The sequence below is a fragment of the Proteocatella sp. QWL-06 genome, assembly GCF_058684135.1.
Genome location: NZ_CM178755.1, coordinates 807,398 through 922,740, shown reverse-complemented (window position 1 = coordinate 922,740; position 115,343 = coordinate 807,398). Strand labels below are relative to the sequence as shown.

115 protein-coding genes and 1 tRNA gene (2 of these 116 running past the window's edge) are annotated in these 115,343 nt (G+C 40.5%); 19 read left to right on the top strand and 97 right to left on the bottom strand.

Features of this window, described 5'->3' with window-relative positions; all coding sequences use genetic code 11:
• On the bottom strand, positions 1-31 hold the 5' portion of the coding sequence (locus AC4PGZ_RS04330; protein ID WP_492159821.1) for a helix-turn-helix transcriptional regulator. The gene continues 161 nt to the left of window position 1, outside the view; 31 of the gene's 192 nt are visible here — the first part of the coding sequence; its start codon is at positions 29-31; its stop codon lies off the left edge, out of view.
• A 157-nt stretch (positions 32-188) separates the two neighbouring features.
• Here AC4PGZ_RS04330 and AC4PGZ_RS04325 point away from each other — a divergent pair, with 157 nt between their 5' ends.
• From AC4PGZ_RS04325 to AC4PGZ_RS04305, 5 genes are all read left to right on the top strand, one after another.
• Positions 189-605 carry a helix-turn-helix domain-containing protein gene (locus tag AC4PGZ_RS04325; RefSeq protein WP_492159820.1) on the top strand — a complete coding sequence of 139 codons (417 nt, stop codon included), beginning with the start codon at positions 189-191 and terminating at the stop codon, positions 603-605.
• Between the two features lie 14 nt (positions 606-619).
• Positions 620-1,441 carry a DNA damage-inducible protein D gene (dinD, locus tag AC4PGZ_RS04320; protein WP_492159819.1) on the top strand — a complete coding sequence of 274 codons (822 nt, stop codon included), beginning with the start codon at positions 620-622 and terminating at the stop codon, positions 1,439-1,441.
• 45 nt (positions 1,442-1,486) lie between these two features.
• Positions 1,487-1,903 carry an ImmA/IrrE family metallo-endopeptidase gene (locus AC4PGZ_RS04315; RefSeq protein ID WP_492159818.1) on the top strand — a complete coding sequence of 139 codons (417 nt, stop codon included), beginning with the start codon at positions 1,487-1,489 and terminating at the stop codon, positions 1,901-1,903.
• A 24-nt stretch (positions 1,904-1,927) separates the two neighbouring features.
• Positions 1,928-2,902, top strand: coding sequence for an exonuclease domain-containing protein (locus tag AC4PGZ_RS04310; protein ID WP_492159817.1), 975 nt, complete (start codon positions 1,928-1,930; stop codon positions 2,900-2,902).
• A gap of 474 nt (positions 2,903-3,376) precedes the next feature.
• The gene (locus AC4PGZ_RS04305; RefSeq protein ID WP_492159816.1) at positions 3,377-4,498 is read left to right on the top strand and encodes a tyrosine-type recombinase/integrase; all 1,122 of its coding nucleotides are present in this window, start codon (positions 3,377-3,379) and stop codon (positions 4,496-4,498) included.
• A gap of 208 nt (positions 4,499-4,706) precedes the next feature.
• Here AC4PGZ_RS04305 and AC4PGZ_RS04300 read toward each other — a convergent pair whose 3' ends face one another.
• The 5 genes from AC4PGZ_RS04300 to AC4PGZ_RS04280 all read right to left on the bottom strand — a co-directional run bounded on the left by AC4PGZ_RS04300 (position 4,707) and on the right by AC4PGZ_RS04280 (position 13,425).
• Positions 4,707-4,928 (bottom strand): YdbC family protein, encoded by a 222-nt coding sequence (locus tag AC4PGZ_RS04300; protein ID WP_492159815.1) that lies wholly within the window; start codon positions 4,926-4,928, stop codon positions 4,707-4,709.
• A 14-nt stretch (positions 4,929-4,942) separates the two neighbouring features.
• Positions 4,943-8,386, bottom strand: a complete 3,444-nt coding sequence (locus AC4PGZ_RS04295) for an Eco57I restriction-modification methylase domain-containing protein (protein ID WP_492159814.1) — start codon at positions 8,384-8,386, stop codon at positions 4,943-4,945.
• Positions 8,387-8,392: 6 nt separating this feature from the next.
• On the bottom strand, positions 8,393-10,606 hold the full coding sequence (locus AC4PGZ_RS04290) for a helicase-related protein (RefSeq protein ID WP_492159813.1): 2,214 nt from the start codon (positions 10,604-10,606) through the stop codon (positions 8,393-8,395).
• 272 nt (positions 10,607-10,878) lie between these two features.
• On the bottom strand, positions 10,879-12,333 hold the full coding sequence (locus AC4PGZ_RS04285) for an IS6 family transposase (protein ID WP_492157960.1): 1,455 nt from the start codon (positions 12,331-12,333) through the stop codon (positions 10,879-10,881).
• Between the two features lie 153 nt (positions 12,334-12,486).
• Positions 12,487-13,425 carry a phospholipase D-like domain-containing protein gene (locus tag AC4PGZ_RS04280; RefSeq protein ID WP_492159812.1) on the bottom strand — a complete coding sequence of 313 codons (939 nt, stop codon included), beginning with the start codon at positions 13,423-13,425 and terminating at the stop codon, positions 12,487-12,489.
• Between the two features lie 400 nt (positions 13,426-13,825).
• On the opposite strand from AC4PGZ_RS04280, the gene AC4PGZ_RS04275 reads away from it, so the two are divergent.
• The gene (locus tag AC4PGZ_RS04275) at positions 13,826-14,461 is read left to right on the top strand and encodes a 3'-5' exonuclease (protein ID WP_492159811.1); all 636 of its coding nucleotides are present in this window, start codon (positions 13,826-13,828) and stop codon (positions 14,459-14,461) included.
• Positions 14,462-14,473: 12 nt separating this feature from the next.
• Positions 14,474-15,169, top strand: coding sequence for a BRCT domain-containing protein (locus AC4PGZ_RS04270; protein WP_492159810.1), 696 nt, complete (start codon positions 14,474-14,476; stop codon positions 15,167-15,169).
• Positions 15,170-15,431: 262 nt separating this feature from the next.
• Here AC4PGZ_RS04270 and AC4PGZ_RS04265 read toward each other — a convergent pair whose 3' ends face one another.
• Positions 15,432-16,634 (bottom strand): MalY/PatB family protein, encoded by a 1,203-nt coding sequence (locus tag AC4PGZ_RS04265; protein WP_492159809.1) that lies wholly within the window; start codon positions 16,632-16,634, stop codon positions 15,432-15,434.
• A gap of 221 nt (positions 16,635-16,855) precedes the next feature.
• Here AC4PGZ_RS04265 and AC4PGZ_RS04260 point away from each other — a divergent pair, with 221 nt between their 5' ends.
• Positions 16,856-17,587 carry a helix-turn-helix domain-containing protein gene (locus tag AC4PGZ_RS04260; RefSeq protein ID WP_492159808.1) on the top strand — a complete coding sequence of 244 codons (732 nt, stop codon included), beginning with the start codon at positions 16,856-16,858 and terminating at the stop codon, positions 17,585-17,587.
• Between the two features lie 5 nt (positions 17,588-17,592).
• Here AC4PGZ_RS04260 and AC4PGZ_RS04255 read toward each other — a convergent pair whose 3' ends face one another.
• The 16 genes from AC4PGZ_RS04255 to cdaA all read right to left on the bottom strand — a co-directional run bounded on the left by AC4PGZ_RS04255 (position 17,593) and on the right by cdaA (position 32,102).
• Positions 17,593-18,651, bottom strand: a complete 1,059-nt coding sequence (locus AC4PGZ_RS04255; RefSeq protein ID WP_492159807.1) for a Gfo/Idh/MocA family oxidoreductase — start codon at positions 18,649-18,651, stop codon at positions 17,593-17,595.
• Positions 18,651-19,058: a molybdenum cofactor biosynthesis protein MoaE gene (locus tag AC4PGZ_RS04250; protein ID WP_492159806.1), complete on the bottom strand. Its 408-nt coding sequence runs from the start codon at positions 19,056-19,058 to the stop codon at positions 18,651-18,653. Before AC4PGZ_RS04250 ends, AC4PGZ_RS04255 begins: the two co-directional genes overlap by 1 nt.
• Positions 19,027-21,327 carry a putative bifunctional diguanylate cyclase/phosphodiesterase gene (locus tag AC4PGZ_RS04245; RefSeq protein WP_492159805.1) on the bottom strand — a complete coding sequence of 767 codons (2,301 nt, stop codon included), beginning with the start codon at positions 21,325-21,327 and terminating at the stop codon, positions 19,027-19,029. Before AC4PGZ_RS04245 ends, AC4PGZ_RS04250 begins: the two co-directional genes overlap by 32 nt.
• Positions 21,328-21,423: 96 nt before the next feature.
• The gene (locus tag AC4PGZ_RS04240) at positions 21,424-22,197 is read right to left on the bottom strand and encodes a PhzF family phenazine biosynthesis protein (RefSeq protein WP_492159804.1); all 774 of its coding nucleotides are present in this window, start codon (positions 22,195-22,197) and stop codon (positions 21,424-21,426) included.
• A gap of 1 nt (position 22,198) precedes the next feature.
• Positions 22,199-22,582 carry a YkvA family protein gene (locus AC4PGZ_RS04235; RefSeq protein WP_492159803.1) on the bottom strand — a complete coding sequence of 128 codons (384 nt, stop codon included), beginning with the start codon at positions 22,580-22,582 and terminating at the stop codon, positions 22,199-22,201.
• A 30-nt stretch (positions 22,583-22,612) separates the two neighbouring features.
• On the bottom strand, positions 22,613-23,179 hold the full coding sequence (locus AC4PGZ_RS04230) for a 5-formyltetrahydrofolate cyclo-ligase (RefSeq protein WP_492159802.1): 567 nt from the start codon (positions 23,177-23,179) through the stop codon (positions 22,613-22,615).
• Between the two features lie 61 nt (positions 23,180-23,240).
• Entirely contained in the window at positions 23,241-24,599 is a 1,359-nt protein-coding gene (gene glmM / locus AC4PGZ_RS04225; protein ID WP_492159801.1) for a phosphoglucosamine mutase, read from the bottom strand.
• A 72-nt stretch (positions 24,600-24,671) separates the two neighbouring features.
• Positions 24,672-25,208, bottom strand: coding sequence for a 2-oxoacid:ferredoxin oxidoreductase subunit gamma family protein (locus AC4PGZ_RS04220; protein WP_492159800.1), 537 nt, complete (start codon positions 25,206-25,208; stop codon positions 24,672-24,674).
• A gap of 2 nt (positions 25,209-25,210) precedes the next feature.
• Positions 25,211-25,957 (bottom strand): thiamine pyrophosphate-dependent enzyme, encoded by a 747-nt coding sequence (locus AC4PGZ_RS04215; RefSeq protein ID WP_492159799.1) that lies wholly within the window; start codon positions 25,955-25,957, stop codon positions 25,211-25,213.
• Entirely contained in the window at positions 25,957-27,012 is a 1,056-nt protein-coding gene (locus AC4PGZ_RS04210) for a 3-methyl-2-oxobutanoate dehydrogenase subunit VorB (protein ID WP_492159798.1), read from the bottom strand. The genes AC4PGZ_RS04215 and AC4PGZ_RS04210 overlap by 1 nt, the downstream gene beginning before the upstream one ends.
• A gap of 7 nt (positions 27,013-27,019) precedes the next feature.
• Entirely contained in the window at positions 27,020-27,235 is a 216-nt protein-coding gene (locus tag AC4PGZ_RS04205; protein ID WP_492159797.1) for a 4Fe-4S dicluster domain-containing protein, read from the bottom strand.
• A 54-nt stretch (positions 27,236-27,289) separates the two neighbouring features.
• Positions 27,290-28,045, bottom strand: coding sequence for an ATP-binding protein (locus AC4PGZ_RS04200; RefSeq protein WP_492159796.1), 756 nt, complete (start codon positions 28,043-28,045; stop codon positions 27,290-27,292).
• A 21-nt stretch (positions 28,046-28,066) separates the two neighbouring features.
• Entirely contained in the window at positions 28,067-29,140 is a 1,074-nt protein-coding gene (buk, locus tag AC4PGZ_RS04195; RefSeq protein ID WP_492159795.1) for a butyrate kinase, read from the bottom strand.
• Positions 29,141-29,157: 17 nt separating this feature from the next.
• A complete protein-coding gene (locus tag AC4PGZ_RS04190) occupies positions 29,158-30,060 on the bottom strand; it encodes a phosphate butyryltransferase (protein ID WP_492159794.1) in 903 nt (300 codons plus the stop codon).
• An 8-nt stretch (positions 30,061-30,068) separates the two neighbouring features.
• Positions 30,069-31,259 carry a CdaR family protein gene (locus AC4PGZ_RS04185; RefSeq protein WP_492159793.1) on the bottom strand — a complete coding sequence of 397 codons (1,191 nt, stop codon included), beginning with the start codon at positions 31,257-31,259 and terminating at the stop codon, positions 30,069-30,071.
• Positions 31,260-32,102, bottom strand: a complete 843-nt coding sequence (gene cdaA / locus AC4PGZ_RS04180; RefSeq protein WP_492159792.1) for a diadenylate cyclase CdaA — start codon at positions 32,100-32,102, stop codon at positions 31,260-31,262. It lies immediately after the preceding gene.
• Positions 32,103-32,284: 182 nt separating this feature from the next.
• On the opposite strand from cdaA, the gene AC4PGZ_RS04175 reads away from it, so the two are divergent.
• Positions 32,285-32,361: transfer RNA gene (locus AC4PGZ_RS04175), tRNA-Arg, on the top strand.
• A gap of 118 nt (positions 32,362-32,479) precedes the next feature.
• Positions 32,480-34,951, top strand: coding sequence for a transglycosylase domain-containing protein (locus AC4PGZ_RS04170; RefSeq protein ID WP_492159791.1), 2,472 nt, complete (start codon positions 32,480-32,482; stop codon positions 34,949-34,951).
• A gap of 53 nt (positions 34,952-35,004) precedes the next feature.
• Here the strand turns inward: AC4PGZ_RS04170 and AC4PGZ_RS04165 are convergent, their stop codons facing one another.
• Genes AC4PGZ_RS04165 through AC4PGZ_RS04140 form a run of 6 tightly spaced genes read right to left on the bottom strand, consistent with a single transcriptional unit; the run spans position 35,005 to position 39,532 of the window.
• Positions 35,005-35,427 (bottom strand): thioesterase family protein, encoded by a 423-nt coding sequence (locus AC4PGZ_RS04165; protein WP_492159790.1) that lies wholly within the window; start codon positions 35,425-35,427, stop codon positions 35,005-35,007.
• A gap of 60 nt (positions 35,428-35,487) precedes the next feature.
• Entirely contained in the window at positions 35,488-36,282 is a 795-nt protein-coding gene (locus AC4PGZ_RS04160; protein ID WP_492159789.1) for a TrmH family RNA methyltransferase, read from the bottom strand.
• Positions 36,275-36,928, bottom strand: a complete 654-nt coding sequence (locus AC4PGZ_RS04155; RefSeq protein ID WP_492159788.1) for a potassium channel family protein — start codon at positions 36,926-36,928, stop codon at positions 36,275-36,277. The genes AC4PGZ_RS04160 and AC4PGZ_RS04155 overlap by 8 nt, the downstream gene beginning before the upstream one ends.
• 12 nt (positions 36,929-36,940) lie before the next feature.
• Complete coding sequence (locus AC4PGZ_RS04150; RefSeq protein ID WP_492159787.1) at positions 36,941-38,263, bottom strand: TrkH family potassium uptake protein; 1,323 nt, start codon at positions 38,261-38,263, stop codon at positions 36,941-36,943.
• Between the two features lie 27 nt (positions 38,264-38,290).
• Positions 38,291-38,791, bottom strand: a complete 501-nt coding sequence (locus AC4PGZ_RS04145) for a hypothetical protein (protein WP_492159786.1) — start codon at positions 38,789-38,791, stop codon at positions 38,291-38,293.
• A gap of 18 nt (positions 38,792-38,809) precedes the next feature.
• Positions 38,810-39,532 carry a ComEA family DNA-binding protein gene (locus AC4PGZ_RS04140; protein WP_492159785.1) on the bottom strand — a complete coding sequence of 241 codons (723 nt, stop codon included), beginning with the start codon at positions 39,530-39,532 and terminating at the stop codon, positions 38,810-38,812.
• Positions 39,533-39,780: 248 nt separating this feature from the next.
• Here AC4PGZ_RS04140 and AC4PGZ_RS04135 point away from each other — a divergent pair, with 248 nt between their 5' ends.
• Both AC4PGZ_RS04135 and AC4PGZ_RS04130 read left to right on the top strand, forming a co-directional pair.
• Positions 39,781-40,200, top strand: coding sequence for an AAA family ATPase (locus AC4PGZ_RS04135; RefSeq protein WP_492159784.1), 420 nt, complete (start codon positions 39,781-39,783; stop codon positions 40,198-40,200).
• A gap of 77 nt (positions 40,201-40,277) precedes the next feature.
• A complete protein-coding gene (locus AC4PGZ_RS04130) occupies positions 40,278-41,051 on the top strand; it encodes a purine nucleoside phosphorylase YfiH/LACC1 family protein (RefSeq protein ID WP_492159783.1) in 774 nt (257 codons plus the stop codon).
• A 21-nt stretch (positions 41,052-41,072) separates the two neighbouring features.
• Here the strand turns inward: AC4PGZ_RS04130 and AC4PGZ_RS04125 are convergent, their stop codons facing one another.
• From AC4PGZ_RS04125 to AC4PGZ_RS04090, 8 genes are all read right to left on the bottom strand, one after another.
• Positions 41,073-42,002 carry an alpha/beta fold hydrolase gene (locus AC4PGZ_RS04125; RefSeq protein ID WP_492159782.1) on the bottom strand — a complete coding sequence of 310 codons (930 nt, stop codon included), beginning with the start codon at positions 42,000-42,002 and terminating at the stop codon, positions 41,073-41,075.
• The gene (locus AC4PGZ_RS04120; protein ID WP_492159781.1) at positions 41,983-42,924 is read right to left on the bottom strand and encodes a YegS/Rv2252/BmrU family lipid kinase; all 942 of its coding nucleotides are present in this window, start codon (positions 42,922-42,924) and stop codon (positions 41,983-41,985) included. The genes AC4PGZ_RS04125 and AC4PGZ_RS04120 overlap by 20 nt, the downstream gene beginning before the upstream one ends.
• Before the next feature lie 29 nt (positions 42,925-42,953).
• On the bottom strand, positions 42,954-43,988 hold the full coding sequence (gene ltaE / locus AC4PGZ_RS04115; RefSeq protein ID WP_492159780.1) for a low-specificity L-threonine aldolase: 1,035 nt from the start codon (positions 43,986-43,988) through the stop codon (positions 42,954-42,956).
• The gene (locus tag AC4PGZ_RS04110) at positions 43,981-44,478 is read right to left on the bottom strand and encodes a CinA family protein (protein ID WP_492159779.1); all 498 of its coding nucleotides are present in this window, start codon (positions 44,476-44,478) and stop codon (positions 43,981-43,983) included. Before AC4PGZ_RS04110 ends, ltaE begins: the two co-directional genes overlap by 8 nt.
• Positions 44,479-44,578: 100 nt before the next feature.
• A complete protein-coding gene (locus tag AC4PGZ_RS04105) occupies positions 44,579-46,210 on the bottom strand; it encodes a glutamine--tRNA ligase/YqeY domain fusion protein (protein ID WP_492159778.1) in 1,632 nt (543 codons plus the stop codon).
• Positions 46,211-46,228: 18 nt separating this feature from the next.
• Positions 46,229-46,918 carry a metallophosphoesterase gene (locus AC4PGZ_RS04100; RefSeq protein ID WP_492159777.1) on the bottom strand — a complete coding sequence of 230 codons (690 nt, stop codon included), beginning with the start codon at positions 46,916-46,918 and terminating at the stop codon, positions 46,229-46,231.
• A gap of 22 nt (positions 46,919-46,940) precedes the next feature.
• Positions 46,941-47,750: a GTP diphosphokinase gene (gene yjbM / locus AC4PGZ_RS04095; protein WP_492159776.1), complete on the bottom strand. Its 810-nt coding sequence runs from the start codon at positions 47,748-47,750 to the stop codon at positions 46,941-46,943.
• A 30-nt stretch (positions 47,751-47,780) separates the two neighbouring features.
• Positions 47,781-48,680, bottom strand: a complete 900-nt coding sequence (locus AC4PGZ_RS04090; protein ID WP_492159775.1) for an MBL fold metallo-hydrolase — start codon at positions 48,678-48,680, stop codon at positions 47,781-47,783.
• Between the two features lie 161 nt (positions 48,681-48,841).
• On the opposite strand from AC4PGZ_RS04090, the gene AC4PGZ_RS04085 reads away from it, so the two are divergent.
• Entirely contained in the window at positions 48,842-49,093 is a 252-nt protein-coding gene (locus AC4PGZ_RS04085; protein WP_492159774.1) for a hypothetical protein, read from the top strand.
• 72 nt (positions 49,094-49,165) lie between these two features.
• Here AC4PGZ_RS04085 and AC4PGZ_RS04080 read toward each other — a convergent pair whose 3' ends face one another.
• A complete protein-coding gene (locus tag AC4PGZ_RS04080) occupies positions 49,166-50,482 on the bottom strand; it encodes an HD domain-containing protein (protein WP_492159773.1) in 1,317 nt (438 codons plus the stop codon).
• A gap of 124 nt (positions 50,483-50,606) precedes the next feature.
• Here AC4PGZ_RS04080 and AC4PGZ_RS04075 point away from each other — a divergent pair, with 124 nt between their 5' ends.
• Positions 50,607-50,837: a glutaredoxin family protein gene (locus AC4PGZ_RS04075; RefSeq protein ID WP_492159772.1), complete on the top strand. Its 231-nt coding sequence runs from the start codon at positions 50,607-50,609 to the stop codon at positions 50,835-50,837.
• 38 nt (positions 50,838-50,875) lie between these two features.
• Here the strand turns inward: AC4PGZ_RS04075 and lepB are convergent, their stop codons facing one another.
• Complete coding sequence (gene lepB / locus AC4PGZ_RS04070) at positions 50,876-51,415, bottom strand: signal peptidase I (RefSeq protein ID WP_492159771.1); 540 nt, start codon at positions 51,413-51,415, stop codon at positions 50,876-50,878.
• A gap of 13 nt (positions 51,416-51,428) precedes the next feature.
• Entirely contained in the window at positions 51,429-51,959 is a 531-nt protein-coding gene (locus AC4PGZ_RS04065) for a GNAT family N-acetyltransferase (protein WP_492159770.1), read from the bottom strand.
• A 98-nt stretch (positions 51,960-52,057) separates the two neighbouring features.
• On the opposite strand from AC4PGZ_RS04065, the gene AC4PGZ_RS04060 reads away from it, so the two are divergent.
• A complete protein-coding gene (locus AC4PGZ_RS04060; protein ID WP_492159769.1) occupies positions 52,058-52,621 on the top strand; it encodes an endolytic transglycosylase MltG in 564 nt (187 codons plus the stop codon).
• Between the two features lie 91 nt (positions 52,622-52,712).
• On the opposite strand, the gene AC4PGZ_RS04055 is transcribed toward AC4PGZ_RS04060, so the two are convergent.
• The 16 genes from AC4PGZ_RS04055 to purR form a co-directional block, all read right to left on the bottom strand.
• The gene (locus AC4PGZ_RS04055) at positions 52,713-54,338 is read right to left on the bottom strand and encodes a peptide ABC transporter substrate-binding protein (RefSeq protein ID WP_492159768.1); all 1,626 of its coding nucleotides are present in this window, start codon (positions 54,336-54,338) and stop codon (positions 52,713-52,715) included.
• Positions 54,339-54,462: 124 nt separating this feature from the next.
• Positions 54,463-55,446: an ABC transporter ATP-binding protein gene (locus AC4PGZ_RS04050; protein ID WP_492159767.1), complete on the bottom strand. Its 984-nt coding sequence runs from the start codon at positions 55,444-55,446 to the stop codon at positions 54,463-54,465.
• Positions 55,439-56,458, bottom strand: a complete 1,020-nt coding sequence (locus AC4PGZ_RS04045) for an ABC transporter ATP-binding protein (protein WP_492159766.1) — start codon at positions 56,456-56,458, stop codon at positions 55,439-55,441. Before AC4PGZ_RS04045 ends, AC4PGZ_RS04050 begins: the two co-directional genes overlap by 8 nt.
• A gap of 11 nt (positions 56,459-56,469) precedes the next feature.
• Positions 56,470-57,384: an ABC transporter permease gene (locus AC4PGZ_RS04040; RefSeq protein WP_492159765.1), complete on the bottom strand. Its 915-nt coding sequence runs from the start codon at positions 57,382-57,384 to the stop codon at positions 56,470-56,472.
• Between the two features lie 13 nt (positions 57,385-57,397).
• Positions 57,398-58,318 carry an ABC transporter permease gene (locus AC4PGZ_RS04035; protein ID WP_492159764.1) on the bottom strand — a complete coding sequence of 307 codons (921 nt, stop codon included), beginning with the start codon at positions 58,316-58,318 and terminating at the stop codon, positions 57,398-57,400.
• Between the two features lie 274 nt (positions 58,319-58,592).
• Positions 58,593-60,614: an NAD-dependent DNA ligase LigA gene (ligA, locus tag AC4PGZ_RS04030; RefSeq protein ID WP_492159763.1), complete on the bottom strand. Its 2,022-nt coding sequence runs from the start codon at positions 60,612-60,614 to the stop codon at positions 58,593-58,595.
• Between the two features lie 119 nt (positions 60,615-60,733).
• The gene (rny, locus tag AC4PGZ_RS04025) at positions 60,734-62,260 is read right to left on the bottom strand and encodes a ribonuclease Y (RefSeq protein ID WP_492159762.1); all 1,527 of its coding nucleotides are present in this window, start codon (positions 62,258-62,260) and stop codon (positions 60,734-60,736) included.
• 210 nt (positions 62,261-62,470) lie between these two features.
• Positions 62,471-63,517 carry a recombinase RecA gene (gene recA / locus AC4PGZ_RS04020; protein WP_492159761.1) on the bottom strand — a complete coding sequence of 349 codons (1,047 nt, stop codon included), beginning with the start codon at positions 63,515-63,517 and terminating at the stop codon, positions 62,471-62,473.
• Between the two features lie 76 nt (positions 63,518-63,593).
• Positions 63,594-64,028, bottom strand: coding sequence for a SoxR reducing system RseC family protein (locus AC4PGZ_RS04015; protein ID WP_492159760.1), 435 nt, complete (start codon positions 64,026-64,028; stop codon positions 63,594-63,596).
• Positions 64,029-64,038: 10 nt separating this feature from the next.
• Complete coding sequence (locus AC4PGZ_RS04010; RefSeq protein ID WP_492159759.1) at positions 64,039-65,172, bottom strand: tetratricopeptide repeat protein; 1,134 nt, start codon at positions 65,170-65,172, stop codon at positions 64,039-64,041.
• Positions 65,162-67,006 (bottom strand): B12-binding domain-containing radical SAM protein, encoded by a 1,845-nt coding sequence (locus tag AC4PGZ_RS04005; RefSeq protein ID WP_492159758.1) that lies wholly within the window; start codon positions 67,004-67,006, stop codon positions 65,162-65,164. Before AC4PGZ_RS04005 ends, AC4PGZ_RS04010 begins: the two co-directional genes overlap by 11 nt.
• Positions 67,007-67,049: 43 nt before the next feature.
• The gene (locus AC4PGZ_RS04000) at positions 67,050-67,694 is read right to left on the bottom strand and encodes a C40 family peptidase (protein ID WP_492159757.1); all 645 of its coding nucleotides are present in this window, start codon (positions 67,692-67,694) and stop codon (positions 67,050-67,052) included.
• A gap of 23 nt (positions 67,695-67,717) precedes the next feature.
• The gene (gene rph, locus AC4PGZ_RS03995; protein ID WP_492159756.1) at positions 67,718-69,130 is read right to left on the bottom strand and encodes a ribonuclease PH; all 1,413 of its coding nucleotides are present in this window, start codon (positions 69,128-69,130) and stop codon (positions 67,718-67,720) included.
• A gap of 12 nt (positions 69,131-69,142) precedes the next feature.
• A complete protein-coding gene (locus AC4PGZ_RS03990) occupies positions 69,143-70,171 on the bottom strand; it encodes an N-acetylmuramoyl-L-alanine amidase (RefSeq protein WP_492159755.1) in 1,029 nt (342 codons plus the stop codon).
• Positions 70,172-70,360: 189 nt separating this feature from the next.
• Entirely contained in the window at positions 70,361-70,672 is a 312-nt protein-coding gene (gene spoVG / locus AC4PGZ_RS03985) for a septation regulator SpoVG (RefSeq protein WP_492159754.1), read from the bottom strand.
• Between the two features lie 158 nt (positions 70,673-70,830).
• Complete coding sequence (purR, locus tag AC4PGZ_RS03980) at positions 70,831-71,643, bottom strand: pur operon repressor (RefSeq protein WP_492159753.1); 813 nt, start codon at positions 71,641-71,643, stop codon at positions 70,831-70,833.
• Positions 71,644-71,894: 251 nt separating this feature from the next.
• Here purR and AC4PGZ_RS03975 point away from each other — a divergent pair, with 251 nt between their 5' ends.
• Entirely contained in the window at positions 71,895-72,782 is an 888-nt protein-coding gene (locus AC4PGZ_RS03975; protein WP_492159752.1) for a selenium metabolism-associated LysR family transcriptional regulator, read from the top strand.
• Between the two features lie 85 nt (positions 72,783-72,867).
• On the opposite strand, the gene AC4PGZ_RS03970 is transcribed toward AC4PGZ_RS03975, so the two are convergent.
• The 28 genes from AC4PGZ_RS03970 to AC4PGZ_RS03835 form a co-directional block, all read right to left on the bottom strand.
• Positions 72,868-73,380, bottom strand: coding sequence for a ferritin-like domain-containing protein (locus AC4PGZ_RS03970; RefSeq protein ID WP_492159751.1), 513 nt, complete (start codon positions 73,378-73,380; stop codon positions 72,868-72,870).
• A 137-nt stretch (positions 73,381-73,517) separates the two neighbouring features.
• On the bottom strand, positions 73,518-74,429 hold the full coding sequence (gene secF / locus AC4PGZ_RS03965) for a protein translocase subunit SecF (protein ID WP_492159750.1): 912 nt from the start codon (positions 74,427-74,429) through the stop codon (positions 73,518-73,520).
• A gap of 2 nt (positions 74,430-74,431) precedes the next feature.
• Positions 74,432-75,688, bottom strand: a complete 1,257-nt coding sequence (secD, locus tag AC4PGZ_RS03960; protein WP_492159749.1) for a protein translocase subunit SecD — start codon at positions 75,686-75,688, stop codon at positions 74,432-74,434.
• A 9-nt stretch (positions 75,689-75,697) separates the two neighbouring features.
• Positions 75,698-76,201: a gamma carbonic anhydrase family protein gene (locus tag AC4PGZ_RS03955; RefSeq protein ID WP_492159748.1), complete on the bottom strand. Its 504-nt coding sequence runs from the start codon at positions 76,199-76,201 to the stop codon at positions 75,698-75,700.
• 91 nt (positions 76,202-76,292) lie between these two features.
• The gene (yajC, locus tag AC4PGZ_RS03950) at positions 76,293-76,571 is read right to left on the bottom strand and encodes a preprotein translocase subunit YajC (protein WP_492159747.1); all 279 of its coding nucleotides are present in this window, start codon (positions 76,569-76,571) and stop codon (positions 76,293-76,295) included.
• A 57-nt stretch (positions 76,572-76,628) separates the two neighbouring features.
• Positions 76,629-77,750: a tRNA guanosine(34) transglycosylase Tgt gene (gene tgt / locus AC4PGZ_RS03945; protein ID WP_492159746.1), complete on the bottom strand. Its 1,122-nt coding sequence runs from the start codon at positions 77,748-77,750 to the stop codon at positions 76,629-76,631.
• A gap of 38 nt (positions 77,751-77,788) precedes the next feature.
• Positions 77,789-78,808 (bottom strand): tRNA preQ1(34) S-adenosylmethionine ribosyltransferase-isomerase QueA, encoded by a 1,020-nt coding sequence (gene queA / locus AC4PGZ_RS03940; RefSeq protein WP_492159745.1) that lies wholly within the window; start codon positions 78,806-78,808, stop codon positions 77,789-77,791.
• A gap of 71 nt (positions 78,809-78,879) precedes the next feature.
• A complete protein-coding gene (locus AC4PGZ_RS03935) occupies positions 78,880-80,325 on the bottom strand; it encodes a SpoIID/LytB domain-containing protein (RefSeq protein WP_492159744.1) in 1,446 nt (481 codons plus the stop codon).
• A gap of 4 nt (positions 80,326-80,329) precedes the next feature.
• Positions 80,330-81,352: a Holliday junction branch migration DNA helicase RuvB gene (gene ruvB, locus AC4PGZ_RS03930; protein WP_492159743.1), complete on the bottom strand. Its 1,023-nt coding sequence runs from the start codon at positions 81,350-81,352 to the stop codon at positions 80,330-80,332.
• Positions 81,353-81,388: 36 nt separating this feature from the next.
• Positions 81,389-81,982, bottom strand: a complete 594-nt coding sequence (ruvA, locus tag AC4PGZ_RS03925; protein ID WP_492159742.1) for a Holliday junction branch migration protein RuvA — start codon at positions 81,980-81,982, stop codon at positions 81,389-81,391.
• 24 nt (positions 81,983-82,006) lie between these two features.
• Positions 82,007-82,498 carry a crossover junction endodeoxyribonuclease RuvC gene (gene ruvC, locus AC4PGZ_RS03920; protein WP_492160244.1) on the bottom strand — a complete coding sequence of 164 codons (492 nt, stop codon included), beginning with the start codon at positions 82,496-82,498 and terminating at the stop codon, positions 82,007-82,009.
• Positions 82,499-82,633: 135 nt separating this feature from the next.
• Positions 82,634-82,864: a hypothetical protein gene (locus AC4PGZ_RS03915; RefSeq protein WP_492159741.1), complete on the bottom strand. Its 231-nt coding sequence runs from the start codon at positions 82,862-82,864 to the stop codon at positions 82,634-82,636.
• A gap of 108 nt (positions 82,865-82,972) precedes the next feature.
• Positions 82,973-84,100, bottom strand: a complete 1,128-nt coding sequence (locus AC4PGZ_RS03910; protein WP_492159740.1) for an SEC-C metal-binding domain-containing protein — start codon at positions 84,098-84,100, stop codon at positions 82,973-82,975.
• A 78-nt stretch (positions 84,101-84,178) separates the two neighbouring features.
• Positions 84,179-85,573: a deoxyribodipyrimidine photo-lyase gene (locus AC4PGZ_RS03905; protein ID WP_492159739.1), complete on the bottom strand. Its 1,395-nt coding sequence runs from the start codon at positions 85,571-85,573 to the stop codon at positions 84,179-84,181.
• Entirely contained in the window at positions 85,543-86,025 is a 483-nt protein-coding gene (locus AC4PGZ_RS03900; protein WP_492159738.1) for a YbaK/EbsC family protein, read from the bottom strand. Before AC4PGZ_RS03900 ends, AC4PGZ_RS03905 begins: the two co-directional genes overlap by 31 nt.
• Complete coding sequence (locus AC4PGZ_RS03895; RefSeq protein ID WP_492159737.1) at positions 86,025-86,300, bottom strand: hypothetical protein; 276 nt, start codon at positions 86,298-86,300, stop codon at positions 86,025-86,027. The genes AC4PGZ_RS03900 and AC4PGZ_RS03895 overlap by 1 nt, the downstream gene beginning before the upstream one ends.
• A gap of 89 nt (positions 86,301-86,389) precedes the next feature.
• The gene (locus AC4PGZ_RS03890) at positions 86,390-87,223 is read right to left on the bottom strand and encodes a P-loop NTPase (protein ID WP_492159736.1); all 834 of its coding nucleotides are present in this window, start codon (positions 87,221-87,223) and stop codon (positions 86,390-86,392) included.
• A gap of 94 nt (positions 87,224-87,317) precedes the next feature.
• On the bottom strand, positions 87,318-88,145 hold the full coding sequence (locus tag AC4PGZ_RS03885; RefSeq protein WP_492159735.1) for a metal ABC transporter permease: 828 nt from the start codon (positions 88,143-88,145) through the stop codon (positions 87,318-87,320).
• Positions 88,138-88,845 carry a metal ABC transporter ATP-binding protein gene (locus AC4PGZ_RS03880; RefSeq protein WP_492159734.1) on the bottom strand — a complete coding sequence of 236 codons (708 nt, stop codon included), beginning with the start codon at positions 88,843-88,845 and terminating at the stop codon, positions 88,138-88,140. Before AC4PGZ_RS03880 ends, AC4PGZ_RS03885 begins: the two co-directional genes overlap by 8 nt.
• Entirely contained in the window at positions 88,845-89,837 is a 993-nt protein-coding gene (locus AC4PGZ_RS03875; RefSeq protein WP_492159733.1) for a metal ABC transporter substrate-binding protein, read from the bottom strand. Before AC4PGZ_RS03875 ends, AC4PGZ_RS03880 begins: the two co-directional genes overlap by 1 nt.
• Positions 89,838-89,983: 146 nt before the next feature.
• A complete protein-coding gene (locus tag AC4PGZ_RS03870; protein ID WP_492159732.1) occupies positions 89,984-91,540 on the bottom strand; it encodes a glutamate synthase-related protein in 1,557 nt (518 codons plus the stop codon).
• A gap of 117 nt (positions 91,541-91,657) precedes the next feature.
• Positions 91,658-92,161, bottom strand: coding sequence for a GNAT family N-acetyltransferase (locus AC4PGZ_RS03865; RefSeq protein WP_492159731.1), 504 nt, complete (start codon positions 92,159-92,161; stop codon positions 91,658-91,660).
• Positions 92,162-92,212: 51 nt separating this feature from the next.
• A complete protein-coding gene (locus AC4PGZ_RS03860) occupies positions 92,213-92,536 on the bottom strand; it encodes a phosphoribosyl-ATP pyrophosphohydrolase (RefSeq protein WP_492159730.1) in 324 nt (107 codons plus the stop codon).
• Between the two features lie 11 nt (positions 92,537-92,547).
• A complete protein-coding gene (locus AC4PGZ_RS03855) occupies positions 92,548-93,054 on the bottom strand; it encodes a macro domain-containing protein (protein ID WP_492159729.1) in 507 nt (168 codons plus the stop codon).
• A 152-nt stretch (positions 93,055-93,206) separates the two neighbouring features.
• Entirely contained in the window at positions 93,207-94,280 is a 1,074-nt protein-coding gene (gene tnpB, locus AC4PGZ_RS03850; RefSeq protein WP_492159148.1) for an IS200/IS605 family element RNA-guided endonuclease TnpB, read from the bottom strand.
• A gap of 5 nt (positions 94,281-94,285) precedes the next feature.
• Positions 94,286-94,693: an IS200/IS605 family transposase gene (gene tnpA, locus AC4PGZ_RS03845; RefSeq protein ID WP_492159516.1), complete on the bottom strand. Its 408-nt coding sequence runs from the start codon at positions 94,691-94,693 to the stop codon at positions 94,286-94,288.
• Between the two features lie 148 nt (positions 94,694-94,841).
• Entirely contained in the window at positions 94,842-95,906 is a 1,065-nt protein-coding gene (locus tag AC4PGZ_RS03840) for a type IV pilus twitching motility protein PilT (RefSeq protein WP_492159728.1), read from the bottom strand.
• Between the two features lie 26 nt (positions 95,907-95,932).
• Positions 95,933-97,612 carry a GspE/PulE family protein gene (locus AC4PGZ_RS03835; RefSeq protein ID WP_492159727.1) on the bottom strand — a complete coding sequence of 560 codons (1,680 nt, stop codon included), beginning with the start codon at positions 97,610-97,612 and terminating at the stop codon, positions 95,933-95,935.
• A 91-nt stretch (positions 97,613-97,703) separates the two neighbouring features.
• Here AC4PGZ_RS03835 and AC4PGZ_RS03830 point away from each other — a divergent pair, with 91 nt between their 5' ends.
• Positions 97,704-98,468 (top strand): prepilin peptidase, encoded by a 765-nt coding sequence (locus AC4PGZ_RS03830; protein WP_492159726.1) that lies wholly within the window; start codon positions 97,704-97,706, stop codon positions 98,466-98,468.
• Here the strand turns inward: AC4PGZ_RS03830 and AC4PGZ_RS03825 are convergent.
• Both AC4PGZ_RS03825 and AC4PGZ_RS03820 read right to left on the bottom strand, forming a co-directional pair.
• The gene (locus AC4PGZ_RS03825) at positions 98,465-99,643 is read right to left on the bottom strand and encodes a hypothetical protein (protein ID WP_492159725.1); all 1,179 of its coding nucleotides are present in this window, start codon (positions 99,641-99,643) and stop codon (positions 98,465-98,467) included. The two genes, AC4PGZ_RS03830 and AC4PGZ_RS03825, sit on opposite strands and share 4 nt — an antisense overlap.
• A gap of 9 nt (positions 99,644-99,652) precedes the next feature.
• Positions 99,653-101,278 (bottom strand): hypothetical protein, encoded by a 1,626-nt coding sequence (locus tag AC4PGZ_RS03820; protein WP_492159724.1) that lies wholly within the window; start codon positions 101,276-101,278, stop codon positions 99,653-99,655.
• Positions 101,279-101,739: 461 nt separating this feature from the next.
• Here AC4PGZ_RS03820 and AC4PGZ_RS03815 point away from each other — a divergent pair, with 461 nt between their 5' ends.
• Entirely contained in the window at positions 101,740-102,162 is a 423-nt protein-coding gene (locus tag AC4PGZ_RS03815; RefSeq protein WP_492159723.1) for a type II secretion system protein, read from the top strand.
• Positions 102,163-102,708: 546 nt separating this feature from the next.
• Here the strand turns inward: AC4PGZ_RS03815 and AC4PGZ_RS03810 are convergent.
• From AC4PGZ_RS03810 to AC4PGZ_RS03760, 11 genes are all read right to left on the bottom strand, one after another.
• Entirely contained in the window at positions 102,709-103,839 is a 1,131-nt protein-coding gene (locus tag AC4PGZ_RS03810) for a transposase (RefSeq protein ID WP_492159722.1), read from the bottom strand.
• 205 nt (positions 103,840-104,044) lie between these two features.
• Positions 104,045-104,455 carry a transposase gene (locus AC4PGZ_RS03805; RefSeq protein ID WP_492159721.1) on the bottom strand — a complete coding sequence of 137 codons (411 nt, stop codon included), beginning with the start codon at positions 104,453-104,455 and terminating at the stop codon, positions 104,045-104,047.
• A gap of 161 nt (positions 104,456-104,616) precedes the next feature.
• Complete coding sequence (locus AC4PGZ_RS03800; protein WP_492159720.1) at positions 104,617-107,307, bottom strand: InlB B-repeat-containing protein; 2,691 nt, start codon at positions 107,305-107,307, stop codon at positions 104,617-104,619.
• Between the two features lie 12 nt (positions 107,308-107,319).
• The gene (locus AC4PGZ_RS03795) at positions 107,320-108,681 is read right to left on the bottom strand and encodes a VWA domain-containing protein (protein WP_492159719.1); all 1,362 of its coding nucleotides are present in this window, start codon (positions 108,679-108,681) and stop codon (positions 107,320-107,322) included.
• A gap of 22 nt (positions 108,682-108,703) precedes the next feature.
• A complete protein-coding gene (locus AC4PGZ_RS03790) occupies positions 108,704-109,165 on the bottom strand; it encodes a hypothetical protein (RefSeq protein ID WP_492159718.1) in 462 nt (153 codons plus the stop codon).
• A gap of 34 nt (positions 109,166-109,199) precedes the next feature.
• The gene (locus AC4PGZ_RS03785) at positions 109,200-109,808 is read right to left on the bottom strand and encodes a hypothetical protein (protein ID WP_492159717.1); all 609 of its coding nucleotides are present in this window, start codon (positions 109,806-109,808) and stop codon (positions 109,200-109,202) included.
• A gap of 143 nt (positions 109,809-109,951) precedes the next feature.
• On the bottom strand, positions 109,952-110,503 hold the full coding sequence (locus AC4PGZ_RS03780; protein ID WP_492159716.1) for a hypothetical protein: 552 nt from the start codon (positions 110,501-110,503) through the stop codon (positions 109,952-109,954).
• A 13-nt stretch (positions 110,504-110,516) separates the two neighbouring features.
• The gene (gene pilM / locus AC4PGZ_RS03775) at positions 110,517-111,554 is read right to left on the bottom strand and encodes a pilus assembly protein PilM (RefSeq protein ID WP_492159715.1); all 1,038 of its coding nucleotides are present in this window, start codon (positions 111,552-111,554) and stop codon (positions 110,517-110,519) included.
• A gap of 36 nt (positions 111,555-111,590) precedes the next feature.
• Complete coding sequence (locus tag AC4PGZ_RS03770) at positions 111,591-112,799, bottom strand: type II secretion system F family protein (RefSeq protein ID WP_492159714.1); 1,209 nt, start codon at positions 112,797-112,799, stop codon at positions 111,591-111,593.
• 148 nt (positions 112,800-112,947) lie between these two features.
• Entirely contained in the window at positions 112,948-113,610 is a 663-nt protein-coding gene (locus tag AC4PGZ_RS03765; RefSeq protein WP_492159713.1) for a P-II family nitrogen regulator, read from the bottom strand.
• A gap of 4 nt (positions 113,611-113,614) precedes the next feature.
• The gene (locus tag AC4PGZ_RS03760; protein ID WP_492159712.1) at positions 113,615-115,093 is read right to left on the bottom strand and encodes a DUF1538 domain-containing protein; all 1,479 of its coding nucleotides are present in this window, start codon (positions 115,091-115,093) and stop codon (positions 113,615-113,617) included.
• Positions 115,094-115,189: 96 nt separating this feature from the next.
• Between AC4PGZ_RS03760 and AC4PGZ_RS03755 the strand changes: the two genes are divergently transcribed.
• On the top strand, positions 115,190-115,343 hold the beginning of the coding sequence (locus AC4PGZ_RS03755) for an SLC13 family permease (RefSeq protein WP_492159711.1). 962 nt of this gene lie beyond the right edge of the window; only the first 154 of its 1,116 coding nucleotides appear in the window; it begins with the start codon at positions 115,190-115,192; its stop codon lies beyond the right edge, outside the window.

Sequence of the window (115,343 nt, the reverse complement as noted above, 5' to 3'; positions counted from 1 at the left end):
CGCGTATTTCTTTAAGCCAGGTTCTTGACAATATTATTTACCTCCTTTCTTAATGTAACAGTTTGTTAATTTTGATTATACGTAACATTGTGTTACTTGTCAATATGTTTTTATAAAATAAATTAACTTTTTGTTTCTCAGATTGCGTAACTGTTTGTTACATTGTATTATATTATTGAGGTGATGAAATGCTAACTAAAAGACTAAAGTCTTTAAGAGAATCAAAACAGATAACTCAGCAAGAATTAGCGGACAAGCTTAATCTTTCAAGAGTAAGATACAATAATTATGAAACAGGAAAAAGAAGTCCAGATTATGACACTTTGCAAGTAATTGCAAACTTTTACGATGTATCAATCGACTATCTTCTTGGCAATACAGATAATCCTAATTCCGAAATCATACTTACTGATAAAGATGAAAAAGACATAGCAAAAACAATGCAAAAATTGAAAGAGCAGCTATCAAACGACCAGGGGCTAATGTTTGATGGCGATTTACTTGATGAGGAAACAGCAAAACTTCTGCTTGCTGCTATTGAGCAACAAGAAAAAATGATTAAAAAGATAAATAAAAAATATACACCTAAGAAGTACAGAAAATAATTACGGGGGTACATATGTCTTACAATGAAATTACATTTGAAAATATCAAACATTACACAGAAGAAGGAATTGAATTTTGGTATGCCAGAGAATTACAAGAGGCGCTGGAATATAAACAATGGAGACGTTTCTTTTCTGTAATAGAAAAAGCAATGATATCATGCGAAAGCTCTGGCAATACTGTTGATGAACATTTTGCCAACGTTGGCAAAACGATAAGTATGCCTAAAGGTGCCTCAAAAGAAATAAATGATTATATGCTCTCCAGATATGCCTGCTATCTTATAGTGCAAAATGGAGATCCTCGAAAAGAAGTCATCGCCCTTGGTCAAACATATTTTGCCGTAAAAACAAGGCAGCAGGAATTAGCTGAATCAGATGCAATGTTAACTGAAGAGCAACGTAGACTTGCGATCAGAGGAGATTTGACTGAACACAATAAGTCACTTGTTGATGCAGCTAAAGATGCTGGCGTTGAAACTAAACAGGAATATGCTATTTTTCAAAATAAAGGTTATCAAGGACTTTATGGCGGCCTGGGGGCAAAAGATATACATGTCAGAAAAGGACTAAAACCTTCACAAAAAATTTTGGACCATATGAGCAGCGAAGAACTTGCCGCTAACTTATTTCGTGCCACTCAAGCTGAAGCAAAGCTAAGAAGAGAAGGTATACAAGGTAAAAATAATGCTAATAAAGCCCATTTTGAAGTTGGCAAAAAGGTTAGACAAACAATTGAGGAACTTGGAGGTACTATGCCAGAAGATCTGCCTACTCCAGACAAGAGTATTAAGCAGATTGAAAGGGACAAAAGTAAAAAGAAACTTCCCAAGTAACAGTAAGTATAATGGCACAAAAATACTTCAATAAGGGGTGATTGTTTGAATAAAGAAAAATTTATTGTTGATAAATTAGTTAAGAAACATAACACATATAATCCATTTGAAATATGTGAGAAAATGAACATTAGTTTGATCTATGCTGACCTCGGTGAAATTAGAGGTTTTTACAGATATTCAAAACGAAATAAATTCATTACAATCAATTCTATTTTACCTGATCATGAGAAATTAAATGTTTGTGCGCACGAGCTTGGACATGCAGTTTTACATTCTGAGTATAATAGGATTTTTTTGAATTCAACTTTCTTTTTACCAAGCAAGTTTGAGAACCAGGCAAACAGGTTCGCTGCTTATCTGATTTTAAAAGGTTATTCTGATGATATTGAGAATATGACTGTTACTGATATTGCCAAAATCACTGGTATACCTTTGGAATATTTGATGTTGATTTCGTAAAAAATTGATTTAGGGGGTATTTTCATGAGTATTTCTATTAGCTTTTCAATAGATGAAGATGGTAAATTCAATTTCGAATATGGCAAAAAGTTTAGAACTGATAGATCTCAAAAAGGTAAAAGCCTGGTTACCAGTTTAAATGAATATACTGTAATAGATCTAGAAACTACAGGTCTTGATTCTTACTGGGATGATATCATTGAAATTGGTGCTATGAAAATTAAGGATGGAGTTGTTATTGATTCTTACTCTTCGTTGATAAAACCTGATGAAGAAATCAGTGATTTTATAATAAATCTCACTGGTATCACCAATGAGATGGTTTCAGATGCACCTAATATCGAGGAGGCTTTACCTGGTTTCATGGATTTTGTTGGAGATTCAATACTGCTGGGACATAATGTAAATTTTGATGTTAATTTTCTGTATGATAAATCAATGTTAATTTTTAATAAGCCATTCACAAATAACTTTATAGATACAATGAGGATATCACGAAAACTATTTCCGGACTTTAATAACCATAAATTAAATACACTTATAAGAAATTTTAATCTTGAAAAGAGAGGATTCCATAGAGCTCTGGGAGACTGTAACTATACATATCAAATTTACGAAAATATAAAAGATTATGTATGTAAAAATAGTATTGATTTGGAATATGAATTTAAACCTAAATCATCGTACAAAGCAGCGGATATATGTGCAAATGCTTCTACATTTGACGATTCTCACCCAATTTATGGAAAAGTTTGCGTTTTTACTGGAACTTTAGAAAAAATGCTTAGAAAAGATGCTATGCAGACTGTAGCTGATTTAGGTGGTATTTGTGGAGATTCAGTTACTAAAAAAACAAATTTTTTAATATTGGGAAACAATGATTATTGTGCAACTATTAAGGATGGCAAAAGCATAAAGCAAAAAAAGGCTGAGAAACTCATCCTGGAAGGTCATGATCTTCAAATTATATCAGAGAATGTTTTTTATGATATGTTATAATTTTATTAATAAATTCGGAATTGAAATTACATAATCAGTTTGAAGGGTGGTGATTTCTTGGAAAATTTATTAATGTATATTTTAACTTTTTTTGTAATTTTAATTTGTTTAATGTTTGTCGGCGAGATTATTATATCTTTTATTCAAAATGTACGTCTAGGAAAACAATATACTATACTCGAAAAAGAACTTCGTAAAAAACATGGTCCAAGAATAAAATGTATGGAGTGTAAATATTGCAAGAAATTTAGAGATAAAGTATTTTATAATTATCCCGGCTTCGATCAATATCTACCATCATACTGCTATAAATTTAGAATAAAATTAAAAGCTGACCCGCAGATCGTATGTAAATCATATAATCCGGAATTTGCTGAACGTAAATCACTATAATTAAAAGGGTTCAATTGAACCCAAATATGCGTGGAAAAAAAATATACATATGTAATTGACACATAAATACGAGGTAATATTATGGCAAAAAAAAGAACAAAGGCGAATGGTGAAGGTACTATATACCAGACTGACAAAGGGACCTGGCGAGCTCAGATAACTATAGGCAAGGACGATAATGGTAATGTAATCAGGAAATCTGTAAGCGGAAAAAGAAAGCTTGATGTGTCTAAAAAATTAGATAAAATAAAAGCTGATATGGGTATCATGGATATAGTTAAGGCTGATTCATATACCGTATCTAAATGGATAGAATTTTATATGGATACTGAAGCAAGGCCGAACCTTTCAGAAACATCCTTCCAGCTTTATGAGCGTCTATTCAGGATCCATATATTGCCTAACTTTGGCGATTATTATTTGTCTGAGCTTACAACTGACTTAATACAGGAAATATTTACCAAGCAATTCCAGTCTGGCGAGCTATCTCGTAACACGATGAATCAGGTTAAGACAAAGTTTGGACTTGCATTAAAGTTAGCTGTTAAAAAAGGCATTATTGCACGAAATCCTTGCGAAGGTGTTGTATTACACAAAATGAGAGAGGCTAAGTCTATCGAGGCTCTTTCTGTTGGAAATCAGAAGAAACTTGTTGATTACTGCTATAATGACCAATACAACTATTTGTTCATATTTCTGCTTGGAACCGGTCTCCGGATTGGCGAGGCACTTGGCTTGACTTGGGATTATGTCGATATGGATAACAGGTCTATAAAAATTCAAAAAATAATGATTGAAGTGTCAGGCAACCCAAAGTTCAAGGACTACCCTAAGACGGAGAATTCAATAAGAGAATTGGCTATCAGCGATAAGATGTATGCTATACTTGAATCACAGCTGCAGTTCAAAAATGATATGAATTATCTTAACTTGGTGTTTCCGAGTAGTAACTATAATTTTCGGACAACGGCAAATCTGAGAACTAAATTCATGAAAATTTGTGATGCAGCCGGCATTGATCATATCAACCTGCATGGCCTTAGACATACCTTTGCTACGAGAATGCTCGAAAAGGGTGTAACTCCTAAGGTAGTAAGCCAGATGCTTGGCCATAAAAGTATCGTTACTACATTGAATATTTACTCTCATGTACTTAAAGAACACCAGGAAGAGCACATTATAAAGATAGATGATTTTGTATAATCTGAAATCTACTGCACATTTACTGCACACACGCAAAACACTAACTTCATTGTAATTAAGTTCTATCAACAGCTTTAACTTTAAAAATAAACATATACGTTGTGCTGTTCAGATTCAATGTGTAAGGTTTAGCATAAATATTAAAATACAAAATTTCAGCACACAAGAAGTGAATGATAATTCAACTTCCTGTGTGCATTTTTTGTCTTTAGATATCTATTGAGTTCAGTAAAGCTTTCAGTGCTTTTGCCTCTTCGATTGACAAGGTTACTCCCTTACCCATTTTTTCATGATGCGGAGCCCATTCCCTGATGTCATACTTTGGCTCTCTATCATTCCAGCTGATTAAATTAAGCTCCTTGGTCCAACCTTTTGCGCTCTCTGATAATATCCCAATTTCTTCAGTTATTTCATATTTTATATCCGCCATATTCAGTCTCTCTCCTAATTTCCTTCAATCATGCTTATTTCATATTTACTAAAACCGTAATATTCATATAATATTTTATTCAATTTTTCATTTAAATAATCAATTTCTTTATTATTTTTTCTGCTATTTATGACTTCAGATACAATCGAATTAAATTCAAACTTAACTTTTTTATCAAATATTGGAATAGGTAGCTGCATTAATTCATATCCCATAACATGATTATTTGTAGATGTCTTTCTAAAGAACCAATCTTCTAATTTAGAATTCAGAACTCCTAATACTAAAAGGTTATATGAACTATCTCTAAGTAAAATTTTATTTGCAGTATGTCCAAAAAGATATTTCTCTTTTAATTCAGTTAATGCAAAATGTAACCTCCACTTATCCATAGTTCCTGTTATTTCTTGGCCAACCAAATAAACATTTTCACTGTTTTTATTAACCTTATCAATTAGAAAGTCCTCATCTACATACTCTTGACTTTCCCATAATATCCTGTATCTACCAACATTTCGACCTCTAAGTAACTTTACTGAGGTTTTATTATTAGAATATCTATGTTTAGATGACGTCAAATTCAAATCTCCTTGAGTTATTGATAAAGTAAAATCGCTTAGAGGTTTTGATTTTTTTTTGATTTTCTCCATAATCTCGAACTCCCCCTTACTTATTAAAGGGAAATATAGCGTTTCGGGATATAACTCAAATATATAATCTTGATTAATTTTTTCAAACAATAAGTGGCTTATGGTATTAACATTATTTCCAACTGATAGTTCAAAACTATTATTTTCCTGAATGTGATTTTTGAAAATACAAATACATGTTCCTTGTAAAACAGATTCAAAGACCTGACCACCTTCATCTGTAGATTTTTTTGGAAATTCAATAATTTTACAAATTTTGCTATTCTTCAAAAGAAGTTCTCGTGTGTAAGTTGAAGATAGATCACACATTAGACTACTCTGTACAATTAAACACGTAAGACCACTTTTCTTGCTAATGTTATATGAATTTTCAATAAAAACTTTATAAAGGTTTTGTTTTCCTTTGTCTCTACCTTCTGAATATGGAAATCTAACAGAGCTCACAACACCTTTCTTTATTTGTACATAAGGAGGATTACCAATTACTACATCAAACCCGCCTTTTTCCTTAAACACTCTTGCAAACTCAAGCTGCCATAGAAAGAATGGCGGGGACGGTTGATTTTTTACTTCGTTATATTTTCCAACTATTGCAGGATTTATTCCCTCTCCAAGGTTCAGTAATACAATATTATCAATTATTGATCTGATAGATCGTTTTATCTGTTCTTTTTCTGAATGATTTTTTTCATAAAAAAGTCTGTCCTGTGCTTCAAACAGCCTTGAAAGTAACGAATCGTACTGATTCTGACCCACCGAAATCTGATAATCTCTGTTTCCAAACAAGTCGCTTTCATTTATAAGCTTTGCTCCATCAAGCTCGTCAATAAGGCTGTTTCCACATCTTATATTGCAATCAAGGTTTGGCAGAGGTCTCGGATTTCTGGTTACTGCGTGCATACCATCATCAACTGCATTTTCGTCCGTTTCCTGATCTACCACAAGTGAAAGCCAAAGTCTGAGTTTTGTTATATCTACTGCTGAAGGGTCTATATCTACTGCAAATATTGAGTTTTTTATAGTGTGATACTTCAGATTCAAAGGATGACGGTCTATTTCGTATAGCATTCTGGATTTGAACTTATCATTTATAATCATTACCATATATTCCGTTATATTTTTTCTTGCTCTTACTATCTCAGACAGCATACCCAAAGGAAATGCTCCTGATCCTACTGCCGGGTCTGCCACTCTTATATTTGCCAGTGCATCATCCACATCTTTCAATCTGTTTATATTATTTTTTATGTCCAGTATCTCAGTTGAAATAAACAGCTCTGAATCTCCGTTTCTGGCGTTTACATTTGTATCCTGATCTTTCATGAACTCGCCGTAGACAATAAAATCTTTTATGGCATCATAGGAGATCCCCGTTTCATTTGAAATGTGGTTTGCAAGACTCTCCTGACACATATAGTGAACTATCTCTCTTGGAGTGTAAAATGCTCCCTTTGATTTCCTGTCTTTTACATCCAGAAGGTTTTCGAATATCTTTCCAAGCATCTCGGGATCTACTGCTACTTCTTTTTCGAGAGGTTCATCTTCGTTCATCGTAAAGTTATATCTGTCAAAAATATCCAGTATTCCATCTGCATCTTCTTTTCCTTTTAAATCAATGTTTGAGAACATCTCGTTTGGAATATCAAAATCATTGTGGTTCCAGTCATAATTGTCAAGAGGTTCAAAAAGGCCTCCGTTCAAAAATGGCACTTTGCATTTCAGCTTATTGTAATATCCTATATCTCCTCGCTGCTCGTTTAATGCTTCATAAAAAAGTGGCTCAAGATAATCATCAAAAAAATTAAGATTCTTTTTGTGGCAATTCTCGTACATCTTTCTTAAAAAATCTCTTGGACCAGTACCCCAGGACTGACCTTTCAGAGCTGCTGCGAGTACTTCCTGTTTGCTTACCTCATATTCCTCAATCATCTTTCCACTTATTCTTGTATACTGATCTTCTCCGGTCTGTCTGTATACCGCAGGAATAATCTCTTTTGTTATTTTTCCTTTAAAATACAGTGCATCATTATACTGCTTTTGGGTCAGTGTTTCAGGAAACGCATTTACTCCAAGCCAGCCTTTTTTCTGGATAAAATAAAGGAATGCAAGCTGACCCATGAGTTTTTTTGAAAATTGTTCACTTGTGAAGTTGAGACGCTCTGCTTCGTGCATAAAATCTTCATTTGACTCTAGATGTTCTTTGAGTTCGATATATTTTTTTCTATAGTTCTCAAAAAATGCCTTGGTTACCTTTTCAACGCTGAATGCCTCTTCAATCTGATCCAAAGTCGGATTTACATGATCATCCATAAATATTGGATAAAGTCTTTCCTCCGCAGTATGGCACGGCTCCAGTTCTCCCACTAGATATGAATATCTTTTTGCAGGTGTAAGTTTCTCGGTGATTTTACCTTTTGCAAATTCATAATCCAGTCTAATGAATGACAGTCTCCACTTGCCTTCTCCTTTTGTGTAAAATGCCGCTATTGCTCCGTCAATCCCAGCCGCATCCATAAGCTTTTTTACAAAGTTTCTCTGCATGCTGCGTGCATTTTCGACAGTCTTATGACTTTTGAGTTCTACTGCAAACACTGCAATCTTTGCTCTGTCCTCACCAGAAAAATTTGCAATATGATAGTACCCTTCTATATGGTAGCTGAATTCTGACCATTTTTTTGAATCATTCACAAATTTGTCAGGTCTAACTATATCCAAATTATTGAAAAATTCTGTTGTAAATTTTGTAAATTGAGATATTTCAAAGGGTTTTTCAAGTGTATCTTTGAAAAATTGTTTTCTTGCGTCCATAATATATTAAACCTCACTTTTTAAATACATTGAAAGGATTATTTGTTTTTCTTCTCTTGATTTTTTAATATTTCGTCTGCTTTCTGCAAAATATGCAGCAGGTACACCATTCATTATAACATTGTAAACTTCTACTTCATCTTCGACATTCTTGAGGTCTTTTATTATCTGCTTGCTTATTCCACTTGGGATTTCACCATTCTCCCAGAGACCAAGCATCCTTACAATATATGAATCTTCTACATCTGTCAGAATTTTACTTTTTTGAAGTGCTTTAAGATATTTTATTATTTTTGCATCATTGCCTTTTGCTCCGGTTTTTTCAGTCACAATTTCGATATCCTGTGTCAGAGCATCATCAAATGCATTTTTGTTTTTTTCCAGATGACTGAAATAGTCGCTTTCAATGCTATATCTTTTTTCATTCTTATCTGATTTTATATGATTTGCTGCAGTCATAAATGATATTTCTCTGGTGTTCTTATCTGTTATAAAGAATTTCTTCAATGCTCCTTTTCTGATAAAGGTTATCGTGCTGTCAGTTTTAATAACAGGATACATTTTTGCTGTTTTTGCTTTTAAAGGCAGTTTCTTTACCTTTTCAAACAATTCTGGCTCATTATCTCTTACTCGCCTTATCTCAGCAAGATATGCCAGTTCTGGATTCATGCTTTCGTCATCCTCATCAGGAGTTTTTGTCAAATCATCATATAATTTGTGTGAGCTAACCTCTTCGTCATCTGAGAGATATTTAAAATCCTCCCCTAAAGTGTCATGAAAAAGTTGCAGCTTTGTTACTATCCTGTCTTTCATAGGGAGCTGCATGTCGGTCTGTGAAGTCGGGAAAAAATTATACATATAGATATTATCATGCTTGCTCCCAACTCTGTTTATACGTCCGCCTCTTTGCATTATCTTGGTTGGATTCCAAGGCAGATCATAGTTTATTAACAAATTTGCTCTGTGGAGGTTGATTCCCTCTGCCAGAACATCTGTAGTTATAAGGATATCATATTTGTCTTTATTCAGATCTTCATATTTAGGATTAAAGCTGTATTCAATATCCATCTTGTGATATTCACTGCTCTCGCCGCTGAAATGAGTTAGTCGATCTCCGTAAATGTCTTCCAGGTTTCTCCTTAGATAACCTGCTGTTTCTTTGGACTCTGTAAATATTATTATCTTTGACTTTTGCAGTATGCTGTCTGTCTGTAACTGCTTTTTGAATTCATCGAGTTTTGGATCTTCAGTTATTTCGTCCCAGTGTTCTTTTAGCTGTTTCATAATGGCAAGGTCATATTCGAGAGCAGGAAGAAATGTTGACTTGAACGCATCGGCTTTGAAATGATATACCTTTTCTTCATCAACAAGTCTCATCAGTTTGGCATCATCTCCATTATCGAGCAGATCATACACATTTACTTTTTTGCTTACATATATGTCGCCAGTTTTATACATAGAGATGAATTTTTCATATGAATCAATAAATCTGGAAAGAGTCATTTTGAAAGCATAAAAGCTGCTTTCAAGTCTCTTCACAAGAATTGCTTTCATAAATCCGCTCATGTTTTGCTGAGAAATCAGTATTGATGCGTATTTTTTATTATCTTTCAGATAAAGCAGCGGAGTATATCTTGAATATTGAAGAGTCCTTATCGCCGCTATTGTTTCTCCAAAAACATCATCTACATTTTTATCAAATGTATATATTATCTGTTCAGGGGCCCCGAGTTTTGGAAACTTGAGTCCCTGTTTGTTTAAGTCATCTTCATAGTATTCAATAATTTCTTTTCTGGTACGCCTGATCATTATGCTTCTGAGAACCTGATCTCGTATGTTTTCAGAGTTTCTTTTAAGAACTTCTTTATATGATTTAGAGCCCTTCTTTTGTTTATTGAGTTCGGTATTCATTTTTGCAAAAAATGATTCAAGGTTTTTTATATTTGGAATTATGGTACTGTTATGCTTTTGCTGAAATAGATATATCTGATTTTCTATATCACTTGAATAATTGTTTATTGGTGTTGCTGAAACCAGAATAACTTTTTTGTCTTTACATATCTGATGAAGATAACCATATCCATCTGTATCACTGTTTCTGAATCTGTGAACTTCATCAACGAATACATATTCATATCTGTCAAGTTTCTGCGCATTGTCAGCTATTCTGTCTATTTTTCCCAGTGATACTACATCTGCAACGACATCAAACTCCTTCATTACTTCTTCCCAGTAATCAACAAGTGGTAGTGTAAAGTTCGTTATGAAAAAGCGATTTAAAAGGATTGCCAGATTTTGTATCCGATCTTTAAAATATAATGATGTGCGAAGCACCTGAATTCGGTTTTTTTTGCACAACAAAAGGATCTTAACCACCCTTGAATTTTCAAAAAATAATGCTGTTTCTCTTTTGTGTGGGATTGGATTTTTAGTTTAGCATCATTTTTCTCAATTTCAAGGGCAAGCCAAAATCAATGTATTGATTTTGATGGTCAACTGGCTTGATTCTCTTTGGCTTCTTCCTGCATTTTCAGTATGCTTTGTTGCCCAAGGTAGATTAGCAGCTGCCATTTTCCGGGCATGTTTTCTGCTTTATCAAGCATTTCGTGTGTATTTAATACCTGATTGTTAAATCTGGAGTGTCTTCTCAGAAAGTTGTAGTAGGCTACCCACAGTGACACGGAGTAATTTGCTCCTTCAAAATTGTCGTAGCCGCAGGTGCATCTGTATGTTTCTTTGAAGGTTCTGTTTAATCTCTCTACTACTTGCTTGTATGGTCTGTATTCTTTTGATACTGCATCATCGTTTGCAAGCCCAATGACCTGTGTGATGTCAAATTCCAGGGGGTTTTCCTGAAGGGAAAACTGCTGTGCGGCGAGTGGATAGGCACTGTACCCGTCTGCTATGAACTTGAAGTTGTCTGTTACTTTGTGGATTCCTCTGAAGGCTTTTCTCATGGCCAGTATGCATGGGCCTACGCTTCTGCTTGCTGATACCTGGTAGCCTATCACTGATTTTGAAGCGGCATCCATGATAAACCAGATGTATCCTTTGATGCCTCGTACTTTTATGTAGGTTTCATCGGCGATAAATGTTTCTGATTTTTCGTAAGGGTAGCTATCTATGAATGGCTTGATTAAAAGCGCAGCTGTTCTGCAGTAGTTGGATACCATTGTGTGGGAGATCCTTATTCCGTAAAGATCTTCAAGGGCCTGGGCTGTTTTTCGTAATGAGAGTCCAAGATTAACATGAAATGTAAGGCACAGGGACATGATATGTGCGTTTTGTTTTCTAAACTTCAGTGAGGATGAGTTCTTTGGAAGGGATTTTAAATCCATCTCAAAGAAATCTACGGTGAATTCCCGGTAGATGTAATGGAGTTTGTATTTGTATTTTTCTTTTTTATCTAGGTTTTCCGGATCTACTTTTTTCAGGTTGTTGAGATAGTACTTGCACTTTTGATTGGTGCATTTATGTATGCTAAAAAAGGTCCTGTCTCTTTTAGGGACAAGGCTGTGACTGCAATGAGGGCATTTGAGTTTTAATGGTTTGGTAACTCTTTTTCCGGTGGAAAATGTCTGGCTGCATATCTTGCACTGGTACTGGCCGTTGTCTCCGTTGTTATCGTAAATATAGTGATGCGGAGCATTGCATACTGGACATGATATTTCTTCTGGTATGGTTCTTCCGTTCCTGCGCTGAACTGGTTTTATCTTCTTCTGATATTTCGATTCGTAGTATGACAGAAGAAACTGCCAGTCCTGTTTGATGAATGGCTGGATTATTGGAAGTTGGTCTGTCTTGAATTTTTGATATTTTGGTGAGTGGGTATCGTCATGCGCCCACTGACCTAATGGAATATATTTTGAAATAAATAGTACTAAAAATCGAATTTGTTGATTTTGGTATTGAATTACATGTAGTAAATGAGTTATAATTTGAGACATAACAATGGCACCCTTGCCTTTCTGTTTTATTTGTTGTGTTGGAACTCAAATTATATCAGAAAATGGGGGGTCATTGTTTTTTTATTTAAAAAAACAGTGAAAACCTTTGAATATATAGCAATATTAAATAAAATAGGGGTGTAAAACTTTACACTACCCAACAAGTACCGGAGGACATATTATGAGCTTGTTGTGCCCTTTTTTCAGACTTTTTGCAAGCAAAGCACATATATATGTTTTCCCAAGCCCTACAACGTCAGAAATAAATACTCCTCCGTAGCTATCCAGTATCTTTTTGGCCTGCGTAACTGCATCAAGCTGGTATTGAAGTTTCATATATCCATCAGGCAGCAGTCTTTCTATAGCTGCATTTTTATCCGCATTTATTTCTTCTTTAAAATACTCATATATCGTCTTCAAATAGAGTTCATATGGAGTTATATCACTTTTTAACCAGGTTCTGCCCTCTATTGTATCTATATAAGAATCTTTTATGTCTACACCTTTTGCCCATAGTTCTTCAAATTTTTTGAGCGCAAAATCAACATCTCTGCTGTCTTTGAGTTCAACGTTAAATTCAAGATTGTTTTTAAGTCCTGCTTCTGAGAAATTGCTCGATCCTGTTATTACGCTTCCATACATATCTGGAACTATTTCCATATTCTTTCTCATTATGTAAACTTTTGCGTGTATCGGCGATTCTGTATATATTCTAATTTCAAGTTTTTCAGATTTTAACCATTCAATAAAAGTTCTTACCCCTTTTTCAATATCCATAGCATCGTCTGATGAAGCGAATTCTCTTTCAACGCTGTCAGAATACAATTCTTTAGCTTCTTTTTGTGATAAATGTGATTCTGAATCTGATTCTTTGATTATTTCAACAGTTCTTCTGTCTACATTCAATCCTACCAGTATTCTTATTTTATCAAGATTTTCCATAGCCTCATACATTCTGAAGAAGCCGCTTGTCCTGAAGTAGCCTACTAATATATCAAAATATTGTGTATTACTTTTCAGTATGTTGCTGAATCTCTCGTAAAGATTTCGGTCTGGTTCATTTGTAAAAAATGTCAAATCATTATGAGTCATTAATTAATACCCCCTGCTTTTTTAATAGCTAAATAATAATTAAATATAATTCTATTATACAGTATAAATCTTATTTTAACATCTCTATTAGTCGCAAAATCTTCTGTATATAAATAGACATACCCACTTATAAATTGTCGATGATCTTTATAAAATAAATTATCTTTCTATTTCTTTAATTGCGTAAAAGTTTGTTACATTGTATTATATTATCAAGGTGCCAATTGGCTGCTTTATATCAAATTAAGGTAATTCATTAACGTAATTCAAACAGCCAAGATTGCATGTAAAGCTCTGACGAGACTGTCATTGAGCATTTTGCACAGCAAGTTTGAGAACCAGGCGAACAGGTTCGCTGCTTATTTAATGTTGATTTTGTAAATTTCAAGGAGGTATTAAAATGGGGTTATTTGATTTTTTGTTAAATCAAAAACCGATTACAAATGCTGATATCCAAGCGCAGCCGCCAATTCAGCATGAAGAAACCGGGCTAAAAATGAAAGTTAAGGAATACAAAAAAGGGCGCAAGCTTCCTGATGATTATATTGTTTTCGATTTAGAGACTACTGGCCTTAATCCGGTAGAAAGTGAAATAATTGAAATCGGCGCCATAAAATATCATGGAGGTATAGAAGTTGAGAGATTCCATACATACGTCAAGCCTTATTCCCCTATTACATCGAAAATCACGAAAATAAACGGTATAACAAATTCAATGGTTAAGGATGCACCAAAGATAGACACTGCTATAAAATCATTTGAAAACTTCGTGGAAAGCATGCATCTGGTTGCTCATAATGCAAGTTTTGATATGGGCTTTATACAGACAAATATGAATAACTATCACGAAACTACATTTGAAAATACTGTTATTGATACATTGACGCTGGCGAGAAAATATATTGAAACTCCTAATCACAAACTGGAGACTTTAAAAAATCATTTTAAGGTTAATGTTGGATCTCACAATGCTATTGATGACTGTGTTGTGTGTGGAAAAGTATATGCACATTGTAAAGAAAAGGCTACTTTATAAATATTTATACATTTGATAAGAGGCATAGTTGAGGATGGTATTATTGATGAGTCCGAGCTTGAGGATCTGGCTTGGATATGCAGCCAGTTTGAACCAGATGGTAAATATTATGAATTCACTACCCTGTCTATACAAATGCTTCACGGAGTATTTCACGGAATACTTTCGGACGGTGTGTTAACTGATCAAGAGATACATAGTCTTGATGAGTGGATAAAAGTCAATGACTTCCTGTCTGGCACTTATCCATATGATGAAATAAACTCACTGTTGTCGGATGTTTTGGAAGATGGAGTTATAACTGATACTGAGAGAGATATATTGAGGTCATTTATAGGAGATTTTATAGATGCTTCCGCTTCTATAAATATAAATGCCGGCGAACTCGAAGAATTAAGGAAACAGTACAATATATCTGGAATATGCGCCAAGTCTCCAAATTTATCTATTGAATCGAAGTGTTTCTGCTTCACTGGGAAGTCTTCCAGGGCTAAGAGATCTGATATTCAAGAAATTGTTGAAAAGAACTCTGGTCTATTCTCAAATAATGTCACAAAGGAAACTGATTATCTGATTGTCGGGGACGAAGGTAATCCTTGCTGGGCATTCAGCTGCTATGGCCGTAAGGTTGAGAAGGCTGTTTCAATGAGAAAAAGCGGGCATAATATTGTTATTGTTCATGAGAATGATTTTTGGGGAAAGGTTTAGACCAAAAGGAGTTTCCCTGAAATAAATAGAACGCCCCTTCTCAAGCAGGAATACTTCATCATTTACAGCATCTGCAAGCATACTTCTATAACGCTTATATACTCGCTAATACATTAATTAATGGCCTCTCTTTCAAACAGCTGATTTGAAAAAATATAAAGTAACAGGGCATGAGTTCTCTCTATAAATAGAACTCATGCCCTGTTACTTATTCACACAAATATCTAAAACTATTCTTACAAGCTTTTAGGAGCTCTTATAATCATTTTCCGCCCTTGTTTCCAACAGCTTCACATATTCTTCTTAATCCTTCAGACACAATGGACCTTGGACATGCAAGATTCAGCCTTATAAATCCATCTGAGTTTTGAACGAACATATTCCCACCCTCCAGCAGCACTCCAGCATTATATGCAAAGAACAGTGGCAAATCTTCATCGGGTTCAAAATATTCTCTTAGGTCAACCCATGCGAGATATGTTGATTCTGATATCATAAACTTTGCTTTTGGAAGATGTTCAGATAAATATTGTCCAGTAAATTCAAAATTTTCATCAAGATAATCCGTAAGCTCCTCAAGCCATGGTTCACCACTTTCATATGCCGCCTGAGATGCCGCTATGCTCAATGGATTGTCAAAATTATAGTGTCTTGAAAGCCATTTGCTTCTTAATAAATCACTCCTGATAATTATGTTTGAAATCATGAGACCTGCTATATTGAATGTCTTGCTCGGAGCCATACAGGTAATAAGCTTGTTGTATTCTTTCATTACTTTTCCCATAGGTATGTGCTTCTGATTCTTTCTGAGAAGATCACAGTGAATCTCATCCGAAATTACCCATAATTTATTTTTTTCTATTATCCCGGATATTTTCTCCAGTTCTTCCTTCTTCCATACCCTTCCTGTCGGATTATGAGGATTACAAAGAATAAGCAGTGTTGTTTTTTCATCAGATGCCTTTTTCTCCAGATCTTCAAAATCAATGCTGTAATATCCATCTTCATTTTTCAGGTCTGAACAGACACTCTCTCTTGAGCTGTGATCAGCGGCATATTTGAAATATGCATACGATGGAGTCAGAAACAGTACTTTCTCATCCGGTTTACATATATATTCAACAAGTTCAAACAGCGCTGGTATGATTCCGTTCGACATGACCAGTTCTTTTTTGTCAAAGCTCCATTCATATCTTTTTTTGCACCAGGCCAAAAGAGCTTCATAGTAGGAATCTTCAAAAATCCTCGTGTAACCGAATATCCTACTATTCAATCTCTTTTTAATTCCTTCAATCACTACGTCTGGCGTCGCAAACTCCATATCCGCAACCCACATGCGTATGAATTCATCGTCTTTGTATGGAAAAGTCATGCTCTCATCAGCATGAAAGATATACTGCCTGAATCCGTCTGTATTCATGGCATTCGTGTTTCTTCTGTCTATTATCTCATCAAAATTATACATAATATTTTCCTCCCCACTATTATTTCATCTTTAGCTTCTATTTTAAATATTTTTCTCCACAAAGTCAAAAACAGTAATTCTCTTTAGAGTGGAATTTAGATTTTGAAATTCCATTGCTGGTGGAAAAAGCAAGTGATTCTATGATATAATAATCATGAAAATATTACAGAGTGCAATTTTCAAATTTTTTTGTATTTATAGGAAACTTTAAGGAGAATTTCATGAGTGAAATAAGTGCTGAGATTGGAAAAAGAATACGTAATTTCAGAAGGATGAGAAAGCTCACTTTGGAAGAGCTCTCTAAAATAATATGCAAAAGCAAATCTACAATTTCAAAATATGAAAAGGGAGAGATTTCAATTGATGTGGAAACTCTCTATGATATTGCCGGAGCTCTCAAAATACACGTTGAACAGCTTTTGTACTGCACTCCCCAGCGTGCGAGCCTCATGTCAGACTCAAGCAGCCCCGCCTTTTTCAGCGGCATGTCCCAATTTTATTCATACCTTTATGACGGTCGAAGCAACCGCCTTATACGCTGCGTATTTGACGTTCTGTCGGAATCAGGGAAAAACCAGTACAAGATTATGATGTACATGAACTTCAAAGATTACGAAAACTACCAGAACTGCGAAAATACTTACTGGGGATATATCGAGCATTATGATGCAGTTACGAACATTCAGCTTACAAATCAGGATACTCCAATGGAAAAAGCCAGCGCTCAGATCCTTGCTTCGTACCTTGACGCTGATACGAAATGGGGGCTGTTCAATGGCTTTTCATCAAGACCTATGATGCCTATCGCGGTTAAAATGCTTTTTTCAAAATCCAGGCTCAAAGAAGACTCTGAATTAATAAAAGTGCTTAAGGTTTCAAAAGATGACATAAGACTTCTCAGGCATTATAATATGTTTACAACTGAACTATCTTTTCAGCTTGAAAACTTTTAACAATATCAATTCACGCTGATCCAGCATTTCATTTCACTGCTTTTTTGAGCCAGCTCAATCAGCCTTATCGTATCTCTGGCCTGCTCAGGAGTTATATGGAGCATGCCGCTTCCGCATATGGCATCATGTAGATTTTTGTAAACCATCTGATAATCCCCATGTTCGCTTTCAATATTTCCGCAGAAATGAATTCCTTCAATGTCAGTGTTCAGTCTGCCCCAGATTGATTCAGGCTCTTTTCCCCAGTCAGGCCTATCCACAGGAAGTTCGCTCTGCTTTAAGCAGTGTTCCTGAACATCCATTCCATACTTTATGAAAGAGCCTCTTGTGCCATGAATGGTATACTTTGGCCCCTGTTCTCTCACCAGCATCCCTGCCTTCAGTCTGGCAGTAAAATTGCTGTACCTGAGAAGCATGTCAAAGCTGTCCGTTGTCCTGGCCCCTTCTCTCTGAATATCAAGACAGGCAAATATTTCCTCCGGCATGCCAAACAGAGCCTTTGCCTGATCAATAAGGTGCGATCCCAGATCATAAAGTATTCCTGACCCGGGTGCAGTATCCTCTTTCCACGAACCCTGCCTGACTTCACTTCGGAATCTGTCAAAATGCGCCTCATACTCTACTGTATTTCCCAAAAACCCGGCGTCCAGTATTTTCTTTACAGTCCTGAAATCACTGTCATATCTCCGGTTATGATTTACGGTGATTATCTTTCCAGCTTTCTTTGACAGAGCAATAAGCTGATCTGCTTCTTCAGAGGTAACTGTGAAGGGCTTTTCTATCAGGACATGTTTGCCATTTTCCAGAGCTTTTTTCGCTATATCAAAATGCATGAAATTGGGTAATGCAATAACAACAAGATCAATCTCAGGATCTGACAGTATATCATCTACTTTATCTGCGATTATATGTCTGCCATACTTTTCAATCAGCTGATCATTGTCCTTTCCGCTTCTGTTGAAAATCTTCTTAAGTTCAAATCCTTCAACACTGTTTATCAGTGGCTCATGAAAAATTCGGCCTCCGGATCCATATCCTATAAGGCCCACCTTGAGCTTTTTCATCACAGTCCCTCTTTCTTTTCTATTTCTGTCACGCACTGTGTCTTTATTCTTTCAACCAGAAACTGAAGCGCATCTATAACATGAGGCCTTATGTCACCGCCAATGAGCAGATACATTATATCATCGCCTACATCAAGCGTTCCTTCGTTGAGCCATACTCTGACATGAAAAATCCCTTTCATTCTATATGTCTCGGCAATTGCCATCTCCACCTTTTCTGCGTCATAGCTGAATTCCATTCCCGTAACTCTTGACCCGTCATCAAGACCTTCTCTTACCGCAACTTTTGGCGTCTCTCTCACAATACCGTTGTGTATAAGATACATTCCTTCATGATGTGAACTATGGTCAGACTTTACTTCTTTCAGCCACTGTTCAATTGATGGCCTCTCGCTGTTTTTGTTCATATATACCTCCATCTCCGCTCTTGCTTTCCAGAAATTCAATTGCCCCGTCCTCGATCAGCGGCCTGCTTACAATATATCCCTGTATTATATCGCAGTCATGCTTTTTCAGATACTCCATCTGAATATCTGTCTCGATGCCTTCTGCTACCACCTCAAGCCCCACCTTGTGTACCATAGATATGATGTCCTGTGATATCAGATTGCTCTCTTTCTTTACAGATATATTATCTATGAACTGCTTGTCAATCTTTACTATGTCTATGTTGAGATCTCTCAGCCTCGCAAAGGATGAAAATCCGGTCCCGAAATCGTCAAGCGACACTGTTATTCCCATATTTTTTACATCTTCCAGCTTCTGATTTATCAGCTCAAAATTTTCAATGAGCACTGACTCCGTGATCTCAAACTCAAGCAGGCTAAGATCCGCTCCGACTGAGTCCAGTGTTTTTCTTACATCATCAACGAAATCATCTCTGAGGAGCTGCATTGCTGATATATTTACTGCGATGCTTATATTGTCAAATCCTATTTCATCAAGCCTTTTCAGAAACTCACAGGATTTTTTGAGTATGAGCCTTCCAAGATCATATATGAGAAGCTTTCTTTCAGCTGTCGCTATAAACTCAACAGGTGAAATCATTCCTGTATCAGGAAGCTTCATTCTGGCAAGCGCCTCAAATCCAGTTATCTTCTCGCTCTTTATATCCAGTTTTGGCTGGAACTCAAGATAGAAAGTGCCCTCTCCCTCTCCTGATATGATCTTTCTCAGGGCTTTTTCAATGATATCCTCACGTTTGAGGTTCTCCTCCATATATTTTTTGTAGAAAACTATCTTTTCATCTTTGATATGCTCGATATTCGAAAGTGCCAGCGAAGCATCTCTTAGAACCTTGTCTGCAGAAATATCCTGGTTCTCTATTTCGTATATCGAAATCTCAAGTCCTATATATTCATGTTTTGCAATTCCTTCAAATGGATCTTTAAATATCTCTACAAGCTTCTCCGCTATACCGGCAAGCTCTTTTGAATCTCTGTATCCCTCTACTGCAAGCACGAATCTGTCTGCATTGAATCTGAAGAACATGTGCTCTGGATCAGTCATTTCTCTTACTCTTCTGCTTATCTGCCTCAGTATTTCATCTCCATAGACAAATCCATAGGTCATGTTGAGCGTCTTGAAATTTACACAGTTTAAGAGCAGAACCGCTTTTTTGGATTTTCTCTGATTTTTTATTATATCCTCAAGGTATTCCTGAAGGTATTCTTTGTTTGGAAGTCCCGTAAGCCTGTCATAATAGGCAGTCCTGACATTCATCTTGTTTTTTCTGTAAGCATAGTAAAGAATAATTCCTACCACGGTCAGAATAAGAAAAAATTCTACAAATCCCTGTATTATTATGTTTTTTATATCATCATAAAAAAGATCGGATTTCCATACTATTGAAAGGGTCCCAAATTTCTCCGATCCATGAAATACAGGTGCACATGAATGAAGTACGTTTTTTCCATCAATCAACCTGTTTTCAGAATCAGCATCGGACTTTAAGTAGTGCGTTCTGAGCTCCTCATCCCGGATTTCAGTTCCTATGATTTCACTATCGCTGCTTGCTGCTACAATAAAATCCGTGTCCATAAAGTATACGTTTTCGACATTGTCCATTCTGACAATGTCATTTACGAGCCGCTGGATATCAAATTTTTCTGTAAGATCATGAACATCTTCGGCAATTATTCCGACCTGCACAAAAGTTCCGTCATTCTTTTTTACATAGCCAAATTTGAAGTACAGCTTGCTTTCGGTATCCTGGCGTATGTCCTCTACAAGCGACGCTCTGTTTCCCATCATAAAATTATATACCGGATGTCCCTCATACGCTGTCCAGCCTATATACTCTTCGTAATTGCTGTAGACTATTACGCCCTTATCATCATACAGATTTATCTGATCAACCTGAAATTTTTCGGCAAGATCTCCTATTTCTTCGTTGCTTTCGTAATTCTGCATGAGAAGAACAGCATTGCTCGCAGCCAGTATCCTCTGGTCGAGCATGGCCATTATTGTCTCAGAAGCAGCTGCGTTATCCTCAAGTGTCCTGGAATAGCTGTCAGCTATGCTGATAGTAGATTCCTCAGTCATCCTGTAGATTTCTTCAATACGGCTCCTGGCCGTTATGTACATCATAGCCCCGAAAACCAGAGCCAGAACTATAAAGGGGATAAAAAAGTAATTGAAATCTTTTTTACTGAATTTCAGCCTGTCCTTTTCCATAAATTGTCACATCTCCCAGTCTGATCGCGAAAAACATACATTAGTCCACTCTAACTGTACCATTTAACGCTTAGCTCGTCAATATGATTGCTATGTTTAAATGTGAATCTCTGCCTCAGAATACAGAACCGCCTTGCCGCTTAGCTTAATTCTTTCTCCATCCATTGTGCAGTAAAGCGTACCGCCTCTTTCTGAGGCCTGATACGCCACAAGCTCCTTCTTTGACAGTTTATGCGCCCAGTAAGGTATGATATGGCAGTGCCCTGAGCCGCATACAGGATCTTCAGGAACATTGAGCTTTGGCGCAAATGATCTTGATACGCAGTCGTGCCCGCTTCCCGCAGCTGTCACATGAAGCAGCAATCCTTCCAGTTCACTTATTTTCTGAAAGTCAGGCTTGAAATTTCTTACCTCAGCTTCCGATTTCAGTATGAACATCAGGTCTCTTCCAATATATGCTTCTTCTATATCTGTACCTGCAGCATTCTTCATCTGATCAGTGATTTCAAGCTTTCTAAGCTCATAAGCCGGGAAATCCAGCTCAAAAAGATCGCCTCTTATGATTACTTTCAACTCTCCGCTGAGCGTAGCAAAGCGAATCTCTGAAGACTCTTTATCAACGAATCTTGAAATCACATATGCCGTGGCTAGCGTGGCATGTCCACTAAGGTCTATTTCTCCACCGGGAGTAAACCATCTCAGCCTGTAAACATCACCTTCTCTTACTGCAAACGCTGTCTCTGACAGATTGTTTTCCTTTGTTATGCTCATCATAGTTTCTTCAGGAAGCCACTGCTCCATTACGCATACCGCTGCAGGATTTCCTCCAAAAACTCTGTCTGTAAAGGCATCAACTACGTACTGCTTCATACTACTCGTCCTCCTTATGGTCTTCATCTTCAGTTACATCCGTGAACTCTACATCTATCACGTCCTTTTGCTTCCTGACGCTTTTTTTCACTTCCACAGGCTCAATCCTGAAGAATTCTCTGTATTTCGAGATTATGTTTCCGGCATAGGAAAGCATAGAAAAGACTACGAGGGCATCTTCCATATAGCCAAATACCGGTATGAAATCCGGAACCATGTCTACTGGAGATACGAGATATATGCTCATCATGGCAATAAGAAACAGGACCTCTGTCTTCTTCAGGAGTCCTACCTCGTCAGATTTCAAAAACCTGCTCAGATACCTGAGATTTCTTATATAATTGAGTACGCCGCCATTTTTTCTGAACCTGTCATTTGATTTCATCTGCAATCCCTTCTGCTTTCTTTACAAATATCATATCCTGATTGTTTCACTTTCGGTCACGACTATGTCCATTACAACGTCAAATTCATCAGTCACGACCTCATCAAGCATAAGCTTTTCTCTACATATAACTATCTTTCTGAATTTCACGTCTGACAGGTACCTGTCATAATACCCGCCGCCTTTACCGAGCCTGTGCCCTTTTCTGTCGCAGGAAGTACATGGTATAACTGCTGCGTCTATCTCATGAGGCTTTATTATTTCGCAGCTTTCAAGAGGTTCTTCTATCCCGAAAAATCCTTTTTTAAGATCATCAAAGCTTCTTATATTATATACCCTTAGATTATTTCCTTCAATACATCTGGGAACGCCTACCTTCTTTCCCTGCTCAAGAAGCCTCTCGATTATCGGCCTCGTATCTATCTCATCCTTCATGGAAACAAAGCAGAAGACTGTGCCTGCGGATCTTATTTCTTCAAGCTTAATTATATTTTCCTGAATCTTTATGTCTGAATCGATTATTTCTTCGCTCGTCATGGCGGCTTTTTTCTGATGCACTATGCTCCTGATTCTCTTTTTTTCTTCTGAAATACTCATGGCACTTACCTTTCTGTTTCAAAAAAGAGTCTCACTTGTAATAAGTGAAACTCTTTCAGTATTAACCCAATCTCTGCTCTATGAGATCTGCAAGCTTTCTTGCCATCTGTGTTATGATTTCCTTGTCCTGGCCTTCGAGCATTACCCTGACAAGAGGCTCTGTACCAGACGGCCTGATGAGTACTCTTCCTCTGCCATCCATCTCTGATTCGAGCTTTGATATCTCGTTTTTGATTATTTCGTCAGTCATGTACGCATTCTTGTTTTCATTCCTGACTTTAGCGTTTATAAGCACCTGAGGGAAAATCTCCATTATGGTAGCCAGCTCGCTCAGTTTTTTTCCTGATTCCTTGATGATTTCAGACAGTATCAGTGATGACAGCACCCCGTCTCCAGTTGTGTTGTAATCAAGGAATATCATGTGTCCTGACTGCTCTCCTCCGAGTGAATAGCCATTCTCAAGCATGTTTTCAAGAACATATCTGTCCCCTACGCTCGTTACCTCGAGTTTTATTCCTTCTCTTTCTGATGCTACGTGAAGTCCCAGATTGCTCATCACAGTCACAACAAGCTTGTCTGATTTCAGCTTTCCGATTTTCTTCAGGTATTTCGCGCATATGAGCATTATCTTGTCGCCATCTATGACATTTCCATTTTCGTCAACTGCGATAAGCCTGTCTGCATCACCATCATATGCGAGACCTATGTCTGATCCGTTTTCAATTACGGCTCTGCACAGGTTTTCAGGATGAGTGGATCCGCAGTTTCTGTTGATGTTGGTTCCATCCGGATTATTTGAGATGCACTTCACCTCTGCGCCAAGCTTTTCAAAAACATGAGGTGCAACCTTGTAGCTTGCTCCGTTTGCGCAGTCAAGCGTTACCTTGAATCCTCTAAGGTCTGACTTCAGCACTCCGGAAAGAAAATCCTCATATTCACGTACATAGCCTTCATTGTATACTCTCATTCCAATGTTTTCGTGCGAAAATACAGTGTCTATCCTGTCCATGTCGTCAAGATAGCTCTCTATTTCGAGCTCGATTGAATCATCAAGCTTGAGGCCTTTTGAATTGAAGAATTTTATGCCGTTGTACTCCATAGGATTGTGTGATGCTGATATAACTATTCCCGCATCTGCCCTGTGCTTTTTTGTGAGGTATGCGATTGCAGGCGTTGGAGCTACTCCTATGTCTATTGCATCTCCGCCCACGCTCATCACTCCAGCAGCTATCGCACTTGAGAGCATGTCCTTTGAGATCCTGGTGTCAGAACCTATGAAGACCGTTGTCTTTCCTTCTTTGTTTTCACTGTGCCTTTGCAGTACATATGCACCGGCTCTTCCAAGCCTGAATGCTAGATCCGGAGTCAGCTCTGTGTTTGCTATTCCCCTGACTCCATCTGTTCCAAAATATTTTCTCATGATATTCAAGTTTCCTTTACTTTTTATAATAATGCCTATAGACACTATTATAATGCATATCAGCCTGTTTTGCTATATGCTTTCTCCACCTTTTATAAGAGCTTCCCTGTTCTGAGGTATGAATTTCTCTTTTGAAGGTCCGAATACTTTTTTGAAGGCCTCAAGTATTGATTCGATATCAACTATCGGAGTACTCTTTAAAACTGCTCCAAGCATTACAAGGTTTGCCGCCTTGATATTTCCTATGTCAGCTGCTAATTTATTGGCATCTATATAATATACCTCTATATCAGTTCTTTCTACCTTCTTTTCGATAAGAGAAGAGTTTATGAATATCTTTCCGCCTGGTTTTACATCCTTCTCGAATTTAATAAGTGAAGGAAGGTTCATTACTATTGCTATGTCTGCATCGTTCGTGATTATAGGTGATCCGATTTCTTCGTCTGAAACTGTAACTCCGCAGTTTGCAGTTCCACCCCTCATCTCAGGGCCATATGATGGCAGCCATGATACGTGCTTGTCTTCAATCATTCCGGCGTATGCAAGAAGCTGTCCCATAGACATTACTCCCTGTCCTCCAAATCCAGCGCAAATAACTTTATTCTCCATGTCTATTTCCCCTCCTCTATTTGTTTGAAATTTCCAAGTGGATAGAATGGTATCATGTTATCTCTCAGCCACTGAAGTGAATCCACAGGAGTCATTCCCCAGTTTGTAGGACATGTTGAAAGCACCTCTACCATTGAGAATCCAAGGCCGGCCTTCTGAACTTCGAATGCCTTTCTTATTGCAGTCTTTGCCTTTCTTACGTTTGCAGGCGAATCAACTGTTACTCTCTCTACGTATACAGCTCCATCAAGCGTTGAAATCATTTCAGACATTCTTATAGGGAATCCGTTCTTTACAGGATCTCTTCCGTCCTGAGAAGTCGTACTCTTCTGTCCGATAAGTGTAGTAGGAGCCATCTGTCCGCCAGTCATTCCATATATTGCGTTGTTTACGAATATAGTAGTTATCTTCTCTCCTCTTGCTGCAGCATGAACTATCTCTGCCATACCGATTGATGCAAGGTCTCCGTCTCCCTGATATGTGAATACCGTATTCTGAGGATGAACTCTCTTTATAGCTGTTCCTACCGCAGGCGCTCTTCCGTGAGCTGCTTCCTGCATATCGCAGTTGAAGTAGTTGTATGCAAGAACTGAACATCCAACAGGAGCAACTCCTATCGCTGATCCCAGAACTTCCATTTCTTCAAGAACCTCTGCTACAAGTCTGTGTATTATTCCGTGTGTACATCCAGGGCAGTAGTGAGTTGTAACATCTGTAAGTCCCTGTGTTCTTTTAAATACGACTGTCATTATTTTGCACCCCCTGTTAATTCCTTTGCTTTGTTTATGATCTGCATTGGGTCTGGAACCATTCCTCCAGCTCTTCCGACAAAGTGAACCGGTATCTTGCATTCAACTGCAAGCTTTACATCGTCAACCATCTGTCCCATGCTCATCTCTGCACAGATTATATGGCTCGCCTTAAGGTTTTCGAATGCCTTTACAGGATATGGCCAAAGGGTCTTAAGTCTTATAAGGCCTGCCTTTATTCCTTCTTTTCTAAGCTGATTTACAGCACTTCTTGCTATTCTTGAGGTTGTTCCGTAAGATACCATTACTATGTCGGCATCTTCAACCATGTAGTTTTCGTATTTTGCTTCTTTTTCTTCAATCTCGTTGTATTTAGCTTCAAGTCTCAGGTTGTGCTGCTCAAGCACTGTTGAGTCAAGATACAGTGAGTTTACTATGTTTGGCTTTCTTAATCCACCAGTACCTACAGTAGCCCATGTCTTTTCTGCAAGATTTCTTGGCTCAGGTTTTCTGAACTCTACAGGCTCCATCATCTGTCCAATCATTCCGTCTGCTACGACTAGAACTGGCATTCTGTAGTAATCTGCTGCGTCGAATGCTTCCTGAACCATGTCTACAGCTTCCTGTATTGATGCCGGCGCATATACGATGAGTCTGTAGTCTCCGTTTCCGCCGCCTCTTGTAGACATGTTGTAGTCTGCCTGTGATGGCTGGATGCTTCCAAGGCCAGGGCCGCCTCTCATCATGTTAACTATTACTGCAGGAAGCTCTGCTCCCGCGATATAAGTTATACCTTCCTGCTTTAATGCGATTCCAGGAGACGAAGAAGATGTCATTGCTCTTGCTCCTGCACCAGCAGCACCATAAATCATGTTTATAGCTGATATCTCTGATTCTGACTGAATAAATACTCCGCCTGCTTTTGGCAGCTCTTTAGACATATATTCTGGTATCTCGTTCTGTGGGGTTATAGGATATCCTGCAAAAAATGTACATCCTGCTTCAATTGCCGCTTTTGCAATTGCCTCATTCCCTTTCATAAGTACTTTCATCATTATCCTCCTAATATCTTTCTACTGTAATAACACCATCTGGACACATAAGTCCACAGCTAGCGCATCCGATGCACTTGTCAACCTCTTTTACTGTCGCAACGTTATAGCCTTTGTTGTTCATCACTTCGCTGTCAAGAAATATGATCTTGACTGGACATACTGAAGCGCAAAGACCGCATCCTTTGCAGCGTTCCTGATCAAATGTTACTTTCCCCTTTGCCATTGTAATTCCTCCTGTATAATTTTCAAATATTTAAAGTAGCATGAGCTAATTTAATCACATCCATTCCTCACGCATTATCATTGAAACCGGCATGATAACGTTGTCAGGGTCAATTTGTCTAAATTGTGTATTGTTTTTTGAATATTTTAAATTGTGTGAAATCGTTTTCCTGAAATCCGATTTTTTTTCCCAATAAGCAACATACCTCATTGGGATTCCTGTTTTGATTTCTACTTCTTTCACGAGCTCAATTCCATCGGTTATATCTTTTTCGCTGGTGTCCCACAGCATATGAGTGTTGCTCACAAGACCAGTGACCTTGAGACCACTGGTTCTTTCTATATCACTTATATACTGTATGACTTTTTCGGGAGTATCAGTGTATTCTCTGTTTTTGTTGATTACCATGAACATGTCATACTCAAACCTGCTTATATCCTGGCTCATCCTTCCTAGCACTCTTGCGCCGACATCATCTCCGCCCACATCGATTATATATTCATAGTCGGTATTGAAAACAGGCTTTGTTATATCGGCTGCTATTGCCGGAAGATCGAGCGCGCTGTTTTTGAGTATGCTTGAGAATGATTCAATGTCATGCTCCATTAGCAGATCTTCTTTTTCTCTTGACCTGAAATACGGATTTACAACATCTATGTCAGCTATCGCGACTTTTCTTGATTCTCCGTTTGCTGCATTCTGCTCTCTTATCTCTTTTGAGAGCCTTATGGCATAATTAACGGCGAATTCAGTCTTTCCGCTTCCATAATGACCCACGATTATCCTGATTCTCTTGTCATCTTTAAGCATATTGACCTCATTGTCTCTCTGTTAAACGTATTCTTTTGCTTCCTCTTCTTTGTTTAGAACTCTTAGCGCTCCCTCAGCAAGTGCTATCATCTCGTCTTCTCCAGGATATATAACTACCTCAGCCATCTTTGACACTCTGTCTTTTATCCAGCCTGTCATCATCTCTGAATATGCTATTCCACCTGTAAGGATTATTGCATCAACATCACAGCTTAAAACTGCAACGCTTGCTCCGATATCCTTTGCAACCTGATAAGCCATTGCCTCATATATAAGCGCCGCCTTTTCATCGCCTTTTTTTATCATGTCTTCGACTTCTCTTGCATCGTTTGTGTTTAGATATGCAACGAGTCCGCCGTTTCCTTTTATTCTCTTTTTAAGATAGTCTTTTGTGTATTTCTCATCATAACACATATTTATCAGCTGGCCAACAGGAAGACTTCCTGCTCTCTCAGGTGAGAATGCTCCCTCTCCGTCAAGCGCATTGTTTACATCTATTACTCTGCCTTTTCTGTGAGCTCCTGTAGAGATTCCTCCGCCAAGATGTGCCACGACAACATTTATGTCTTCATAGCTCTTTCCGATGCTCTTTGCATATCTTCTCGCAACAGCCTTCTGGTTAAGAGCGTGGAAAATTGATATTCTCTCTATCTCCGGAATACCTGATATTCTTGCTATATCATCCATCTCATCAACAACTACAGGGTCTACTATGAATGCCGGAACAACTGCCATGTCAGCAATTTCCTTAGCGATTATTCCTCCAAGGTTTGAGGCATGCTCTCCTCTTTCTCCGCTTGCAAGGTCTGCTATCATAGCCTCGTTTACTTCATAGGTTCCGCCTTCCATAGGCTTGAGGAGTCCGCCTCTTCCTACTATGGCGTCAAAGCTGTGAGGGCTGATTCCAACCTCGACAAGAGATTCGATTATAACCTCTTTCCTGAATGACTTCTGAGCGAAAACGCTGTCATATTTCTGAATTTCCTCTGTCGAATGTCTCAGTGTTTTTTCCATTATCAGGTCTTCATTCAAAAATACTGCTATTTTTGTGGATGTAGATCCCGGGTTTATTGCTAAAACCTTGTACTCCTTCATTTTTTTCCTCCGAATTGTTAGAATTTACTTGAATATAATACAGCCAGTGCTATAGAATACATCTTTGTCTCTTCTGAGTCAGCTCTTGACGTAAGCACTATTGGTTTGGATGCGCCAAGTATTATACCGGCGATTTTTGATTTTGAAAAGTAGGAAATTGCTTTGTAAAGCACATTACCAGCTTCAATATCAGGCATCAACAGTATATCACATTTTCCTGCAATCGGGTCCTTGATTCCTTTGTGATGTGCGGCTTCTTCGCTTACCGCATTATCAAGAGCGAATGGTCCTCCGACAATACATCCATCTATCTCACCGCTTCTGTTCATCTCAACGAGAGACTGAGCATCAAGCGTTGCAGGCATTTTTTCGTCTACCTTTTCCTTTGCACATACCACACCAACCTTTGGCATGTCAATATAAAGAGCATTTGCAAGCTTTACTGTGTTTCTTATGATTGCTGCCTTGGTATTAAGGTCAGGGCTTATATTCATGGCTGCATCTGTGACAAACATCAGTCTGTCATATCCTGGAATCTCAACTACTGCCGCATGGCTTATAGGGTTTCCTGTCCTCAGAGAAAGCTCTTTGTTTAGAACCGCCTTAAGTACCACTGAAGTGTCAACCAGCCCTTTCATTAGAATATCAGCTTTTTTGTCTGATACAAGCTTTGCCGCTGCCATAGCCGCAAGCTGATTATCCGGCTCGTCAACTATATCATATTTATTATAGTCTATATCCAGTTTTTTGCAAATATCAATTATTGCTTCTCTGTCACCAACAAGAGTGGCATCTGCAATTCCTGCGACATTTGCCATGTCTACAGACTTAAGGACATCAGCATCCTGGGCGCATGCGACTGCAATTCGCTTTGGACCGCTCTGTCTTGCTTTTTCCATGATTTCGTTGAAACTTTTCATATTTCCTCCTAATTTTCCGTTATAGTGACCACTTCCGGAGTGATCTTAATGCTGAAAATCGGAAAATCAACTTCGTACTGAAGTTTGTATTTTTCCTGTGCTGCCTTATTGTCAATCAATATTCTTATATTATCAGGATTTATCCTGTCTGAATATTCTCTGCCTGCAGTTATCTTTATCTCCGTTTCTGGCGGAAGCGTGCTCTTTATCGCTTCTGCATCTGCTTCTCCCGTGAGCGTTATGCCGGCGCGCGGCATCATGAGAGTATATTCCTCAAGCTCGCTCTGTATCTCTTTTATTTTTATTCTTTCGACCGAATAAACCAGTTCAGCTGTTTTTTCAAGCTCATATGAAACTCCTGCAACCCTATTGAACCCGGATATCTTTACAGGAACTGTCTTCAGAGACTTCACTGCATCAACTGCATCCGCACTTCCCTGTATCCTCACGTTCTCAACATCGGCCCTGAATGAGCTGTTTGGTACCTTCTGCCCTTGATCGTCAACAAACACTAGCTCTACAGGTACATTTTTGGTCTTGTCAACGTCGACATCTACAATGACTGATGATTCGCGTATCGTTACGCCTTCTACTATATTGTTTCTGTCATCCAGTGGAACAAGGTTTATTTTCGTGCTGAAATCTGAATCATTGTTCTCAAGCTTTACTGTTCCTGACAGATTCATAACCTTTTCGACCTGAGACTGCGGCCCTTCGACATAAAGTCCTACTCTGTTTGGCTTTATCTGCCCTATCACATAATTCGTCCTGAGGCTGCCTTCTGTATTTATTACTATGTTCTTCATGCTTACAACAGACCTTTCAAGCACCACCTCTATCTGAAGCGGATTAAGGCTGTACTCTATCTCTCTTGGCGCATCCATGACCACCTGCATCATATTGGTCCCTTCCTTTGGATCGTATATCTCTCCCTTTGGAGTGACGCCATTTCTGATATATTCATTAAGTACAGATCTTTTTGCCCTGAAATCAACCTTTACATTAAAATCCTGGCCATACGCGAACGTAAGTCCATTGTCTCTTATCTCATCTATGTTAGTGACAGTCTCTACGCTTATGTTCTCAAAGCTCCTGATTACAATAGGATCCACCTCGGACATTACGTATACCCACATTATGAAAGCGAATATGATTGAAAACAGCTTTATTTTAAAATTGTTTTTGAAATGATCCAGCATCTATTCACCACCTTTTCTGAACAATTTTCTCTCATCGTCCCTCTTAAGGTTTCTCTTAAGGTAAATTTCAAGTTCTTCTTCGCCCAGGTTCTTGAAGAGCTTTCCATTGTCAGCAATAGATATCGCACCCGTCTCTTCAGACACTACAAGTGAGATACAGTCAGATTTTTCGCTTATCCCAAGCGCTGCCCTGTGCCTCGTACCTACCTCCTGGTTGAGCTTGTTATTCTCCGTAAGCGGCAGAAAGCATCCTGCGGCCATAACTCTGTCGCCTCTTATGACTACCGCGCCATCATGAAGCGGAGTATTTGGTATGAAGATGTTTCGAAGTATCTGCCTGCTTATCTTTGCATCTACAAGGGTTCCTGTCTGTATGATCTCATTGAGCCCTGTCTCTCTTTCAAATACTATCAGCGCTCCGATTTTGGATTTCGAAAGGGAATTCACTGTGTGTATTATTTCAAGGACCAGCTTGTCGATATTAACACTGCCCTCACCACTCGATTTGAGAAGAAACTTGGTCCTTCCTATATGCTCAAGGGCTCTCCTCAGCTCTGGCTGGAATACAATCAGGAGCGCTATGAGCCCAACGGTCATAGTGTTCTTTAATATCCAGTGTATTACCTGAAACTGCATGAGCTCAGATATCTTGCTGGTAAGGAGAAGTACCACGATGCCCTTTATCAGCTGCTCGGCTCTGGTCTCTTTTATCAGAAGATAGACATTGTAAAAAACATAAGCTACTATTGTTATGTCTATCACATCGAATATGCTGATGTTCATTATTATATCCTTGAGTTCCCACATGATATCATGGCACCTCCATCCCTTGTTATTTTTCATGTTTTATCTTTATATTATTTCATATCTGGACACAATTTTCAATACTAACTGTTCAAATTGCAATTATTATCTGCTCTGATACGTATTTAAATCATTAATTTATGATATAACGGAAAAATTTAGAATAAACCTGTTCCACAACTTTATGTTTTATGTTATCATATTATATGTTATTTCATAATGCATCCATAGCTCAGTTGGATAGAGCAGCGGCCTTCGAAGTCGCGTGTCAGGGGTTCGAGTCCCTTTGGGTGCACCAGCAAAGGCTCTCTGCAGTTCAGCGGAGGGTTTTTTTATTACAGTATGGTAACTTTTTTAAATAATTTATGTACCTGTGAAAATTTATGATATAATATATTGGATTAGGAGGTCTGAACATGGACAAAGATTTAGAAAAAAAACCAAATAAGAAAAAGAAAAAAAGAAAAATAAATTTCATCAGGCTGATATCGCTCATAACTGCATTTGCAGTTTTTGCAGGTGGAATAACTGCCGTGGCAGCTGCTCTGATTGTAGTAAAGACAGCTGAACCGATAGACCCTACGAAAATATCGGAACTGCTTGATGAAAGCTCATTTATTTTTGATGACAAGGGAGTTCTGATAGAAAAGATTTCAAATGGAGAGTATCGAAGCATAGTGCCGCTCTCTCAGATTCCAGAAGATCTTCAGAATGCAGTAATTGCGGTTGAAGATGAAAGATTCCGAGAGCACAACGGAGTCGACGTCAAAAGGATATTCGGAGCACTGTGGTATGACATAAAGACTCTGAGCCTTGCTCAGGGAGCTTCGACAATCACGATGCAGGTTGCAAAAAACCTTTATACTACAATGGATAAGACCTGGACTCGAAAGCTTAAAGATGCATATTATGCACTTGAAATCGAAAAAGTCCTCAGCAAGGATCAGATACTTCATGCATATCTCAATACCATAGGTCTTGGAAGAGGAACAAGAGGCGTTCAGGCTGCAGCTCATGTGTATTTTGACAAGGATGTGTCTGAGCTCAATCTTCCAGAAGCAGCGATGATAGCAGGCATCACACAGAATCCTTACAAATTCTCAGCTTATGTGACAGCACCTATTTCTCCTGATGACGATTTTACAGGAATGCAGGTAAGCCTCATCCCAAGCAACAGTGAAACCCCAGCGCCAACAGCTGAAGACCTTCAGGTATTTGACAGGCTTCTTAAAAATGGACTTATTTCAAATCTTGAGCATAACCAGCTTGTAAAGAATGATTACTATGCTAGAAAAGCTGTCCTTAACCCTGATTCCAAGGAAAGACAGGAAATAGTTCTCAAGATGATGCTCAAGAACGAATATATCACAGAGACTCAGTACAACGAAGCTGTGGCATATCCGGTGGAGATAAAGCTCGGAAAGAAAAAACAGTCTAACATATCTTCTTACTTTGCCGATAAAGTAAAGGCAGAAGCAGTGACAGCGCTTGAATCCGTAGGCTACTCTGCTGAAGATGCAAATGACATTCTTTATGGCGGAGGACTGAGGATATATTCTACTCTCAGTACCAGCATACAGAACATACTTGAAGAAGAAGTAAACAATCCAGCCAACTTCCCGGGAAGCTGGATAGACGAGGATGGGATTCCTCAGCCACAGGTCGCTTCCGTGATAATGGATCAGTATACCGGTCAGGTCAAAGCACTCGTGGGCGGAAGAGGGATTAGCGGAAACAAAATCTATAACAGAGCGCTTAACCCAAGACAGCCCGGATCATCAATAAAGCCAGTGGCAGTTTACCTTCCTGCACTTGAAAATGGATTTACCGCAGGATCAGGAGTAGTGGATGAGCCTATAAAAGATGAAAAAGGTGAATACTGGCCAAAGAACCTCAGTACCTATGACGGCCCTACTATACTTCGAAACCTTGTGATAAAATCATCAAACGTAGGAGCGGTTCAGGTAGCTGAAAAAGTAGGCACGAAAAAAATGATTGAATATATGAAGAACATGGGAATATCAACAATAGTGACGAGAGACATGAACTCAGCAGTAAATGATGAGAACTTGTCGATGACACTCGGAGGTATGACAAAGGGAGTTACGCCTCTTGATCTTACAGCAGCATATGCTTCAATCGCAAACTCAGGAAAATATACAAAACCTGTATTCATTACAAAGATAGAGAATACGAGCGGCACTGTGCTTTACGAGAACACACCTGAAGTAAGGCAGATTGCAACAGCTCAGAATGCATATATAATGACTGACATAATGAAGGATGTAGTAAACAGAGGTAGCGGCGGAAGAGCCAGGGTCAGGAATTTTGTGACAGTAGGAAAGACAGGTACCACAAACGATGAAAAAGACATCTGGTTCGCAGGATACACACCTTACTACACAAGTGCTCTCTGGATAGGTGAAGACCAGCCAAAGGATATGAATAAATCCAGTGACGTACCATCTGCGCTTTGGGGAAGGATAATGAACAGAGTCCACTCAGGACTTCCTGCCAAAAACTTTGCTGCTCCTTCAGGGCTAACCCAGACTTCGATATGTCTTGAAAGCGGACTCAAGCCAGGACCGTACTGCACAAAAATCGCAAGCGAGATATTTGTAGCAGGAACCGAACCGAAAGATATATGCATGGAGCACGAGGCACCAATAGTTACAGAAGGCCTTCTGGACGATGAGACTAAGGCAAATGCAGAAAAAGATGATAAGGAATATATAAACAGCGAAAATAACGGCAATGGAAACCAGGGCAATCCTGGAGGCGAAGGACAGACAGACAAGCCGCAGAACCCGCCAGTCGATGATAATCAGGGAAATGGCGACCAGGGTAATCCACCGCCAGCTGATGATGGAAACGGACTGTTTGGATAAAAAAAGAGAGCTTTGAGCTCTCTCTTTTTTTGCACATATTTAAAGGATCTTAATTAGAACCTGATCTCAAGCATGGCTTCTCTTGCATATACCTTTCTCATAAGGGCCTTCTTGCTCACTATTACTCTGTCAAAGCTTCCTCTTCCTATGATTCCTATCTCGTCAAAGGCTATCATTTCAAGCTTGAGGGTATTCTCATGCCTTTCCTTCACTGTAACAGTTATAGTTATGGTCTGGCCAAGCAGAGTAGGCTTTTCATGTACAAGGTGGATTTCCTTGCCTATAGTGACAAGTCCCTCATCAAGCTTTTCGTCAATCAGCTTCGTACTGGCTGATATCATCAGCGCAACAAGCGATGGCGTTGCAAAGAGCCTGTCAAGCTCAGAATTCCCATAATTGCTGGCGATGTCGTCCTCAGTTACGGTTTTTTGTATTGTTATCGATCCCCCAATTTCAAATTCAGGCATTTTTAGCATAATCATACTTCCTTTCATAAAATATACAATATATATTTTACCTTATCAGACGTGATCTAGCTACTGTTTTTTTAGTGATTCGTACATAATTATTGCGCCTGCTATTCCGACATTAAGTGATTCTGCCTTTCCAAATATTGGAATATAGAGCTTTTCGTCAGACACAGAGAGGAGTTCCTCGCTTATGCCATTGGCTTCGTTGCCCAGTATGATGGCTGTCCTGTCATCAAACCTGACGCTGTCATACAGCACCGAATAGTCATCAAGAGCGGTAGCATATATTGCAAATCCCTGCGCTTTCATATAGTCAATATCGGCAAGATCAATCTCTGCCACAGGCACCGAAAGATTGAGCCCCATTGCGGATCTGTTCACTTTCGGAGAGAAAAGGTCCACAGTTCCCTTTGTATACAGGACCGCATCAAAGCCCGCTGCATCAGCCGTTCTTATAAGAGTACCGGCATTCCCCGGATCCTGGATCCTGTCAAATATCACCACTCTCATCCTCTCACCCGAAAGTATGGCCTTCAGATCGTGAGAGGGCATATCTACAAGAGCGACTATGCCCTGCGTATTCACAGTATCCGTTATCTGGCTGAATAAAGATGCTCTGACAACGCAAGATACCTCCAGGTGCTTCTCATATATTTCTCTGTACTCCTGATCAGAATTTATCTCAGCTTCTGAAAAAGCAAGCATTTTTACGTTTATTCCATCATCCAGGATCTGTTTTACTGCTCTCAGACCTTCGATCATTACAAGCCTGTGCTTTTCCCTGTTCTTTCTCAGCTTGAGAGAAGATATGAGCTTTATCTTCTGATTTTCCTTTGATCCTATAATCTCTATATTATTCATTTGCCTCACTCATCTTGTTAATTTTCTTGATTTCTCCAATGACAACAAGTATGTCTTTTGCGTATATTATGTCTTCGCTCTCAGGAGATATATTCACATCCATGCCTCTCTTTATCGCTACGATGTTTATTCCGTACTTGCCTCTGAGATCAAGCTCTGAAAGTGTTCTATTATTCCAGTTGTCAGATGCAATAATTTCAATTATCGAATATCTCGGATCGAGTTCCACGAATTCAAGTACATTCTTTGATATAAGGTTGTGCGCAAGTCTTACTCCCATATCTCTTTCCGGGAATACTACCCTGTCCGCGCCTATCTTATAAAGCACTTTTGCCTGCAACTCAGTCTTTGCCTTGCATACCACATAAGGCACTCCGAGTTCCTTTACCACTATGGTGGCCATTATCGAAGATTCTATGTCCGAAGCAACGCTTATTACAGCGACATCGTAGTTTCTTATTCCAAGTGACTTCAGTGTGGCTTCATCTGTTGCATCTGCCTGAACAGCCTGAGTTACATGGTCTGCTATATCCTGTATTATCTCCATGTTCATGTCTATTGCAAGTACCTCATGGCCAAGACTGTATATAGTCTTGGCAACCGCTGATCCAAAACGACCACACCCGATTATTACATATGAACTCATAAAAAATCTCCTTTATAATATAACTTCGCCCTCCGGCAACTGATATTCCACTTTCTTTGCTCTTCCGGCAAGTGCCATGACAATCGTCAGGGCTCCTACTCTTCCTGCAAACATAATTATTACAAGTACAAGCTTTGAAGCAGTTTCAAACTGAGTTGTTATACCCAGTGTAAGCCCGACTGTTCCAAATGCAGATACTACCTCAAATACTATATCCACAAAATCCATTTCCGGATTGAGAAGGCTGAGAGCCATTGATCCGGCTATTATTATTATGAATGCAATTATTATTATCGTCATTGCTTTATTAACTACGGAATAGTTTATTCTTCTTCCGTATGCCTCTACATCCTTGTTTCTTACAAAGGCTGCAGCAGTAAGAAGAAGCACTGCCAAAGTGGTGGTTTTTATACCACCTGCTGTAGATGCCGGACTTCCTCCCGTAAACATAAGCAGTATTATCAGAAACTTTGAGCTGTCTGTCAGGGCAGCAAGATCAATAGAGTTAAATCCGGCGGTCCTGGGGCTCACTGCCTGAAATGCGCTTATAAGGATTTTTTCATAAAGACTTAACCCTCCTATAGTGTCAGGGTTACCTGATTCAAGAAAATATAGTGCCGCAGTCCCTCCAAATATAAGGACCGCTGTGACGGTTAATGCCAGCTTTGAGTGAAGGCTTAGCTTTTTAAATTTTCGCTCATGCATAAAATCAAAAATCACAGTAAATCCAAGTCCACCGATTATTATCAGAAGCATTATGACCATGTTTATAACAAAATTACTCTTGTATCTTGTTATCGATTCAAAATTTCCCATAATATCAAACCCTGCATTACAGAATCCCGAGATTGATGTGAATATGGATGTGCTGAATCCTTTTATAAAGCCAAATTCAGGTATGAACTGAGTCATAAGAAGAACTGCACCTATTGACTCAATAATAAGCGTTCCAATAAAGATATTCTTTGTCAGATTTACGACTCCCTGTATTTTATTCTGTCCCAGAGATTCCTGAATGAACAGCCTGTTTTTTATTCCTATCTTTCTGCCCAGTACTATTGCCCCTATAGTAGTTATTGTCATAAAACCGAGTCCTCCGGTCTGTATCAGCAATATAATTATGAGCTTACCAAAAGCGGACCAATAGGTTCCGGTATCTACAACAACGAGTCCTGTTACACAAACCGCAGATGTGGACGTAAATAAAGCATCTATGAATGAAACCTCATTGCCCTCTGATACCGATACAGGAAGCATCAGCAGCGCCGTTCCAAGTAAAATAACAAACGTAAATCCTGCAATGATATATTGAGCAGGAGAGTTTAGCTTGATCAATTCTCCGACCTTCTTTCTTTAATTATTTTACTTGCCTCCAAAAGGCCTTTTTATGTCAAATTTATTTATTCTTTCATTTAGTTTTTCCCTGACTGTCTTTCCGAGCCTCATCCCGATATACATTAGAAATGATGGAGCGATTATTATTGCAAGATACTTGACTGCAGGATTGGCGCTTTCAATAAAATATGGCATGAAGGTAATGTTGGGATTCAGCATATGAAGCGGAACCCAGTATAATGACTCTGTTCCTGATGCCATATCAGCAAAGCCTCCTGCTCCTGCAAACCCAACTATGAACAAAGCTATATTTATCATTATCGGAACAGATACAGATGCTGCCCTTTCTCCTGGAACCTCTGAATCTTTGAGCGTCATGCCAAGAGATATGAAAAGCAGCAGGAATATGCCTGCTGAATAAGGCATTACATAATAGATGTATTTTCCCATTATGAATATATATGTTATAAAAGCTATCAGAATCTGATACGCAACGCTTTTTATCTGATTTTTTCTTACGTCTCTCATCTTTCCTCTTTCTGATGCCTAAACACAGACATCGTTTTTCATGTCTTCATATTTCTTGTCTCCTATCCCGGCAACCTCGCGCAGCTCTTCAACAGATTTGAACTCACCATTCTCGTTTCTGTAGTCTATTATCCTCTGAGAGAGTACTTCGCCAATTCCCGGAAGCTCCTGGAGCTTTTCTTTTGATGCTATATTTATATTTACCCGTCCATCTTCATTTTCAGTCATGTCGTCTTCATTTTGACTATTTCCTCCATCTTTATCAGCAGTATATGACTGAGGATAGTTTATTACAAGTACCTTTCCCTTTGAAGGTATAATGTACTGCGCTCCATCGACCAGTCTCTGAGCCATGTTAACGGCATTTCTGTCGGCATTATCTGTAAGCCCGCCTGCCATGTCGATAGCTGACTGGAGCCTCTCGCCTGACCCAAGCTCAATTAAATCCGGGGTATTGACCTCTCCGGTTATATCGACATATATAGTATCCGCAGCCGGCTTTGCAGCAGCCTCATCTTCATATGCATCAGCAAATGTCGAAACCGCCTCCTGCTGCGCTTCCTGAGAAATATCCTCCTCAGCTTCAGCTGATTCGGAAGCTGATGTGCCTTTGCTCCCGCTGATTTCATACTTTCTGTCTCTTTCCATAAAATTTCCGGCAGCCATAAAAATAACAAGAGCTGCAGATATAACAAATACCTTTTTCATGCTTTTTGGATCGTAAGAAAATTTTGAACTCATAGGGGCGCACCTCCATAATTATACAAAGCTCAGATGACACAATTATATCACACCTTTGATCAAAAAAATCAAATGATCAAACATAATTTTTACGATAATGAAAGTATCTCATGACAGTTTCATCCTGGCATGCTCTATTTTAGAAAATTATAAATATTTCCAATAATAGTCTTTATTTTTTCGCGTTTTTCTGTTTTAATATATATAAGAAAAGATTTAAAAAATTGAAATCTTGGGAGGTAATCAAAATGGTTAAATTATTGTTAGGTGAAGCAGGCAGCGGAAAAACTAAATTAATGATTGCTAAGGCAAACGAAATGATTACTAATATTAAAGGTGAATTGGTCTACATAGAACTGACCAACAAGCATGCAAGTCAGCTCCATAGAAATATCAGGTGCGTCTTCACTGAAGAATATTCACTTGATTCATTTGCATCAGTTTATGGCTTCCTGTGCGGACTCACCAGTGCAAACCATGACATTGAAAGCATATTTATCGATGGTTTAGACCAAATATTACATAAGGAAATTGACGGTGTAGTATTTGAATTCATGGATCTCGTTAATGATTTTTCTGTAAAGAACTCTATTGAAGTATTTATTTCAGCTAGCGTGTATTCACAGGAAATAATTAATGGATTGGAAAAGTACACTAAAGATTTCTAATTTTTTAAAGCCAGTTTCAGACATATTGACTGCAGCCTCTATAAAACAGGGGCTGCTTTGTTTAGGAGGAAAATTAATTGAACAGAAATCACTATGAAATCAAATTGCATGAAGGCCACAGATATATAACATTTCCGGTTCTTACAGATATGGGAATAAAAAACTGCTTTACTACCTCAGACATACTCACAGGAAATTCAGATGAAGCTAAGCTCATGAGTGATTACGAAGAGACATTTAGGTTTATGGACAGTTCTCAGGATGTTCGCTTTTTTACTTCACAGGTCCATTCAGACGGCATAAAGGTAATTTCATCTTCTGAGGAAGGTGCTCCTTTTTACGCCGGAAGATTTTTCGAAGATACTGACGGCCTTATAACAGGACTCAGAAACACCGTTCTCGTTACCAGGTTTGCAGACTGTACCCCTGTGATCATAATAGACCCTGTAAAGAAAGTTATGGCAAATCTTCACTCCGGATGGAGAGGCACTTCAAAAAAAATCTTCCTCAAAGCTGCAGATATCATGTGTACTCAATTTGGTTCTCTCCCTCAGGATCTTACTGTGATAATAGGGCCCTGCATTGGATATGATGATTTTGAGATTCAGAGCGATGTGCTCGATATTTTCAGAGGAAGCTTTGGTGATATAAATGGTTTTTACAGACAAAAAGACCAGCTCCATTATCTCCTTGACATGCAAGGCATAATAGAGAGGTCTCTGGTTTCATACGGGATAAAAGAATCGAACATATATACTGCAGACATCTCAACCTTCAGCTCCGAGCTGATGCACTCTTACAGACGAAATCCCAAAAGCTCTGGAAGGATGATAATGGCAGTATCCATTTGATTTTACCGTATCTCAGTGATTTTATGAAGGCAGGTTCTTCTTTATGAACTCTGTCACATCCTCAATTACCTGTTCCCGGTTTCCTTCATTGAACAGCTCATGCCTTCTGTTTTCATACAGCATGAGCTGTACGTTTTTAAGGCCATTCTTCCTGTACATCTTTTCAAGGTTTTCAGGCCCTTTTCCATAGTCTCCTACAGGATCTCTGTCCCCTGAAAAAATCAAGACAGGCATTTCTTCAGGTATCCGCCTTAGGTTTATGCCATTGAAGTTCTGGCAGATTCCATTGAAAAGATAATAATAAGCGGAAGTCGTAAAGCTGAAGCCCATGTCACTGCTCTGGACATACTTCCCTACTTCGGACTCATTGGTAGACAGCCAGTCTGATTTTGTTGATCTGTTCCTTATCTTCTTGTTGAACATAAGGTCCTGTGCATTTCTAATGAGCTCAGCTTCCTTTTCTGACCCCATTACCGTCATCATGGTTTTGGCTACTATCTTCCCTACCTTTGACACCGGTATCTGGTTTCTTCCGTTGCTTCCTGAAAGAAGGAGCATCTCGACTGTCTCAGGATAAATCTGTACATATCTCTGAGCCAGGAAGGATCCCATCGAATGCCCAAGCAGAACCACCGGGACTCCCGGGTTTTCACGTGCTATTATCCGGTTAAGGCTTCGCATGTCCCTTACCATCTTTAGGAATACGTCGCCCTCTCCCATATATCCATATTTTTTATGAGCTGATTTACCATGACCTCTGTGGTCGTTTATATATACCCCAAAGCCTCTTGAGACAAAGCTCTCCGCTACCGATGAATACCTCAGGGCTTTTTCTGCCATTCCGTGGGAAATCTGTATTATAGCGACAGGTCTTCGATCTGGCATGAACTTGTAGGCTGCTATTTTAAGTCCATCCGTATATGACTTGAAATCAAATTCCCTGTAGTTCATCTTCTGCACCTCTATTCTCAAAATTCTTTGGAACAAGTACCTTGAGACAGCCTTTCTTAACCTCTACAGAAAGCGGCATTTCCGGCCCCTTCTCTCCATCTATGCTTATTGTAATATCGTCTTCAGAATCAATGAGGAATCGGTTTCCACGTATCAGCTTTACATTGCTGTGCCTGGTTATATCTTCTCCCTTCATGACCGAGAAGAAAAGATTTGCAATTTCTATAGTCGTGCTCTCTCTTATTATTATGAGCTCCATTATGCCGTCTGAAATATTTCCAGTATCTATGAAGTTGGAAAAAGTTCCTACGCTCTTTCCGTTGAGAAGAAGGAACATATATGCCTTTTCATCATATTTTATGCCGTCAACCGTTATTTCCAGGTCATATGTCTTGAGAGCCGTAAGCTCGGTGAATGGCTTGAGATAATAGGCAAGCGGTCCCATAACGAGCTTGAGATTCTTGTCAGTCATGTAGGACGTATCTACAAAGGCTCCTCCTGCCAGCGAAGTCAGAAATACTCTCTCATTATTCACTATCCCGATATCTACCATTCCAGTGCTGCCGCTGAATACCTCATCGATTATGTTCTCCAGCTGGGACTCCGTGTTTATGCTCCTTGAAAGGTCTATGCTTCTCGTGAAATTGTTGCTCGTTCCCGCCCCAAGAGCGAAAAAAGGTATGGCGAGCCGGTTTTCAAGCATTACCTGAACTATCTGGCTGAGCGTTCCATCTCCACCGGAGCCGATTATTAGATCAAACCTGTCAGTCATTATTTCCTTCAGGTCAGTATCGTCCTCCGGTATCCTGTACACAGTAAGATAAACGCCATAGCTTTGCAGCTTTTCTATTATAAAGTCAATGTGCTTTGAAATAAATCTGTTTCCTGAAACCGGATTATATGCAAATAAAGCATGTTTCATATCTCCACCTCATTTCCATGGATGTCATACTATCTCTGAGATCTCTCCTTGAGCTTTATTATGAGATCTATAGTCTCGTCGATTGCTTCTCTTGATATATAGTAGTGAGTCACGAATCTGAAAAGACCATTTTCTTCAGGATTTATGATGATTCCATATTTTGCGAAATTCTCTACCGTAAAGTAATTTTTGAGCTTTTCATCCCTTACTTTGAAAAATACCATGTTTATGTCGAGCTTGTTCCTGAGGACCTCTATTCCTGATATGATATCCAGTCTCTCCGCAAGATATCTGGCATTGTCATGATCCTCGACAAGTCTCAGTCTCATTTCTTTTACAGCTATCTGACCTGCAGCAGCGAGCACCCCAACCTGCCTCATTCCGCCACCCATTATTTTTCTCTTTTTCGTTGCACTCTTTATGAATTCCTTAGTTCCAACCAGAACTGATCCTATCGGAGCACAAAGCCCCTTCGAAAGACATATGTTAAGAGAATCTACATTTTCTGTTATATCCCTTATCTCACAGTTGAGCGAAGTCACGGCATTAAAGAACCTTGCTCCATCAAGATGTACCTTTAGCTTGTATCTGTCTGCTATTTTTTTTACGCTTCTCATATACTCAAGATCTACCACGGTTCCATCAGAAAATGCGTTTTCAATACATATCAGCTTTGTTTCAGGATAGTGTATATCCTCTTCTTTTCTTATTGCATTCTCGAGCCTGTCGAGCTCCATCTTTCCGTTGTATGTCGGAAGCGTCCTCATGTTAACTCCTGAAATTATAGCTGCAGAGCCTGCCTCATGCTGAACTATATGGCACTCATCAGGAAGTATTATCTCATCTCCCCTGTTGCAGTGGGTAAAGAGTGCAAGCTGATTACAGAACGTTCCGCTCGGTACAAAAAGCGCTGCCTCCATTCCGCAGAGCTGCGCTATGTATTCCTGCAGCTTGTTTACTGTCACGTCGTCTCCATAAACGTCATCCCCTACCTCTGCCCTGTACATTGCATCTCTCATCCTCTGCGTCGGACGCGTTACCGTATCGCTTCTAAAATCAATCATTATTTTTACGCTCCTTTTCATATAATATTTCATAAAGTCTTTCAAGGCAGATATCTTTTGCCTGTTCCCTTATTGCGTTTCTTGTTCCGTCAAACATATGCCTGCTTACGCTTGTTTCATTGCCCGAGGACAACCCCACATATACAAGGCCTCTTGGGTTTCCATTTTCATCAGTTTCTCCAGGTCCTGCCACGCCAGTCGTGGAAATTCCAATATCTGCGCCAAGATTTTTTCTTACCCCTTCTGCCATTTCCGCTGCGGTCTGAGAGCTTACTGATGAATGTATTTCAAGGGTCTCGCGCCTTACTCCAAGCCTGGTGATTTTAGATTCGTCCGTATATGATACCACGCCCTCAAGAAGCACCTCGCTTGCTCCAGGGACTCCGCATATTGCAGATGAAACAAGCCCTCCAGTAAGTGATTCGGCTATAGCAAGAGTCATTCCTCTTTTTTTAAGCATCTCTACTATCTTTATGTTTGCATTTTCCATATCAGCACCTCACAGGCATTTTATGCTTATTTTTACAAAGCAAGGGAGTATAGATTACCCCCTTGCCCTGCTTTTTCTGAAAATCAGTTCATTTTGCTGTTTATATCTTGAAAGAGCTCTTGAGTGCAACTATCCTGTTGAAAACAAGTCTGCCTTCTTCTGAGAATTTTGGATCGACATTGAAATATCCATGTCTGAAGAACTGGTACTTTGACTCCGGCGCGGCATTTCTGAGGCCTTCCTCAACATATCCCTGAAGTATCTCGATTGAATCCGGGTTTACATCATCCTCTCCATCTAGAAGTATCGGCTCAAACAGCCTCATTTCAGCTGTAACGGCATTTTTTGCCTCAACCCAGTGAAGCGTTCCCTTTACTTTTCTTTCGTTGAATCCGCTTCCGCTCTTTGTCTGTGGATCATATGTGCAGTGTATCTCTGTTACATTGCCCTGCTCATCCTTTATAACTTCATTGCATTTGATGAAGTATGCATGCTTTAGCCTTACCTCATTTCCAGGGAAGAGCCTGAAATATTTTGCCGGAGGATTTTCCATGAAATCGTCCTGCTCTATATAAATCTCTCTTGAAAATGGTATCATCCTTACGCCCATATCCTCTTCTGAATCGCTGTTGTTTTCAGCTTCAAGATATTCGGTCTTTCCCTCTTCATAGTTTGTTATTATTACCTTGAGCGGTCTCAGAACAGCCATCGTCCTTGGAGCTTTCTTTATGAGGTCCTCTCTTATGAAGTGCTCCAAGTACTGTGAATCTACGGTGCTGTTTGACTTTGAGATTCCTATCTCTCTGCAGAAGGTTCTTATAGCCTCAGGAGTGTATCCTCTTCTTCTCAGCCCTGAGATAGTAGGCATCCTCGGATCGTCCCAGCCATCAACCACGGCATCATCGACAAGCTTTTTCAGCTTCCTCTTGCTCATCACTGTGTTTGTAATGTTCAGACGTGCAAATTCTATCTGCTGAGGCACCGATTCCATCTCACATTCTCTTATCACCCAGTCATAGAATGGTCTGTGATCCTCAAATTCCAGAGTACATATGGAATGAGTTATTCCTTCTATTGCATCCTCAAGCGGGTGTGCATAGTCATACATCGGATATATGCACCATTTGTCTCCCGTGTTGTGGTGAGTGGCTTTTGTAATCCTGTATATTACAGGATCTCTCATATTTATGTTTGCAGATGACATATCTATCTTTGCTCTCAGCACCTTTGCCCCGTCGTCATAAGCGCCTTCTCTCATCTTCTCGAAGAGTTCAAGATTTTCTTCAACGCTCCTGTTTCTGTAAGGGCTGTCTTTTCCTGGCTCTGTGAGAGTACCTCTGTACTCCCTCATTTCCTCAGGGCTGAGGTCGCACACGAATGCCTTTCCCTTTTTTATCAGAAGCACGGCCTTTCCGTACATGATATCAAAATAGTCAGATGCCCAGAACAGATTGTCCCACTCAAATCCCAGCCACTTCACATCTTCCATTATAGACTGTACGAATTCCTCATCTTCTTTTACAGGATTTGTGTCATCAAATCTCAGATTGGTCTTTCCACCGAACTCATCCGCAAGCTCAAAGTTGAGAGTGATAGCCTTGGCGTGTCCTATGTGGAGGTATCCGTTAGGCTCTGGCGGAAATCTTGTCATTATATCCTTATGCTTACCGCTTTTTAAATCTTCTATGACAATGTTCTTAATGAAATTGCCTGGCTTTAGCTTGTTTTCCATTTTAAGTTTCTCCTTATATCAGTCACATATTTTTTTAAGCTTAAAATCGAGATAATCGCAGGACACAAGATGAAAACTCGTCCCATCATGCATCCCCTCAAATACATAGCTGAATGATTCCTCTCCGTGCAGATGTCCATAGACCATATAGTCTATATCATTATCTCTTATTATCCTCAGTATCTCAGAATCATCATGTCTGTCATTTACAGGCGGATAATGCATTACCACAAATTTTGTAAGTCCTGATGTATCTGCCTTGTATGAATTCAGAGAATATTTCAGCCGCTCTGTCTCACGGCTGTATATCTTCTCATCCTCAAGCGTGAATTTTGTGTCGTTTGGGCATATCCAGCCTCTTGTCCCATAGAATATATAATTATTAATTATAACATGATTGTTATGCAAAAATTCAATATCCGGATAGTTTTTTTTCATTTTCGTAAGAGACTGCCACCAGTAATCATGATTTCCCTTTATGATTATCTTTCTGCCCCTGAGCCTGCTGATTTCATCGAGATCCAGCTTTGCATCTTCGAATTTGAGCGCCCATGACGTGTCTCCTGCTATTATAACGATGTCCTCATCTGTTACAAGTTCATTCCAGCTTGAGAATATCTTCTCCTTGTGATTTATCCACCCGAAGATATCCATCGGCTTCTGTTCATTTGATGACAGATGAAGGTCTCCTATTGCGTATATCGACATATTATCCTTTCTCGGAAATAAATTATTTTTTTTCCTTAGATCTCTGCTTGATATCATCTATCATAGCGTCTATCTGTCCCTGAAGCACTGCAAGCGCATCTATGTTGTCCACCGCATTGATTACGTCAAGTTGCTCCTGAAATGCAATCGCATCCTGCTCATAGCCCATTTTATGAAGCAGACGTATCCCATCGAGAGATTCCTTTACAGCAAGGGATTTGAGCCCGAAGGTCACCTGCGCCTTAATGATTTCCTCTCTTATCTCACTCATCTCTCTGTCCAGAGTAAAGGCTGCGTCTCCGGCGCGTCTCAGCCTTATACTCAGGTCCTCAGGCAGCTCCTTGTTGTACTTGTATCTGAGCGAATGCTCTATAGTAGCCCAGAAGTTCATCGAAAGCGTCCTTATCTGTATCTCGGCAAGGATCTCCTTTGAGCCTTCTATAGTCTCTATAGGGTACTTTATTATGACATGGTAGCTTCTATATCCGCTTTCCTTGTAATTCTTTATGTAGTCCTTTTCATAGACTACCTCCATGTCATTCCTTGAATGTATTATATCCACAACCGTATATATGTCATCCACAAGCTGGCACATTACTCTTATGCCGGCAATGTCTTCCATTTCTGCACATATCTTGTCGGTATCCATATTCAGTTTCTTTGCCTTGTCCAGGATCGAAGTTACCTTTTTGATCCTTCCTGTTACAAACTCAATCGGCGAATACTCTCCCTTATTCTGAAACTCTCTTCTTATATTCTTGAACTTTACCTTGAGCTCTTCGACTGCATACTCATAAGGCAGTAATATCCTTCTCCATTCTCTGTACTCCATATTCCCCTCCTGCTGTATCTTTGCTCAATCTTATATGCCGTAATAATATATCTTCCCCTGATCGTAAGTATAATCTATAATATTTCTCTCAGCCAGGCTGGCGATAAATGCGCCTGTCGTTGAATAATTATAGTGATATGTCTCAAAATTGCATTCAATTTCATTTATGACAAGAAGCTGCTGCAATATTTCCTCTCTTGAAGATGGAGTCTTTAATATCTCTATGATATCAGCTTCATATCTGTCCAGTACCTCAACGTTCTCATCTATTATCTTATCTATCTCCGATTTGCTGTATACATTTTTTGAATGTGCAATGAGGCCATGGTCAAAATCCAGATTCTTTATCTTTTCCAGGGACTGTCTCTGATAATCGATGCTGTACAGGAACGGCATATCGTATTTTGCCATTATCGTCCTGTCAAAAACCGAGTCTCCAAGATAGCACACCCTGTCATCCGTGATAATGACGGCCTGACCCATGCAGTGACCCGGAACATGATGTATCTCAAAATCCCTGTCCTTTATGGTTAACTTTTCATTTACAGGTATATCCACACTGAAGTACCTCGTAGCTTCATCCGCTCTCTTTCCCTGGAATTTTGGCGGAGCTGATGACACAAGATAGGCCTTCCCTATATAGAGGTTCTCGATATATGGCCTTGCCATTTCATGCGCTATGAGCTCTACATGGGGCGCTGTCTGTTTTATACCCTGAAAAGCCTCATAATGGTCAAAATGCTCATGAGTAGTATATACATATCTGGCTCTCATGCCATTCTCCTCAAGAGAGCTGCATATGCGCCTTCCTCTTCCCACGGTATGCCCTGCGTCTATCACAAGCGCTGACTTGTCCTTGAATACATATACCCCTGTATTCGTGCCACCTTTTATATAGTAACTGTGTCCATTGATTTTGTTTAATTCCATAGTATTTTCCTCAGTTCTTTAATTATCTGCACCTGTTAATTATATCAAAATTTAAAAAGTTTAACAATAAATATAGCTTATTTATAGCTAATTCAGTATAATGTATTTAACAAAGCTGCAATTTCGCAACAATAATAATGCAATTTTTACTGGAGGAAATCATGGAAAATGTATATACAAAAGTATTCAATCTCAAAGGATACTATTTTACCAAGGAATATGACAAGAAGAAAATCAACAAAGTAAAGGTAAGGCGGGTTCTTGACGATACAGTCCTCAAAAGCTTCAAAAGAGGCGACTGCAATATAGAAATCTACTTTGAGGAGACTGGAAAATCTATCATGATAACGCCTGATACCCCTAGAGATACAGTACTGAAATATCTTGGCGAAAAATTTGCGCCTGAATTCTAAAAAAAGAGTCCTGAAGACATATAGCTTCGGGACTCTTTCATTTTAATCTCAATCCGGCATGATTAATGACCTTCAGCAAAGCCCCTCAAGGATACAATCACCAAATCTGGCCATCAGAAGCTCGCTTGAAAAACATTCTATCGTCCTCTCATATGGCTTTTCCATATCCATGCTCCTGAATACATATGAAACCTCTGATATGTCCTTAATTGATCCATCCTTCATCTTTACCCAGATATTGTCCTTTTTCCTATCATATATTCCAAAAGATACCGTTCTTTTTATATATCCATACTCGCTGTTCCAGTCAGCTGCTTCCATACCGCAGTCTCTGAGGTTTTGGTCCAGGACTTCACACAGCTCAGGTATGTTCTCCGTCTTTCTGTAGCGCTTGTATTTCTTTCTGTCAAGAAATGCTCTGCACATGTGAGAAAGTACCGAGTCGCTGTGATTTTTCCATTTTGTCATGTGAAAGTACATGAAGTAATCGTCTATAGATGTATACTCGCTCACTGAAATCTCTTTTTTATCAAACAGCTTGAGCATGATTTCATCGGCAAATAAAGTCTTTCCTGTCAGATAAAGCTCTCTTGCCCTTGCAAATATCTTTACGAGCATGGCCTCCATCTGAACTTTTACAGGATGCTGATACGCCTCCTTGTGCATATAGTATCTCGCCATTATATACTCCTCAATCGAGGATATGTATTTTTCGTTTACACAGATCCTGAACCTGCTCTCCTTACACGCAACATCGAGAGACTTTATGAGCCTTCTTATATCATAGTTGCCGTTGCTGATGCTTGTAAAATAGCTGTCACGCAGAAGGTAGTCCATCCTGTCTGCATCTATCTGAGAGCTTATGAGCTGCGATATCAGCGTCATAATGTTTTCTTCACCATCAGACGAATCATCGGAACTCCCTTCAAAAATAGCCGCGAGCTTTTCTACGAATGACTCAGAGAAGTTCTGGGTAAGGGATCTGTTAATCTGAGAATCAGGGTCCCTCATTATTTTTACGGTCCAGTCCTCATGATTTCCAAGTCCGAATATCTTTTCAAAGGTGTGAGAAAACGGCCCGTGTCCGATGTCGTGAAGCAGTGCGCTGCAAAGAGCAAGATCTCGCTGCTCCTGTGTAACTTCGATTCCATATGAATTCAGTATGCCCTCGAGATGATCAATCAGAAGCCCCATCACATGATATGTACCTATGCTGTGCGAAAATCTCGTATGTGATGCTGTAGGAAAGACAAGATATTCACAGCTGAGCTGCTTTATCCTGGAGAGGCGCTGAAATTCAGTCGTATTAACCAGTGAAAAATACTTATACGGAAACTCTATATCCAGATGCACGGGATCCCTGAGTACATACCTCTTGCTATCAGCCATTGCTTTGCTCCTTTATCAAAATATTTTGTTAAAAGATAAATTTAGTTTTTTCAAATTATCTATAGCTTTATATTGATTTTTAATTTAAAATATAGTTATCATAATTTTAGAAAGGAAGTCTAATATGAAAAAAGTCGTGATCTATACAAGCTCAACATGTTCACATTGCCACCATGCCATGGAATATCTGGATTCCAAAAACATCCCTTATGAGGAGAAAAACGTAAGCAAGGATCCAGAAGCCAGAAAATACCTGCTGCAGAAAAAAATCCTTGGCGTTCCTGCCATTTATATCGATGATGAACTCATAATGGGCTTCGACGAAGCAAAGATAAACGAACTGCTTGGAATCTAAGCTATTTTAAACAAGAGAGGCATAGCCTCTCTCTTTTTTTATCCTTGAAAATCTGTTGTAATCTTGTTGAACGGGAAAAGCCTTATGAAGACCTTGCCGACTATGTCATCAAGAGGTACAGGACCTACGCTTGAATCCCTGCTGTCCGTACTGTCAAGCCTGTTGTCTCCCATTGCAAATACATGTCCCTCAGGAACCACCGTATCTATTTCATAGTCAGTATATCCGTCTTTGGTATAAGGCTCATCAAGAAGCTCATCATTGAGGTATACCTTTCCGTCGGTTATTATTATATGATCGCCTTCAACGCCAACAACCCTCTTTACAAGATCCTTTTCTCTTCCGTTGTCCTGCATAAGGTCTGACTTGAATATTATTACATCACCTCTTTCAGGAAGATCGCTCCTGTATGCCATCTTGTTTACAAGCAGATAATCGTACTGTTTCAGGGTATTCTCCATAGATGCTCCTTTTACAAGAGTAGGTCTTACAAAAGTAGTTATTATCCCGGCAAGTATGACCGCCACAACAATTACCTTTATCCATTCAATTATCTCTTTTTTTACTGCTTCACTCATTTCGGTCTCCTTATCAGTCAATTATTAATCCCATATTCAGGTAGTCGTAGAATTCCCCATCTATGAACAGCGCCCTCGAAGTCTTGCCCTCAGGCACAAAGCCACATTTTTTATAGAGGGCTATAGCCTTTGTGTTGTCAGATTTCACCTGAAGGTCTATCTTTGCTATATACTCACCCTCTGATGCGAATCTTATCAGTTCTTTTAAAATAGCAGTTCCAATGCCTTTATTGCTGAACTCATCAAGCACCCCTATCCCAAGATTGACGCAGTGCGCCGTCCGGGCTCTCTTTCCACCTTCCAGATAACCCAGGCCGACTATTCTCGAATCAGCCTCCGCTATGTAAAAAACGCTGTTCTCCCTGCTGTTCAGATAATCTGCAAAAGCCCCTATGTTTCTTGAGTCGAGTCCAAAATCCTCAGAAGTAAAGGGAAAGTTGTCGCTCTCATCCGAAAGTTTCCTTATGAGGCTGAATATCTCCTCATGTTCATCACCCGGCCTTCTTATGGTGATTTCTTTCCCGTTTTTTAAAATATATTTCATGATTTCTATCCCTTCAATTGAAAAATGCTCCCATAAGTATTATAATATAGTTTAGGAGAATTTTCTATACAGTTTTATTACAAAAGTGAGGTTATCAGATGGAAAAATTGAAAGACTTTATTTATGAACACAGTGACCTGTTTTTTACTACAGTCATTGTGCTTGTTGTAGGAGTAGTTGTATCCTCCAGTCTATATGGATGGTTTAACATAAAAGACGAAGAAAACAAGTATAAAGAGATGAACGAAGTGATACATGAAGAGCAATCCCCTGACCAGGAAGCTTCGGCCGGAAAAGAGCCGGGTTCAGCCGAAACTGAGCCTTCAGGTGACGGCTCGCAGGCACAGCCAGAGAATGATCAGGAACAAAGTGATGACCAGCAGCAGAAGCCTGAGAATCCAGAGCAGCAGCCTTCAACGCAGCAAAACGAGACACCTTCGGGAGGCAGTCCTGAAGCATCTATCAAGAACATAGAGATAGCGCCGGGAAGCTCGAGCGCCTCCATAGCAGCAGCACTAGAGAATCAGGGCCTCATAAAATCAGCAGACGTATTTCTTAATCTACTGGTTTCATCAGGAAAAGAAACAAAGCTAAAGGCAGGAACATTTGCAATAACTCAGGGCTCAACAGATTCACAGATAATTGACATCCTTACAAAATAACAAAAAAAGCGACGATGTCGCTTTTTTTGTGCCACCAACTCTGAAAAAAGCTGCTATCTGACTGAGTCAGATAACAGCTTTGAATTTTTTATTACTCTGCAGCAGCTTCTACATAAGCGTTTCTATAGAATACTGGTCCAAGTGAAGATTTTGGAGCTTCTTTTATAGTAGTTCTCATAAGCGCTGGGTTTGTGTAGTAGTAAATTGGCATTACAGGAAGATCTCTTGCAAGAAGAGCCTCAGCATCCTTAAGGATAGTATCTCTCTCAGCGCCGCTTGCAAATTTAGAGTCGTTTATAAGCTTGTCATACTCTGGGTTTGCATATTTAGCATCGTTTGTTCCTGCTCCAGTTGTCCACATTTCAAGGAATGTCATAGGATCTGCATAGTCTCCGATCCATCCATGTCTTGCAACTGTGTAGTTACCATTTTTACGGTTTTCCTGGAATACTTTCCACTCTTCATTTCTAAGAGTTACGTTGATTCCAAGGTTTTGTTTCCACATTTCCTGTACAGCTTCTGCTATAGCCTTGTGGCCTTCGTTAGTGTTGTAAAGAAGTTCAAGTTCTGGGAATCCTGCTCCGTCTGGGTATCCAGCTTCTGCAAGAAGAGCTTTAGCTTTTTCAACATCTGCTTTTACAGGTACTCCGTAGTCTCCGGCAAAAGTTCTGAAAGACTCTCCAGTTGAAGTAGCAATACCTTCAGATACGAATCCGTTAGCCGGCTTCTGTCCGCCTTTAGTTACGTTTGTAACTATCGATTCTCTGTCTATCGCAAGAGAAAGAGCTTCTCTTACCTTAACATCCTTCATCAGCTCATCATTCATGTTGAAGCAGTAGAAGTATGTTCCGATATATGGGAATATGTTGAAGTTTGGATCGCTAGCTTCCTGAAGCTGAACTATCTGGTCAGCTGGAACGTTCTCAGTGTAATCAATCTCTCCAGACTGGAATGCAGAGAATGCTGTTGAACCTTCAACTATCATAACGTACTCAATTTCTTCGATCTTAACGTTTTCAGCATCGTAGTAGTTTTCGTTCTTAACGAGTCTTAAAACGTCATTGTGTGTCCACTCAGTCATAGTGAATGGTCCGTTAGAGATGTAAGTCTCTGGGTTAAGCGCCCATCCTTCTGGATCCGCCTCAACTATATCCTTTCTTACAGGGAAATAGCAAGGGAAAGCAGTTAACTGAAGGAAGTAAGGTGTAGGTGACTCAAGCTTTACTTCAAGAGTCTTCTCATCAAGAGCCTTAACTCCGATTTCATCTACAGAAACTTCGCCTGCATTAGCCTTCTGGCCGTTTAATAAGTAATACATCTGATACGCATAGCCTGCTGCAGTTGCAGGATCAAGTGCTCTCTTCCACGCATATTCAAAGTCTGCTGCCACTACAGGCTCACCGTCAGACCATTTTGAATCTCTCAGGTGGAATGTGTAAGTAAGACCATCTTCTGAAACATCCCATGTCTCAGCTACTCCTGGAATCGGCTGCTCATCCGCGTCAGTTCTTGTAAGTCCCTCGAAAGCACTGTGAAGTACCTGTGAACCGTCAACTGCCTCGTTAAGAGCAGGGTCTACTGATGCAGGGTCTGCACCAAGGTTGTGAACTACTTTCTGTGGTACGTCTGAACCACCAGCTGAATCATCTGAAGAACATCCTGCAAGCAGTGACATTCCCAATACAGCAGTAAGTGCTAATGCTAATATTCTTTTCATATTTTTCCCTCCCGAAAAATTTTTTATATTATTCTGTGCCCAAGCCGGGCACAGATTAACATCTGATTTCTATTCTGATAATATCAGAAAATTACAACTTTTTCAATAGTAAAAAATTAATAATTTAATAAAGATGGCATGCACAGAAATGTCCAGGTGCGAGCTCCTTCATCTGAGGCTCAGCTTCCTTGCATATATCCATAGCCTTTGGACATCTCGTTCTGAATCTGCAGCCTGACGGAGGATCTATAGGACTCGGAACATCTCCTGTAAGAAGAATCCTGTGGCTCTGCTTCGCTATATCCGGATCCGGTATAGGTATTGCAGACAGAAGCGCCTGAGTATATGGGTGAAGCGGATTCTTGTATAGTTCATCCGAGAATGTCATCTCTACCATCTTTCCAAGATACATAACGCCTATCCTGTCAGATATATACTTAACCATAGAAAGGTCATGTGCAATGAACAGATATGTCAGCCCTCTGTTTTTCTGAAGGTCCTCAAGCATATTTACTACCTGTGCCTGAATCGAAACGTCAAGCGCAGAAATAGGCTCGTCACATATTATGAAGTCAGGCTCAACCGCAAGCGCTCTTGCGATTCCTATACGCTGTCTCTGTCCGCCGGAAAACTCATGAGGATATCTTGCAGCATGGTCAGGGTTAAGGCCAACGTCATGAAGCAGCTGCTGCACCTTGTCCTTCATCTCTGCTTTTGTAGCCATCCCGTGGATCTCAAGTGGCTCTGCTATAATGTCCCCTACAGTCATTCTTGTATTAAGCGATGCATATGGGTCCTGAAATATCATCTGCATGTTCTTTCTGAAAGGAAGCATCTCGCTTTTCTTAAGCTTTGAGATGTCCTGTCCCTTGAATATTATCTGACCTTCAGTAGGCTCATAGAGCTTTATTATAGTTCTTCCTGTAGTAGATTTTCCGCATCCTGATTCTCCAACAAGACCCAGTGTCTCGCCTTTTTTGAGTTCAAAGGAAACATCGTCTACTGCCTGAACGTATTTCTTGTTCTTACCAAAAAGTCCGCTGGATGCATCAAAATACTTTTTCAGATTTTTTACTTCCAGCAGCGTCTCCGCATTCTTATTATACATTTTTACCTACTCCTTTCGTATAATCTACTTTTGGAGCATCTGGATGTAACAGCCAGCATGCCGCTCTGTGAGTGTCTGATGATTTTGTGTATTCCGGCATTTGAGTCATGCATATCTTCATAGCATGGTCACAGCGTGGTGCAAATGGACATCCAGCTGGCGGTTTTAAGAGGTCCGGCGGAGTTCCGTCGATCGGAATCAGTCTTTCCTTGTTTTCCTTGTCGCTCATCTTTGGAATAGATCTCATAAGTCCAAGAGTGTATGGATGCTGAGGCTTGTAGAATATCTCTTCAGTAGTTCCCTCTTCCATTATCAGGCCTCCGTACATAACAATGATTCTCGTGCATACGTCTGCAACTACTCCAAGGTCATGAGTTATAAGGATTATAGAAGTGTTGAGCCTGTCCTTGAGGTCCTTCATCAGCTCAAGTATCTGAGCCTGGATAGTAACGTCAAGAGCAGTGGTAGGCTCGTCAGCTATGAGAAGCTTTGGCTCACATGAAAGCGCCATCGCAATCATGGCTCTCTGCCTCATCCCGCCTGAGAATTCATGCGGATACTGATCTATTCTTTTTTCAGGAGAAGGTATTCCAACAAGCTTAAGCATGTCTATAGCCTTCTGTCTTGCCTGATCCTTGCTCATCTTCTGGTGCTTTATTATAGCCTCCATTATCTGATTTCCTATAGTGAAGACAGGGTTTAGCGAAGTCATAGGATCCTGGAATATCATTGATATCTCATTACCTCTGATTGTCTGCATCTCCTTGTCAGACTTCTTTGCGAGGTCCTCTCCATCAAAAAACACTTCTCCACCGGTTAATTTACCCGGGAACTGAAGCAGCCTCATTACAGAAAGAGAGGTTACTGATTTACCAGAACCAGACTCTCCAACTATTCCGACTGCCTCTCCTTTATCTAAATAGAAATCAACACCTCTGATAGCTTTTACTTCTCCAACGTGAGTAAAAAACGAGGTTCTCATTCCTTTAACTTCCAACATTTTTTCTGACATAATTTCCTCCATTATTTACGCATACGTGGGTCCAATGCATCTCTGAGACCGTCACCTACAAAGTTAAATGCCAATATTGTCAAGCACAGAGCAAGCGCCGGGAAGAAAAGCAGGTGTGGGTATATTGTAAAGCTTCCTAACACGTCATTACAAAGAACCCCCCACGAAGCCATCGGAGCAGAAACTCCAAGCCCGATGAATGAAAGAAACGCCTCTGTGAATATAGCCTGAGGAATTGACATCGTCAAGCTTACGATTATTGGTCCCATTGCATTTGGGATAAGATGCTTGAACAGTATTCTTGAGTCTGATGCTCCAAGCGTTCTTGCTGCAAGTACATATTCCTGCTCCTTGAGAGAGTAAATCTGTCCCCTTACTATCCTGGCCATACCGATCCAGTAAGTCGTACCTATGGCAACAAGTATACTTGTCATACCCGGCTTAAGCCATACCATAAGAAGTATTACGTAAAGCGTAAGTGGAATTGTGTAAAGTATGTCAACAATTCTCATCATAAGGTTATCGACCTTGCCCCCGAAATATCCTGCGATACCTCCATAGGTAACACCAACAACAAGGTTTATAACTGAAGCCAGTATTCCAACGGTAAGCGATATTCTCGCTCCGTAAACAACCCTGATGAAAAGGTCTCTACCGTGGGCATCAGTACCAAAGATAAATCCGTTTCCTGGCGGCTGATTGGTCATCATCAGATTCTGATCTGAATATGAATGAGGCCAGAAAAACGGTATGAATATCGCTCCAAGCACAAGCAGTATAAGGAAAACAGCAGATGCTACAGATACCTTGTTGCTTTTAAATCTTCTCCATACGTCTTCCCAGTATGTGAGGGAAGGCCTTACTATCTTTTCTGCGTCTTTTTCTTCCTGAGAAACCAGTTCCCAGTTCATTTTATTAATTTCCACTATCCGGTTCCTCCTATTCGTTAATCTTGATTCTTGGGTCAATGAACATATACAGCATATCTGTTATAAAGATGAATAGTACAAGTATGAAAGCATAGAAAATCGTAACTCCCATTATAACCGTATAGTCACGGTTGCTTATACTCTCAACGAACATTCTTCCCATTCCAGGAACTGCATAAATCTTTTCTATAACGAACGAACCAGTAAGTATTCCCGCCGTAAGCGGTCCAACATATGTAACTACTGGTATGAGGGCATTCTTAAGTGCATGTTTGAAAACTACTACGGATTCTGAAAGACCTTTCGCTCTAGCAGTCCTTATGTAGTCCTGGCTTATAACCTCGAGCATAGAAGATCTTGTAAGTCTTGCTACATAAGCTATCGAACCTACTGCAAGTGAAATGGTAGGCATTATCATATGCTTTGCCGAAGACCATCTTGAAGTTGGCAGAAGCTTGAGCTTGACCCCGAAAATATATATCATCAGTGTCGCCAGCACGAAGCTCGGGACGGTTACCCCCATTATCGCAAAGAATATCGTCGCCTTGTCAATCCAGGTCCCCTGCTTAAGTGCAGCGATAACCCCCAGCGGGATTCCAAGCAAAAGTATAAGTATAATTGCAAGTATACCAAGCTGACCAGATACCGGAAAACTGTCCGCAATCATGTCACTAACCTCTCTTCCCTTTGCCGTATATGAAGGCCCGAAATCACCCTTTACAGCTCCGAGAAGATAATCTACATACTGTTTTGAAAGAGGCTGATCGAGATTGTATTTCTCCATCATAGCTTTTTCAATTTCCGGTGGAAGCTTTTTCTCTCTTGTGAAAGGTCCTCCCGGAATCGTGTGCATCATAGTAAACGTCAATGTGATTATAAAAAACAGTGTAATCATCATTGATATTACTCTTCTGACAACATATTTACCCATATTCATTCTCCTTTTTGAATATATTTTGTTTGTAACATTCTAACTGTATTTTACTGATTTTTCAAGCATTTCTTTTTTTCCAAGTAGTATGATTATTCAGATATTTAAATTTTTACAAGTTAATAATTTTTTCAATCTACACAATTTATAGAATTTGTCTATCATTCAGATAACTTACAGCAATATTGTCCTCAAAACAAAAACACAGGCCAAGTAGACCTGTGAAAGTAATGCATTTTTCAGAATTTTGCGAATAATGAAAGTTGATGCAATTTTATTTGTTTAAACCAAGAAACGCGGTCACTTCAGATTTTGTTTCAAACGTCAAAAGCTTAAGAAAAACCTTTTCATCTATTATCTTTATGCCCAGATCTTGTGCTTTTTTCAGTTTTGAGCCTGCCTCCTCACCGGCAAGCACCACGTCCGTGTTCTTGCTCACGGAGCCTGAAACAGCTCCATTTCTGGCTTCTATCATGTCCCCGGCCTCTTTTCTGCTTAGAGACTCCAGCGAGCCTGTAAGCACGAATTTCAGCCCTTCAAGGCTGTTTCCCTGGCTGTTCTCACCGCGAGACGAAACCATGTTCACTCCCAGAGCCTTAAGTTCTTCTATCAGCTTCATATTGTTGTCATTTCTGAAAAAGTCCACAACGCTGCCTGCCATTACATCTCCAAACTCAGGTATTTCTCTCAGCCTTTCATAGCCAGCCTCAGATATCTGCTGCATGGACTCAAAGCTTTTAGCAAGAGTTTTGGAGGCTTTTTCACCGATAAAGTCGATTCCCAGCCCGAATATCAGACGGTAAAGCTCATTGGATTTTGATTTTTCAATGGATTCAATAAGCTTTTTCGCTGATTTTTCAGCAAAGCCCTCCACAGAGAGCAGTTCATCTTCAGTTAGCCTGTATATGTCAGACACATTGGAGATGATTCCCCTGTCATAGAGCCTGTTTACTATGGAGATTCCCATTTTGTCTATGTCCATTGCACCCTTTGACACAAAGTGTATCAGAGATCTCTTGACTCTTGCAGGACATGAAATGTTTACGCACTTTATCGCGGCCTCGCCTTTTTCTCTTACAGCCGGATTGCTGCATACAGGGCATATGAAAGGAATGCTGAATGCCTCCTCGCTGCCTGTCCTCTTCTCCTTTACTACCTCCAGCACCTCTGGGATTATCTCCCCAGCCTTCTGGATTATTACAGTATCCCCTATCCTTATATCCTTTTCATCTATATAATCCTGGTTGTGGAGCGAAGCCCTGCTCACTGTGCTGCCTGAAATTCTAACTGGTTTCAGCACAGCAGTCGGAGTCAGCGCACCGGTTCTTCCTACCTGGATCTCAATCGATTCTATCACGGTTTCCTTTTTTTCTGCAGGGAATTTGTACGCTATTGCCCACTTCGGAGTCTTTGAAGTGTATCCCAGCTCTTCTCTCTGCGATATGTCATCAACCTTTATGACTGCTCCATCTATCTCAAAGGGAAGGCTGTTCTTTGTTTCGCCAATCCTCTCGATTTCCTTCCATACCTCCTCCACTGAGCTCAGCTGCTTTCGCTCGGGGCTTACCTTGAATCCCTGCTGCTCAAGATAATTCAGGATTTCCGTATGATGGCTCAGCCCCTCAAGGTCATTTTCAACGTTGAACACGAAGATGCTGAGTCCCCTCTTTGCTGTTATTTTAGAATCCAGCTGCCTGAGAGATCCTGCAGCTGCATTTCTGGGATTCGCAAAGAGATTGAGCCCGTTTTTTTCCTGCATGGCATTTATCTTTTCAAACTGTTTTTTCGATATATATACCTCCCCCCTTACTATAAGGTCTCCTTTGTATGGGATTATCATTGGTATATCTTTTATGGTTCTAAGATTTTCGCTTACATCCTCCCCGATGATTCCGTTTCCTCTCGTCCCGCCTCTTACAAATACTCCGCCTGAATATTCAAGAGACACAGAGAGGCCGTCTATCTTGTACTCCACAACATACTGCGGATCTATTCCCTGGTTTCGTATCCTTGAGTCAAATTCCAGTATCTCCTCTTTTGAAAAGGCATTGGACAGCGAAAGCATCTGCCTTGCATGCTGATAGGGCACGAACTGGCTTAGCGCCTCTCCCCCTACTCTCTGCGTAGGAGACGACGGATCAGAAAGCTCCGGGTTCTCCTTTTCAAGTTCTATGAGCCTGAGCATCAGCCTGTCAAATTCAGGGTCGCTTATCTCGCTCACATCTTCCTTATAATAAAGATCTGAATAATAATTTATCTTTTCTCTCAGTTTTTTTATCTCTTCTTCTGGCTTCATATCCTTCTCCTTGTGCATGTCTTTTGTTTCAATTTATGATATCACAAAAAAAGAACTAACTCCAGTTGATAACTGAAATTAGTTCCTGTATTCTAGCTTATGATTTTCTGTGTTCAAGATTATTTTGCGTAATCTATCGCTCTTGTCTCTCTTATGATATTGACCTTGATCTGTCCTGGATATTCCATCTCCTGCTCGATTCTCTTTGTAATGTTTCTTGCAAGAAGTGGAAGCCCTGCATCGTTTATGTCTTCCGGCTTGACAAGTATTCTTACTTCTCTTCCTGCCTGAATTGCATATGATTTGTCAACTCCCTCGAAATCATTTGAAATTTCTTCAAGTTTTTCAAGTCTCTTGATGTAAGCCTCGAGTGTCTCTCCTCTTGCTCCCGGTCTTGCTGCTGAAATTGCATCCGCAGCAGTTACAAGCACTGCTTCAACCGACTGTGGTTCATAATCGCCATGGTGCGTCGACATTGCATGTATGACCTCTTTGGACTCTTTGTATCTTCTTAGCAGATCCATACCGATTTCTACGTGAGTTCCTTCCATTTCATGGTCTACTGCCTTACCAATATCATGAAGCAGTCCCGCTCTCTTTGCAAGCTTAGGGTCTGCGCCGATTTCCGTGGCCATAATTCCGCATAAATGAGATATTTCAACAGAGTGCTTCAGCACGTTCTGGCCGTAGCTTGTTCTGTATTTTAGTCTGCCTAATAATTTTATGAGCTCTGGATGTAATCCAAATACTCCTGTTTCGAAAGAAGCTTTTTCTCCTTCTTCCTTGATCATAGTGTCAACTTCGACCTTTGCCTTTTCAACCATCTCTTCGATTCTGGATGGATGTATTCTTCCGTCAGATATCAATCTTTCAAGCGCGATTCTTGCGATTTCTCTCCTTATCGGATCAAACGCAGATAAAACTACCGCTTCCGGTGTATCATCAATAATAAAATCTACCCCTGTAAGTGTTTCAAGAGTCCTTATGTTTCTACCCTCTCTACCAATTATTCTTCCCTTCATTTCATCGTTAGGAAGACTAACTACTGATACTGTTGTTTCGGCAACATGATCTGCTGCACACCTCTGAATTGCATAGGATACGATTTCTCTGGCTTTCTTTTCAGCTTCGTCTTTAGCTTTGCTTTCAAGATCCTTGACCATAATCGCCATTTCCTGTTTTACTTCTCTTTCAGCCATGGAAAGAATCTCTCTCTTGGCTTCATCCAGCGTAAGCTTTGATACATCCTCAAGCTTCTGCATCTGCGCATCTACCAGTTTGGATATGTCTTCCTCTTTTTCCTGGAGCTTTCTGAATTTGTCATTATACCTGTTGTCTTTTTCTTCCACCTGACTTATCTTCTTGTCAAGCGTTTCTTCCTTCTGGAGTACTCTCTTTTCATATTTCTGAAGTTCGTTTCGTCTTTCCTTGTATTCCTTCTCGGCTTCAGCTCTAAGCTTATGAACTTCCTCCTTAGCTTCAACTAGTTTTTCCTTTTTGACTGATTCTGCTTTCTTTTCTGCGTCATCTATCATACGTTTAACTACCGTCTCTGCTTCATTCAGCTTGCCTTCGGCTATCTTCTTTCTTATAAAATAACCCGCTGCCACTGAAATTCCTGCTACTAACAGTACTATTATCATCATTTGAATATTTGCCTGGTTTATCTTACCCACCTCCTTTTCTGAATTTTTCTTTCAATTGTCCATAATCATCATAAGGTATCCTGAATCAGGATACATACATATATTTTAATATCAATATCTTAAACTGTCAATGAAAAGCACAAAAATACAGGAAATTTCCCTGTATTTCTGTGTATTGTAATTCAGTTTTCAGCATAGTCTGAGGTTTTTCTACTCAGCAGACAGCTCCTTTTCCTCATCTTCCTTTTCAGGAACGAATTCCAGGCTGTTTGACTTGTCGTAGAAATCTCTTACCTTCTTTTCCACTTCATCCATTATATCCTTATTCTCAAGGAAGTAAGCCTTCACGTTCTCCCTTCCCTGTCCGAGCTTGTTGTCATTATATGAATACCATGATCCGGATTTTTTGATTACATCGATATTAGCTGCAAGATCCACGAGCTCTCCTACTTTTGAGATTCCCTGTCCATACATGATGTCAAATTCACATTGTCTGAAAGGCGGAGCTACCTTGTTTTTTACGATCTTTGCTCTTGTTCTGTTTCCGATGATCTCATCGCCCTGCTTTATTGAGTCTATCCTTCTTACGTCAATCCTTATCGAAGAGTAGAACTTTAGCGCTCTTCCTCCGGTTGTAGTCTCAGGATTACCAAACATTACGCCTATTTTCTCTCTAAGCTGGTTTATGAATATCGTTATCGTCTTTGATTTATTTATTGAGCTTGTAAGCTTTCTGAGAGCCTGTGACATAAGCCTTGCCTGAAGACCCATGTGTGAATCTCCCATCTCGCCTTCGATCTCCGCCTTTGGAACAAGCGCGGCAACCGAGTCTACTACGATTATGTCTACAACGCCGCTGCTCACGAGCGTGTCAGTTATCTCAAGCGCCTGCTCTCCCGTATCAGGCTGAGAGATTATAAGGCTGTCTATATCAACTCCAAGAGCCTTTGCATATGCAGGGTCAAGCGCATGCTCAGCATCTATGAATGCCGCCACGCCTCCTGCCTTCTGAGCCTCTGCAACCGCATGAAGCGCTACTGTAGTCTTACCTGAAGATTCAGGCCCATATATCTCAATAATCCTTCCCTTAGGAAGTCCTCCAATACCTATGGCAAGGTCAAGTCCTAAAGAACCAGTGGAGATTACCTCCAGATTCATCTTTGCATTTTCCCCAAGCATCATTACAGAGCCTTTTCCAAACTCCTTTTCGATTTTAGCCATAGTGCTTTCAATCGCTTTTCTTTTTTCTTCCTGCATGCTTCCTCCTATCCAAATTAAGACTAATTTGTCATTTTTTTAAAGTATATCTCATAAAATTTATACAGTCAATCGACTATATTATATTGTGTCCGAGTATCTCAGTTATTTCCGGCTCATACTTTTTTGTAGCCTCAAGCTCTTTGTCCTTACGCCTCACGAAAAGATATGAAATCGACATCAGAACAAGTCCTGATACTATGCTTATAGTCTCTCCGTCTATTCCCATTGAAGAGGTTATCAGCGAAGGTATTCCGATTCCTGCAAGCAGCGCGCACAGCGGTATCAGGTATACTATTATTGCTGCTCTGAGGACATCAGGAGTATCCATTATAAGGTTGACGCTGTCATTTACCTTTGCTCCGACTGTATTTTTAGCCGTAATGTTGATCTCCTTCTGATCGCTTTTACCCATTTCACACGCCTTGCATTTTCCACATGCAGACTGTCTCTTTACATTCACGATGGCTTTGTCATCAACGATGCCAACGACTACTCCAAATTCTCTCATGATTTCTCCTTTATTTCTCTGCTTCTTCAATCGTTCTTATTGCCTTAAGCGTTGATTCTATTATCTCGTCATTCGGGTCTATCTCCATAGCTTTTCTTATATATAGCTTTGCATTTTCAATATCTCTCATGTTCAGATATACAACTGCTGTGTTGCTCAGTATCTCCGTGCTCTGTGGCTCTATGTCAAGCGCCGAAAGGTAGAATTCAAGCGACTGATCAAATTCTCCGATATATGCATAGCATATCCCCAGCTCGCACAGCAGAAGAGTATCAGTGTTGTTTATGAGAAGCGCCTTTTCGTATGCCTCGATAGCCTCTTCAAATTCTGAAAACGCCTTATGGCAGAAGCCTCTTGCATAATTCATCCTGAAGCTGAGGTCCTTGTCCTCTGTTGTCTCCGGCAGCTCATCAAGAACCTCCAGAGCCTCCTCCAGCTTCATCTCATCTATGAATTCCTCTGCTATTTCAAGTTTTTCACGAACACTAAGTTTCATAATCATATTCTCAGCCTCCTCTGCTATTTCATTGTCATTTGAATACTCTGCAACCTTTTTCAGATGCTCGACTGCCTCATCAGGCTCTCCCAGGTTCATCTTGAAGAACGACAGCTGGTAGTTTGCGAGCACGTGATTCTCATCAATATCAAGCACCGCTTCAAAAAACTCCTGAGCCTCCCTGAAAAAAAGCTTCTTCAGCTCTCTGTCCTCAGTGTCTGCCAGATATTCCTTGCATATGTGAGCATAGTTGTATATAAGGTCCTTGTTATCATCCGAAAGCAGCATCCCAGCTCTCAGAAATACCAGCGCATCCGCATAGTTCCTGTTTTCATATTTAGCTTTTGCAAGGCTTGATATCAGGATCTCCGGCTTTTCTATATTATTCCTTATAAAATCTACATACTGCGCATTGTATTTGAACTGGCTGTCTATTCCAAGAAGGTAAAGCACAGCCTCAGCTATCTGAAGCGTGGTTATCCCGGCATCATCATCTGCCGCCATCTTTACAATGTCCTTTGAAAACACCGGCACCATGAACTCGCTGTCCGTATCCCCAAACCTGCTCAGTATGCTCTCATCTTCTATTTCTATGAATACAAGCCTGTCCGTAAGCGATGATAGAAAATCATCCAAATTAGATCTCATATGCTCTCCTTAACATTCTGTAATCGCCGTTATGGTCCTTTCCGGAATCATAATTAACGATCAATACATTTACTGACTTAACTATATCTGTCTTATCAGATTTTTTTATCTCCGATATATATTGTACCATATCATACTCAAAAATTGACCAGTTTATTTTCTTGTATGCATCCTTGTAGTGGACATCCTCTGCAAATCCCAGCTCAACGAGATTCTGCTGGTCTCTCGTGAACTCAAATATGAATTCCCTGAGCCTGGATTCACCTTCTCTCGCATTTTTGCTCGCAAGAAACGCGGGCAGTGACGGATTTCTCCCCATGTTCATGTAGTCGAGCCTCAGAAGCTCTACATAAAAATCGGTATTCATACAATCGCATTCAGATCTGCTGAGCCCCAGCAGCTTCATAGCGCGGAATTCCTCTTCTTTTCTGACTGTATTTATATCATTATTCTTTATGATGGCCGAGAGATCCTCAAAAAGGTCGTACCCTCTGCCGCAGTAGACAGTGTCATAAAGATATTCCATGCTGTATCTGAATCTACCCGTGTTGTAAAATCTGTCGAGCACGTTCTCCACGGATCTCAGATGGTCAATGTCGGCATAGCTCATGTAACTGTTTTTCAGTACCTCATACGGAGGATATGACCTGTAGCTGTATCCGTGCTTTTCTACGGTCTTTTCCATAGGGCTGCCCTTGAGTATCTTGAGGAATCCCAGCTGAAGCGCGTCCGGCTTGAGTGAAAAAACATCATTGAATGATTTCCTGAATCTTTGGAGGTCCTCATACGGAAGCCCTGCAATCAGGTCAAGGTGCTGATGCACATTCCCGTAAGACTTTATCTCGAGCACATTATGGCTGAGCTCCTCAAAGCGGTTTGCTCTGCGTACTTCTCGAAGGGTCGCGTCATTGGTTGACTGAACTCCGATCTCAAACTGAAAAAGCCCTCTCCTTGCCGTCTTTATAAGATCGAGCACAGGCCTCTGAAGCAGATGCGCAGTAATCTCAAAATGAAAATTTATACTGCCGTCATCGAGGCTCATCAGAAAGGAAATCATTTCAAGCGCCTTGCTTTCATCAGAATTGAAGGTCCTGTCAACGAACTTTATCTGTCTTGCGCCAAGGCTCACCAGATGAGTCAGCTCTGCCTTCACTCTGTCATAATCAAAAAACCTCACGCCCTTTGTCGTAGATGACAGGCAGTATGAACAGCTGAATGTACATCCTCTTGAGGTCTCGTAGTAAACGATCTTGTTCTCGATTTCCTGTTTCTTCGTTTCGAGATATACCGGCGGAATTATCGAAAGATCTGTAATAACGAGGCTTCTTGATTCAAAATCCATGTCGCATGGAGCAAAAGCTGTATAAAGATTGGTTATATTCATCAAAGGCTCCAGATACGGTGAATTCTCTCCAAAAGCCCTGCTTATTTCTCCCGCTGAATCTTCTGCCTGCAGCATTATGTCCGCGAGATCTGAAATCGCCTTTTCGCCTTCTCCTGCTATCACAAAATCTACGAACGGATTTTTCTTTATTACCATGTCAGCATCATAGGTCACTTCAGGACCCCCAAGAAGAATCATAGTCTGCGGAGAGATCTTCTTTATGTTCTCGGCAAGCTTCATCGTTCTTTCGATATTCCAGATATAACACGAAAAGGCTACCATATCGTAGCCTCCCTGCATTATCTTGCTGAGTATTTCTTCTATATCTTCATTTATAGTAAATTCCTCTACGACCGAATCCACTCTGTCTCTTATCATGGCATGCATATATTTTACAGCCAGGTTCGAGTGAATGAATTTGGAATTCAAGGTAGTAAGGAGTATCTTCATAAATTACCTTTCTTTCGTGCAGAGCGCACTGTATGAAGCAGCACTAGACATATCTTTTTGCAAAGAGATATCTCTGGCTGTAGTACTTATTGCCCAGATCTGCTATGACGACCTTCATCTCGCTGCCTGATGAGGCATGGATGAATTTTCCCTCGGCCACGTAAATCCCGACATGAGTAACCTTCTGAGGCACAAATACGGCCGGGGCAGAAGGAGACTGCTCAGGAGCAAAAAGCGATATTATGTCGCTCGTATCCACGCTTATGTCAGTTTCGTCATTGCTGTTTCTCGTATCAAAGAATATGAGGTCGCCCGGCATCAGCATTTCTTTTTCTACAGCCTTTCCCGAGCTTCCCTGATCTGCAGAGACCCTCGGTATGCTTATCCCTGCCTTTGCGAAAACAGAATAGGTAAGCCCTGAACAGTCATAGGAGTCCGGCCCGGTGCTGCCGTATACATAAGGCTTTTCAAGCTCTTCCAGAGCATACCTGACTATTATGCTGCTTACTGCCAGATCAAGCACGGGATTGTCTGCATCCGTGCTCGCAAGACTGAACTGAGGAGTGCTCATGAAGGTGCCGAGCCTTCTGAAAACACTGTCCATCCCGCTTTCTGCGTATGATACATTAGTAACTGATATTCCTGCTATGATAAGTCCTGCCATTATTCTGCTGTATCCTGTTTTCATATAGTCACCCTGCCATATTTTATTTAATATAGTAAATCTTCAAGCTTTCTGCTCATGACCTTAAGCGCCCTCGATCTGTGGCTTATTCTGTTCTTCTCCTCAGCCGAAAGCTCTGCAAATGTCTTTTCATTGTCAGGACCAATGTCCGGTATGAATAGAGGATCATATCCAAAGCCATTTTCACCTGACTCCTCAAATCCTATCATGCCTTCACATATCCCCTTGTACAGCCCCTCTCTTCCATCTGGAAAAGCAAGCGCTATGACGCTTACAAATCTTGCCTTCCTGTCATTCCAGTTGATGTCAGCGAGTTTTTGCTTGAGAAGCTGATTGTTTCTCTGGTCATTTGCATCTGCTCCGGAATATCTCGCCGAATATACGCCCGGCTCTCCTCCCAGAACATCTACCATGAGCCCTGAATCATCCGCTATTGCGATTTTTCCGGTAAGCTCCATTATTGCTTTTGCCTTTATCATGGCATTTTCCTCAAAAGTGACCCCGGTCTCTTCGATTTCTATGCCCTTAAGGCCTACATCATCAAGAGAAAGCAGCTTTATGTCATGTTCTGCCAGTATGGCATTTATTTCTTCAATTTTGTGACTGTTCGAAGAAGCTATCACGAATTCGAGCTTTCCTTCGGCATTCAGGTAAGGAGTATTGTCATGCTTCACTCTCTCCTTCTTGGGAGCCTGAGGCTTTGGCTGTATTCCATGTATCCTGTCTGTTATCTCAGCTCCGAGAACCTGCTTCTGAATGTCTATTATCTGCATGCAGCCACCTTCAGCAAGCTCAAGAAGGCTGTTGAACTGAGTTCTCGTGAACGGTCTTTCTTCTCCTGTTGACTGTATCTCTATGAACTCGCCCTTTCCCGTCATGACCACATTCATGTCAACATGCGCGCTCGAATCCTGCTCATAGCACAGATCCAGCACACAGTCCCCATCAACTATGCCCACGCTTACGGCGCTCACGAACTCCTTTATAGGGAATTTCTTAAGCTGCTTTGATCTGCAGAGCCTGTCACACGCAAGCGCGAGCGCCACGAAAGCCCCGCTTATCGAAGCAGTCCTCGTTCCTCCGTCTGCCTGGATGACATCACAGTCTATCCAGATCGTCTTTTCTCCAAGCTGCTTAAGATCTATGACAGATCTCAGCGATCTTCCTATGAGCCTCTGTATCTCATGAGTCCTTCCGTCCACCTTGCCTCTTGATGACTCTCTGATTTTTCTCTGATGAGTAGATCTCGGAAGCATCGAATACTCAGCGCTTATCCAGCCGGTTCCCGAGTTTTTCAGAAAAGGCGGCACCTTGTCCTCGATCGAAGCCGTACATATTACCTTTGTATCTCCGAACTCGACAAGCACAGATCCCTCTGCATGTTTTGTATAATCCTTTGTAAATTTGATTTCCCTTAATCCGTTGTTCTGCTTCTGCACGTTTACTCCTTCTTATCTTCCAAAATATCTGTCTATTCCATCTGCTATCGAACTCGCGAGCTTGCCCTGATATGAGCTGTCGGCAAGCTTTGTCACTTCACCCGGACTCGTTATGAATCCAAGCTCGGCAAGCACAGCCGGCATTTTTGTTCCATTAAGTACTGCAAGATCTGTCCTGATCTTGGTGCCCCGGTTTGCCGCTCCGGTATTTCTTATCAGCTCTTCCTGTATAAAATCTGCCACATCCTTGTTCTCGGCAGAATTTGGCCTTAGTGTCTCTATTCCTGAAACTGATGCATTTGCAGCGGCATTGTGATGAATGCTTACAAACAGATCTGCATCCTGGTCGTTTGCATTGTTGTATCTGTCCTTTAGCGGCACGAAATAATCAGAATCCCGGTTCATTATGACATCATAGCCGCGTTCAGTTAGAATATCGGAGAGCATTACAGCAACCTTCAGGTTGAGTGTCTTTTCATTCACGCCTGCGGCCTTGTTTACCGCTCCGGGGTCATCGCCTCCATGTCCGGCATCAACTACTATCCTTGGCGTTTCTCTCACCTTCTTTTCAAGCGAAATAGAGATTTCACCAGTTGACTCGTTCACAAAGCATGAAGCCTCCACATTTTCCTGCAGCTCCATTTCAAATATATATGACTCATCGTCGCTGTAGAGCTCATATGCGCTCACATACCTGTCATTTATATCTTTTCTTATCTCTGACGTGCTTATTATTCCCGCAGGTATTTCAACCACCACGAGTCCGGACTCCGAATCATCCGCCTTCACCTTTTCACCGTGCGGCAGCTTTATGGCAAATCTTGCTGTCATCCTGTCCTTTGTATAGGTTATCAGATTTACGAAATCGGAATTTTCAGGAACAGCCTCTTCTTCATTTCTGCTCTCCAGGACTTCACTGAGCCCTCTATATACCTTATTGTCTATCTTCCCTGTATTTTCTGCATAAGCAGAACCTGATGCAAACAGCGTCATTGCAGCCGTCATTGCAAGAATTCTCCTTAAGATAATATTTTTTCTCATAACTGCCTCCTCATTCTTCCCTATAGCTTATCACTAAATCCGGTATTTTTCAATTGTTATGATCTTTTGTAATTGTATTGTAAATTTAGCGGGATTCATCTTTGAGAAAAGCAAAAAACTGCCTGACTGTATGAAAGACTCCATCCAGTAAGACAGCGGAAAACTTTTTAAAATAACCATTACAAATTTTTATTCCTGCGTTATATAATCATTATCACTTCCATCAAAATCCATTTCAGTAGCTTTTTCTCTTGCCTCTTCGTAAGCCTTCAGGATTTCGTCCTGTAATTCGTGTCTCATTTCAGCATTTATAGGATGCGCTATGTCTCTGAACTCCCCTTCAGAAACCTTTCTGCTTGGCATCGCTATGAATAAACCATTTTGCCCCTCAATGATTTTGATGTCATGAACAACAAATGCATTATCGAAAGTTACTGATACAATTCCCCTCATTTTGCCTTCTTCTGATAACTTTCTTACTCGAACATCTGTAATTTGCATAGTCATTACTCTCCTTTTGCTATGTAGTATAGTTTCCCAAAACTGATTATCATTAGTTTACTATATATTTTAAACATATGCAATAATAAATAAAGTAATTTTCTGAATATTTTATCTTGATCATAAGACGTTGATTATTTCATAGCTTTGATTACATACTACCTGAATCTTTCAAGGAAGTTCTTACTTATTTCTATCTCTATATCATCCTTTGTATCCTTAAGGGTCATCAGTGAAAAATAGTCCTTCGCATTCTTGTCACATTCAAGCTCTATGAACACAGCTCGGTCAAGGACTGTAGCGTCAAACTCTTTCATGAGGTCTTCCATTCCCTTCAGAGTGCCACCGGCTCTCATGAAATCGTCTACAAGTATAACCTTTGCTCCAGGCTTTATAGCCCTTCTTGGGAGATTCATGCTCTGTATCTTTCCGCTCGTACTCGAAAGATAGTTAATAGCGAGAGAAGGTCCCTCTGTTATCCTCGCATTTTTCCTTACTATTATAAGAGGAAGGTTCATGGCCTTTGCGGTCATCATAGCCATCGGAATCCCCTTTGCCTCTATCGTAACCACGTAGTCAGCCTCGCTGTAGTCTATGACTGTCGCAAAAAGCTCACCCACTGATTTGGCGATATCCGGGCTCGAGATCAGGTCGTTCATATAGAGAAAACCTCCGACCAGCTTTCTGTCAGGATTAACTATCTTCTCGCACATCTCCTCAACCTGGGCAATCGCCTGATTTTTCGTGTACATCGGTATGAATTTTATACCACCGGAAGCCCCGGAAATAGTTATGACCTTACCAAGTTCAAGCTTTTCAAAAACATTCTTTACTACCGATATGTCTTCACTCAGCGTGGATTTTGCAGTATCAAATTTTTCAGTAAAATAGCCTAAGGTAAATATTTTGTTCGGGTTATCCGAAAGCACTTTAACTATAGCACCTATTCTTTCACTTTTTCTTAACTTCATTGTATATCCTTCCATATAAAATTCGTATTTATCCGTATATTATTATAATATATCATCAAAAACATTTCAATATCTATTTCTGCTTAAACTGTACATTTGTTAAATTTTCAAAGTTTAAGCTGTTTGTTTTAATATAGAGTTTTTCTATCGATTGCATAAATTAGGTCTATCGAAATAAGAACGTATTTTTTACAAATCGGCAATTTTTAATGATATAATATTAACCATAATGAATATTAAGGAGCAAATCTATGGATTTCAAACAATTAGAAAGTTTTATTACTATTGCAAAATACAACAGCTTCTCAAAAGCCGCACGTGAATTATACCTCACGCAGCCAACTCTCTCAAACCACATACAGAATCTGGAGAGCGAGCTTGGCATACTGCTGTTTGACCGTAAGGGAAAGACGATAGAACTTACAGACGCGGGAAAGACTTTCAAGAACCACGCTGTAGAAATTATAAAGAAGAGAGACAGCGCAGTATTTACTATAAATGACATAATCGGAAAATTCGATGGCCTTCTGGAGCTTCCTTCAAGCTCTGTCCCTGAGGAATTTGTAGTCCCCGAAGTCATCGCAGGCTTTTCTGCAAAATTTCCAGGCATCAGGTTCAAGATCTACCACCTGGACTCTCAGGACGTTCTCGAATCAATATCGGACAACAAATATACCATGGGATTCGTGGGTTCAAAGCCAGGAAGCGAATTTGACTATGTAAAGGTGTTCGAGGACAAAATGGTTCTTATAGGTCCAAAGAAGGACGGAGCCTGCAGAGCCAGCCTTAAATTTGAAGAAGTGCTCGACCTTCCTCTTATAATGAGAGAAGAAGGCTCGGGTAGCGGAAAGATATTTTCAAAGGAACTTGCATCACACGGAAGAACTATCTCAAGCCTTAATACAGTAGTCATAACGGAAAGCTTTAACGTAGCAAGGAGCCTTGTATCAAAGGGAGTAGGCTATGCGTTCATTCCTGCCAGCTCTGCTCAGTGCATCTCCGAAGACAGCAACATCTGCATATACGACATTTCAGATTTTGACACACAGAGAAATTTTTATTTCGTCGTTCACAAAAAAGCGGTATTTACTCCAATTGAATCAAAATTTATAGACTTCATAACAGAAACCTATAGATAATTTTAACTCTCGATACAAAATCACGACTCGGATATATATTCCAGGTCGTGATTTTGCTTTTTATGTTACATTACTCAAATTCTTACTAAAGTCTGAGCTTTCTTATATCTTCCTTAAGCCTGTCTATGTCCCTGAGCCATGACTCTATGTCTTCCTCGTGCTCAAGCTCCTCATTAAGGATGGTTACTGCCATCTGATATGTCGAATAGTCTTTGCCGTTTGTCATCTCTGCAATCTGCTGATATCTTGATATTGCACATCTTTCGCCATTGAGGTTCTGCTTAAGTACCTCTTCGATGTATGGGTCAACAGGCGCCTCATATGCACATCCTGCATGCTTGAGCCAGTCCTTTGGATCTATTATCGGAGTCCCTCCAAGCTGAATTATCCTGCCAACGACCATTACTGCATGATTGAGCTCCTGATTTGCATGAAGAAGAAGCTCCGGCTCCACCTCAGAGCGCATAGGTCCTTCCATGAGCCTTGCACCTATCCAGTACTGGTAATAAGCAAGCCATTCCTCAGCAAGCGCTGAATTTAATACCTCCAGAAGCTTTTCAACGTCCAGGTTAGCGATTTGTACTGCTCTCGATCCCATATCAAATCCTCCTTATAAATAATTGAATTAAAATAAGTTAACTCACAATATTTATATAACCACATGATTCACAGATTAAACATATACTGAATGAAATCCACGAATCAATGAGGACTATATCAACTAAGCATTTTCAGTTATGACCTGTTTGCTGCTATATTCTTTATCTGATGCTTTCTTTTGCTCTTGTTTATCATTACCCAGATTGGACTTGCTATGAATATCGAAGAGTATACTCCTACAGATATTCCGGCAATCAGAGGAAGGGTAAATTCCCTTATTGACTCAACCCCCATGATATAAAGGGCAATTATCGCAAGAAGCGTGGTCAGGGATGTATTTATCGACCTTGATATGGTCTGATTTATCGAAAGATCTGCGACCTCTTCGTGTGAATCCCTTTTTGCACCCGCCATATTCTCTCTTATCCTGTCAAATATAACTATAGTATCATTTATGGAATATCCGACTACCGTAAGCATCGCCGCTACAAACGGACTGTTGAGCGGTATCTGGAATATCGAGTATATCGCAAGCACTATGAGCACGTCATGTATAAGCGCTATGATTGCCGCGATTCCAAAATCGAGCTGGAACCTGAAGGAGATGTACACAAGCATGGCAAGCGTTGCAATTATTACCGAAACAAAGGCCTTTGTCTTAATCTCTTTTCCTATTGAAGGTCCAAACTGCTCTGACTTTATGAGATCTTTCTGAGTCAGGTCATATTTTGAAGAAAACGCTCCAAAAAGCTCCGTCCTCTTTTCATTATTGAGGTCCGCAGTAGTCTTGAGCTGGACTCCGTCTCTTTCCTCTCCAATATAGTTTATCTGCATCCCCGGATCAAAGCTGTCAGTAATCTGCCTTACCTCTTCAGTAGGAATATACTTATTGGTGTTTATCTCGATAAGAGTACCGCCAGTAAAATCTATTCCGTAGTTAAATCCTCTGAATCCCGCCAGCGCCATTCCAATAAGGATTATAGCAAGCGAAATGCTGAAATATATCTTGTAGTTTCCTGTTACCTTTAAATCTTTTTTCAGTTTCATAACTAGCCCTCCTGAACGCCAAACAGCTTTTTGTCTTTGATGGAAAATCCGTTAACCATATTTCTAAGAATGAGCTTTGTTACAAAAAGCGCGGTAAACATGGAGGCTATTATACCTATCATCAGAGTTATCGCAAATCCCTTGATCTGTCCCGTTCCAAAATAGTAAAGCACTATTCCCGCTATGAAAGTAGTTATCTGAGAATCAAGAATGGTAGACATTGCCTTTTTAAATCCAGAGTCAATAGCGACTCTTACGGATTTCCCATCCCTTATTTCTTCCTTTATACGCTCAAATATGATTACATTGGCATCTACTGCCATTCCGACAGACAGAATGAGCGCCGCAATTCCCGGAAGAGTCAGCGTTACTCCGATGAGCTGGTATATATATGCTACGATTACCATGTATCCTGAAAGCGCAATCGAAGCAGAGAGTCCAGGTATCCTGTAGTATGCAGTCATGAAAACCATTACGAGAGCAATCCCTATGAGAGCCCCGGTTATGCTCCTTGCAAGGGCGTCCTCTCCAAGGGTCGCCGTAACTATAGAGCTCTGGACCTCAGTAAAGTTTACAGGAAGCGCTCCTCCGCGTATGAGGTTTGCAAGCTCAGATGCGCTCTCCACAGTGAAATTTCCCGATATCGTTGCATTTCCGTCCGGTATAGCAACATTTACCACAGGACTTGAGATTACCTCATTGTCCAGCACTATAAGAAGCGGCTCCTGATTTACCGCCAGCTTTGCAGTAGCATCTGCAAACTTCTGAGCGCCCTCAGGAGTGAACTCGAGTGCGACTACCGGAGTATTCTCTTTCTGATCTATTACGACCTTGGCATTCTTTACGTCAGCTCCTGTCACTACAATCTCTTCTCTGACAGTTATGAACTGAAGCTGCGCCGTCTTTCCTATGGTATCAAGTGCCTGCTGCGCATTCTCCACGCCAGGAAGCTCTATCCTGATCCTCTTCTCCCCTTCTCTGACAATAAGAGGCTCCGTAAGACCCATGGAGTCGATCCTCTTTCTGAAAACTGCTATTGTCTGATCCATGATGTCATCAAGCTCAGTCCCTGTTATATCCGTGTCCGCCTCATAGAGCACAAAAACTCCGCCCTTGAGATCCAGTCCCTGCTTTATATTCGAAACAGCGCTCTTTATTTCCATTCCCCCAGCACTTATTCCGGCAAAAGCAGTGTATGCAAATGTTGCAATCAAAATCACAACAAGAAAAAATACTGATTTGCTCCTTGCATTTTTCATAAAGACTCCTTATCTGATATATTTTTTTGACTTGGCCGCATAATTTACCGCCGATCTGGTGATAGATTCGATTTCCTCCTGAGAAAGCTCTCTTACTACCTTTGCAGGCCTTCCCATCACAAGCACTCCTGACGGTATATCCTTTCCTGCCGGTATCAGCGAGCCTGCACCTATTATAGTGTCCCTGCCTACCCTTACACCGTCCATCAGCACTGAGCCCATTCCCACAAGCACATTATCCTCAATCTTCGCTCCATGTATTATGCAGCTGTGTCCAACGGTTACATTCTCTCCAATATGTACCGGAGTATCATCATCCACGTGGAGTACACACAGATCCTGTATATTTGTTCCCTTTCCTATAAAAATACTGTTGTTGTCAGCTCTCAGACAAGAGCCAAACCATACGCTGGCATCATCGCTTATCTTTACATCTCCAATTATTGCCGCATCCGGCGCACAGAACGCCTTTTCCGATATCTCAGGGGTATCTCCCATAAACTCAATGATCATTTCACGACCTCCGTTTTAATTGTTTTCTTATCTAAAAAAATCTTCCACTTTGCAAAAGCAGAAGATTTTTGAAAATCAGTCATATCTCAGATTATTCTACTTTATCGCCATTCATTTTTCCGATACCCCATTTTTCTACGATGATTCGAGTCTTGTCAGCTCCAACCTCAATAGTAACAGTGTCATCAGTAACTTTAGTTATCTTTCCGACAATTCCTCCGATAGTGACAACCTCGTCACCTGGCTTGAGAGATGATCTCATGGATTTTATTGCCTTGTCTCTTTTTTGCTGAGGTCTTATAAGTAAAAAGTAAAATACTACAAGAAACCCCAAAGGTATTACCAGATTTACAATTTGCTGTGCTCCCATTTTATCCTCCTTAAAATGTACTTCTACTTAGATGATACTACATTTTGCATCATAAATCTATAGTTTATAACCATACTTTTCAAAGAAATCTCTCCTGAAATCAAGCAGACGGTCTTCCATGATGGCTTCTCTTATGTTTTTCATTAAATTAAGCAGGAAATGAAGATTGTGGATAGTTATAAGTCTTGAGGAAAGGATCTCGTCAGCCTTTACCAGATGCCTTATATATGCTCTCGTATAATTGCGACATGCATAACAGTTGCAATCAGGATCCATCGGAGTGAAATCCTCCTGATAAGTCGCATTCCTCACGACAAGCTTTCCTCTTGATGTAAGCGCAGTGCCGTTTCGGGCTATCCTCGTAGGAAGCACGCAGTCAAACATGTCCACTCCCCTTATTACTCCTTCGATCAGGTCATCAGGGCTGCCTACTCCCATGAGATATCTCGGCTTGTGAACAGGCATGTGAGGCGTAAGATTCTCGAGCACCTCGTTCATTATGTCCTTAGGCTCTCCTACCGAAAGCCCTCCTATGGAGTATCCCGGGAAATCCATGTCTATTAGCTGCATCGCAGACTCATATCTCAGGTCCTTGTACATCCCGCCCTGGATTATTCCAAAAAGAGCCTGGTCATGCGGTCTCTGATGAGCCTCAAGTCCACGCTTTGCCCATCTCGACGTTCTTTCCATCGACTTCTTTACATAATCATAATCCGCCGGATACGGCGCACACTCGTCAAAGCTCATTATTATGTCCGCGCCAAGCGAGTTCTGTATCTCTATCGCCTTTTCCGGGCTGATGAAGTGCTTTGAGCCGTCCAGGTGTGACCTGAACTCAACGCCTTCTTCCTTTATCTTTCTGAGGTTTCCAAGGCTGAATACCTGAAATCCTCCGCTGTCAGTCAGTATGGCTCTGTCCCAGTTCATGAAGCTGTGAAGGCCGCCTGCCTTCTCAATAAGCTTGTGTCCCGGCCTCATGTAGAGATGATAAGTGTTTGAGAGTATTATTCTCGCATCCATCTCCTTGAGCTCCTCAGGCGTCATGGCTTTTACGGTCGCCTGTGTGCCAACCGGCATGAATATAGGCGTATCAATTACCCCGTGAGGCGTGTACAGCTTTCCTAGCCTCGCTCCGGACTGCTTGCAGGTCTTTATCAGTTCATATCTTATTGCTGGCATTTTCTCTCCTTAATTTAAATCAATTTTATTCTTGTTTTCTAATGGATGTACATGGCATCTCCAAAGCTGAAGAACCGGTACTCCTCTTCCACAGCAATCCTGTATGCGCTGAGAATCTTCTCCCTGTCTGAAAATGCCGAAATCAGCATTATCAGAGTAGACTCCGGAAGATGGAAGTTTGTAACAAGGGCATCTACTATCTTGAACTCATATGGAGGGTAGATGAATATCTGAGTCTCCCCCTCAAGCTTTTCGAGCCTTCCGTCAACAGCTGCAGACTCGACCGTCCTTACACTTGTAGTTCCGACGCAGGTTATCTTTTTCCCCTGGGATTTAGCAAGATTTATACGCTGAGCTGCGTCTTCTTCTATCCTGTAATATTCGCTGTGCATAGTGTGGTTTTCAACATCCTCCACTGAAACCGTCTTGAATGTCCCAAGCCCTACATGAAGGGTCACATATTCTATCTGCACGCCTTTTTTCTCAAGCCTCTCAAGAATCTCATTAGTGAAATGAAGCCCTGCTGTAGGCGCCGCCGATGAGCCCTTCACCTTTGAGTATACAGTCTGGTATCTCTCCTGATCAGAGAGTTTTTCTCTTATATAAGGCGGCAGAGGCATCGTTCCTATCTCATCGATTATCTCCTCAAAAACGCCCTCATATTCAAACTCGAGTATCCTGAGGCCTTCCTCATGCTCCTGAATAACCTCTGCGCACAGCTTGTCTGAAAATCTAACCCTTGAGCCCTTTTTGAGCCTCTTTGCAGGCTTTGCCATGACCTCCCAGGTCTTTAGATCCATTCTCTTTGTGAGAAGTATCTCTATCTTCGCCCCGGTCTCTTCCTTCACGCCAAACATCCTGGCAGGAAGCACCCTCGTGTTGTTGAGGATCAGCACATCGTTCTCGCCAAAATCCTCCACTATATCTTCAAATATCCTGTGCCTTACTTCTCCTGTATTTTTGTCAAAATCCAGAAGCCTGGACTTGCTCCTGTCCTTCAGGGGAACCTGCGCGATCCTCTCCTGAGGCAGATCATAATAAAAATCTTTTGTATTCACTATATATTATCCATTCCTTAATCATGTATTTATATTTAATAATTCCAATGCAGCTGTCAGATTCAGCGTGCCTATCCAACTGTCACGCCGCTGAAATAGTGGCTTATGATTTCCTTATAGCCGTAGCCTTCCTTCGCCATGTTGTTTGCTCCGTACTGGCTCAGCCCAATCCCATGCCCAAATCCTCTCCCGCTGAAGACAAATGAGCTTCCTGAGACAAAATCCTGGGATACATCAGAAATCCTGTCGCTGACAAAGCTGTCCAGCCTGTCAAATGTATTCTTCAGGCCACTGTCTCTTATGCCGATGTCATTTGAGCGTGATACCGCCACGCTGCCTGATGTTGACTTAAGCGTAAAGTATGTGCTCCTGAACTTTGATGATCCAAGCACTATCCTTATAGAATCCTTTTCGAGGATCTTCATTCCCTTTGTCCCAAGCACCCCAAGCTTCATGACCCTGTCGTTCTCCGAAACCTCGAGTATCTTTACTCCTACGACCGTGCCCACATCATATCCACGGCTGAGCAGAGCCTGCTCGATTTCCGAAGACGTCATGTTTGCCTCCCAGCTGTCATAAGGCGTTCCTGTGGAATAAGGATCCTTTACCCCGGTCATGTAGTCAAGGGAATAGTTCCACATGTTCCCTATGGCCTCAGTCCTGCCGCCGCTGCTGGAGTGAAAATACGCCTCTGCCGGAGCTCCCCTGTAGGTCATTATCATGCCCTCGGTCTCATCGACGCTCCTGTTGGTCTTTGGCTGCTCTGCGCTGTATCCTCCGTAAACCTGGCAGTGAGTGGTGCTGCAGACATTGAATCCGTCTGAGGTATGCTTGCTGTAATTTGTTATAACATGATTCTTTGCAACTATAGCCTGCGCCTTGAGGGCCTCAAGCTCCCAGCTCGATACCATTTCCTTTGGCACCACGCCGTAGAGATATTCCTGCATTCCAACTTCATTTATCGCATGAAGGGCTGATCCCTTAATGTAGAAATTCAGCTTTCCTCTGTAGGCTGAGCTTCCAAGATATGTCACGCCGTCATCCGAGCAAACATAGATGTCTTTGCTTCCCTCAACCGCAACAGCTGAGCCGCCTTCCACCACGAAGATCACCTTTGAGCCGCTGGAAGGAGTGAGATCCGAAGAAGTGCTCCTGCTTCCGGCATAAAAGCTTCCCCTGTCATAATAGACAAGGGCATCGACGCCGTATTTCTCTGCGGATTTGCGGGCAGATTCAAAAGAGCTTTCTGCACTGGAGCTTGTATATATCTGCTGGCAGACAGAAGCTGTCAGAGTGCCTGAATCCGTTTCAATCACCTTATTTGAGGCATCATATACCTCGAGGCTGCTGCCTGAAACAGAATATGTGCTTTTTGAGATGGAGCCGTAGAATATCCCCACCCTGACTGGAAAGCTGTTGTCATATCTGCTCTGAGCCTCTGATAAAGAAGGGCTCACAGCAAAAACCAGCATGAATGCCAGTATAAGCGAAAAAACAGATGATCTTTTATCAGACATAGACTTAATCCCTCGCTCTCTTTATCCCAAAATGATCATAGGCTGTCTCAGTCGCCATTCTTCCTCTTGGGGTCCTGTTGAGGAATCCCTTCTGGATAAGATATGGCTCATATACCTCTTCTATGGTCTCCCTGTCCTCACCTACAGATGCGGCGAGAGTCTCGACTCCGACAGGGCCTCCTGCGAATTTGTTTATTATAGTGAGCATAAGCCTCTTGTCTACCATGTCGAGGCCTTCCTCATCGACCTGGAACATCGTGAGGGCATCTCTTGCAATATCCAGCGTTATCGTGCCGTCTCCCCTTACCTGGGCATAGTCTCTTACCCTCTTAAGGAGCCTGTTGGCGATCCTCGGGGTTCCTCTTGACCTTCTCGCAAGCTCCATACCTGAATCCGAGTCTATCTCGACTCCCAGTATGCCTGCAGATCTTGATATTATTTTGAACAGGTCATCATTGCCATAAAGATCCAGATTGAGTATTACCCCAAACCTGTCTCTCAGCGGAGATGTAAGCATTCCGCTCCTCGTGGTTGCCCCTACGAGCGTGAATTTTGGAAGATCCAGCCTTATAGATCTGGCTGAAGGGCCTTTTCCTATTATGATGTCCAGGCACCCGTCCTCCATTGCAGGGTAAAGTATCTCCTCTACCGTCCTGTTCAGTCTGTGTATCTCATCTATGAAAAGCACGTCATTGTCCATGAGATTGGTGAGTATGGCAGCAAGATCTCCCGAATGCCCGATTGCCGGCCCCGAGGTTATCTTAAAGTTTGCTCCCATCTCATTTGCTATTATTCCCGAGAGCGTTGTCTTTCCAAGCCCCGGCGGTCCATAAAGAAGCACGTGGTCCAGCTGCTCTCCTCTGTACCTTGCAGCCTTTATGAATATGTCCAGCTGTTCCTTTGCCTGAGTCTGGCCTATATATTCATCAAGGGACTTTGGCCTGAGCGAATTTTCAATTTCATTGTCATCTCTCTGATAAGAAGAACTTATCAGTCTGTCCTCATCAAACATTACTCCTCCAAACATTGCGCCTCCATACTTTGCATTTAACTGTTTTTCTCATTAAATCTTGCTGAGCTTTCCAAGCGCGAACTTTATGAGCTCGCTCGTATCAGACGCCGGGTTCTCAGCCTTTGCAGACTCCACCGCGCGGGAAGCTTCGATCTTGGTGAACCCGAGGCTCATCAGCACCTCAAGCGCCTCATCCGTATCTGCCTCAAATATGTTGTATATGCTCGGCTGCATTCCTACAGCCTTCTTGTCTACCTTGTCCCTGAGCTCGAGTATTATCCTCTCAGCGGTCTTTTTTCCTACCCCCGGAGCCTTTGACAGAAGCGTGGCATCCGAATTGTTTATTATCGCCTGCAGCGAATCGGTGTCATATGTCGAAAGCACTGAAAAAGCCACCTTCGGTCCCACCTTGGATACGCTGTTAAGAAGCTCGTACATCTTGAGCTCTCTCCTGTCCGCAAATCCGAGCAGCGATATGTCATCTTCTCTTACATTCAGCTTTGTGTAGAGCTTCGCCTCTTTCCCGATTTCGAGCTTCCTGTTGGTGAACTGCGATGTCGAGAGCTTGAATCCGATGTCCGAATTCTCTATTATGACATAATCAAGAAAAATCTCTGTTACCGTACCCTTTATATATCCAAACATATTGTCTCCTTAATCATCCTGATCCTAAACTCTGAACATTTCAGAAAATCTCCTCGTGCTGAGATGTCCAAGCGCGATGGCAAGCGCATCGGCCGCATCGTCAGGCTTTGGTATCTCCTTCAGGTTCAGGAGGCTCTTTACCATGCTCTGGACCTGCTTCTTGTCGGCCCTTCCGTATCCGCATATCCCCTGTTTCACCTGAAGCGGCGTATATTCAAATATCTTAAGATCATTGTTCATGCATGAGAGCACTATTGCGCCTCTCGCCTGAGCTACATCTATGGCTGTCTTGGTATTCTTGTTGAAAAAGAGCTCCTCGATAGCCACCTCGTCGATGTCATATGTACTGAGCAGAGTCTGCATAGCATCATAGATCATCTTTATCCTTATAGCATAGCTGGTCTTTGCAGGAGTGTTTATTACCCCATAGTCAAGTACTGTGTATCTGTTTCCAACATGCTCTATCACTCCATAACCCACTATAGCAAGCCCAGGGTCTATTCCAAGTACTATCATTTCTTCTCCCTGCCTCTGGCTGTCAGACCAGATCATTCTTATCCCTATATTATATAATTATTTCACTGTTTTTGCAAACTAAAAGAAAGCCCCTGAAAAAGCTTTCTCTGTGTAAAATCTTGAATTTGTTAATTCTTAAATTCTCTGCCTGTCCTGCTCCTGCTGAAAGAAGGCGCAGCCGCCGTTTTCAAACAGAATCTTTGCCGGTTTGGTGTTCGGATATACGTATTTCTCGCAAAAACACATAGTATACTGCTGTTCTCCCCTGTTTATCTTCATCCCGCTGCTTTTGAATCTGCAGTTCCTGCAGATGATTTTTTCAGGATCCACCTGTAAATTATCTACCAGATCATATTTTTCTTTCACTCAGCATCCCCCCAGGTCAATGATTTGATCAAAATTATAAGCCGCTCTGTTAATTATTTATATTTTACTACAAAATCTAAATAATTTAAATAGTTTTTATAATTTAAATTATGCTCCACAGCATTTTTTGTATTTCCTGCCGCTTCCGCATATGCATGGCTCATTTCTTCCGATCTTTTCTGAGGATGCAGGGACTTTTTTCCATTCAGTCCTGTTATCCGGAGTCTCTCCTCTGAGCTCCATGATCTCAGCCATGGTGTGTCCGTGGTTTCCAAGGAGTCTCGTGTTCATGCTTACCTCGTGCACGAGATTCATAAGCTCATATATCTGCTCTTCTTTCTTGATTATCCTGTATTTGTTGAATACATCGACGAATTCCTGAGGCTTGCCCTGCACTGCGCTCAGATGATGGATCTCATCCACTATAAAACCTGCCACAAAGGCTTCGATCTTCATCTCCTCAACAAGGTATTTTCTGAGTGCATCTATCTGAGGCGTAACCTCATAATAATCATAGCCTGAGTATCTGAGGAATTCTTTCTCGTCGGGAGTATATCTTGGCACAGAGTATATTATGTCCGCGAATTTCTGCACATCTTCAAAATCATGTTCTTCAAAGGCTCTGCTCGCTACATATTCCTGATATATGCAGTAATCCGCCCCATTTTCTGCAAAGCATCTTACCGAATCTGCAAGTGCCTGTGACTCACCCGTTCTTCCACTGAGGCTCTCAAAAAGCTCAGTCAGCTCATCGGATCTTACCAGGCCATAGAGCGCCATTGCAGCGTTGGCATAGTCATCATAAAGCGACAGATTTTCCCTTTTTTTCATAAAATCTTCATCGCATATCTCGCCGAAGGCTTCTCTTATCTCAGAAGGAACTGCGGCATATCTGGCCTTGCCCTCTGCAAATCTGAATGCCAGTCCAAGATTCTCAAGATACGTTGCAGCTTCATACAGCTTATCCTCAAGCTCGAGGCACTGCGCAGAAGCAAGCTCCGTGAAAAGCATCCATTTTTTCTTATCTAATAAATACAACGATTCCGGCAGTCTTTCTTTTTCACAAATCACGCCTCCAAGACAGCTTTCGAGCTCGTCTTTCTTCATCTTGCTGTATCCCTTTATCTTGCAGCTTTTTGCAATCTTTCTAAGGGTGGTTACGTTTTTCTCAGAAAGCATTCTGGAAATCGTAAAATCAGAATTGCCTTCCTTAAGGCTTAACGGTTTGTTACTCATTATTGGCTTCCTCTCATTTCTATTTCGAACGTCATTTTTTAACATACATTTTAATATAAATGATAAAGAAGCGGTTTGTCAAGAATTGTTTGCCTTTTCGACGTATCTGTCCATGCTGAATTTACGCTTGAGTCCGGAATATGCCATGTATCTGACGTTGCCAAATATCTCCCGCTCGCCCCAGGGCCTGTCATGCTTTCCAAAGCACCAGGCAACTCCCGCATAGCCATTTGGGTCCCTTCCGTCAAGCTCATACCTGTTGTTGAGATAAAGAAGTGTCTCATACGCCTCCTGTGGAGAGCTGCTCCACTCAAGCACCTCCTTTCCCCAGTACATCCTCATGTAACCCTGCATCTTGCCTTTTTTCACAAGCTCAGTCTGCGCCGCGTTCCAGTACTCATCATGAGTAAGCGCATTTTCAAGCTGCTCCCTCGTGTATGTGTAAGGCCTTAGATCAGCCATGTGCTTTGACAGCGTCTTCTTTGCCCAGTCAGGAAGGCATTCACAGGAATCATAATTCTCGTTGTAATGCACAAAATTCATGGCCAGCTCACGCCTAACGAAAAGCTCCTCAAGAAATGATTTCCTGGATTCTGCAAAATCCGGGTCTGCAGCTTCGTGATGGAGCGCCCTTATATAAACGTAAAGCGGCGATATCTGGCCGAAATGAAGATATGGACTCAGATTCGAACACCAGTCCTGCGAAGGCTCGTTTCTTTTTGGACCGTAATAAAGGAATTTTTCCTCAAGGAAATGATCTAGAAGCTTCTTTGCCTCAGAGGTTCCTCCCCGAAAGCTCTCCGATAAGCCGACAGACCTGTCAATGTCAAGCAGAGCCAGCACTGAAGCAGTATCTGAGATATCAAGCTCGGATATGAGGTCCTCATCAACATACCTTCCTTCATACATATTTTCCTCAGGCAGGACAATAAAGCGGTCCTTAAGCTTTTCGAGCTTCCTTCTCAGAGTCGCAGCAGAGTACTCCTCCTTTGGCGAGGCAGCCTCAACAGGGACTATGACATTCGTCTCCACCTGCACGAGCGGGCAGTCTATTATCTGCGCGCACCTTTTTCTCCATGCCTTTTCATGCCTCATGTAGCCCATGTCAGTCACCGCAAGGGCGGCCTTTCTGCTCAGCATTATCATGCCGTCTTCAGGAGAGCACCTGCATATCACCATTCGGATGTTCATGCTTCTTAGAGTCTCTTTGACTTCGCTGAGCCCCTCCAGCATGAAGCTGTAATGCCTCAGATTGGCCTCTGGATAGCTGTCCGTTATTCCAAGATAAACTACGAGGTCTCTGCCCAGCCTGTTTGCCTCATCTATAGCATATATCAGGGCGTGGTTGTACTCTGCCCTCTGCGAGCTCTGCATCCAGTAAATCACATAGGGCCTGTCCTTTACTTCCTGATGATTCAGATATCTTATGCGCTCCTGCTCCATCATGCTTCCTCGCTTTCCCAGCCCTTGCATACATCCACCCAACCGAGGGAGTGAGACATCTTCTCAAGCTCCGGCACAGTCAATTCTATGGCGCTGTTTGAGCTTCCGCATGCCGGAAACACAGTCTTAAAGCGCTTCAGGGACTCGTCCATATATATGGCCACTCCTTCATTTACCCCAAAAGGACAGACTCCGCCTACCTCATGTCCTACCATGTCTGCCACTTCATCAGCCGACAGCATCTTGGCCTTCATCTCAAACTGCTTTCTGTATTTGGCATTATCTACCTTTGCATCTCCCGCACATACTATGAGCATGCAGCCCTCACCGCTTCTGAACGAAAGCGTCTTTGCTATCCTTGCAGGCTCACAGCCAAGCGCCTGAGCCGCAAGCTCTACCGTAGCGCTGGATACCTCAAACTCCATAACATTTTTGTCCATATTCCATTTTTCAAGATGCTTTCTTGCCTTTTCTATAGCCATTACATATCTCCCTTTCTGTCGATCATTCTGTTTCTGAAATAAAGAATTATATCTATAAATACCATGCACATATTGATTATGTAGAAAATGAAAACATAAGATATCCTGTCAGAAATCAGCTTTGATGCAATTCCAAATCCATATCCTATAAAAATAAACAACAGGAATACCAGGCTCTTTCCCTTTGCCGTCCTTGATGTGTACGATTTCAGTATAGAAGTCGGCCATGATATCCCAAAGCTTATGACCATAAGCGCTTCAAAAAGTTCTGCCATAAATTCCTCCCCTGCAGCAAGCCTTAAAAAAAGCCTCTCATATTGAGAGGCTTTACATATTTATATTATATCACTATTATGAGAATTTTTTAATAATTATTCTCAAGGTTTTCTGCAAGCTCGTCAAACCAGTTTCCGTTGAAGAGCTCTATCATGCCTCTGTCACAGCTTGCCGCAAACTGAGGATTTATAGGAAGCTTTGCAAGCACCTTCAAGTTGTGAGCCTCTGCTATCTTTTCGATGTTCGAATCTCCAAATATCTTGTGCTGAACATCACAGTCAGGACATTTGAAGTATGACATGTTCTCAACAAGGCCTACTATAGGGATCTCCATCATTTCCGCCATCTTCACAGCTTTTGTCACTATCATGGAAACAAGCTCCTGTGGAGAAGTAACTATGATTATACCATCCACTCTTATAGACTGAAATACAGTAAGCGGTACGTCGCCTGTTCCAGGAGGCATGTCTATGAACATGTAATCCACATCTTCCCAGATTACATCAGTCCAGAACTGCTTTACGGCATTGGCTATTACCGGTCCTCTCCATACTACAGGATCGCTGTCCTTTTCAAGAAGAAGATTTACAGACATAACGTCTATGCCGGTCTTGCTCTTTATAGGATACAGCCCCGCCTCTGTCGCATAAGCCTTTTCCTTTATTCCGAATGCTTTTGGAATTGAAGGACCCGTTATGTCAGCATCAAGAATCGCCGCATTATGGCCTCTTCTCTGCATCGTAACCGCCATCATAGATGTGACAAGTGATTTTCCTACGCCACCCTTGCCGCTCACTATTCCTATTACCTTCTTTATGTTGCTGAGATCGTGCGGAGTCTCTGCAAAGTCATTGAATTTTGAAGTTCTGTCCCCACAGTCTTTTGAACAGCTCCCGCAGTTTTGTGTACAGCTTTCACTCATATTGTTATCTCCTCATTATTGAATTTTGCTTCCGAGTTTTGGGCATATGCCCCATACATTTCAATTATACTCCGATTAAAGCATATGTCAACACCTAAACCCGGTTCCTCCTTGTCACATACCCGGTGAATGAGAAGACGAAAAACAGTATTATATTAAAAGTGACCACGCTTGCTCCCGCAGGAGTCGCATATATATAAGATGCCATTATCCCTGTAAGAAATGTCACCACCGAAATGACGGCCGATGATATCACAACTGACCTGAAGCTCTTGAAGAGCCTCATTGAGGTTATAGCCGGAAACACTATCAGGCTCGATATGAGGAGCGCTCCGACAAGCCTCATCCCGAGAACTATAGTGACAGCCGTAAGGAGCGCTATCAGCATGTTGTACATCCCGGCATTTATGCCAGTCGCCTTTGCAAAGCTCTCATCGAAGGTAACCGCAAATATCCTTGAATAAAAGAACAGATAGAGCACCAGCACCACAGATGAAAGTATCACGCTCAGTATAACGTCCGTGCTGTTTATGGCAAGTATGCTCCCGAACATGTAGTTGTACACGTCTATGTTCATCCCGGATGTCATGGATATGACCATGACCCCTATGGCAAGCGAACCTGTCGATATCAGCGCTATGGCCGAATCACCCTTTATCCTGCTGTCCTCGCTCAGCCTGAGCAGAAAAAACGCCGCCGCAAGCACCAGAGGTATCGAAACCGTAAGCGGAGCCCAGTTTGTGGCGGTAGCAATCGCAAGCGCACCAAACCCCACGTGAGAAAGCCCGTCCCCGATCATCGAGTATCGCTTGAGCACCAGGCTCACTCCAAGCAGCGAGCTGCAGAGCGCAACCAGCACTCCCACGACTATAGCCCTCATCATGAACGGATAGGAGAGCATCTCCATGAATATATCAGTCAATGTCAGCACCTCCCGCAAAAACCCTGTATTCGCTGCTTTCGAGGTATTCGTCACGGCTTCCGAAGAACGCCGACTTGTTTCTCAGGTGAAGTATGTGAGAAGCAAACTTTACCGCAGTCTTTATGTCATGAGATACCATTACTATAGTTATTCCCTCATCATTTATATCCTTTATTATCTGGTACAGCTCCCCCGTTACCAGAGGGTCCAGGCCCGAAACCGGCTCATCAAGGAGCAGTATCTTCTTTGTCGCGCAAAGCGCCCTTGCAAGAAGCACCCTCTGCTGCTGGCCGCCCGAAAGCTCATTGTAGGGAGCCTTTATCAGATGCTCTATTCCGAGCTTTTCGATGTTCCTTTTCGCCTTTTCCCTGTCCTTCTTCGAATAAAAAGGCTTGAGGCCCCTCGAATTGAGGCATCCGGACAGAACTATCTCCCACACGCTCGCAGGAAAGTCCTTCTGGATCTCGGTCTGCTGAGGAAGATATCCGACCTCATTCCTGTTCAGTCCGTCTCCAAAGACGATCTCTCCTCCCGAAAGGTCCTTGAGTGAAAGCATAGCCTTTAGCAAAGTGCTCTTTCCAGATCCGTTCTCTCCGGCGATGCAAATATAGTCGCCCTGGTTCACTTTAAAGGAAAGGCCTGCAATAACCACATTGTTCTCATACGAAAGACTTATACCCCTGCAGTCTATTAACGCCATTAGTCCATTGCCCCTTTCAGCCTTTCAAGATTCTGACTCATCAGAGATATATAATCCTCTCCCGCATCCATTTCTTCCTTAGAAACGTTGTGGCAGGTGTGAAAAAGCACGTCGCTGCTGCCCGTTGCCTCTGCTATGCTGTCAGATATCCTGTGATTCGAAAATTCTATATGAAATACCGTCTTTATGTTTTCTTCCTTTACCTTGTCTATAAGAAATGCAATAGTCGCCGCGCTCGGCTCGTTTTCAGATCCGCATCCAGGAAACGCCGCATAGTAATCCAGGCCGTATTCCTCAACAAAATACCTGAGCGGGAACCTGTCCCCGAAAATAAGCAGCCGGTTGTCCACAGTGTCAAAAAACTCTACAAAGTCCTCATGAATAACCTTCAGCTTTGCTGCATAGGCTTCGTTGTTCTTTGCATACTCCTCAGCGTTCTCAGGATCTGCCTCAGAAAGCGCGTCAGATATGGACCGGCTTATCTTTATGGCATTTACAGGAGACGTCCATACATGCTCGTCATACGCCCCATGGTCATCATCACCGTCATGATCCGCATCTTCACCTTTGTGCACTTCACCTTCGTGGTCATCCTCATCATGCTGCATGCCCTCTACGATTTCCTCCTCATATACCTCTACAGTATCCATCATCCTCAGCGTCCTCACCTCGGTGTCCGAAGATTCAAGTATCCTCTTTACCCAGTCCTCAGACTCTCCTCCGACATATATGAACAGGTCCGCACTCTGGATCTTTATTATGTCCTGCGGCGACGGCTCATATGAGTGGCTCTCCGTACCCGGCGGGAGAAGAAGCGACACATCGGCATTTTCACCGGCAATGTTTCTTGCAAAATCATACCCTGGAAAAACAGTGGAAACAATTTTAAACTTATCGTCCTCGCCGTCAGCCTGAACCCCTGCCGTCTCACTGCTGCATGCCGTGAGCCCCAGTACAGCTGTCAGAGCTATCATCAGTATCCTTTTTTTCATAAAATCAAACCTCCACTTCTAACTTATATTTTAATACAATATTTACAAAATGTCAGTAAAAAATAATCGGTTAGTTTTAGCTAACCGATTTTAAAGTACCACATTATATGCAAATCTGTCAATATCTTTCGTGTCCGCAAAACATCCTATACAAACATATCTATCGCTTTTTCTGCCGCTTTTTTGGGATCGTCTATCCCTGATATCCTTGCCGCCAGATCTGTCATAGGGATTATGTCAGACCTGTCTATATATTCGAGCGCAAACTTTCTGTTGAGTGCCATCATCTGCCTTAGCCCGTCAGAAATCCTGTTTATATATGAAAACAGGCCAACCGCCCCAGTCGATATTTCATCTGCTCTTTCTCCGTAGATTTTTCTCAGCAGCGGCAGATCTCCAAATATTTCTTCCTTCGTATTTCCAAATCTCTGATATTCCTTAGGTACAGTGCCTGCTTCAATCAGCTCTCCGACTTTTTTCCCTGAAAGTGCGGCCGCCATGGCAGCACGCCCGATTCCGACCATCCTTACATACGGAGCGCCAAGCGCAAGTCCCTTGAATACATGGTCCTCCATCGCAAATCCGCCCGCTATTGCCACAGCAGGAAGCCTGTAATGGCGACTCTCCATCTTCTTAAGGATATCATACAATATGCTCTCCTGATAAACGGCAGGAATTCCCCACTCATTCATCATCTTTACCGGGCTATTTCCAGATCCGCCGCCGGCAGTATCTACAGTCACGAGATCTATATCGTTTGCAGATGCTATCTTGAGTATCCTTATGATGTCCTCAGTGTCAAACGGTCCTGTCTTAAACAGTATTCTCTCCGCTCCTAGCCTGCGAAGATATGCAATCCTTGAAGCCAGGATTTCCTCATTCCATATTGGGAGTTTTCCCGCCTTTTCAAAATAAGGCACCAGTCCTTTTTCATAGTCAGCTGCAACTGCAGGATCAGAAGGGTCGGGATGCACTATGTAATCCTTCTGCTGAAGCGCGAGTGCATCTTCGATTGTCTTAACTCTTCCAAGGCCCTGTATTCCCTTGGCAGCCTGACCGAATTTAAGCTCAACCGACTTTACCCCAAGCTCCGAAACGGCATAGTCAAGCACACCCAGATGCTCATCGTCATAGTTGGCCTGCAGGATTATATCTCCAAATCCCCTGTAATACTCTCTGAAGGAATTTACCATCTCCTCTATGAGAGGCGCTGAGACCACTCTTCCATTTTCAATCACAAGATTCTTGTCTTTTCCTGCGACGTCCTCTCCAATGACAACAAGCACGCCTGCCATCGCCGCTCCTGCAAAATAGTCCTTCCAGTTGAGCTTTGCCATAGCCGGAAGTATTATCGGAGCCTTGAGATCAATCTTGCTCCTTGTACCAAATTTAAAGCTTATGTCAGCATTAAAGAAGGACGCCGAATATGCATTCTCCGGACAGCCTTTTGCCCCGAATACCCTTCCATTTATGCTGAAGTGTGAAAAATCAAGTGGATAACTCTTTTCAGATGCAAACTGGTTGTTGTTGAGCTCATAAGGATATATCGCCTCAGAGCCCCGCAGTGCAGAAAGCCCGATCTCGCAGCTTCCTGTGCAGCTCATCGAGCATACTGCGCACATGCCTGAAAAATCTGAAACATTATCCGGTGTCCTCATCCTGGTGTTTGTTATGCTGCTACCCAAACCTGGACTGTACGACATTTAGATACCTGCCTTTCTTGTTGTACCAAACTTCCAAATCTAAACACTACTTCGAAAAAACACCTTTAGTAAAGTAAACTTATAATTCTTTATGTCCAACACTCCATCATGAATCCTTCAATCTTTCGGTATGTATTCTGATCTAAGCATAGAATACACGACCTGATCCAGATAGCCTCTCTCTGACTTGTAATTCTGTCTGAGCACTCCTTCTTTTTTCAGTCCCAGGCTCTCATAGAGTGCTATCCCTGTTTTGTTGTCGGGATATACGTCGAGCCAGAATTTGTTCATGCCGAGCTCTGTGAATGTGTAGTCCATGAGCGCTTTTATTGCTTCACGTCCGTAGCCTTTACCTTTTTCCGTTATCGCTATCCTTCTGAGCTCAAATCTCTCTGAGTGCCTGTCGAGCCCTATGAGGCAGTAGCCTGCTATACCTCTGTCTTCTGCTTTTTCAAACTTCAGGAGCAGATGGTTATCGTCGTTTATTTCACTGAGGTGCTGCTCATATGTCCCCTGCCATATAAAGTCCCTGTTATCCTTATGGTTTTCTATCTCCATTATCATATTTATGTCTGATTCCTGAGCCTCCGTAAGATATAGCCTGTCAGTTTTTGATATCATATTATACATCTTCCTTCTTGTTTAATCAAGTATTTTAGTTTAATAAGTTCACTAAATTTTTATTATGACTTCCTTCAAGAATATCTTGTCTGAGAAATCACCCTTCTGCTCGGCCTTTTTCTGGCGCATTTCTTCGAGCTCTGAGCGGGATACGCCCTTCAGCCTTGCTATAGAATAGACAACTTCTAGGATGTCTGCTAGCTTTTCTACATCCTTGCTGTCCTGATATTCCATCATTTCCTCGCCGAGCTTGTCATCAAGCATGGTCATGTAGTCATCTGTCGAAAGTATCTCATATACTACTTCCTTGTCATCAGCCTCGATTATCTGTGGAATCTTGTTCCTCACAAGCCTGTTGTAGGTTATCCTGTTCATAGCATCCTCCTCTACTGATAGATCAGCTCTTCATATATTTTCATTACTTTATCTGAGTACAGCACAAAAACCACGTAGTCAATCGAATTATTTTCCTTAAGGAAATCCCTGACTGCCTTTACGGCTATCTTTGCCCCGATTTCTGCAGGCGTCTTGAATATACCTGTTCCAAGCGAAGGAAAGGATATGGTATCAAGCCCGTATTCATCGGCAAGTTTAAGGCTTTCGATATAGCAGCCGCGGAGCTTTTCTTCTCTGTCCGGAGCTTCTTCATACCACCTCGGCGCTACTGTATGGATAACATATCTTGCAGGAAGGTTGTATCCTTTTGTTATCACTGCTTCTCCTGCCTTGAGTCCGTGGAATTCTCTGCACTCCTCTGCCAGCTCGCTTCCTGCTGCCGCATGTATCGCCCCTGATACCCCGCCGCCCGGCGCAAGTGATTCGTGAGCAGAGTTTACAATCGCATCTGTGTTCTGTCTGGTTATGTCTCCCAGCACAAGTCTTATTCGTTTCATAGTCATTTCCCCTTTTTGTATATTCGATAAAATATGGTAGTGAACTACCCACCACTTAAGAAGTGGGGGCTTCCTGGTCAATGCTTCTGATGAAGCAAGATTCTCCAGGCTCTAAGGGCGGTACCCTCCCCGACTGACACTGTATCTTGTATTTACATTGTCAGCTTCAGCAAGTTCAGACTTGCATTGTAATCTCTGTCTATCTCAAGACCGCACTCTGGACAGATATATACTCTGCAGGCCAGGTCCTTTGTCTGACTCGACCTGTTACCGCAGTCAGAGCAAAGCTGCGAACTAGGGTAGTCCGGTGGGGCAATTATGAGCTCCCTGCCATACCACCTGGACTTGTAATCCAGCATTTCCCTGAACCTGCTCCACGAAACCTCGGCAATGGACTTCGCAAGATTATGGTTTTTCATGAGATTCTTCACTTTCAGGTCTTCGATAACTATTGCTTGGTTTTTGCGTATTATCTCTGTACTCTTTTTGTGAAGAAAGTCCATTCGCTGGTTGGCTATTTTCTCATGGAGCTTCGCTACCTTGATTCTTGCCTTGTTGCGATTGCTGCTTCCTATCTGCTTTCTTGAAAGGTCTCTTTGAAGTTTGGCAAGTCTCTTCTCGGATTTCCTGAGATGTTTCGGATTTTTGTATGCCTCTCCATTTGAAAGTACGGCAAAATCTTTGATCCCGACATCTATGCCGACTCGCATGTCCGATGCTGGGAGTTTCTGTATTTCAGTTTCAACCAGAATGGATATGTGATACTTACCGGATGGGGCTTTTGAAATTGTGCATGACTTTATTACTCCTTCAAAGCTTCTGTGCTGCCTGATCTTTACAGGTGACTTCAGTTTTGGGAGTTTTATGTATCCGTTTTCAACATATACCGTTCCTTTCTGGTTGTTGGTGGTATAGCTGAAATTATTGTTTTTTTTGCTTTTGAATTTTGGAAATCCATTGGACTTGTCTCTGAAGAAGTTTCTGTATGCTGTATTGAGATTCATCTGAGCATTGGCGAGAGCCAGGCTGTCAACCTCCTTTAGCCAGGTGAATTCTGATTTGTACTGGGCAGGAGTGTTATTCAGGCTTTTTCCCGTGAGATTGTAGTGCTCTATCCTGTCTGAAAGCATCCGGTTGTAGACAAAGCGCACACATCCAAAGCATTTTGCAAAGAACTGCATCTGCTCTGCATCTGGATATATTCTGTACTTGTATGCTTTCAGCATAATGTTCACCTCACTTTTTCACCCTGCGTCTCGATGTAATCTCTGATTATATCTACAGAAGACTCTCCTGTGGTGATAAGAAAAAAACTCTGAGACCAGAATGCTTCTTTCCATAATTTTTCTCTTATGCATGGAAATTCTTTCTTAATAAGTCGGCTGCTTGCGCTTTTATATGCATTTATGAATTTGCTGATTTCACTGTTTGGATGTGCTTTGAAGAGTATATGGACATGATCCATATCGTGGTTCCATTCCAGCAGTGTAATATTATACTTTGGACAAATGTATTCAAATATGTTCTTAGCTCTGTCTGAAATATTTGAATCAAACACTTTTCTCCGGTATTTAGTAACCATAACCAGATGATAGTATAAGGAAAATACTGAATGTGCATTATTATCGAATCTATACATATTATAAGTATCCTTTCCTATTACGACTGATTATATTATACCCTTTCCAAAGTATTATAAACACTCATAAACCGATTCATCCCACCGCCTTCACTCTCGTTAATACGAGCAAGGTAGTTTAGAGGAGGGGGAATTCTCGGTACATGTATTAAACTTCCGACTTCAAATATCTGCCAAAAACTTCCTTATCTATACAGCGAAATTTTGCTTCATCCAAACTAATTATACCCCGCCTCACCAAATTTGCCAGCGAGTAGTCCATAGGTATCATCCCATTTTTAATATTAGTTTGTAATACATTATCAATATGGTGTTGTTTTCCATCTCTAATCATACTTCTAACCGCATCATTCATTATAAGAACTTCTATGGCAGGAACTATGCTCTTGCCATCTACTGTCGGAATTAACTGCTGACATACAATCCCCTGTAACGTGCTGGCTAATTGTGTTCTTATCTGATGTTGCTGATATGGTGGAAACACATCCACAATACGATCAATAGTTTGTGATGCAGTAACCGTATGCACCGTTGACATAACAAAATGGCCTGTTTCAGCCGCAGAAACTGCAGTAGCTATGGTTTCAAGGTCCCTCATTTCACCGACAAGTATAACATCCGGATCTTCTCTTAAGGCAGATCTTAATGCCTTTGCAAAACTATTAGTGTCACTTCCCACCTCCCGCTGATTCACTATGCTTTTTTTATGTCTATGAAGATATTCAATAGGCTCTTCAATAGTTATTACATGGCAATTTCTATTTTGATTTATATAATCAACCATTGCAGCCAATGTGGTTGATTTCCCCGAACCCGTTGGTCCCGTAATGAGTATCATACCTCTTGGCTTAAGAGAAAGATTCTTAAGTACTTCAGGTAAATTTATTTCTTCAAAAGATGGGATTTCCCAGTTAATTCGTCTCAATGCTCCTGCGTATGAATTTCTTTGCCTGAAAAGATTAACTCGGTATCTGCTGAATTCAGGCAGTGACCAAGCTAAATCCACTTGACCTTCTTTTTGCAGTATTTCTTTTTTTTCATCATCCAGCAAATTAAAGCAGATTTCTTCTGTTTCATCTTGCGTTAATGCTGTTTCTCCAATACCTATGAGTTTTCCTTTAACCCTTATAGTCAGTGGTCTCCCAACCGTAAAGTGAATGTCTGATGCCTGTAGCTCTTCAGCTTTTTTTAAAACGTCCATGAAATCATACATAAATAATCCCCCTTGGTCTATTATAATTAGTCCACGCTATATGTTACCTTAAGCATTTCATCAACGGTTGTACGTCCCTCAAGCACCAGCTCTGAACAACTGTCCCTGAGGGTAACTGTGCCCTGCCTTATTGCTGTCTGACTTATCTGGTCTGTACTCGCTCCTCTGTTTACAAGATCTCGTATCTCTCTGGTTATTACAATTATTTCATGAATAGCAGAACGCCCCTTGTATCCTGTGAAATTACAAACAGGACACCCTGCTCCTTTGTAAAGAGGAACCGGCTCTTTCATTTTTAAAAGCATCATCTCGCTATGTGATGGTTTGTAAGAAGTTTTGCAATGATTACAAATGTTTCGCACAAGTCGCTGTGCAACAACCCCAACCATTGAAGAGGATACCAGATATGGCTCAGTCCCCATGTCTACAAGGCGGGCTACAGAGGAAGCCGCATCATTTGTATGAATTGTACTAAGCACAAGATGGCCTGTTATGGAGGCTCTTATAGCAATTTGTGCCGTTTCACTGTCCCTTATTTCTCCAATCATTATAATATCAGGGTCCTGTCTTAATATCGACCTGAGCCCGCTGGCAAAGGTGAGCCCTGCCTTTGCATTTACCTGAACCTGATTTACTCCATCCAGCTTATATTCCACTGGATCTTCAACTGTTATAATATTGACCTCCGGCTTGTTTATCTCTTTTAGCAGAGAATACAGTGTAGTGGTCTTTCCTGAACCAGTAGGTCCTGAAACCAGGATAATGCCATTTGGACTTTTTGAAATTTTATCAAATAAAACCTCATTTGTCTCAGACAAACCCAACTGTTCCCTTGTAAGAGCTCCTGAAGAGCCTCCCAGAATCCTGATCACCACCTTTTCGCCATATACCGTAGGCAATATAGAGATTCTAAGATCTATAAGATGTTCATCTACCTTAGTTTCCACACGTCCATCCTGGGGAATCCGTTTTTCTGCAATATCCATCCCACCCATGATTTTTATTCTGGTAATAATTGCGGAATGGGCTGTCATAGAAGAATTCATCACCTCTTGCAACTGACCATCAATTCTAAATCTTACCTTTATATTTTTTGCTGTTGGCTCAATATGAATATCACTCGCATTAGCCTTAACAGCATGTTGTAAAAGAGAATTTAGCAGCCTGACAACAGGTGCACTCTCAACCTCTGAGGCTGATATTTCAGATAGAGAAGCTAGATTTATGCCACTGTATTCCCTTTTTAAATCCTCAAAGGCTTTTTCTGTAATCTCGCTGCTGTAATATCTGTCAATGGAATTTAAAATATCCTTTTTTGGAGTTAAAACTACACTAACATCAAGATTTGTAGCATTCTTTATGTCATCTATTGCATAAAAGTTGACCGGATCATGCATGGCAACGGTTATAGTTTTATTTTCACGTTTTATTGGTATAACTTCATGCTTCTTTGCCAATTTTTCAGTAATAAGGACTACAGCATCCTTATCAATTAAAGTCTCGTTTAAATCGACATACGGCACATGAAAGAGGTACTCCAGCCCCTTGTACAAAGTCCTTTCATCAACAAACCCCAGCTCCAGTAAAGCATCTCCTAAAACAATATTCTTTTCCTTTGAATACCCCAGTGCCTCATCAAGCTGTGCTGCGGATAAGGCCTCTGCCTCTACAAGAATTTCTCCAAGTCTTTTATTTCTTCTGCTCATACCTTTTCTCCCTAAGTCAAATTGTGTTATAATATAATCAAAATATTAATATTTATATTTAATGAATGATTCAAATTTACGGAGGTCTAAAATGCAGCTAATCTCTTATATATTAATATTCTTAATTGGAATCAGCATAGGCAGCTTTCTTAATGTATGTATCTACCGCATACCTTTAGGTAAAACCATTGTAAAAGGTCGCTCCTACTGTCCCAAATGCAACCAGCTGATACCCTGGTACTATAATATACCTGTTTTAAGCTATCTGTTTCTGCATGGTAAATGCGGATACTGCAAATCTCACATATCTCTTATATATCCAACTGTTGAGTTGTTAAACGGAATTTTGTATATTGCCGTATTTTTTGTTTATGGATTTAATATCACAGCAATACTGACAGCCATTTTGATATCATTACTTATTGTAATATCATTTATTGATTTGAAATACCAGATCATACCTGACAGACTTATACTATCTATTCTCGCCCTGAGCCTTATAAACGCATTCCATCAGATAACATCAAATCAAATCCCCTGGCAAAGTTTTGCTATAGGCTTTTTTGCCGCCTCTGTGCCATTATTTTTACTGGGCCTCATTTACGAAGGCGGCCTTGGCGGCGGGGACATCAAACTCATGGCCGTCTGTGGACTTTTTACCGGCTGGAAGCTCATTTTACTGAGTCTGCTGCTTGGTGATATTATAGCCTTTTTGTATATTGCTGTCTTGTTCGCAAAAAAGAAAGCTAAGAAAGGAACCGCAATACCTTTTGGCCCGTTTCTTTCGGCGGGCATAACAGGATCTATGCTGATTGGCGTACAAATCTTGAAATGGTATACTGCCGTATTTTTTTAATGCCGTTTTTTTCCTCTTATATCAGGCTCCATTCCAGTTTTGATTTCCAACATTTCCTTTGTATAAAATAGATCCACGCCTTCATAATACAAGGTAAAACAAAAATCATCCTGTGCTTCAATAATGTAATCCCTTCCAGAAAATCGTGATATGCTTCTTTTGAAAAATGACGGCAGTATGTCGCTTTTTTTCCATGTTCGTATTTCCTTTTCAAAATACTCTTTACCATATAAATGGGAAAATGGCAAATCCCAAAAATCAACAATCACAAAATCTCCAAAATCCAGAACAAGCGCTGAGGCTTCGTTTATGATATTGCTGCTTATTATTTTAGGAGCAAATCTTATAAATATTTCCTTTTTCTTGGGAAATCCCCCAGTATACTGCATGATGCGGTCAATAAATACCCACTCTTCAAACTTTACTTTCGCATCCACACTGAATTCCGACCATTCCAAAGACTGATTTACATCTCCAAACCTCCTCTGCAAAGCCTTGTTTACCTCACTGAAATGGTTTCTTACATCAAACAGCACCAGATAGTGCTCCACAGTCTCCCTGAGGATGCTAATCGGCGCATTTTCCACAATATACAAAAGATACTCTGCGCTTGCTATGAAAATCTGGGGGCCCGCCTCCTTCAGGCTGTAAGTACCTATCCTTAACGCCAAAGGTGATTCACGTCTGATACCATACTGCCGAAAAAAATGCTCCAGTCCTCTGCCATCCAGATTTACCACACTGGCTATTTTGTCTAGCAAAACCCCGCCTTTCACAAAACTTTGAAAAAATACATTCCTCTCCAGATTGATTTCACCTGATTGTTCAGATAAGCTTTCTGCCAAATAATTCATTGAGTCATTCTCAAAATAAACTTGGTACAAAGAAAAATACAGTCTGAAAAATCTATTGGAAAATCTATTAAGCAATATCCTGGATATCTTAATATATTCATTTCTATTCTTCAAGTCTGCAAAATCCAGAAGCAAAGCTTCAAGCTCCTTTTTACACAGCACTCTTGAATAATCATCTATATCTTTTTCCGGTATTTTCAGTGCCTTATTCAGCGAATCTTTGGGAAAAGTGTTTCTGTCTGCAAAAGGAAATTCCTCCGGTGTATAGAACCTGTCTTTTAGCTCATTAACCGCCATACTGAAATATTTTGGCTCAAACATATCAAACTCCTAGCTTTTTAAAATCTTGGAAAGATTTTCTACTGAATCATTTATGCTTTCAACAGTATCTGAAATACGCATTGTGAGCTCTGCCATGCCCTTGTCGAAATCAGTAAATACGAATTCAATCCCCTCTTTTATATCAGAACTGAACTTCTCTACAGAGGCATTTAGGTTTTCAGAAAGTCCCGCTATATCAGAGTGAATCTCTTTGGCATAAAGATTCAAGCTCATGGCCTGTTCCTCAAAAGACTGGGCAATACTTGACGTATTTTCCCTGTACTGGGCAAGAATCTCACCATTTTCACGAACAGCCTTATCCAGAATAGTACCTATATCCTCCGACATTCTACCTATCATTCCCTGAATCTGATAGTCCATATCCTCTATGGTCTGCTTTGTAGAAGCATCTCTTTGCTCAAAGAATCTGCCATAGTCATCTCTCAGAAGCTGGGACTGCACTGCCAGTTCCTCAATTGCCTTTGCATTGTCAGCAACAGCCTTGTTAATACCCACCGCAATTTCTTTGCCCGCACTCTCCATGGCAGAATGGATATTCTCAGTCATGCCATCAACAATTTCGCCAAATCTCTGCTGAGCAGAGAGGCTTTTGTTTGAAAAATCCAGAGACTGGTCTGTAAAACTCTGTATCTGATCTTTCAGAGTGGCAATTGAATCAGAAGTACTTTTGAGATCAAGCTGCATTTGCTCTCTGTTTTCTTGTTCCAGCTCCATAAGAAGAGCCATCCTGTCATGAGTTAATACGGATTTTTCCAGCAGCCCACTTTGTTTTTCCATCCATTTTTCAGTCTCTGTATGGCTATTAGCAAGACTGGTGTTCAGAGCATTTATTCTGTTTTCAAAAGCAGCATTTTGCTCATTGATTCTAGATTCAAATACAGCGTCCTGAGTTTCCACGCGATCCTGATAGTCTGTGAGTGTGTCCGAAAGACTGTCTATGCGAGTTTTAAGTGTTTCTGCCAGCTGCTGAGCAAAACTTTCTGCCAGTTCCTTTACCCCTGACTCCTGCTGTCTCATGAGTTCCTTCATAGTGCTGTTTACAGTATGGTTTATATCAGCCAGGATGGGTTTTATATGCTCTTTTGTCAAATTTTCCATAGACTCTGACAGGACTCTTACTACTGCATCCTTTGTAAATGAGTCTATAGAACTTGTCATTTTATTTACATTTTCTTCAAAAGAATCTGAAATATTGTCCGTCATTACTTCAAAGAGTTTTTGATTTTTTTCAAATGCCTCCAGCAACAATGCAGAAGCTGATACATCATTGACCGTAGGAACAGCCATCTCAAAAGCACTTAAAAACTCCTGATATGCCATTATCATCTTTGTGTATGCACGACTGTCAGAAACATAAAATACTATCTGAAGTATAGCTATAACAGCTGAACATGAAATGCCAAGAACAAAAGCCGCTCCGAGGTCTTTGTAATATAGCATATCATATGTATATGTTGCTGCGACAGAAACAATCATAAGAAAAACCGATATAGCCCATGAGGACTCGGTCTCTCCACGGCGGGAAGGTAAAGTGAGCATTTCAGCTTCTCTGAAAAAAACTGAGGCTTCAGGGAGCAAACCTTCTGTAAATTTCTGATTTAACTGTCTTTTCATATTCTGCCAGGCTCTATAAAACTCAATGGGTAAAGAATCAGGAAGGGAATTATCCAACAGACTTAAATTGTCAATGCTGTTATCCTGCATTTTCCCTGCAACTTCTGCAATATGTTTGAATATCTTTATATTTGGTTTTAATACAGAAACATTAATGCTTAAATAGTAATAAAGATAGAATATAACAGCAATTATCAAAGGGAGCACAGCAATTAAAATACCCCCTGTGTCCATATTACTCAATACGCTTATTCTATTAACCATTTGTCAAGACCTCCTGTTTGTTATATTATTCAAAAACTTTATAAACTGACTACAATCATTATACCAAAAAACTTGTAAAACAATTCAACAATCAAAAAAACTTTTTTAAGAGTATTATGAAAAAATATGTTTAATCAGTAAAATTAATGGTATAATAATTGTAAATAAAAATTTAATTTAGAATGGGGGATTTACTTATGAACAATCTAATGAAGCGTTCAAGCAAATTGAACAACAAGCGTGGTTTTACTCTAGTTGAACTTATTGTGGTAATCGTAATTATTGGTATTTTGGCAGCGGTACTAGTGCCAAAGCTCGGTGGATTTACAGACAGAGCGCAATCAACAGAAGCTCTCGTTGCAGCAAAACAGGTTGCTACGGCATTTGATTCTTGGGAGGCTGAGAAAGGCACTTGGGCTGATACAAATCCTGCAGCACGTAACGCTTATGTTGAAAAAATGTCCGGAGTTTCTAGTACCGTTCCCACTTCAACCACCACTGGAAATGCTTCTGGTTTTGCACTTGAAGATGATGGCGGTTTTAAAGTTACTGCTAAGCATGGTGCCGATTTATTTACAGCATCAAGAGCCACTGGGGCAGATCCAGTTAAGTTAGACTAAGATGTACTCGTTGTTTATAGCTATGACAACCAAATAGTTATAAAGTTATAAGAACCTATGCGATGTCGACCATACCATATATGGTCGGCGTCTTTTTCTTTTTCTTCTTAATTGAACAGTTGTATTTTGTACTCCAAACCATAACCTGATCTTTGACACTTTAATGAAGTGAGAGACTGTGAATCAAAGTAGTATTTACGAATGTAACATTGTTTATTTTAAAAAACGGAAAGGTGCTGGGTTTCTCTATTTGCAGGTATATTTATGATAATCGCCATATAATTTTAAAAGATACCTTTGGCAATAGAAAAAAACACATATTAAGTTCCTATCTTTACTGGAGTTGATGCACAACAAAAAAGGGGCTGTCGGAAAACAACGTTTTTTGACACCTGCACTTAAATAATTAAAAATCCCAGATTATTCAACATCTACAAAAATGTAGAGAATCGAATAATCTGGGATTTTTTTGTTTAATTTAATATTTATTGTATGGTAAAAAAAGCCATGTGATATTTGCTCATGACTTATAAAAATCCTATAGGATTAAGCTGTTTTTGCTTCGTAGGTTTTGATTTTTTCCTTCGCGAAGCGATAATATTTATTTAAATTTCTGCCTATAGCATACAAAAAGAACTCTTTATGTACTTTTTCAGATGTCCGGTGATTAAATCTTCTAAAATTATCATTTTCTTTGATGTCTCCGAAATGACCTTCGGTCTGAATGGAACGTATCTGACGATACAAGATACCTTTTTCACTTTGTACATTATTATTGGACTCTGTCTTTAAGGTTTCCCAAAGCAGATTTATCTTCATAACTTTGTTTTTGTGGATATCTTTTTCTTCGTTGTATTTATACAAACAGTGTGGCTTAAACTCGCATCCGCTGCAATCTTTGCAAGCGTAGACTTCGAAATTACTTCTGTAACCATTATGTTTTCTGTATTCGGAGCGTTCATATTGAAGTTTTCGTCCATCTTTGCATATGAACTGAACACCGTTTTCTGTAATTATTTTTTCCATATTATAAAACTTGCCGGGATCGTTCTTGTACGCCCTGGTTTTCATTTTTTCATGCATTTGAAGTTTTATGTATGAATCTATGTTATTGTTTTTAAGGTAAACTAAGTTAGCTTCACTGGAATAACCACTATCGGCCGTCACTTCCTGCGGAAAATTATTAAGATAAGCTTTATGTTTTTCAAGTACAGGAATAAGTGTATTGTAATCCGTTCGGTCATTGCTTATGTAAGTATGGATAATAAAGTAATTTTCAACTGCAATTTGAACGTTGTATGCTGGTTTTAACTGTCCGTTTTGCATATGATCATCTTTCATACGCATAAAGGTTGCTTCTATATCTGTTTTTGAATAGCTATTTCTATCAGTTCCCATAAGCTTGAAATGTTCTTTATATTTCAATAGTCTCGTTGAAGCTTCTTCAATTGCCTCATAGAGTTTTTGCAGCTCGCTTTTTTTATTTCTCTTTCCATGAACAAATATAATTTTTTCTGCGTCAGCAATGCGACTTAAGTTTGCTTGAAGCTCAATTAATTTCAATGGACATATATTGCCGATTTCAATGATTGAGTTGTTTGAAATCTTTTCCAGATTTAATGATTTTCGCTTTCTATTTTTAGCAATAATATCCTTAACTTTATCAATTCCTTCCACAACAAACATGGTTTCTAAAGGTAAGTTATAGGCTTTGTGATAATTTTGAGATAATTTTGAGATTGCAGAAATTGATTATATCTTAGGTACAGCTTATCAATATTATCCAGAAGACCTGCTAAATGATAATTTACAGTTTCTCTCCATACAAATGTATATCTATTTGCATTTGCTTCAATTTTAGTGCCGTCAATAAATAGGGTTTTTAAAGTAACAGTCCCTTTTTTTCTAATATTCGTATGAACTGGTAATGAAGATCTTCGAGTATTTCCCTTGTTAATTTTTCATTTAAGAAAGCATAGAAAGTATCTCTTTGAGGCTTTTCGCCTTTTGTCAGCCAAATAAAGGCTATATCTCTTTCGCAAAGTTCTACAATGCGGTCAACAGCTCTAATTCCTCTCATATTTGCGTAAAGCAATACTGCAAATAACATAATAGGGTTATAGCCTTTTCTTCCCTTGTTTGAGTATCTAACCAGCAAGCTAGAAAAATCGAAATCCTCCAATATATTTATTAGGGTATAGACTGGATCGTCAGCAGATAAACCTAAATTGTAAAAATTAAAATTAATAACCTGTTGTCCTTTTTCAAAAAATTGGTTATAATATTGTTTCATGAGTAGTTATATTTTATAATATAACGGAAAGAGATGGCAATACTATTTGTCATCTTTTTTTTGTGTTTTTTTTTTTGCATTAAAAAAAGCGAGCTAGTCGCTTTTTTCTTTGGGGGCTATTTTCCGACAGCCCCTTTTTTGTTATTTTTAATAATTAATTACTAATTCCATCTCCATCTGGCATATACTGTCATATCGCTTATTACAGGTGCGTTTATATTTACTTCACTTCCACCAAACAGCCTCGTCGTATACCATCCATTAAAATTATAGTATCTGTGTGTTGGCTGCGTCGGCAAATAATCTTTTAACGTTCTTCCATCTTCAATTTGAACAGTTTTTATTTCATTTCCGTCGCTGAAGCTTCCGTCATTTGCATCAAATCTTACAGTGTGCATCTCAGACCACTTGGCATATACTGTTATGTTACTCGTTATAATTGTATTTTCATTAACGGTATTTCCGCTGCCGTTTAAGCTTGTGTTCCATCCCCTGAATACATACCCAGGACGCACTGGTGGTGCTGGCAAGGTTCCTATTGCTTCACCTTCATACACTTGTACTGTGTTTGGATTTGCATTGGTCGAGCCAGTTGTTGTATTGTTTTTGTTGAATGTTACTGTAAATTGTTTTTTATTGCTCCACTGGGCATATACTGTAATATCGGCGTTTACCGTATACTCTGGGTTTACATACGTTCCTGTTCCATCAGATTCAGTGTTCCATCCAACAAATGCAAACCCTGATCTCACAGGATTTTCAGGCATCAAGTTCAATGGTTTTCCATTTTCAATTTGTATCTCTTTAGCTACGGTTCCATCATCAAATTTTCCACCATTAGCATTAAATGTTACTTTGACCGTTGGCATTGTAGAGCCAATGATTTCTACAGTTGGATCTGAATTCGCGGCTGCTGATACTCTGAATATTATTGTCCCGATTGCTCCCTCTGCATATTTATCTGCAACAGCAAGTTCATAGTAATTAATATACGCCTCTGTGGCTTTTTTGTCTGCACTTATGCTAATTGTATTGCTTCCGTCAAAGGAATAATAGATATCAGGGGTTCCATTACCAGTAATTTGGACTGTCTTGTATTTCAGATTCGTTTTTCCGGTTCCCAGATTCTGATATACTCCCTCACTATTTAATTTTTCGGGTTCACTGTAATCTGCATAAGCAATATTTCGACCATAGTCATTACCAATTGACACTGTTGAATTGCCTGACTTTGAAAGGTACAAATTCATATCTTTTTCGAGCTGCTCTGACATGTTGTTCTCGAAGGTTATTTCTCCCGTATCACCTAACCACATTTTACCTTTGTTGTCCACCCAACCTCGTATTTTCAAAGTTTTGTCATTTTTGACAACTACTGTAGTGTATTTATTCCAACTGCCGCCAGACATTGTTCCGCTTGTCTCGAATACAAGCTGCCCAGAATTTATTTCAGTATCCTTGATTATAATATTATCTACAGAATCTTCTTTTTTGGAATATAGCAATATATTTTCTCCTGCATTCAGGGTACTATTGTCAATCATTATGTTTTCTGCTGCAATTAGTTGTATAGATTTGGCAGACTTCAGCTTTGTGAAAGATTCTAAAATAATATTGCCCCATTCATCTCCTGCAATAAGGTTTATATTATTTGCCTCTAATTCTGATCCTTTATCGAGCAGTGCAACTCTTCCATTTGAACCGAATATGACATCTCCCTTGTCGTCAATATCTACAAATCGATATAATTTTATAGTTCCATCAGTGGTCTTCATGTTGATGTCTGAATTATTCTTTACATATATGTTGTTGGCAACGTGAATACTCTTTGCTACTTTCCAGTTGATGAATTCAGAGTCAGCAACTTCTATTTTCCCTGATTTGTCACTTATTGATGCACGTCTGACTCCCATAGGCACATACAAGGATCCATCTTCAGGATTTATATTTTTTGAAGGATCTTCAGGATCCTGGAATGGAACCTGAGTATCAAAATCCATCAAAAGAATCCATTTCAATGCGCTGATTATGTCTTTAAGGGCTATGTCCTTAAAGTCTTCATACAGTCCATCCAGATTTTTATCTACCCACGCAAATATTCCTGAACGCCATTCTTCTCCCTGTACATATACCATCTGACTTGGTTTTTCATCCCCACGCACCCCGCTTTTGTCTACGGGTATCAATACAAGTATGATATATCGGTTTACTGCATATTCTTTTAATTCATCTTTGGTTATGCTCTTCTTGTTTCTCCATGATGAAATAAATTCAAAGTCAGCAGGATACTGTGGATTTGAAATCCCTTCTTTGGAACGATACCATCGGTATATATTGAGATCCTGAGATGATGTGTAATCTTTTATTTCATAAACACCTTTGACATTTTTAAGTTTTGAACTTGCTCTGACGCTTACGCTTTCTACATTTTCAGTAATTACAGTTGTGTCAGTTTTTTCCTCATCAATACGAACCAGCGTTGCTACCAGTGGGTTTCTATATTCCATTTCAGCCAATTTTTCGGAAAGATAGACTGTAAGTTCTTTTTTGTCGTTTAAAGGATATTCCATGTTGATCTTGTGCATATTGACCTGACGTTCAAAAATGTTCAGAGATTCTTTTGTCGTTTCTCCATCTAATTCCCCAGATGGTCTTAACATCTCTTTTATTTCTTGAACCTTATCCTCAATAGCTCCCTGTGCATCAAAACCTGTTGTGGTTATTTTCCGTGTATTTATCATCATGTTCAGCTGAGTACTGAATACAGGTAGTATCCCTATGGCAATTATCCCAATGAGTGCAATCGCAATGATTACTTCCACGAGGGTAAATCCTTTTTTTGTTTTTAACATTATGAGCCCCCTTTAGTCATTTGGTTTGCCATACGGACCATAAATATGCCAGTATTCCGTTAAAATAGCCTCTCTTATTGTATCAAAAATAATTCCCAGTTCGGCTTCACTGCCTGCTTCGAAATAAACATCCTCTGCTTTTGTTCCTGGTCCATTTGCACTTAAAGCAATTTCTTTTGCTTTTGATATATCTGATTTAACCGCTGAAAAACCGATTACAAAGGTTTTAATTTTCAAATCTCCACCTACCATTAAATTCTGACCCACTGCTTTTGCATAGTTCAAGCTGTAATTATCAGGGTCACTGCTTCCTTCTCCGCCAATGTAATCAGAATCCGTGTCACCACTGATCATTCTATAATTTTTAGGGTCATTTTTATTTTTCTTTCCTGTAGATGTATGATATGTCGGATTTCCATCCGTAAGCAGAATGGTGTAATAGAGAGGTTCCTCATTAGGTTGTTTTGTATATCCTTTTAACTGGTAATAAGATCGCCTCAGGGCATCTCCCGTATTAGTGCCACCTTCCGGACTGGTTGGAATTTTCTTTTTAGCATTTGCTTTTGCTGAAGTATCTGCAAGCTTTATGAACTGACTTCCTGTAGCATTATTTGCATCCGTGGCATAGGAGAATATTCCCAGGTTTACATTTTCCGGGAAGGAATCTATCAACTCCTTAGCTTCTGTCTGCAGTATACTGTTTCTTGATGGTTTTGTTTTTGAGGCATCTCCGTTAGACAAGTTCTTTTTCATACTGCCCGAGTTATCCAGTACCATTGAAATTACTACTGCGCCTTTGGTGTCTTTTCCTGCTTTTGGCCTCTCATCCAAGCGGTACGCCAGTACTGCTGCAGGGTTTTTATTATCCTTTACATAGTCGATAGCAAGTGAGTTTGCTGCAGCAAGTGATGAGTTTACATCGAATTTCATTCCATTTTGAGGCAGTACTCCGATAGTGTAGTCTATCAGTTTTGTTTTATCTTCATTGCTGAACTCAAGGTTATATTTACGTCCATCTTTTGCTTTTAGCAATACTTTCTCATCATGCTTATTGAGAGTGTCATTCCAGGTATACTGGATCACTTTGCTTCCATCACTTGAAAGCCCTATATAGTTCCAGTCTGTTGCTTTGGTATCCGGCATTTTACCATTCATAAGAAAAGTTACTGATGTGTTCCTGATGGCATTATTGATTACTTCTGTCGCCAGTCTGACTTCAGATTGAATCTCATATTCTGATTCTAATCTTTTTTCTGCCTTAAATGAAAAGTTTATCATGCTTCCAGCTATGGTTGCAACTAATCCTACTAAAGTTATGGCTATTATTATTTCAACAAGGGTAAAGCCGTTGTTATTATTTAGTTTATTTTTCATATAATCACCTACTTTGGATTAATTATTTTGACCATACAATTTCTTTTAGTATACTTTTATTTGTATCTTCACTGTCTACTTCAAAATATACTTTCAAGACTATATTTCGCGTAGCATTCTTATAACTTCCTTTTGAATGAATTTCAATTAATTCGTCAGAGTCTTTTTTTGTATAATTTATTGTCACTTTTGCGCTTCCAGCATCATCTGGAAAGGTAATCGATTGTTCCGAAAATTTCGAGCCATTTTTTAAGCTTTTTAGCAAAGTATTGCCTGATTTTTCATTCCATAGGGCTTCAAATGCCATTTCAGCCCCCGATCTGGCTGCATAGTGAGCTTGCAATCCATATTCCTGCGCACTTGCCTGTTTAATGTTTGCCTGCGCCAGCGATGCTACTATGCTCGCCATTATAAAAAGCACCAGCAAAGTCATGATTACAAAGGATAGGGCCGCTCCTTTTTCGTTTTTTAATAATTTCTTCATGTTCCCCCCTATCTATGAAAAACAAAATGATTCTTTATGCAAAAGGATTCGCTTTACCTTTTGGTATTACAGATGTGACTGGATAATCTATCATGTTGTTTTCATCGACCGGTGGCAATCCGAAAAGACTGAATATTATTTCACCACTTATGTTTTTTTCGTTCCCTTCAATAGTGATACTTTTTAACTGCATGGTTTTGTCCAGTGCCTCAACTGATTTTATAAAATCATACATGCTGCTGTATGTGGCATCATTAAAAGAGAATGTGATTTCAGAGTTTGGCAGCATATCTTCAAGCTCGCCTTCTGTTACTATTACTTCTCCCTCTGTTTGTGATTTTTCTTCAGCTATATTAGGATTAACCTGTTTTGCCATATTTAAAAGAGGATATTTCAGATCTTCATATAATCCGCTTTCCACCGGTACCTGCAAGGCTGCAGTTTCAGTTGATATATAGCCGTCTACAGGGAATTTAGTTTCTGACATAAGAGTATCCATTTTCATAAGGATTTGAGCCTGATTCAAACTCTTCAGGTATATACTGTATTTCTGGTTGATTTCCTGTTTAAGGTTTTCAGACTGAGTCCGTAATTCATCTTCTTTACCGATCAGCTCTTTTGCTCTTAGGAGATCCGTCTGCAATTGTTCCTGTTCAATTTTCAGAGAACTCGAGGTTTCTAAAGCGGGAGTGATCACATAAGTGTAGCATAAGTAGTATATGATTACTATAAAAAGCAATAACAGTAGATTTTTATCTCTTTTGGTCATATTGGAGAATGCACTCATTATTCTTCACCTGCTTTCATAACCAAATTTATTTCAGCTATATAGCCTGTTTCTCCTGATTTTTCAACAGAAGAAAGGAATGTGTGAACAAAAAGCCCCGTTTTGTCCAGGCTGTCAAGTAGTTCTGCGGCGGCCTTTCGGTTTGGAACATCGAATTTTATGTTTGAAAAGGTTCTTGTTATGCTGGCGTCTTTGATTTTTACAGTTTCAGGCATTGAATTTGCTATTGTTGTTAAGAATTCTGTGCCCAGCAAGTTGCCTTTTTCTATCCTCAACAGTGCTTTATTTGCATTTTCGTCATATTTTGTCAGTACATCAATAGTTTTCTGAAGTTCATCAGTTGCTTTGTATTCTTGACTTGACTGAATTTTGCTCAGTTCCTCTCTTGCAGATTCCACATCTGATTCCAGCATTTTATTTGCAGCTATAATCCCAACGCTTGTTCCAGTTATTATTAAAATCATTATCATAGAAACAAATCCTGCTGATTTTGGATTGAAGCTTACTCCTGATTTTTTTTGATAAGGTTCAAAAAAGTTATAATCTTTCATTTCGTCCTCCTTATCAGTTTCTGATTAATGCACTTATGGCATTAATGTGAGCTGGGTTAACATTTATATCTTGTGAATTTTTGCCTTTTATCGAGTGTAGCTGTTCTATTGTCAGGTTAAGGTTAAGGTCCCAAAATTCACTGAAGCCTTTCAGATCACTCCCATTTCCAAATGTATAACCTCTGCTGACCTCGATATTTCTGAATCTTCCTCGAAAGAATGTAAGTATTTTTCGTATTTCATCGTTCAGGTTATAAAAGTATTGTTTTAATTCACTGTATTTATTACTTTCACCATCTGAAATATTATGCTCAAAAAAGTTTTCATTTTGTTTTATTGCTTCAATTTCTTCAGGCGATAGAAATAGTTCACCAGATAATATTTTATCTATCTTTCCCGAACCTATGTTAATTTGACGGTAGAATAAAGGTAACTCCTTTGATGCTATATACACAGATGTAGTGCTATGACCAAAATCCATTAACAATATTGCCTCGTCATTTTTTATTTCTTTTCCATTGAAGCTTTCCGCCCATGCAAAAAGTTTGTCTATGGCATTTATATTTATGTCCATGGTAACAGGTTTCAGATTTACATTTTTTAGTACTTGATAATATTGATCTACAAAATCTTTTGAAATACTTGCTATTCTGTATTTTTTAAGATTGTCATTTTCTTCTGTATTGGACTCTATCTCTTTGTACTGAATGATGTCCGTTGTGAGTATGTTATGAACTTGCGTCATTTCATTATGAATCATGCTGTCCAGTTCTTTAGGTTTTGCTTTTGGAAATTCTAATTCTTTAATTATTGCATTCTCTGCTGCATTCACAGTTATTGCAACATTTTTGTCATAATAATTACATAGTTTCAGGGCATATAATATTGCATCGCCCAGCTCTGTATGATTTGTTATTTTACCTTTTGTTATACTACCCTCTGGAACACCATAACTGTCCGCTTTATTTATTATAAGATTTCCCTTATCATAGCTTCCTTCTGCTACATGTAGATTCTTGCTTCCGATATCAATTGATATTATCTTTTTCAAGTGAATTCCCCCTCTTTTTCATTTTGATTTTCGTTTCTATCCAATGGCTTCATATAGGTCAAATATAGGTAACATCATAGATATTACTATAAACCCTACTACTGCTCCCATAAATACTATCAGCATTGGTTCCATAAGACTTACCAGCTTTTGAATGGAGTTTTCTACTTCGTCATCATAATATTCTGCGGCCTTTTCCATCATTTCTTCTATAGTTCCTGACTCTTCTCCAATACCAATCATCGAGTATACCATAGGAGGCATTGCAGATACATTTTTTAAGGATTCCGATAAACTCATTCCAGTTCGGATATCTTCTTTTGTAGCTATTAGCTGTTCCATTACTATTTTATTATTTACAACTTTGGTTACGATTTCAAGAGCCTGCATCATCGACATCCCACTTGAAAGCATTGTTGATAAGGTTCTTGTAAATCTAACTGCTATTATTTTTTCATTAAGTTTTCCAATTAACGGAAGATTTAGTTTGAATTTGTGCCATTGGCGCATTCCTGAATCAGAAGATACATAGCCTTTTATTAATAACGCTATTATTCCTATTCCTACAAGTATTAAGTACCAGTAGCTTGTTAGAATATTAGAAAATGCTACTAATATTTTTGTCGGAGCAGGTAATTCCGATCCACCTTCTTCAAGTAAGGTCAAAAATATTGGGATTACCTTTACAACAAGTATTATAACGACTCCTACCGCCAAAAACATCAACACTATTGGATATGTCATGGCTGATTTTATTTTTGATTTTAACTTTACATCTTTTTCAAATTGCTCAGCTAACTTAATCATTACATGATCGAGTTTACCACTGGCTTCTCCTGCTTCAATCATACTTATCATCATTTCAGGATATACTCCACGTTGTTTCCGTAGGCCTTCTGAAAACTGGTCGCCTTTTTGAACAGATTCATATATCTGCTTTATAGATTTTTTCATACTCTTTTTATCAACCTGCATATAAAGAATATTCAAGGCTTTAACCAGGCTAACTCCGGCTCCAAGCATAGAAGACAGCTGCCTGCAAAATATGGAAATATCCTTGGTGGACAGTGAAATCTTTGCCCCCCCCATTATATCCTTCCTGATTTCCTTGATTTTGTAATTTATTAAATACAATTTTTCCGCCTTGAGTTTAATTGCAAGTTCAGATTCATTTTCAGCCCTTACCTTGTAATTTTTCAGAATGTCTCCATCGCTTTTTTTTACTATGCAAATGTATTCATTCATACTGGACCCCCTTTTAAGTTAATCAATTTTTGAGTTTATATAATCCTATTGTATTATAAATTACCCAATTTATGGTAAAAGTAATAGTATTTCTATAATTATTTTTTAAATCAAATAAATAATTATAGTTCCAATTGTTAATAACCTGTTAATAAAGTCCGTATACCTTGTTTACTCCCTGGACAAACATTATGCCCTTTCCCGGCTCATCCAGCTCCAGGTTTTCGGATATATGGTCGCATACATTCTGTGTCTTTACGCTGTCCACGAGAAGCAGCACTATTTCCTTCTCAGGCTCTATCTCTATGGCAAATATCTTTTCTGTCTCATGCACTCCTGCGCCCCTTGCGTTTATTATCGTCGCGCCTCTTGCGCCGGCCTCGTTTGCCACATCCACGACGGTCTGTGCGTTCCCCTTGTCTACTATCACGAAAATCGAGTTATATAAAAACATGTCATTTTCTCCTTTACATTCCTGTTCTATGTCTCCCATACAGTTTTTGGTTCCCATTACATCGATAACAGGAATCGAAAAAGCTATTCCGTTTCCCTTCCGGCTTAGATTCAGCTCTCTTGATACCTTTTCAAGGAAGGTGCACCCTGACCTGCGGTTTGAAATCACCATCACTATTTCCTTGCGGCTCTCATCGAGTTCAAAAAACTTAAGGATGGAACTTCTCACAGTTCCTCTTCCTATTATTATAGTACCTCCGCATATGCCGCAGCTCCTCGCTATCGAAAGGACCCTGCTGCCCACGCCGCAGTTGACTATCGCTACGTTCATATCAAATAACACTCTGTTTGTCTGCATAACATCACACATCCTTTTTCTTTGTCTTAATCTTGAAAATCAGCCCCAGGATCTGAAGCGTTATTATAGGCATAAGCGCTACCATTGCAATCATGCCAAACCCATCCACGAGAAGATCTGCTCCTGCCCTTGCGTTTGCAGCCCCATGAGTAAATGCAAGTATAAAAGTTGCCGTTATAGGTCCCGTGGCAACTCCTCCTGCGTCAAAGGCAATTCCTACGAAAAGCTTAGGAACCACAAAGGTAAGCCCGAGCGCGATCGCATATCCAGGCAGAAGATAGTGCCACAGCTGTATTTGCGGTACCAGTATTCTTATCATCGAAAGCGCCACTGCAAGCCCAACCCCTGTCGAAAGCGCAAACAGGACGGCTTTTTTTCTTACATAGCCGGCGGTCACTGTCTCTACCTGATGAGTGAGAACGTGTACGGCAGGCTCTGCAAGTATCGTGACAACCCCGAGCACGAATCCTGTAGCCACAAGGGGGAATCCATTATCAAGTGCAGCAAGGTGGCTTCCTGATATAGTGCCTATATCCATAAATCCGGCATTCACGCCGATAAAGAACAGGAAGAGCCCTGCAAATCCGTATATGAATCCGAATGACATTCTCCTTTTCTCCCTCCTGCTTAGAGAAAATACAAAAATGCTCATCACTATGAATATCATTATAAGCGGGAAGAACGCCACCACGCTGTCCCTGAAGGCATCCGGGACCATCCTTGCAAAGGTCTCAAGCGCTGACATTCCTGATGCCGCGCTTACCTCGAGCTCTCCGCTGAAGCTCTGTGATGGGCTGAATACGTCAATGAGCATGACCGATATCACCGCTCCTGCAGACACTATTGCTACAAGCCCAAAGCTGTCCTTTTCAGACGACTTGCTATCCTTTTTTATAGAAGTTATACCCAGAGATAGCGCCAGGATGAATGGAACTGCGAGCACACCTGTGGTAGAGCCCGAAGCATCAAAGGCGATCGCAAGAAATTCCGGCGATGTCTTCAGCCCAAGAAGCATGACGATGAAATAGCATATGTTGAGGATTATATAAAGCGGGAGATCAAAAAGTATCCTCAAAAACCCAAGCACCATCATTACCGCTATTCCTGTAGAAACAACTACGAGAATCATCATGCTGGAAATCCCGCCGTTTGTTATCATGTCAATCTGATTCGCCAGTATAAGCAGCCCAGGCTCTGCAAAGGATATAAAGAATCCAAGCACCAGGCCAGACACCACGACTATCCAAAGCTTGTTCCTCTTTGTCATCGCAGGCCCGAGAAGCTCCCCTAAAGGCGTTATCCCAAGGTCAACCCCTGTAAGAAAGAGCGTAAGTCCCAGTACCACAAACACAGCTCCCATCAGAAATTTAACCGTCTGGACCGTATCCAGAGGTATCAGCGTAAATTTCAGAAGCAGAACTATTACAGTAACAGGAAGCACCGAAAAAAATACTTCCTTTAATTTTTCATTTAGTATGTTCAAATAAGATCCTCATCCTTTCTGTCTCAAAATAATTGCGTACAAATCGTGAATCATATATAATACTGTAGTTGGAAAAAATATAAAACGGAGGAAACAATGAACCCTGATAATATAAAGAACAGCTTCACTGCCTGGCTGAAAAAAGAATGCGTGCTGGTAATCGCGACTCTGTGTGCGGCCATATCAAGCATATTCGCATCTCCACAGGCCGGATATATAGATTTTAAGGTACTCATCCTGCTCTTCAACC

Coding starts and splice junctions, on each gene's coding strand:
- AC4PGZ_RS04325 (WP_492159820.1), top strand. CDS start 189: ATGCTAACTAAAAGACTAAAGTCTTTAAGAGAATCAAAACAGATAACT.
- dinD (WP_492159819.1), top strand. CDS start 620: ATGTCTTACAATGAAATTACATTTGAAAATATCAAACATTACACAGAA.
- AC4PGZ_RS04310 (WP_492159817.1), top strand. CDS start 1,928: ATGAGTATTTCTATTAGCTTTTCAATAGATGAAGATGGTAAATTCAAT.
- AC4PGZ_RS04305 (WP_492159816.1), top strand. CDS start 3,377: ATGGCAAAAAAAAGAACAAAGGCGAATGGTGAAGGTACTATATACCAG.
- AC4PGZ_RS04300 (WP_492159815.1), bottom strand. CDS start 4,928: ATGGCGGATATAAAATATGAAATAACTGAAGAAATTGGGATATTATCA.
- AC4PGZ_RS04295 (WP_492159814.1), bottom strand. CDS start 8,386: ATGGACGCAAGAAAACAATTTTTCAAAGATACACTTGAAAAACCCTTT.
- AC4PGZ_RS04290 (WP_492159813.1), bottom strand. CDS start 10,606: ATGAAGGAGTTTGATGTCGTTGCAGATGTAGTATCACTGGGAAAAATA.
- AC4PGZ_RS04285 (WP_492157960.1), bottom strand. CDS start 12,333: ATGTCTCAAATTATAACTCATTTACTACATGTAATTCAATACCAAAAT.
- AC4PGZ_RS04280 (WP_492159812.1), bottom strand. CDS start 13,425: ATGACTCATAATGATTTGACATTTTTTACAAATGAACCAGACCGAAAT.
- AC4PGZ_RS04275 (WP_492159811.1), top strand. CDS start 13,826: ATGGGGTTATTTGATTTTTTGTTAAATCAAAAACCGATTACAAATGCT.
- AC4PGZ_RS04265 (WP_492159809.1), bottom strand. CDS start 16,634: ATGTATAATTTTGATGAGATAATAGACAGAAGAAACACGAATGCCATG.
- AC4PGZ_RS04260 (WP_492159808.1), top strand. CDS start 16,856: ATGAGTGAAATAAGTGCTGAGATTGGAAAAAGAATACGTAATTTCAGA.
- AC4PGZ_RS04255 (WP_492159807.1), bottom strand. CDS start 18,651: ATGAAAAAGCTCAAGGTGGGCCTTATAGGATATGGATCCGGAGGCCGA.
- AC4PGZ_RS04250 (WP_492159806.1), bottom strand. CDS start 19,058: ATGAACAAAAACAGCGAGAGGCCATCAATTGAACAGTGGCTGAAAGAA.
- AC4PGZ_RS04245 (WP_492159805.1), bottom strand. CDS start 21,327: ATGGAAAAGGACAGGCTGAAATTCAGTAAAAAAGATTTCAATTACTTT.
- AC4PGZ_RS04240 (WP_492159804.1), bottom strand. CDS start 22,197: ATGAAGCAGTACGTAGTTGATGCCTTTACAGACAGAGTTTTTGGAGGA.
- AC4PGZ_RS04235 (WP_492159803.1), bottom strand. CDS start 22,582: ATGAAATCAAATGACAGGTTCAGAAAAAATGGCGGCGTACTCAATTAT.
- AC4PGZ_RS04230 (WP_492159802.1), bottom strand. CDS start 23,179: ATGAGTATTTCAGAAGAAAAAAAGAGAATCAGGAGCATAGTGCATCAG.
- glmM (WP_492159801.1), bottom strand. CDS start 24,599: ATGAGAAAATATTTTGGAACAGATGGAGTCAGGGGAATAGCAAACACA.
- AC4PGZ_RS04220 (WP_492159800.1), bottom strand. CDS start 25,208: ATGGAGAATAAAGTTATTTGCGCTGGATTTGGAGGACAGGGAGTAATG.
- AC4PGZ_RS04215 (WP_492159799.1), bottom strand. CDS start 25,957: ATGACAGTCGTATTTAAAAGAACACAGGGACTTACAGATGTTACAACT.
- AC4PGZ_RS04210 (WP_492159798.1), bottom strand. CDS start 27,012: ATGATGAAAGTACTTATGAAAGGGAATGAGGCAATTGCAAAAGCGGCA.
- AC4PGZ_RS04205 (WP_492159797.1), bottom strand. CDS start 27,235: ATGGCAAAGGGGAAAGTAACATTTGATCAGGAACGCTGCAAAGGATGC.
- AC4PGZ_RS04200 (WP_492159796.1), bottom strand. CDS start 28,045: ATGCTTAAAGATGACAAGAGAATCAGGATAATCGTGGGTCATTATGGA.
- buk (WP_492159795.1), bottom strand. CDS start 29,140: ATGAAGGAGTACAAGGTTTTAGCAATAAACCCGGGATCTACATCCACA.
- AC4PGZ_RS04190 (WP_492159794.1), bottom strand. CDS start 30,060: ATGAAAAGTTTCAACGAAATCATGGAAAAAGCAAGACAGAGCGGTCCA.
- AC4PGZ_RS04185 (WP_492159793.1), bottom strand. CDS start 31,259: ATGCTGGATCATTTCAAAAACAATTTTAAAATAAAGCTGTTTTCAATC.
- cdaA (WP_492159792.1), bottom strand. CDS start 32,102: ATGAAAAATAACAAGGGATGGAGGTGCCATGATATCATGTGGGAACTC.
- AC4PGZ_RS04170 (WP_492159791.1), top strand. CDS start 32,480: ATGGACAAAGATTTAGAAAAAAAACCAAATAAGAAAAAGAAAAAAAGA.
- AC4PGZ_RS04165 (WP_492159790.1), bottom strand. CDS start 35,427: ATGCTAAAAATGCCTGAATTTGAAATTGGGGGATCGATAACAATACAA.
- AC4PGZ_RS04160 (WP_492159789.1), bottom strand. CDS start 36,282: ATGAATAATATAGAGATTATAGGATCAAAGGAAAATCAGAAGATAAAG.
- AC4PGZ_RS04155 (WP_492159788.1), bottom strand. CDS start 36,928: ATGAGTTCATATGTAATAATCGGGTGTGGTCGTTTTGGATCAGCGGTT.
- AC4PGZ_RS04145 (WP_492159786.1), bottom strand. CDS start 38,791: ATGAGAGACGTAAGAAAAAATCAGATAAAAAGCGTTGCGTATCAGATT.
- AC4PGZ_RS04140 (WP_492159785.1), bottom strand. CDS start 39,532: ATGAGTTCAAAATTTTCTTACGATCCAAAAAGCATGAAAAAGGTATTT.
- AC4PGZ_RS04135 (WP_492159784.1), top strand. CDS start 39,781: ATGGTTAAATTATTGTTAGGTGAAGCAGGCAGCGGAAAAACTAAATTA.
- AC4PGZ_RS04125 (WP_492159782.1), bottom strand. CDS start 42,002: ATGAACTACAGGGAATTTGATTTCAAGTCATATACGGATGGACTTAAA.
- AC4PGZ_RS04120 (WP_492159781.1), bottom strand. CDS start 42,924: ATGAAACATGCTTTATTTGCATATAATCCGGTTTCAGGAAACAGATTT.
- ltaE (WP_492159780.1), bottom strand. CDS start 43,988: ATGATTGATTTTAGAAGCGATACGGTAACGCGTCCGACGCAGAGGATG.
- AC4PGZ_RS04110 (WP_492159779.1), bottom strand. CDS start 44,478: ATGGAAAATGCAAACATAAAGATAGTAGAGATGCTTAAAAAAAGAGGA.
- AC4PGZ_RS04105 (WP_492159778.1), bottom strand. CDS start 46,210: ATGGAAAACAAGCTAAAGCCAGGCAATTTCATTAAGAACATTGTCATA.
- AC4PGZ_RS04100 (WP_492159777.1), bottom strand. CDS start 46,918: ATGTCGATATACGCAATAGGAGACCTTCATCTGTCATCAAATGAACAG.
- yjbM (WP_492159776.1), bottom strand. CDS start 47,750: ATGGAGTACAGAGAATGGAGAAGGATATTACTGCCTTATGAGTATGCA.
- AC4PGZ_RS04090 (WP_492159775.1), bottom strand. CDS start 48,680: ATGGAATTAAACAAAATCAATGGACACAGTTACTATATAAAAGGTGGC.
- AC4PGZ_RS04085 (WP_492159774.1), top strand. CDS start 48,842: ATGGAAAATGTATATACAAAAGTATTCAATCTCAAAGGATACTATTTT.
- AC4PGZ_RS04080 (WP_492159773.1), bottom strand. CDS start 50,482: ATGGCTGATAGCAAGAGGTATGTACTCAGGGATCCCGTGCATCTGGAT.
- AC4PGZ_RS04075 (WP_492159772.1), top strand. CDS start 50,607: ATGAAAAAAGTCGTGATCTATACAAGCTCAACATGTTCACATTGCCAC.
- lepB (WP_492159771.1), bottom strand. CDS start 51,415: ATGAGTGAAGCAGTAAAAAAAGAGATAATTGAATGGATAAAGGTAATT.
- AC4PGZ_RS04065 (WP_492159770.1), bottom strand. CDS start 51,959: ATGAAATATATTTTAAAAAACGGGAAAGAAATCACCATAAGAAGGCCG.
- AC4PGZ_RS04060 (WP_492159769.1), top strand. CDS start 52,058: ATGGAAAAATTGAAAGACTTTATTTATGAACACAGTGACCTGTTTTTT.
- AC4PGZ_RS04055 (WP_492159768.1), bottom strand. CDS start 54,338: ATGAAAAGAATATTAGCATTAGCACTTACTGCTGTATTGGGAATGTCA.
- AC4PGZ_RS04050 (WP_492159767.1), bottom strand. CDS start 55,446: ATGTATAATAAGAATGCGGAGACGCTGCTGGAAGTAAAAAATCTGAAA.
- AC4PGZ_RS04045 (WP_492159766.1), bottom strand. CDS start 56,458: ATGTCAGAAAAAATGTTGGAAGTTAAAGGAATGAGAACCTCGTTTTTT.
- AC4PGZ_RS04035 (WP_492159764.1), bottom strand. CDS start 58,318: ATGGGTAAATATGTTGTCAGAAGAGTAATATCAATGATGATTACACTG.
- ligA (WP_492159763.1), bottom strand. CDS start 60,614: ATGAAGCCAGAAGAAGAGATAAAAAAACTGAGAGAAAAGATAAATTAT.
- rny (WP_492159762.1), bottom strand. CDS start 62,260: ATGATGATAATAGTACTGTTAGTAGCAGGAATTTCAGTGGCAGCGGGT.
- recA (WP_492159761.1), bottom strand. CDS start 63,517: ATGCAGGAAGAAAAAAGAAAAGCGATTGAAAGCACTATGGCTAAAATC.
- AC4PGZ_RS04015 (WP_492159760.1), bottom strand. CDS start 64,028: ATGAGAGAATTTGGAGTAGTCGTTGGCATCGTTGATGACAAAGCCATC.
- AC4PGZ_RS04010 (WP_492159759.1), bottom strand. CDS start 65,172: ATGAGATCTAATTTGGATGATTTTCTATCATCGCTTACGGACAGGCTT.
- AC4PGZ_RS04005 (WP_492159758.1), bottom strand. CDS start 67,006: ATGAAGATACTCCTTACTACCTTGAATTCCAAATTCATTCACTCGAAC.
- AC4PGZ_RS04000 (WP_492159757.1), bottom strand. CDS start 67,694: ATGAAAACAGGATACAGCAGAATAATGGCAGGACTTATCATAGCAGGA.
- AC4PGZ_RS03990 (WP_492159755.1), bottom strand. CDS start 70,171: ATGAGAAAAAATATTATCTTAAGGAGAATTCTTGCAATGACGGCTGCA.
- spoVG (WP_492159754.1), bottom strand. CDS start 70,672: ATGCAAATTACAGATGTTCGAGTAAGAAAGTTATCAGAAGAAGGCAAA.
- purR (WP_492159753.1), bottom strand. CDS start 71,643: ATGAAGTTAAGAAAAAGTGAAAGAATAGGTGCTATAGTTAAAGTGCTT.
- AC4PGZ_RS03975 (WP_492159752.1), top strand. CDS start 71,895: ATGGATTTCAAACAATTAGAAAGTTTTATTACTATTGCAAAATACAAC.
- AC4PGZ_RS03970 (WP_492159751.1), bottom strand. CDS start 73,380: ATGGGATCGAGAGCAGTACAAATCGCTAACCTGGACGTTGAAAAGCTT.
- secF (WP_492159750.1), bottom strand. CDS start 74,429: ATGAAACTGAAAAAAGATTTAAAGGTAACAGGAAACTACAAGATATAT.
- secD (WP_492159749.1), bottom strand. CDS start 75,688: ATGAAAAATGCAAGGAGCAAATCAGTATTTTTTCTTGTTGTGATTTTG.
- AC4PGZ_RS03955 (WP_492159748.1), bottom strand. CDS start 76,201: ATGATCATTGAGTTTATGGGAGATACCCCTGAGATATCGGAAAAGGCG.
- yajC (WP_492159747.1), bottom strand. CDS start 76,571: ATGGGAGCACAGCAAATTGTAAATCTGGTAATACCTTTGGGGTTTCTT.
- tgt (WP_492159746.1), bottom strand. CDS start 77,750: ATGCCAGCAATAAGATATGAACTGATAAAGACCTGCAAGCAGTCCGGA.
- AC4PGZ_RS03935 (WP_492159744.1), bottom strand. CDS start 80,325: ATGTCTGATAAAAGATCATCTGTTTTTTCGCTTATACTGGCATTCATG.
- ruvB (WP_492159743.1), bottom strand. CDS start 81,352: ATGTTTGGAGGAGTAATGTTTGATGAGGACAGACTGATAAGTTCTTCT.
- ruvA (WP_492159742.1), bottom strand. CDS start 81,982: ATGTTTGGATATATAAAGGGTACGGTAACAGAGATTTTTCTTGATTAT.
- ruvC (WP_492160244.1), bottom strand. CDS start 82,498: ATGATAGTACTTGGAATAGACCCTGGGCTTGCTATAGTGGGTTATGGA.
- AC4PGZ_RS03910 (WP_492159740.1), bottom strand. CDS start 84,100: ATGAGTAACAAACCGTTAAGCCTTAAGGAAGGCAATTCTGATTTTACG.
- AC4PGZ_RS03905 (WP_492159739.1), bottom strand. CDS start 85,573: ATGCAAGGGCTGGGAAAGCGAGGAAGCATGATGGAGCAGGAGCGCATA.
- AC4PGZ_RS03900 (WP_492159738.1), bottom strand. CDS start 86,025: ATGGCTATAGAAAAGGCAAGAAAGCATCTTGAAAAATGGAATATGGAC.
- AC4PGZ_RS03895 (WP_492159737.1), bottom strand. CDS start 86,300: ATGGCAGAACTTTTTGAAGCGCTTATGGTCATAAGCTTTGGGATATCA.
- AC4PGZ_RS03890 (WP_492159736.1), bottom strand. CDS start 87,223: ATGAGTGAAAGCTGTACACAAAACTGCGGGAGCTGTTCAAAAGACTGT.
- AC4PGZ_RS03880 (WP_492159734.1), bottom strand. CDS start 88,845: ATGGCGTTAATAGACTGCAGGGGTATAAGTCTTTCGTATGAGAACAAT.
- AC4PGZ_RS03875 (WP_492159733.1), bottom strand. CDS start 89,837: ATGAAAAAAAGGATACTGATGATAGCTCTGACAGCTGTACTGGGGCTC.
- AC4PGZ_RS03870 (WP_492159732.1), bottom strand. CDS start 91,540: ATGTCGTACAGTCCAGGTTTGGGTAGCAGCATAACAAACACCAGGATG.
- AC4PGZ_RS03865 (WP_492159731.1), bottom strand. CDS start 92,161: ATGATATCAAAAACTGACAGGCTATATCTTACGGAGGCTCAGGAATCA.
- AC4PGZ_RS03860 (WP_492159730.1), bottom strand. CDS start 92,536: ATGAACAGGATAACCTACAACAGGCTTGTGAGGAACAAGATTCCACAG.
- AC4PGZ_RS03855 (WP_492159729.1), bottom strand. CDS start 93,054: ATGAAACGAATAAGACTTGTGCTGGGAGACATAACCAGACAGAACACA.
- tnpB (WP_492159148.1), bottom strand. CDS start 94,280: ATGCTGAAAGCATACAAGTACAGAATATATCCAGATGCAGAGCAGATG.
- tnpA (WP_492159516.1), bottom strand. CDS start 94,693: ATGTATAGATTCGATAATAATGCACATTCAGTATTTTCCTTATACTAT.
- AC4PGZ_RS03840 (WP_492159728.1), bottom strand. CDS start 95,906: ATGTATGATTTCATGGACGTTTTAAAAAAAGCTGAAGAGCTACAGGCA.
- AC4PGZ_RS03835 (WP_492159727.1), bottom strand. CDS start 97,612: ATGAGCAGAAGAAATAAAAGACTTGGAGAAATTCTTGTAGAGGCAGAG.
- AC4PGZ_RS03830 (WP_492159726.1), top strand. CDS start 97,704: ATGCAGCTAATCTCTTATATATTAATATTCTTAATTGGAATCAGCATA.
- AC4PGZ_RS03825 (WP_492159725.1), bottom strand. CDS start 99,643: ATGTTTGAGCCAAAATATTTCAGTATGGCGGTTAATGAGCTAAAAGAC.
- AC4PGZ_RS03820 (WP_492159724.1), bottom strand. CDS start 101,278: ATGAAAAGACAGTTAAATCAGAAATTTACAGAAGGTTTGCTCCCTGAA.
- AC4PGZ_RS03815 (WP_492159723.1), top strand. CDS start 101,740: ATGAACAATCTAATGAAGCGTTCAAGCAAATTGAACAACAAGCGTGGT.
- AC4PGZ_RS03805 (WP_492159721.1), bottom strand. CDS start 104,455: ATGAAACAATATTATAACCAATTTTTTGAAAAAGGACAACAGGTTATT.
- AC4PGZ_RS03800 (WP_492159720.1), bottom strand. CDS start 107,307: ATGTTAAAAACAAAAAAAGGATTTACCCTCGTGGAAGTAATCATTGCG.
- AC4PGZ_RS03795 (WP_492159719.1), bottom strand. CDS start 108,681: ATGAAAAATAAACTAAATAATAACAACGGCTTTACCCTTGTTGAAATA.
- AC4PGZ_RS03790 (WP_492159718.1), bottom strand. CDS start 109,165: ATGAAGAAATTATTAAAAAACGAAAAAGGAGCGGCCCTATCCTTTGTA.
- AC4PGZ_RS03780 (WP_492159716.1), bottom strand. CDS start 110,503: ATGAAAGATTATAACTTTTTTGAACCTTATCAAAAAAAATCAGGAGTA.
- AC4PGZ_RS03770 (WP_492159714.1), bottom strand. CDS start 112,799: ATGAATGAATACATTTGCATAGTAAAAAAAAGCGATGGAGACATTCTG.
- AC4PGZ_RS03765 (WP_492159713.1), bottom strand. CDS start 113,610: ATGCAGACAAACAGAGTGTTATTTGATATGAACGTAGCGATAGTCAAC.